Source organism: Pseudomonas sp. ML96, from assembly GCF_000761545.1.
GTDB lineage: Bacteria > Pseudomonadota > Gammaproteobacteria > Pseudomonadales > Pseudomonadaceae > Aquipseudomonas.
In genome coordinates, this window is record NZ_JPMY01000013.1 from 1 (window position 1) to 108,424 (window position 108,424).

Consider the following 108,424-nt stretch of genomic DNA (forward strand, 5'->3'; position numbering starts at 1 on the left):
GGCCCCGCTGCAGGCCCGCGCCGCCGCGGCCGAGAGCAAGCGCCCGGCCGGCGCCAGCGCGCCCGCCGAGAGCCTGCCGCTGGAACAGCTGCAGGACGCCCTCGGCGCGCTGCCCGAGATCGACCTGGCCAAGGTCGAGGCGATCAAGCAGGCCCTGCAGCGCGGCGAGATCAGCCTCGATGCCGGCGTGCTGTCGCGCAGCATGCTGGCCTATCACAACGGCAACGACGCGTGAACGAAAAGCGCGAGCAGCTGCTGACCCTGGCCGAGCGCGACATCCTCCAGGACTGCGCCGACTACCTCGGCCTGCGCGGCCTGATGCAGGAGCTCTACGGTCACCTGATGACGCGCGACTGCGTGCACATCGACCTGATCAATCACCAGATCGATGATCTGGTCGAGGCCGTGCGCCAGCGTGCCGAGCGCCGTGCCAAGACCCTGCAGGCGTTCCGCCTGGAGGCCGATGCCGAAGGCATGCAGTGCCTGCTCGACAGCTACCCACCGGCGCGCCGCGGCCACCTGCAGCAGTCCTGGCAGCAACTCGGCCAGCTGGTCGGCCAGTGCCAGCGCCTCAACGAGCGCAACGGCCAGCTGCTGGCCATGCACAACGACATCCTCTCCCAGCTGCTCGCCGGCGAATCCGAAGCCGGTCTGTACGGCCGTCTCGGCTACTGATCCCCCGCGTTTCTCCCCTCTCTTTTGCCATTGCCTCCTGCCGTCCGGCGGGAGGTCTGCGCGCTTAATGAATCCTGCTTTTCGGTCGCCTTTTCAGAGGGTGGCTACGTCTTGCGGAAAAACCGGAAGAAGGCCTTCCCCTGTCTCGTCAGGGCGCGTCGTGCGGAAGTTTTTCTTCACCATGATTTATAGATAAATCGATATAAATCAATGACTTGAGTCGTTGGCATCGATATTGCTCAACAGTCCCTAAAGGGGTACCGACCATGGCAACCATAGATTCCGATTACATCCAGCAGATGGCCTCCCAACTGGCCAACTACGAGGTCCAGGCGGCGCTGACCAAGAACCAGCGCACCAAGACCAACTACCAGACTTCGCTGGACGCCGTGACCAAGCTGGACTCGGCACTGAAGAGCTTCCGCACCTCGCTCAAGTCACTGAGCGGAGTGGGCAGCAGCATGCTGGTCAACAGCGCCACCTTCGGCCAGCAGGGCTACGCCACTGCATCGGTCGGCAGCAGCGCGCAGCCGGGCAACTACCAGTTCTTCGTCAAGCAGCTGGCCAGCTCCCATCAGCTGGCCCTGGAAGGCCTGACCGCCGCGGACGTACCCACCAGCGGCAGCTTCACCATAGGCCAGGGCAGCGACAGCTTCAGCATCGACCTGGCCGGCGTGGACAAGGACGGCGACGGCAGCAACTCGCTGGAAGAGCTGGCCGCGGCGATCAATGGCGCTGCCGACAACAGTGGCGTGAAGGCCTCGCTGGTGCGCAGCAACGGCCAGGTATCGCTGGTGCTGAGCGCCGAGGAGAGCGGGGCGGACAACGCCATCAGTCTGTCCACCAGCGCCGGCGGCACCTTCGCTACCTCGGTCGGCTCCGCCCGCGAGCTGAGCAAGGCGCAGGACGCCATCGTCTACCTCGGCGGCGAGGGCGGCATGGAGCTGAGCAACTCCAGCAACACCTTTACCGACATGATCGACGGCGTCAGCCTGACCTTCAGCAAGGTGCACGCCAGTGGCGAGGCGCCGCTGAGCCTGACCATCGGCCAGGATCCGTCCGCCACCAAGACCCAGGTGCAGAAGTTCGTCGACGCTTTCAACGGCCTGATGAGCACCTTCGACAGCCTCACCGCCAGCGGCAGCGAAACTGCCAGCCGCGGCCCGCTGGCCGGCGACGCCAGCATCCGTTCGATCGAGAACATGCTCAACCAGGCAGTGCGCAGCCAGTTCGGCGGCAAGAGCCTGATCGAGTTCGGCATCGCCGCGGACCGCAACGGCAAGCTGAGCATCGACACCGCACGCCTGGAGAAGGCGGTGGCCGCCGATCCGGAAGGCTTCGAGAAGCTGTTCGGCGACAAGAACGCCCTGCTCGACAGCATCGACAAGAACCTCAACGTCTACGTCACCGCCGCCGGCGGGGTCATGGCCAGCCGCAAGGAAAGCCTCAACCTCAGCCTCAAGCGCAACAGCGAGCAGCTCGACCTCATCGAGAAGCAGTACGACACCTACTACAACCGCTACCTCAAGCAGTACACCAGCATGGCCCAGATCATGGCCTCCATGGAGCAGACCGCGGGACTCTTCGCATGACCTATCACCTGAACGAGACCTACGACAGCTACCGCTCGGTGGACCTGGAGGCGCGCGCTGCCGCCGCCTCGCCCTACGAGCTGGTGCTGATGCTGTTCGACGGCCTGCTCGACGAACTGGCCCGCGCGCGCGGCCACATCGAGGGCAAGCGCTACCAGCAGAAGGGCCAGTCCCTGGAGAAGTGCCTGAACATCCTCAACGGCCTCAACAGCGCCCTCGACTACGAGGGCGGTGGCGAGGTGGTGCAGGGCCTGGCGCGCCTCTACGACTACTGCATCTACCGCCTCTCCGAGGTCAGCGTGAGCCTGTCGCTGGAAGGCCTGGACGAGGTGGTCAACCTGCTCGGCGTGCTGCGCGAGGGCTGGGACGGTGTCAGTGCCGCGCGTCGCTGAGGATTGCCGCGTCCTGCTGGAGCTCTACGCCGAGCTCGAGCGGGTACTGCGCGAGGACGACTGGATGGCCCTGGCCGGTGTCGACAAGGCCATCCGCGAACAGCTGCTGGTGCTGGCGCGCCAGCCCGGGCTGAGCGAGGAGGCGGGCAAGGCCCGGCAACGCTTGAAACGGCTGCACGAAGAGGCCTACCAGGCCTGTGCCGCCGAGTGTGAACGGCTGCGCCGCGTGCTGCTCAGCCACCTGGAATATGCCGAGGGGCGTACCGCCTACCGGCAAGTCAGCGGGAGTTGATTGTGCTGCAACTGATGACTGCGCCCACCCAGCAGGGACAGGCGAACAGCGAAGGCGTGCTGCCGGCCGCCGGCCAGGCGGGCGCCGACGCGCTGGGCTTCGCCCTGCTCGGCGATGCCCTGGCCGCCCAGCCGGAAGTGGCCGAGGAGCTGCCCGTCGAGCCGCTGCCGCAAGCCTCTGTCGAGGAGCCCGTGGTGCAGCCGGACAGCGAGCCGGCGCAGAGCGCCGAGCAGTGGCTGCTCAGCGTGCTGGGCCAGCGCCAGGTCAAGGTGCAGGCCCGCGAGGGCGAGCAGGAGGCAGCGACCGATGAGCCTGTCGATGGCCCCGTGCTGACCCTGTCGCCCGAGCTGCTGGTGCGTCTGCCACAGCCGCGTGCGGAAGAACTTGCGCCGCTCGCCGAGGCACCGCGCGCTGCCGTGCAGATGCTGCATCAGGCGCCTCGTGGCGAGGCCATGGGCGCGCTGCTGGCAGGGATCGGCCAGGCCGGCGAGGCGATGTCTGCCACGACTTCCACTACCGGCGAGACGCTGGCCGCGGTCGATGGCGCGGCGCCGGCGAGCCTGGCAGACAACGAATTGCTGCGTGGTCTGGGCAACAACACCCAGGCGCAGGTGCAGACCGACGCCACGCCGAGCCTGGAGCGCCAGCTCAAGCTGCAGGCGCCGGAGGCCAAGTGGGGCGAGCAGATGCTCGGCGCGCTGCGCGACAGTGTCGAGCTGCAACTGCAGCAGAAGGTGCAGAGCGCCACCATCCGCCTCGACCCGCCGGAGCTGGGTAGCCTGGAGATTCTCCTCAGCCACGATTCGGGCCGCCTCAACGTGCAGATCTCCGCTGCCCAGGGCGACGTCGCGCGCCTGCTGCAGCAGACCAGCGATCGCCTGCGCCAGGAACTGGTCGGGCAGAACTTCCTGCAGGTCAACGTGCAGGTCGGCAGCGACGCGCAGTCCGGCCAGCAGGGCCAGCAGCACAGCCGCTGGCGCCAGGCGCAGGACGAGCAACCGGTGGCCCAGGCCTTGCGCCTGGAGCCTGGCCAGAACGACGCCCGCCAAGGCGCGGGCGACGACGTATTGATCACCGTGTAGGGCCCGGCCCCGCACTCGCCGGCCCAGGGTGGCCGGCTCCCGAACACCACAGGAACTTCAGTCTTATGCCAACGTCGCGGATCCTTCTGATCGTCATCCTCCTCAGCTCGCTGATCAGCCTGGGCGGGGTAGGCGCCAATTACTTCCTGATGCGCTCGCTGCTGCAGGACAGCGCCCTGGCCGGTGGCCAGGCGCAGTTCGTCGAAGAAGCTCAGGCCGAGGAAGAGGAACCGGGCGAGTACCTGTTCTTCCCGGTGCAGAAGATCATCCTCAGCCTGCGTGGCGAGGATCAGGAACACTACTTCGTCCTCGACCTGGTGCTGCAGGCACCGCTAGACAGCGACAAGAAGAAGCTCGAGCAGGCCGACCCGATGGTGCGCAGCTCGGCGGTGGCGCACCTGTCGACCATGAAGTTCGCCGACCTGCGCGGCATGGCCATCACCGACCTGCAGCAGAGCCTGGAGAAGGCGCTGCTCGCCGACTTCGCCGCGCGCAAGGTGGTGGCGCCGTTCCAGCACGTGCTGGTCAGCAAGCTGGTTGTGCAGTAAGCCGCCATGCACGCGCTCGATCACGCATACGCCGCGCAAGCCCAGGCGCCGCTGACGCCTGCGGCGGAGCAGCGCTGGGTGCGCCAGTACCTGCCGCTGGTGCGCCGCATCGTCAGCCAGCTGGCGCTGCAGACCAGCCAGGCGCTGGATCGCGAGGACATGGAGCAGATCGGCCTGCTCGGCCTGCTCGAGTGCCTGCGCCGCTATGGCGAGCCCGACGAGCAGTTCGGCCGCTTCGCCGCCCTGCGTATCCGGGGTGCGATTCTCGACGAGCTGCGCCGCCAGGACTGGCGCCCGCGCCAGCTGCGCCAGCAGGTGCACAAGGTGCGCGATGCCATCCGTGCGCTGACCCGACGCCTGGGCCGCGCGCCGCAGGAAGACGAGGTACTGGCCGCCACCGGCATCTCTCGCGAGGACTATCAGGAGTTCCAGCGCGCCGACTATGCGGAAGCGGTGGAGAGCCTCGACGAGCTGCTGCAGAACGGCCACGAACATTTCCCCGAGGGCGGCGATTCGCTGGAAGAACGCCTGCTCAAGGAACGCCTGCTGGAGCAGGCGCTGAGCCGCCTCGACGAGCGCGAGCGGCTGATCCTCACCCTGTATTACCAGCACGAGCTGAGCCTCAAGGAAATCGCCCTGGTGCTCGATCTGACCGACGCCCGGGTGTGCCAGCTGAGCAAGCAGGCGATCGCCAAGGCCTGCCGTTTTCTAACCGATCCAACCTAGTGACAGAACCATGCAGAAACTACTCGGAGCTTTCATCATCATCGGCTGCGTGCTGGGCGGTTACGTCATGGCGCACGGTCAGCTGGCCACACTCTGGCAGCCTGCGGAGATCATCATCATCCTGGGTGCCGGCCTGGGTAGCCTGGTCGTCGGCAACCCCAAGGAAGTCCTGCACGAGATGCTGGTGCAGCTCAAGGCGGTGTTCGTCTACAAGCGTCGTGGCGAGGAGTTCCAGCGCCAGTTGCTGATGCTGCTCTACGAGCTGCTGGAGATGGTCGATGCCGGTGGCCTCAAGGTGCTCGACGAGCACATCGAGGAGCCGGAGCAGAGCGAGCTGTTCAGCAAGTACCCGCTGATCCTGGCCGAAGACAACCTGATGTTCTTCATCGCCGACAACTTCCGCCTGATGGCCATGGGCAAGATCAGCGCCCATGAGCTGGAAGGTTTCCTCGAGCAGGAGCTGGAGGCGATGGAGCACAGCCTGATGCAGCCGTCGCGCTCGCTGCACAAGATCGGCGAGTCGATGCCTGGCTTCGGCATCCTCGCGGCGATCATGGGTATCGTCATCACCATGGGCAACATCGGCGGCTCGGTGGCCGAGATCGGCTCGCACGTGGCGGCGGCCCTGGTCGGTACCTTCTTCGGCATCTTCATGTGCTACTGCATGATGGAGCCGCTATCCAACGCCATGGCCCAGCGCATCAAGACCGAGATGTCGGCGCTGGAGTGCGTGCGTACCACCCTGGTCGCCCACGTTGCCGGCAAGCCCACGCTGCTGGCGGTGGACGCCGGGCGCAAGCTGATCGAGCAGGACGTCAAGCCGACCTTCAAGCGCCTCGAGACCTGGGTGACCGAGTATGAGGAAGCGCGGGACGCACTGGCATGAGAGGCAACAGGAAGGGCGCCGAGCATGAGGTGATCATCAAACGGCGCGGGCGCAAGAATCACCATGAGGAGCACGGCGGCGCCTGGAAGGTGGCGTTCGCCGACTTCACCATGGCGATGATGGCGCTGTTCATGGTGCTGTGGGTGATCCAGCCGCAGATGAAGATGGAGAACCCGTCCTACGGCGACGAGCAGAGCAACCCGCTGCTCGACGGTGGTGCCGGCGTGTTCGACAGCGCCAACACCCGGCCCATCGAGTTCGAGGGCAGCCACACGCGCAAGGACTTCGATACCCAGAAGGACGCCACCCAGACCGCGCTGCTGGGCAAGCCGCAGCAGAGTGATGCGGCCGCCGCGCCGGCCGAGACTGGCCAGCCCAGCGCTGCGCGGCGCTACAACAGCAGCGAGGATCTCAAGGAGCTGGCTGCGCTGGTGCGCGAAGTCTCCGGGCAGGTCGACGCACTGGCCAACATCGAGGTCGAGGTGGTGCCGCAGGGCCTGCGCATCCTGATCAAGGACGACCAGCAGCGCTTCATGTTCGCCCGTGGCAGCGCCAAACTCGACCCGCACTTCCACAAGCTGCTCGGCGCGCTGTCCGGGGTTCTGGCCAAGGTCGACAACAAGCTGATCATCAGTGGTCACACCGATGCCGTGCCCTATCGCGGCAGCGCCGGCTACAACAACTGGAACCTCTCCGGCGACCGCGCCCTGCGCGCGCGCAACGTGCTGGTGAAAACCGGCCTGCCGCCGCTGCACGTGTTGCAGGTGGCGGCCCAGGCCGACGTCATGCCGCTACGCCCGGAGGACCCGGAGAACGGCGCCAACCGGCGCATCGAGCTGCTGCTGCTGACCAGCCGTGCCGAGACGCTGTACCGCGACCTGTTCGGCGAGGGCTATGCCGCCCAGGTGCACTACTCGCAGCAGGGCGCGCGCTTCGTCGAGGGGCAGCAGAAGGCCGCAGCGGACGGCGAGGCGGAGAAGGGCAAGCTGTGACTCAGAGACCGTCGCTGCGGCAGTACAGCTGACGGGTTTCCACGGCGATCAGGCAGGGGCCGGCTGGGCGCAGGTTGATGACCGAGTCGGCCTCGGTGCTGTACAGCAGGTTGAACAGCACGTGGTTGTCCAGCCGCGAGGCCTGGCTCAGCTCGGCCACCTCGCCCTTGTCCACGCGCAAACGCAAGTTGCCGGCGAAGGCCGACTCGATCTCGCCCGAGGTCTTGAGAATGGTGTCGCCCTGGCGGGTCATGGCGTAGAAACGCCCATCCTTGATCAGCATGCTGTGGCTGACCGGCAGCACCTGCCCATCCTTTTGCACCACGCTGCCGGCGGATTCGTAGCGGCCGTTGAACTCGCTGCTCGACTGGAAGTGGTACCAGGCCAGCGCGAGGCACAGCAGCAGGCCCAGGAGCAGGGCGCCGCCGAGCAGCAGCCAACGACACAGATAACGCGGAATCATTGCAGGCAGCCTCGCAGCAGCTGGTCGCCGACCTGGGTCAGCTGCGTTTCGTCGATCACCAGCCAGCTGTTGCTGCCGTTAGCGCGGGTGCAGAGCATTTCGTAGAGGTCGGCGGTCTTGGCGAAGCGTACCTTGGCCGGCTTCTCGGCCAGCTCCGCCAGGCGTGTGCTGAAGGCGGAAGTCTCTTCCAGCAGCTCGGCCAGGCCTTCGGCGCTGGGGCTGGAATAGGTGAAGTGCAGCTTGCCCAACTGATGTTCCTGGCGCGCCACCGGAGTCTGGAACAGCGCGTAGTGGATGCTCGACAGCACCAGCGCGCCGAGGCAGAGCAGGGTGCCGATGCACAGCACTACGCCATACAGGCGGCGCTGCGCCGAGGTCAGCGGCGGGCGCGGTGGCAGCTCCTTGCTCTCGCTGGTCGTGGCGACTTCGGCCTCGGCTTGCGGCGCGGCATTCAGGCACTTGGGATTGAACATGTAGCCGCGGCGCGGCAGGGTCTGGATGATCTCGCGGCGTTTTTCGTCGCCGAGCAACTGACGCAGGGTGTAGACCTGCTGGTTGAGGCTGCCCTGGCCGACCACTCGATCGCTCCAGGCATAGGCGAGCAGTTCCTCGCGCGGCACCACTTCCCCCGGGAAACGCAGCAGCCGCTCCAGCAGGCGGCTACCGGAAAAGCCCAGGTCGACCTTCTCCTCATGACCGTTGCGGTGCAGTACCAGCTGGTAGTGCGCCGGGTGGAAATGCGCGTGACAGTCCGCCCAGCCGGTGCGGATCACCAGCGTGGGAGCGCCCTCGGGCGGGTTCGATGACTGTGGTGCGGGGCTGGTCGTCATGATGTCGAAGTCGGTTTTCTAACCTTGCGTAGTAAGGAAGATACAAAAGGGCGACATTTTGACGTCATGATTTTGTTGTCACAAGTCCTGTTTCTGAACTGTGCCTATGGACGGTCTCGGCGATTAGTCGTATTGCGGCGCCGCCAGCGTCCAGCTAGCTAGAAACTAGCGGAAAAACAAACGCCCCGCACGAGGCGGGGCGCTGTATTACGCGGTATGCGCTGCGGGGGATTAGCCCAGCAGGGACATGACCATGCCTGGCATCTGGCCGGCTTGCTTGAGCATGGAGATGCCGGACTGCAGCAGCATGCTGTTCTTGGTCATGTTGGCGCTTTCCTGAGCGAAGTCGGCATCCATGATGCGACCTTTGGCCATGTCGGTGTTGTCCTTCATGTTGCTCAGGTTGTTGGCGGTGTGGTTCAGGCGGTTGATGGTGGCGCCGAACTGGGAGCGCAGGGTGCCTACGGCGTCCAGAGCGGTCTTGACCAGGTCGATGGTGGCGTTGGCCGCACCGGTGATTTCGGTGCCGGCGGTGGCAGCGCTACCAGCGGTGTAGACGGTGGACATGCCGTCCAGGGCGTCGGTCAGGGTCTGGATGGCGTCGGTACCGGCAGCGGTCAGGTCCAGGGTCATGGTTTCGGCGGAAGTGGAGCCGATCTGGAAGTCGACGGCGGCGGCGAATTTGCCAGCGCTGTTGTCCTTGCTGAACAGGGCTTCACCGGCGTAGCTGGTGTTGTCCATGATGTTGGCCAGCTCTTCGCCCAGCTGGTCGTACTCGGACTGCAGGGAGTCCAGGTCGTCGGCGCTGTTGGTGCCGTTGGCGCCCTGGGTGGCCAGGTCTTTCATGCGCTGCAGGATGTCGGTCATTTCGCTGAAGGCGCCTTCGGCGGTCTGCAGCAGGGACACGGAATCGTTGGTGTTGCGGATGGCTACGGCCATGCCACGGGACTGAGCGTTCAGGCGGGTGGCGATCTGCAGGCCGGCGGCGTCGTCGGCGGCGCTGTTGACGCGGAAGCCGGTGCCCAGGCGCTGCTGGTTGGTGCTCAGGGAGCTGTTGGTCTTGGTCAGGTTGGTTTGGGTGACCAGCGAGGAGTAGTTGGTGTGGATCGACAGAGCCATGATGGAAATCCTTCGTGCAAGTGGGCTTGTGTGAAGCTGGCTTTGATCGCCTGCTGAAGGGGTAAGGCGACAGGCCCGTCGAAGGCATTAAACGGATTTCGAAAATAATTGGCGCCATGCTTCCGGCGCTCTCTTGCGGCCGCGCTGCGCCGGGCTTCAGCGCAGGATGCTGCTGACTACGCCGCTCTCCAGCACCTGGGCATCGATGACCTTTTCGCTGGACAGATTGCGCACGCGGATCACCTCGCCCTGCTTGCCATCGGCCAGGGCCTCGCCATTGGCGCTGGCCTGAATGCCGTCCTGGCTGGCGACTATCTTCACCTTGTCGCCACGGCGTACCAGCAGCGCCGCATCCAGCAAACTGGGGTTGAGCAGCTGGCCGGCGCGAATGCGCCGTTTGGCGCTTTGTCCGGCGACCTGCTCGATATTTAGAAAGAAACCACGCCGCGCCTTGCTCAGGTCGGTGCGCTGCAGGCGCAGGTCATCCGCGCTGATGGTGCGATCACGCTCCAGCACGCGCACGGCGGTAACCATCGGCAGATAGACCTGGGCCTGGCTGAGCAGGGTGGCCTGCCAGCCGGCCTCGGCGCAGCGCAGCTGGAAGCGCTGGCGCTGCAGTGGGTCGGGATCACCGGCCAGGCGTTCCACGCTCGGCGCCGTGGGGCAGGGCGCCGCTGGTGCGTTGCCGAGCAGCTGGTGCTGCAGCTGGTAGTCCATGCCCTGCCAGCCTTGCTGCTGCGCATGGCTTTGCAGCAACTCGCGCATCGGTGCGGCGACGGCATCTTCCAGCTGTTGCTGCGCGGTCTCGGCGGCCTGCGCCGAGAGCATCGCGCTGCTGAGCAGCAAGGCGGAAACAACGCTTCCCCTTGCTCGCCGGCTGATGCGCAAAAGCGAAATGAGATTTCCCGTACGGCTTTTCTTTTCTTCTATTTTCTTCATTTAAATCAATATCTTACGAATAAATAAAAGGCCGGCACGGTTTGTGCTCAATGACCCGCAAGCGAATTTTGGTCGAGAGGTAAGCGGGCATGAGTATAAGGGTTGAGGAGGCGCTGGGCGTGCACACGCGAGCGCTGGAGTTGCGCATGCAGCGCAGCGAGATTCTCGCCGCCAACCTGGCCAACGAGGACACGCCGGGCTTCCAGGCGCGCGACATCGATTTCGCCGCCGAGATGCGTCGGCTCGAACATGCGCCGGCCGATCAGGTGCGTGCTGCGCTGGACGACGGCCAGCTGAAGTTCCGCGTGCCGCACCAGCCCTCGCAGGACGGCAACAGCGTCGAGGCGGGTGTCGAGCAGACCGAATTCTCGCGCAACTCCATGGACTTCCAGACCAGCCTGACTTTCCTCGGCATGAAGTTCCGTGGCCTCCGACAAGCCATCGAAGGACGCTGATCGCCATGGCATTCGATTCCATCTATCGCATCGCCGGTTCGGCGATGAACGCGCAGACCGTGCGCCTCAACACCGTGGCCAGCAACCTGGCCAACGCCGACTCCGCCGCAGCCAGTGCCGAGGATGTGTACAAGGCGCGCAAGCCGCTGTTCGCCGCGGTGTACGGCAATGACGAGCTGACCCGCGACGTCGGCATGGGCGGCGCCCATGTGCAGGTGCTCGACGTGGTCACCTCCGGGCGTGATCCGCAGCGCCGCTATGAGCCGGGCAACCCGCTGGCCGACCGCGACGGCTACGTGTTCTACCCGGACGTCAACGAGATCGAGGAAATGACCGACATGATGTCGGCCACCCGCAGCTTCGAGACCAACGTCGAAGTGCTCAATCGCATCAAGAGCATGCAGCAGGGCCTGCTCAAACTGGGAGAGTCCTGATGGCTACCGTCAACGCCACCAGCCAGAGCGGCACCAGCTACAGCACCGATGACAGCATCAAGCAGGCAGTCAACCTGAGCGAGGCGACGCAGCTGGAGAACAGCTTCATCAGCCTGATGGTCGCGCAGATCCAGTACCAGGACCCGACCAACCCGGTGGACAGCACCGAGTTCCTCAACCAGTTCTCCGCCATGAGCCAGGTCAAGAGCATGGAGAACATGGCCAGCTTGGCGCAGAACAACCTGATCCTCACCGACAACCTGCAGACCCTCACCGCCGCCGGCCTGGTCGGCCAGCAGGTGAAGGTGGCGGTGGATAGCCTGGAGTTGGGCGGCGAAGTGATCGAAGGCCAGCTCAACATGGCGCACGCCTCGGGCACCACCACCCTGGTGCTGACCGACGCCAGCGGGCGCAAGACCAAGATCCAGCTCGGCCCGCAGGAGCCGGGCCTGGCCGATTTCCGCATCGACCCGCAGGCCCTGGGTCTGGCGCCGGGCAGCTACGGCGTGGCGGTCGAGACCGACAGCGGCGAGTCGCCCAAAGTGGAGATCAGCGGCCTGGTCAACAACGTGCGGGTCAGCGCCGACGGTCCGGTGCTGGAAGTGCAGGGCGCCGGTTCGGTGCCGTTCTACAACATCGTCGAATTCGGCCAGCCCGCTTCCATCGCGGCGCTGTGATTGCACCTTTGCGAATCCAAGAGGTTTAACACATGAGCTTCAATATCGCCCTGACCGGCCTCAACGCGGTCAACGAGCAGCTGGACACCATCAGCCACAACATCGCCAACGTCGGCACCACCGGCTTCAAGTCGTCGCGCACCGAGTTCGGCAGCGTTTACGCCGACAGCCAGGCCATGGGCGTGGAAGTGATCGGCACCACCCAGAGCATCAGCCAGGGCGGTTCGCTGGTCAGCACCGGGCGCGGCCTGGACCTGGCCATCTCCGGCGGCGGTTTCTTCGTCACCAAGGGCACTAACGGCGACATCAGCTACACCCGCGCCGGTGTGTTCGGCACCGACAACGCCAACTTCATCACCAACAACCTCGGGCAGAAGGTCCAGGGCTACCCGGTAGATGCCAACGGCAACCTGCTGGTCGGCGCCATCGGCGACCTGCAGCTGCAGAGCGCCAACCTGCCGGCCAAGGCCAGCGACACTCTGGCCTTCGTCGCCAACCTGGATGCCAACGAGACGGTGCCGACCGTGGCGCCGTTCGACCCGGCCAACGCCGACACCTTCAACTCCACCTACACCACCAAGGTCTACGACTCGCTGGGCAAGGAACACACCCTGACCCAGTACTTCGTCAAGACCGGCGCCAACACCTGGAACGCCCACTACTACGCCGATGGCGCCGCCGTCGGCGGCCCGCAGGCGCTGACCTTCACCACCGCCGGCACCCTGGCCACGCCGGTGGGCACGGTCAACGTCGGCTTCGCCGCGCCGGGTGCCGATCCGGTCGCCATCGCCGTCGACTACAGCGGCTCCAGCCAGTACGGCTCGGACTTCGTGGTCACCACCAACCGCGCCTCCGGCTACGCCGCCGGCGAGCAGACCGGCATCGCCGTGGAGAAGGACGGCCGCGTCTACGCCAACTACAGCAACGGCCAGCGCATGCTGCAGGGCCAGGTGGTACTAGCCACCTTCGCCAATCCCAACGGCCTGAACAACGAGAGCGGCACCGCGTGGAGCGAGACCGCCGAATCCGGCCAGCCGCTGCTCGGCATTCCCGGTGTCGGCCAGCTCGGCGTGCTCGCCGCCGGCGCCCTGGAAAGCTCCAACGTCGACCTGACCCAGCAGTTGGTCGGCCTGATGGAAGGCCAGCGCAACTACCAGGCCAACACCAAGGTGCTGTCCACCGACAAGGAACTCACCCAAGTGCTGTTCGGCGCGATCTGAGGCTGACCCATGGACCGTTTGGGATACACGGCGATGACCGCCGCCAGCCGCACCATGCTCTCGCTGCAGGTGCGCGCCAACAACCTGGCCAACGTCAACACCCCGGGCTTCCGCGCCGACATGGAGCGCGCCCGTGCGGTGGATGTCGAGGGCTATGGCTACGACAGCCGGCACATGGCGGTGGTGGAGAACAACGGCGTCAACCTGAGCTCCGGCAGCCTGATGGCCACCGGCCGAGACCTCGACTTCGCGGTGCGCGGCCCCGGCCTGATCGCCGTGCAGGACGCTAACGGCGAGGCCTACACGCGCCAGGGCAACATGCTGATCGATGCCAATGGCCAGCTCAGCATCAACGGCCGCGCCGTGCTCGGCGAGGGCGGCCCGATCGTGCTGCCGGAATACGACAGCCTGACCATCGGCAACGACGGCACCGTGTCCATCGTGCCGCGCGGTGATTTCGTCACCGCCGAGGTAGACCGCATCCGTCTGGTCGATGCCCCGGCCGAGGCGCTGATGAAGAACGCCGCCGGCCTGCTGGTACGCAAGGACGGCCAGCCGGCCGAGCAGCTGGAGAACGTCAACCTGGCCAGCGGCCACCTGGAGGCCAGCAACGTCTCGGCCATCGATCAGCTGACCGCGACCATGAGCCTGAATCGTCTGTTCGAGACCCAGGTGAAGATGATGAAGGCCGCCGAGGATCTGTCCGAGGCCGGCAACCGCATGATTCGCGGTTAAGGAGAGAGTTATGAGTTCCGCACTGTGGGTCAGCAAGACCGGCCTGGCCGCCCAGGACACCGCCCTGTCGGCGGTGGCCAACAACCTGGCCAACGTCAACACCACCGGCTTCAAGAGCGACCGCGTCGCCTTCGAGGACCTGTTCTACTCCATCGAACTGCAGCCAGGTGCGCAGGCCGATGAGGTCAACACCGTGCCCTCGGGCATCCAGCTCGGCAGCGGCGTGCGCGTCGCCGGCACGCAGAAGGTGTTCACCGAAGGCAGCATGCAGACCACCGGCCAGCCGATGGACCTGGCGATCATCGGCCGCGGCTTCCTCCAGGTCGAGGCGCCCAACGGCGACATCTACTACACCGAGAACGGCCAGCTGCAGCTCAACGCCGAGGGCATGGTGGTCAACTCCCAGGGCCTGCCGCTGACTCCGGCCATCGAAGTACCGGTCGGCAGCAGCAGCTTCACCGTGGGCAGCGACGGTATCGTCACCGCCATCCTGCCGGGCGACACCACGCCCAGCGAGCTGGGCCAGATCACCCTGGTCAACTTCACCAACCCGGCCGGCCTCGAGGCCCTGGGTGGCAACCTCTATCGCGAGACCGTGGCCAGCGGCGAGCCGGTGGAAGGCGTGCCGGGCGAGGAAGGCCTGGGCACCCTCAAGCAGGGCGTGCTGGAAGGCTCCAACGTGCAGGTGGTCGAGGCCATGGTCAACATGATCGCCATCCAGCGCGCCTACGAGGCCAACGCCAAGGTGCTGGACGCTGCGTCCGGCATGCAGCAGTTCCTCAACCAGACCGTGTGATCGCCATGAAACGCCTGTCGATCCTCCGCACCCTGGCCCTGCCTTCCGTTCTGGCTCTGCTGGGTGGCTGCGCCAGCTTCAACGAGATGCTGCCGGACGAGGACTCCACCGCCTACCAGCCGCCGGAGCTGGACTACAGCCTGCCGCCGACCACCGGCGGCGGCCTGTACCGCACCGGCTACGGTTCGCTGACCCAGGACCAGCGCGCCCTGCGTATCGGCGACATCCTCACCGTGGTGCTGGAGGAACAGACCCAGTCGAGCAAGAGCGCCGGTACCAGCTTCGGCAAGAGCGGCAGCATCTCGGTGCCGATGCCGACCATCCTCAACAAGGACTACGACCAGCTGACCACCTCGGCCGAGGCCGAGCGCGACTTCGACGGTTCGGCCGAGAGCTCGCAGCAGAACTCGCTGCGCGGCTCCATCGCCGTCACCGTGCACCGCGTGCTGCCCAACGGCACCCTCGTGGTCAAGGGCGAGAAGGCGCTGCGCCTGAACCAGGGCGAGGAATTCATCCGCCTCACCGGCCTGGTGCGGGTCGACGACATCAACCGTTTCAACCAGATCTCCTCGCAGAACGTGGCCAACGCGCGCATCTCCTACGCCGGCCGCGGCGTGCTCAACGACAGCAACTCGGCCGGCTGGCTGACGCGCTTCTTCACCAGCCCCATTTTCCCGCTCTGAGGCGACGCCGTTCATGCGCCCGATCTACTTCTTCCTGTCCTCGCTGCTGCTGTGCTGGCCGCTGGCGGCGCGCGCCGTGCCGCTGCTCGACCTGGCCGATGTCGAGGGTATCCGTGGCAACCAGCTGATCGGCTACGGCCTGGTGATCGGCCTGGACGGCACCGGTGACAAGAACCAGGTGAAGTTCACCAGCCAGTCGGTGGCCAACATGATCAAGCAGTTCGGCGTGAACCTGCCGCCGAACGTCGATCCCAAGCTGAAGAACGTCGCCGCGGTGATGGTCACCGCCGAGGTGCCGCCGTCCTACAGTCCGGGGCAGACGGTGGACGTCACCATCGCCTCGCTGGGCGACGCCAAGAGCCTGCGCGGCGGCCAGCTGCTGATGACCCCGCTGCGCGGCGTCGATGGCGAGACCTACGCCCTGGCCCAGGGCGCCCTGGTGGTCGGCGGCCTCAATGCCAGCGGGCAGAGCGGCTCCAGCGTGGCGATCAACAGTGCCAACGGCGGGCGCATCCCCAACGGCGGCACCATCGAACGGATGATTCCCAGCGACTTCGCCACCCGCCCGGACATCATGCTCAACCTGCGCCAGCCCAGCTTCCAGACCGCGACCAAGGTGGTCACCGCGCTGGAGCGGGTGTTCGGCCCCGGCACCGCCCAGGCACTCGACGGCACCAAGATCAGCGTGCGCGCGCCGCAGTCGCCGAGCCAGCGCACCAGCTTCATGGCCCTGCTGGAAACGGTCGAGGTGCAGGAAGGCCGCGAGCGGCCCAAGGTGGTGTTCAACAGCCGCACCGGCACCGTGGTGGTGGGGCAGGGCGTGCGGGTGAAAGCCGCCGCCGTGGCCCACGGCACCCTTACCGTGACCATCAGCGAGAACCCCCAGGTCAGCCAGCCCAATGCCTTCTCCCAGGGCCAGACCGCGGTGACCCCGCAATCCGACGTGGAGGTGAGCCAGGACCGCAACGCCATGTTCAAGTGGCCGGAAGGCGCCAGCCTGGAGAGCATCATCAACACGGTGAACAGCCTGGGCGCCACGCCTGACGACGTGATGAGCATCCTGCAGTCGCTGGAGCAGGCCGGCGCGCTGAACGCAGAACTGATAGTGATCTGACGCATGAGCATCGTTTCCCTGCCGACCACCCTGAACACCCTGCGCCGCACCGCCGGCAGCGACCCGCGAGGGCAGCTGGAGGTTGCCTCCGAGCAGTTCGAGGCGCTGTTCCTGCAACAGATCCTCAAGCAGATGCGCAAGGCCGGCGACGTGCTGTCCGCCGGCAACCCGATGCGCAACCGCGAGCTGGATACCATGCGCGACTTCTATGACGAGGTGCTGGCCGAGACTTTGGCGGAGAAGAAGCAGACCGGCATCGCCGACCTGCTGGTACGCCAGCTATCCGGCGGCACGCCGAGCGCCGAGCAACTGGCCGCCGCCGAGCAGAGCGCGCGTGGCGCCGAACTGCAGCGCAGCTCGATCGCCAGCGTCAACGTCACCCCGTTGGCCGGTGTCTGGCGGCGCGGCGTGGAGGCTGCCGAGCATGTCTGGCAGCGCGGCACCGATGTCTTCTCGGCGCTGGTCGACAGCGTGATCAAGCACGAGTCGGCCGGCAACGTCGCCGCTGTGTCGCCCAAGGGCGCGCGCGGCCTGATGCAGCTGATGCCGGACACCGCGCGGGAGATGGCAGCCAAGCTCGGCCTGGACTTCGACGAGCAGCGCCTGACCGCCGACGGCGAATACAACAAGCGCCTGGGTATCGCCTACCTGGACGAGATGATGCAGCGCTACGACGGCCACCAGGCCCTGGCGCTGGCTGCCTACAACGCCGGCCCCGGCAAGGTCGACGAGTGGCTGCAGAGCCTCGGCGATCCGCGCACCGGGCAGATCGGCGCCGAGGCCTGGGTACAGCGCATTCCCTACGAGGAAACCCGCAACTACACGCGCAACATCCTCCACGACCTGCGCCGCAACCAGGCCAGCGTCGAGCCGGCGCGCGAGCTGCCGCGTGGCGAGCTGGAGCGCGCCCTGCAGCGCAACGAGCAGCTGCGTAGCGGCGAATTGCTGAGCCAGGTCGAGGACCTGCGTCCGACGCTGCACGACGAATTTAATGAAGCGACCGATTCCGTCGCCTATCAGCAGAAGAACTCCCCTGATCCGCAGGCGGGCCTGCACCAGTCGCTGTCCGCGGCCTTTGCCCAGCCCATCCGGATCGAGCCGAAAGGAAGAATTTCGTGAGCATCCTCAGCCAGATCGGCTACAGCGGCGTACGCGCCTCCCAGGTGGCGATGAACACCACCGGGCAGAACATCGCCAACGTCAACACGCCGGGCTTCAGCCGTCTGAATACCCAGATGAGCTCGCTGTCCGGGCGTGACCGCCTGAATGCCGGTGGCGGCGTCGAGGTCACCAGCATTCGCCGCCTGGCCGACGACTTCCAGAACCAGCAGCTGTGGCGTGCCAGCACCGAGCAGTACTACTTCGAGGGCGCGCAGCAGTACCTCGGCGCCCTGGAGAAGCTGATGAGCGGCGACGGCGCCAGCATCAGCGTGGGCCTGGACAACTTCTTCGCCGCGCTCAGCGCCGCCAGCTCGACGCCGGAATCCCTGGCCATGCGCCAGCAGATCATCAGCGAGTCGAAGAACCTGGCGCAGCGCTTCAACAGCCTCAACGGCAATATCGGCGCCCAGCTCGCCGCGCTCAAGGAACAGCGCGTGGCGATGAGCGACGAGATCAACGGCCTCAACGCCAATATCGCCGAGCTCAACCGGCAGATCACCGAGACCCAGGCGGTCGGCGGCGACACCTCGGCCCTGCGCGACCATCGCGACAGCCTGGTCGGCCAGCTCAGCAAGTTCGCCAAGATCCGCACCCACGAAGTGCCGGACGGCTCGCTCACCGTGTCCCTGGCCAACGGCCAGCCGCTGGTGGCTGGCAACTCTGCCGGCACCCTGCAGGTCAGCCAGTTGCCGACCGGCGAGCAGCAGATCGCCCTGACCTTTGCAGGCACCAGCTTCCCGTTGCAGCAGGACGGCATCGGCGGCTCGCTCGGCGCGCTGTACGACAGCGAATACGACAACCTGCGGCCGATGCAGGACGCCCTGCACGACATGGCCGAGCAGCTGGCCGACATGGTCAACACCACCCTGGGCGGCGGCTTCGACCTGGCCGGCAACCCGGGCCAGGACCTGTTCGTCTACAACCCGGCCAGCACCAGCGCTATGTTGCAGGTTGCTGATCTCAGCGCCGAGGAGTTGGCCCTGTCGTCGGCTTCCGGCGAGGTGGGCAACAACCAGGTGCTGCTGCAGCTGCTCGACCTGAAGAGCCAGACCATCACTCTCAACGGCAGCTCGGTGACTCTCAACGACGCCTACGCCGGGCTGATCGGGCAGATCGCCAGCGACAGCCGGCAGAACCAGGCCGACCTCAAGTCGGCCACCGTGGTGACCCAGCAGGCCCAGGCCCAGCGCGACGGCGTCAGCGCGGTGAATCTGGACGAGGAGGCGGTCAACCTGATGACCTATCAGCAGGCCTACCAGGCCAACATGAAGGTCATCAGCACCGCCAAGGAAGTCTTCGACGCCGTACTGGCGGCCTTCTGACGGGAGTCGAAACCATGCGTATCACCAACGCCCAGATCACCGCGATGATGCACAGCTCGATGAACGCCAACTCGGCCGAGCTGGGCAAGCTGATGCAACAGATGTCCAGCGGCCAGCGCATCCTGCAGCCGTCCGACGACCCCATCGCCAGCGTGCGCATGCTGCGTATTCAGCGCGAAGAGGCGAGCCTCACCCAGTTCCGCAGCAACATCACCATGGTCTCCGGCAACCTGTCGACCCAGGAGACCAACCTCTCGTCCATGTCCGACCTCAGCCTCAACGTACGCGACCTGCTGCTGTGGGCGGCCAACACCGGCGCCAACGCCGGCGAGGACGTGGCGGCCATGGCCGGCGAGCTGGCCAGCCTGGAGCAGACCCTGGTCAGCTACGTGAACGTGCGCGACGAGGAGGGCCGCTACCTGTTCGCCGGCACCCTCAGCGACCGCCCGGCGGTGGTGTTCGATGCCGCCACCCAGACCTACGTGGCCAACGGCAACGACAAGCACCGCCAGGCGGCGGTAGCCAACGGCGTGCTGGTCGACGAGAACACCACGGCGCTGGAAATCTTCGGCCCGGGCATGGACCTGCTCAACCAGCTGCACGCCACCGTCGCCGTGCTACAGGACCCGGCGCTGGACATCACCGATCCGGCGGTGGCCCAGCAGATCCGCGACACCATCGACCAGCTCGACCTGACCCACGGCCAGATGCTCGGCGCCATCACCGAGCTGGGCGGCCGGCAGAACACCCTGACCCTGCTCAACGGCAGCAACGAGGAGGTGTCGCTGGTCAACCAGAAGCTCGACGGCGAGCTGTCGCAGCTCGACTACGCCGGCGCCAGCATCGACCTGAACAACTACCAGCTGGCGCTGCAGGCGTCGCAGAAGACCTACCTGAAGATTAATCAGTTGTCCCTGTTCCAGCTGTTGTAAGGCACGGAGAGCGCCGATGAAGGTCGACAAGCAGCTGCCCGTACTCACGGGCATCGACACCCAGGGCCAGCGCCCGAGCGTGCTGCGCGAGAGCGCACCGGCCAAGACCCGCCGCAGCGAGCCGCGGCAGGCCGAGCAGGCGCAGCCCGAGCGCAACCAGGGTAAGGGCGCCAGCTTCAACCTGCAGCTCAACCAACAGCTGTCGTCGATGCAGTCGGCCGAGAGTTATCTCGACCAGCTGGCCAGCCGCCTGCGCCAGCTCAAGCTCAACCTCAGCCGCGAGCTGAGCGGCAGCCAGGCGAGTGACCGCGAGGGCCTCAAGCAGGCCATGCGCGAGGTCGAACAGCTGCTCGACGAACGCAGCCAGCGCTCCGCCGGCACCCTCGACGCCAACCTGCGCCTGCGTCTCACCGAGCCGGTGCGCAGCCGCTTCAGCATCCAGGGCCTGGAGTCCATCGAGCAGCTGCAGCAGGCCGGCAAGGAGACCCTACTGTTCGGCGCCGGACGCCAGCTGGCTGAGCCGCTGGCGGTGGTGCTGGACGAGGGCATGAGTACCGAACAGCTGCTGCGCCGCTTCAATGCCGGCCTCGGCCAGGCCGGCATTCGTGCCGAGCTGGAGCAGGGCGGCGCGCTGAAGTTTTCCGCCCGCGAGAGCGACTGGCAGGAGCTGCGTGGCCAGCTCACCGTGCAGGGCGAGGGCAAACTGGCGGCCAAGGTGCAGAGCCGGGTACAGACCCAGGAAGAGGAGCTGATCAGCTTCCCGCCGGAAGTCAGCGCCGACAGCTACCGCGAGCTGCGCCGGGTGCTCGACAGCGTGGTGTCGGCGCTCGACCGCGTCGGCGCGATCCGCGACCAGATCAGCCATCGTCAGCAGGAGATCCGCGAGTTTCTCGCCCGCCAGGCCGAGCTGGACGAGAGCCAGTGGGCGCGTGACTACGCCGGCCAGGTGTTCAACCTGATGCAGCGCAGCCCGTCGAGCTACGCGGCGGTGACCCAGACCGTGGTGGCCCAGGCCAACATCAGCCGCTTCTCGGTGGTCAGTCTGCTGTCCTGACGGTCTCGCGGGTGGCCAGCCAGCACAGCAGCGAGCCGCCGATGACCATCGCCACGCCCTGCCAGAACGAGGCGCCCAGCGGCGTGGCCAGCCAGACCATGGCGAACAGCGCCGAGAGCACCGGGGTGAAGTAGGAGGCGGTGGCCATCAGGGTCAGGTTGCCGCGCAGGATGCCCAGGTTCCACAGCGCATAGCCGCCCGCCATGGCCGCCGCCGCGGCGAGTAGCTCCAGGCTGGCCGGCAGGGTGAACACCAGCGGCTGCTGCTCGCCCGACAGATACTTCAGCCACAGCGTGGCCGCCACCAGGATGAAGAACAGCACCACGCCGTTGCGGCCCTCGGCATAGCGCTTGGTCACGTTGCAATACAGCCCCCAGAGCACCGCGCCGGTGAACGCCAGGCCGTAGGCGAGCGGGTTACTGGCGGCGTTGGCCAGGGTCTGCTGCAGGGACACCGGCTGATCGCCGCTGGCCACCCAGACGATACCGAGCAGCGCCAGGGCGATGCCCGGCACTATCGGCCAGCGTGCGCGCTGGCCGTTCATGACGATGGCCAGAAGAATGGTGAAGCACGGCCACAGGTAGTTGATCACGCTGATCTCGATGGCCTGGGCGCGGTTGTCGGCAAAGCCCAGCGACAGTGACAGGCACCACTCGTAGGTGACGAACAGCAGGCTGCCGAACACCAGATAGATGGGTGGCAGACCACGCAGGCGCGGGCGTCCGAGCAGCGGCACGAGCAGCAGGGCACCGACCGTGTAGATCAACGCCGCACCGCCGATGACGCCGAACTGCTCGCTGACCCCACGGATCAGCCCGACGATGGTGCTCCACAGGAGGATGGCGGCGAAGCCGCAGAGGGTCGCCGCGTTGCGACCGAGGGATGAGGACATGCTGACTCCGGAACTGCAGGCGAGGGCTGCTTGCCCTCGGCACGCGAGTCTAGTGCCCGACGGCGTCAGTTCAAAGGCGCCGGTTCGGCTCCTTTAGTCTTAGGTGGCGATTGCCGAGGACCCTACCGCCGCTCTGCGAATCGGATATCTACTACAGCGCTCTCGGAAAACCCTCGCATACCGCCAGAACCGCGCTGCGGAGACTGCCAGCAACGAAACTTGCTGGAGTCGCCGTGATGAAACAGCCGCTACGCGTTACTTCTCCGTCGTTGAGCAATCTTCGGCGCAATCGCCTGGCCCAGGCCATCAGCCTGATCCTTGCCGGTATTTTCGGTTTGCAGATAATCGAGGCAGAAGCCGAGGATGCGGTGATCTCCGCCGGCCCGGCCGAACTCAACCAGCCGTCCCAGGCCAGCCTCGAAATCGAGCTCCAACCTTCTTATCTGGACATCGCCATGCAGGCGGTGCGCTCGGCGCCCATGGTCTTCGGGGCGCCTGCTCCTATCACCGTCAGCACTAATGCTGGTGTGGGCATCAGTGGTGCAGGTACTCACGACGAGGCAACGGTCAATCTCGCCGCCGCCACCAGCACCGGCGTGAAAGCCGATGGCGGCGTCATCGAGTTCAATCAGGGCGAGGTAAAAAGCGGCGCCATCAGTGCGGCGACCGCCAAAGGCCAGACCGGTTTGAGCGCCACTAACGGCGGGGAAATTCGCGGTGCTGGCATTACCGTCGACATGAGCCCGAAAACCGCCGCCAGCGTGGCGGTAAATGCCACCGATATGACCGGTGCGCTGGCCACACAGGGTGGCATCCTCACCCTGGAAGACACGGCGATTCTGATGGGCGGCGGCGTCAGCGGCTTGAACAATCGGGGCCTGGTCAGCATCGGCGGTATTGTCGATTTCAGCGGCGGTGCGATCAGCACCTTGTCCAAAGGCTCGGTAGCCGTGCAGGCCATGGACGGTGGCCAGATCGTGCTGCGCAATGGCACCACGGTGACCACCACCGGCAATAGCGGCACGACCCAGGCCAGTCACGGTCTGCTGGCGCAGAACGGTGGGCAGATCGTCGCCGATGGCATTCAGGTGACCACTAGCGGTTCGGCCGCCAGCGCGGCACGGGCCGATGGCGGCAGCATGCAACTGAGTAACAGCACACTGAGTGTCAACGGTTCCGCTACCAGTACCACGACCACGGCGGTGATACACGCCCAGAATGGCGGTCAGGTCAGCGGTAGCGGCCTGACCCTCAACAGTGCTGGCAACTATGTCGGTGGCGTTCGCGCCGAAGGGGCGGGCAGCCAGGTGAGCCTGGAGAACAGCTCGGTGCAGGTCGATGGTGCCGGTGTTGTCGGTAATCCATCCGCCGCCGCACGAGCCATGGCCGGTGCCAGCGTGGTGCTCAAACAGAGTGATCTGCTGGCCAAGGGTACCTATGGCCATGGTGTCTCGGTGGAGGGCGCCGGCTCCACGGCGCTGATTAGCCATTCCAACGTGACCACCCAGGGCGCCCGTTCCACCGGGCTGAACATTACCGCCGGCGGTGCTGCCGATATGCGTAACAGCTCGGTGCGGGTCGAAGGCAATGTCGGCCCGGCCGGCCCTGGCGTGCTGGTGGAAAACGCCGGATCGACCCTGAGCATGAGTGACAGCGATATCACCACCACACAGAAATCCAGCTATGGCGTGCGTGCTCTGGACAGCGCGGTGGTGGACATTCGCGGCGGCAAGGTAGACACCGCAGGCGACTATTCCGCCGGTATCAGTGCCGCGCAATCCAGCGTTACCGCCACCGACGTCACCGTGCACACCAGTGGCAATGAGAACGCCATGGGCGTGGTGGCCGACCTGGGCGCCACCGTCACCCTCAACGGCGGTTCGGTGACCACCACCGGCAATGGCTCGCCGATTGCCTCCAATCTCACCTATGCCCATGGCCTGGTGTCGCGCAACGCCGGCGCGCTGCTGGTGGCCAACGGCACCAGCGTGCACACCACTGGCAGCCAGTCCTACGGGGCGGCGGTGGACGATGGCGGCAGCATGATCCTCAACAACCTCGCGGTAAAAACCGAAGGCGCCACCTCTCGTGGCCTGTATGCCGGCATTGGCGCGGCCAAGCCCGGTGCGGTCAGCCTGGTCGGCAACAACATCAGCGTGGAAACCCTGGGCAGCAACGCCGCCGGTGCTTTTGTCAGCCGCAAGTTCAAGGATGAAAGCGCCGAGCTGACCCTCAACAACAGCAGCGTGGTGACCCATGGCGCGCTGTCCTACGCGTTGCAGGCCGAGTCCGGTGCCACCCTCAACGCCAACCACAGCGTGGTCAGCAGCGATGGCAGCGGCGCCCATGGTGCGCTCGCCAACAGCCAGGGCACGCAGATGAACCTCGACCAGGTAGCGATCAGTGCCAGCGGCGATAGCGCCCACGGCGCCCTGGTGAAAAACGGCGCACAACTCGATGGTAGCCACGTGCAACTGAGCGCTAGCGGTGCCCAGTCTGCGGCGTTGGCCACTCAGGCCGAAGTGGGCAGCGAAAACCGCGTGCATATCGATCAGGGTGTACTCAACAACCACAGCGGCGCCACAGTCGATGTCAGCGGCGCCGCGAGCATTGCCCTGGACCATGTGGTGGCCGGCGGCAGTGGCCAGTGGCTGAATGTCGACCGCTCCGTCACGGCCGACGGGCTCGCCAACCTCGAGCTGAAGTCCTCGCTGGTCAGCGGCTCGGCCAAAACCGCCAGCGGCAGCACCGCCAACCTGAGCATGCGCGACACCAGCCTTTGGCAACTGACCGGCGATTCCAACCTCAGCAGCCTGCGCAACGATGCCAGCCTGATCGACTTCAGCGCGCCATTGGGCGGTGCCTTCAAGCGCCTGACCGTGAATGACTATCACGGCGCCAACGGCACCATCGCCCTCAACACACACCTATATGACGATGCGTCGCCCTCGGACCGTGTGGTGATCGATGGTGGCAAGGCTACTGGCAGCAGCAACCTGGCGATTCGCAACGCCGGCGGCGCCGGTGCCCTGACCACCGGCAACGGCATCATGGTGGTCGACGCGGTCAATGGTGGTGGTACCGAGCAGGGGGCTTTCCGCCTGCTTAACCAGGTGAAAGCCGGACCCTACGAGTACCTGCTGTATCGCGGTAGCCGCGACGACAGCAATGCCGATGCCTGGTATCTGCGTTCGACCATCGAACCTGATGACCCAGGATGGCCTGAGAAAGAAAAGCCCAACTATCGCGTAGAGACCTCGCTCTACAGTGCCGTACCGGAGATGGCCCTGCGCTACAGCCATGCTCTGCTGGACACCCTGCACGAACGGGTTGGCGAGGAGCGTCGCCTGTCCACTGACCCTTTGCCGACCGAGGAGGTGGATGAATATGGTCCGTCGCTGGGCTGGGGGCGGGTGATCTACCAGGTCGGCGAGGCAGGCGGGCGCGACGAGGGTGCTGCCAGTTTCGATTACGACGTCAACGCCTTCCAGGTCGGCCTCGATCTGTATCGCAACGAGGATGTTGATGGCAGCCTGGATATCGCCGGCCTGTCTTTCGCTTCCGGAAAAATGTACGGCAGCGTCGAGCATGGCGACGGCCGTGATGCCGGCCATGATCGTCTGCGCGCCCACAGCCTGGGTGGCTACTGGACCCACTTCGGCCCCGAGGGTTGGTACGTCGACGGCGTGTTGCAGTTCAGTACCTTCGATATCGAGTCCGACTCGGCCGATGACCAGCACCTGGAGACCGATGGCAGGGGCATCAGTGCATCGCTGGAAGCGGGCTACCCCTTCGAGGTGGATGACGATCTGTTCGTCGAGCCCCAGGCGCAGGTAATAGTCAGCCGCATCGAGCTGGACGATAGCCATGACGGTGCTGCCGGCGTGCGCTTCGAGGACGTCGACTCGCTGGCCGCCAGGCTGGGCCTGCGCATCGCCCAGGACTGGTTCGACGAGGATGACGACGGGGAAATCCGGCGCACCACGGCCTGGATTCGCCCAAGTATCTGGCACGAGTTCAAGGGGCAGCCGCAGACCGAGTTCTCCTCGGCCTCCGGGTACGTGCCTTTCACCTCCGACATGAGTGGCACGACTGGGGAAATCAATCTGGGCATCGATCACCAGGTCGATGACAACACCACCTTCACCTTTTCCGCCGGCTATCAGAAAGGCTTCGACGATGACAGCAGCGGCTACGAAGGCATCATCGGGGTCAAGGTCGATTTCTGAGCGAGAGCAGGAGCCGGCACCGCCGGCTTCTAGGGAGGAGCCAGCATGAACAGCTACACCAAGCGTGTGATCGAACACTGCACCAATGCGCTCAATTATGGTGGTGCCAGCCTGGTGCAGATCATCGGCAAGCTAGGCGAGGTCGGTATCGAATCCTGCCATGTCGATTACCGGATTCCGGCGCTGATCTTCTATGCGCCCAGTGGCGCTTCATACAGCCTGCCGTTGTCGACGCCCGAAGAGCCCATCGCCACAGGCTTCGACTGCCCGGCATTGCAGAACGCGCTGGATGCGGCCAACAGTGGTGATCTGGGCTTTGCCGAGTTTAAGCGCTGCACCCTGGAGGCCGGTTGCATCGGCTTCTTCATCTGGCTGGATGGTTGGCACGCCACCTTCCTTGGTCGCCATGGCGAGATTCACGATGCGCCGCTCGCCGGTGGCGGCCAAGTGCTGCCTGGTCACTAGCTGGTTGCGCTACTCGAAGGCTGAGCCTGGGCACTGGTCAGCAGCAGGGTGATGCTGACCCGGGTGCCGAGGCCGGCCGAGCTGTGCAGTTCGATGCGGCCATTCATCTGCTCCACCAGGCGTTTGCACAGGGCCAGCCCGAGGCCGCTGCCGCCGCGTAGCAGTTGGGGGGGAGCGAGGGAGGCGGCGAAAGGCTCGAACAGCTCCTGTCGATCTGCGCCGGTGATACCTGCTCCCTGGTCTTCCACTTCCAGAACGACCTCTACCTGTCCCTTTCCGCGTCCCTCAGCCTTGAGTCGTAACACTATCTCGCCCCGCTCGCCGAATTTCAGGGCATTGTCCAGCAGATGCCCCAGCAACTGATGCAGGCAACGAGCATCGGCCCAGACCCACGGATGACGTGCCTGGCGCGTGTCCAGGCGGAGTTGCAGGCCGGCGCCCTCGACTCGCTTGCGGTAGCTGCTCTCCAGGGCGGAGACCAGCTTGTGCAGGTCTAGTGGCTTCGGCTGCATGAGGTGGCGACCGGCTTCCAGCTGGTTGAGCTGCTGCAGTTCGTTGACCATGGCCAGCACCTGCCGCGCCGTGGCCTGCGCGACGTGCAACGGCTCCTGGGCGCTGTGGATGCTTTCGGCTCGTAGCGCCAGTTCCAGCATGTTCACCAGATTCTGCAACGGCCCGCCCAGTTCGTTGCCGATGGCGCTGAGAAAACCGCTCTTGGCGCGGCAGGACGCTTCTGAGCGTTCGACAGCATTGCGCAGATCGAACAGGGCTGCGTCACGGTCGGTGAGTTCGACGCTGCTGCAGATCATGCCGAGTACCTGGTTGTTGGCATCACGGTAGGGGTGTGCCCAGTAACGGAAGGTGCGTGGCTCGCCATGCAGCTTGATGACCACATCGCGGCTCCAGGATTCTCCGGCAGCCAGGATTTCCAGCAGACGGTCATGTACCAGCCTGGCGTTTTCCTCGGCGAATTCGTCGGTCTCGTAGATGCGCTTGCCTCGAATATCCTCCAGGCGCACACGGTGTTGCTGCAGATGGTGGCGATTGCAGGTGATCAGGCGCCCCTCGGTATCGCGGACCACCGCGGTGTAGGGCAGGGTGTCGAGCACTCGGTGCAGCAGCTCCAGTTCCTGTCGCTGCTCGTCGTTCAACGGCGGGGTTTGTTCCTGCTCCTGCGCGTCGGTGAGCAGTCCCTGGCGGCGGGCGATATCGATCAGCTCCAGCAGCGATCCCGCCTGCAACTTCTGCTTGAGGCGAATCTTGTAGGTGCTGACCGTCTTGTCGCTCAGCGCCAGCTGCTCGCCGATGGCGATATTGCTCAGGCCTTTGGCCAGCAACTGCAGAACGCTCTGCTCGCGGGCCGACAACTGTTTTAGGCCCTCACCAGGGTGAACGCTGCCGAGGGCATGACTGGGAAAGTGGCTGTGACCATGGAGCACGGCGTGCACCGCCTGCTTCAGTTCACCGAGATCGTCATGCTTGCTGACGAAACCGGCGGCGCCGGCCTCCAGGCAACGAATGGCGAAGTACTCCGAGTCCTGGCCGGTCAGCACCAGTACCTGCGGTGCCGTGGATTGGCTGGCGAGGCGCTGGATCACCTCCAGGCCGCCCAGGCGCGGGATGGCCAGATCCAGGATCATCAGCTCGGCCTTTTGCTGTCGGGCCAATTGCAGGGCCTCCAGGCCGTTGCCTGCCTCACCCAGGACCTGGTGACCCTCGGCCTCCATCAACAGGCGCAGGGCGTGGCGCGCTACCGGTTGCTCGTCGACGATCAGGATTCCGCTCATTCCTTGCTCCTCCTGGAAACTGCCGTAAGCCTAGAGGGTCCTGCCATACCTATGGGGGTTGGCGCGGACGAGTGGTCACGGCTAATCGCGCTCGGCGAGAATGCGCTGTGTTCCTTCTGCTGTGAGTCCGCCATGTCTCCCATCATCGTCGAAGCCCTGCGCGAGTCCCGTCATCTGCTGGTATTTACCGGCGCCGGGGTGTCTGCCGAGAGCGGCATCCCGACCTTTCGCGATGCCCTGACCGGTCTGTGGGCGCGTTTCGATGCGGCGCGCCTGGCCACGCCGGAGGCGTTCGCGGCCGACCCCGAGCTGGTCTGGGGCTGGTACGAGTGGCGGCGCCAGCGGGTACTGCGCGCCGCGCCCAATCCGGCGCACCGGGCCATCGCCGAGTTGGCCGGGCGGGTGCCACGCCTGACCTTGGTGACGCAGAACGTCGACGACCTGCACGAGCGAGCCGGCAGCGCCGCGGTGATTCACCTGCATGGCAGCCTGCATACGCCGCGTTGCTTCGTTTGCGCGGCGCCCTATGCCGGGCTGGGCAGCGAACTGGACGAGCCGGAAGAGGGCCGGCGCCTGGCGCCGCCGCGTTGCGAGCATTGTGCCGGGGCGGTGCGCCCCGGCGTGGTGTGGTTCGGCGAGTCGCTGCCACAGGCGGCCCTGCAGCAGGCCTTCGAGGCTGCCGCGCAGTGCGACCTGCTGCTCTCCATCGGCACTTCCGGGCAGGTCTACCCGGCCGCGCAGGTGCCGCAGATTGCTGTGCAGGCCGGCGCTACTGTCGTGCACATCAACCCGCAGTCGCAGTCCTGCAGCGGCGCTCGCGAGTATGCGCTGCAGGGCGCGGCCGGCGTGCTGCTGCCGCAGTTGCTGGCAGCGGCCTTCGCCTGACTCAGGCCTCGCTGCGCAAGGGCTTGGCCGGATAGCTGGCCAGGACGATGGAGGTGGTGACCGGGCCGAAGGCGGCCAGGTGGTCGATGATTGCCTCCAGGCGCTCCATCTGCGCCACCACCACGCGCACCACGAAGCAGTCTTCGCCGGTCACGCGCATGGCCTCGATCACTTCCGGCAGCTCGTCGAAGGCCTGCAGGCAGGCGGCGATCTGCGCGTGGCTGGTGCGCAGGCGGATCAGCGCGCGGATGTTGCGCCCGAGCAGGCGTGCGTTGACCCGCGCCGAGTAGCCCTCGATCACTCCCTGTTCCTCCAGGCGGCGGATACGCGTGGTGACCGCCGGTTGCGACAGGCCGATGCGCTTGCCCAGCTCGGTGTTGCTGATGCGCGCCTCCTCCTGCAGGGTTTCGAGGATGCGCCAGTCGAGACGGTCCAACTCTGGTGGCTTTTGATTCATTTGCAGGGTGGCCAAATTTACTGGGATTGAACGGCAATCTATCAGGATTTCATCGGTTTCAGCCTGGGGGCTTGCTGGGCCATGGCTTAGCCTGTGTCTTCCATTTCTTCGCAGAGGTGCAGCCATGCAGCGTCCCGTCCTGATCGTTCCCGGCATCGGCAATTCCGGCCCGCAACACTGGCAGAGCCTGTGGCAACAGGCCGAGCCTGGCTGGCGGCGGTTGCGGGTGGCGGACTGGGAACAGGTGCAGGCTGGCGATTGGCTGGCGGCGCTGGAGCGCGAGGTCGCCGAACTGGGCGCGGGTGTGGTGCTGGTGGCGCATAGCCTGGGTTGCCTGGCAGTGGCGCAGTGGGCGGCGCGGTCGGAGCTGGCCGTGGGCATCGCCGGCGCGTTGCTGGTGGCACCGCCCGATCCGCAGGGGGCGGCCTTTCCCGCGCAGCAGGCGCAGGGTTTCCTGCCGGCACGCGCGTCCTTGCCATTTCCGGCGTTGGTGCTGGCCAGCAGCGACGACCCCTATGCCTCAATAGAAAAGGCCCGCGACATGGCGCGGGCCTGGGCTGCCGAGCTGTTGGAACTCGGCCCGCTTGGACACCTGAATGCCGCCAGCGGTCTGGGCGAGTGGCCGCAGGGCAGGGCCCTGCTCAGCCGTTTCGGCGCCTGATCAGGTCTCGATCATGTCCTTCTGCTTTTCGGCTTCCTGCTGCGGCTGCTCTTGCTCGGACTTCGGCTGCGCCTGGTCCAGCCATTCGCGGGTGCCTTCCTGGGCCTGGTCGACCTTGTCGTTGAGCTGCTCGACCTGTTCATCGAGGCCCTTGAGGGTTTCGCCCAGGCTCTCTTTCACCTGATCGACGGCGGCCTGCTCGACCTTTTCGGCGAAGTTGGAGGCGGCCTGTTCGGCACTGTCACAGCCGGCCAGGGCGAGCAGGCCGAGGCCCAGCAACAACGGTTGATAGCGGTTCATGTACGGGCCTCCGATCAGGATTCGAGTTTGTGGGCGGGTTGATTACGGGTCTTGTACAGCGACAGCAGCACGCCACCGGCCAGCAGGCCCACTGTCACGCTGAGCGAGATCACCGCCGGCACCTTGCCGATGATGCCGTGCAGGAAGATCTTGCCGCCGATGAACACCAGCACCAGAGCCAGGGCGTACTTCAGGTAGGCGAAGCGATGGATCATCGCGGCCAGGGCGAAGTACAGGGCGCGCAGGCCGAGGATGGCGAAGATGTTCGAGGTGTAGACGATGAACGGGTCCTGGGTGATGGCGAAGATCGCCGGCACGCTGTCCACGGCGAACACCAGGTCAGCCAGCTCGATCAGGATCAGGGCCAGGAACAGCGGGGTGATCCACAGCTTGAGCTTGCCGCTGGCGTCTTCCTGACGGACGAAGAATTTCTGCTCATGCAGGCGGTCGGTCACCGGCAGGTGGTTGCGCAGCCAGTTGACGAAGCGGTTGTTGGCCAGGTCCGGCTCGTCGTCGACCTTGGAGAACAGCATCTTCACGCCGGTCAGCAGCAGGAAGGCGCCGAACACGTAGAGGATCCAGTCGAACTCGCTGATCAGCGCAGCGCCCAGGCCGATCATGATGGCGCGCAGCACGATCACGCCCATGATTCCCCAGAACAGCACTTTGTGCTGGTACTGACGCGGGATGGCCAGGAAGCTGAAGATCAGCGCCATGACGAACACGTTGTCCATCGACAGCGACTTCTCGATGAGGAAGCCGGTCAGGTAGTCCATGCTGGCGTCACCGCCTTTCTGGAAGAACACCCAGACGGCGAACAGCAGGCCCATGGAGATGTAGCCGGCCGACAGCAGCAGGCTCTCCTTGACGCCGATTTCGCGGTTGTCGCGGTGCAGGATGCCGAGGTCGAAGGCCAGCAGAGCGGCTACCAGGGCGAAGAAGGTCAGCCACAGCCAGGTGGCGGTGCCGAGCAGGTCGGCGAAGAGGAACGAATCTAGGGCAGTCATGAGCCCCTCCTTTCAGTCGTAGTTGTACCAACTATGACTCCGACATGGCGGCTGCAAACCGTCAGAGGGGCCCGGCGTCACGGCGCGCAGGATAAGGATTTTCCGGGCCGCCTCAAGCTCGGGGTTTTTGCAAAGTGTGTATCGCCCGTTTCAGACCGGCCGGTGCAGGCTGCGCTCGACCTGCCACCAGCTCGGCAACAGCTGCCTTACCTCGCTGCGGGTGAAACGGTCGTCCAGCAGATAGACCACGCCGCTGTCCTCGGTAGTACGAATCACCCGACCGGCGGCCTGCACCACTTTCTGCAGGCCGGGGTAGAGGTAAGCGTAGTCGTAGCCGTTGCCGAACATCTGTTGCATGCGCGCCTTCACCTCCTCGTTGACCGGGTTGACCTGCGGCAGGCCAAGGGTGGCGATAAAGGCGCCGATCAGGCGCTTGCCGGGCAGGTCGATACCCTCGCCGAAGGCGCCGCCGAGCACGGCGAAGCCGACGCCCTGGGAGTGCTCGGAAAAGCGTTCGAGAAAGGCCTGGCGCTCAGCCTCGTTCATGCTGCGCGACTGCGCCCATACCGGGATGTCTGGATGCGCGCTGCGGAAGTTGTCCAGGGCCTGTTCCAGGTAGGCGTAGCTGCTGAAGAAGGCCAGGTAGTTGCCCGGCTGCTCGCGGAACTGCCGGGCCAGCAGGCCGGTGATGGGCGCCAGGCTGGCCTCACGGTGCTGGTAGCGGGTCGACAGGTTGGCCAGCGCCTGGACCCTGAGCTGCTCGGCGCTGAACGGCGACTGTACTTCCAGCCACTGCCAGTCGCGCGGCAGGCCGAGCAGGTCGGCGTGGTAATGGCCGGGGCTGAGGGTGGCGGAGAACAGCGTGGCGCTGTGGGCGTTGGCGAAGCGCTCGGCGAGGAAGCGCGCCGGCACGATGTTACGCAGACACAGGGTCGACAGGCTGCGGCTGTCGTGGCGGCTGATGTCGAACAGCGAGTGCGGGCCGAAGGCCTCGGCCAGGCGGCAGAACAGCATGGCGTCGAGGTAGAAGCGCAGCAGCGCGGCCTGGTTGCCTTCCGGCTGGTCGGTGAGGTGGTCGGTGATGGCGCTCACCGCCTTCTGCAGGGCGACGATGAACAGCTCGGAGATGACCGGGTAGATCTGGTATGGCACTTCCTGGTCGCGGTGCAGCTGGTTCCAGTGCCGGCCGACGCGCTCCAGTACGCCCTTGAGGCCGGCCGGGGCGAGCTTGCGCATGGCGTTGAACTCGGCCTGGTCCAGTTCGGCGCTGTACATGCCGCGGGCGCGCTCGATCAGGTTGTGCGCCTCGTCCACCAGCAGGGTGACCTTCCAGCCGTTGAGCACGGTCAGGCCGTGGAGCAGGGCGGTCATGTCGAAGTAGTAGTTGTAGTCACCGACCACCACGTCGCTCCAGCGGCACAGCTCCTGGGACAGGTAGTAGGGGCAGATCTGGTGGGCCAGAGCGATCTCGCGCACGGACTCCTGATTCAGCCAGCGGCGCTCAAGGGCGGCGGCGCGGGCGGCCGGCAGGCGGTCGTAGAAGCCCCTGGCCAGCGGGCAGGATTCGCCGTGGCAGGCCTTGTCCGGGTGCTCGCAGGCCTTGTCACGGGCCACGTGCTCCAGCACCCGCAGTGGCATGTCGTGTTCCTGCGCACGCAGGCTGGCCAGGGCGTCCAGCGCCAGGCGCCGGCCCGGGGTCTTGGCGGTGAGGAAGAACAGCCGGTCCAGATCCTGACCGGGAAAGGCCTTAAGCTGCGGGAACAAGGTGGCCAGGGTCTTGCCGATACCGGTGGTGGCCTGGGCCAGCAGGAAGTCGCCGTCACGGGCGGCGCGGTACACGGATTCGGCGAGTTGGCGCTGGCCACGGCGGAAGTCCGGGTAGGGGAACTGCAGGCGCTCCAGGCTATGGTCGCGAGCAACCCGATGTGCGGTCTCCTGCTCGGCGAAGGCGACGAAGCGCGCGCACTGCAGCTCGAAGAAGGTTCTCAGTTCGACAGCGTCGAAGTGCTCGCGAAACACCGTTTCCTTCTGCGTGAGTACGTTGAAGTACACCACCGCCAGGTCGATATGCGGCAGTTCCAGCGCGTTGCACAGCAGCCAGCCATAGACCTTGACCTGGGCCCAGTGCAGCACGCGGTGGTTGTCCGGGATGCGCGCCACGTCGCCACGGTGAGTCTTGATCTCTTCCAGCAGGTTCTGTTGCGGGTCGTAGCCATCGGCGCGGCCGCTGACTTGCAGGCCCGGATACGCGCCGGCCAGCGGCAGCTCTGCGATGTAGCCAGCACCACGGCGGCCAACCACGGTGCTATGCCCGGCCATGCCCTCGGCGGCGGTGGGCGCGGGGGTGAAGCGCAGGTCGAGGTCGCCCTGCTTGGCAGTGAACTCGCACAGCGCCCGCACCGCCACGGCGTAGCTCATGCCTGGCTCCAGCGCACGTAGCACACGTCCACCGGCATGCCGTGCTCGGCACAGAAGGCCAGCCAGCACTTCTGGTTATCCTGCAGGCGGTCGCCGGGGCCCTTCACCTCGATCATCCGGTAGCGCTGCTCGGCCGGCCAGAATTGGATCAGGTCCGGCATGCCGGCGCGGTTGGCGCGGATATCGCCGAGCAGGCGCTCGAACCAGGCGCGCAGGTGCGCCGGCGGCAGGCAGTGCAGGGCGGTTTCCAGCAGTTCGGGCGTCAGCACCGCCCAGTGCACGAAGGGCGAGACGATGCCGTATTTGGCGGCGTAGGTGGCGCGGATCGCCTCGGCGTGGCTGCCGTCCTCCAGGCGCGCCAGGCAGCGCTCGAACAGCGCAGCGCGGCGGCTGCGGAAGTCGCTGTCATGCAGATCCACCGGCCCGGCGTGGAAGGGATGGAAGAAGGCGCCGGGCAGCGGGGCGAAGATCGCCTCCCAGCAGAGCAGGCCGAACAGGCCGCAGACCAGGGTGTTCTCCACATAGAAGGCCGGCGCCTGCTCTGTGTGCAGATACTCCTGCACCGCCCATTCCACGCTGAGTTCCAGCGGTTGTGGCAGTTCCAGCTCTATGAGTCCGGCCTCGGCCGGTGGTTGGCGTGGCTGCTTCGGCAAGCCGAGCTGGCGTTGCAGGCGCGGTAGGGCGCGTTCCAGGGCCTGGGCCTCGGCGTCGTTGCGTGGGGCGAGCAAAGCGGCGGTCGCCAGATTGTGGGCCTGCTGCCATTCGCCGAGTTTCTCCAGCACACGGACCTGGCGCTGGCGGGCCTCGGCATACGTGCTGCTGGCATATAGCACGGCGGCTTCGACCAGCTCGTCTTCACGCTCCAGTTGCTGGCCGAGGTGGAACAGCAGCTTGGCGTGGCGGCGAATCAGGTGTGGGTTATCGCTGGCGAAGTCGCCCAGCTCGGTCCGCACTTCGGCAATTGGCAGGCCGGCCTCGAATAGCTCGCGGCAGCGCTGCAGGTGCAGGTAATGGTCGATATCCAGGCGGCTACGAAAGCCGCGCGAATCGGCGCCGATGGCCACGCTCTCGTAGCGATAGACGCCCAGTTCGGCGAGCACGAACTCGGACCAGTCCTGTGCCAGGTTGCCGAAGAACAACAGGCGCAGACGGTCGCACAGGGGGCCGATGGTCAGGCTGAACAGGTGGTCCAGCTGCGGACACCACTGCATGAATGCCTGCGGTTCTGGGTAGGACGGCAGCAGAGCCTGCAGTTGCTCATCCTTCTTTAGCGCTTGCAGCGGCGCCAGCTCGGCGAAGTGCGCGAGCAATTCGTCCTTGCGCAGCAGGGCGAAGAGTTCGGCCAGCTGCAGTGCAGCATCGTTGATCAGCCAACCCCGCGTCAGCAGCGGAGTGGCGGCGGCGGCGATATCGCCGATCTCGGCATAAGCCAGCTTGCTCGCGCGAAAGTGTGGGCCCTTGCGCATGATCAGACGCACCAGCAACGCCTGAGACGGTTGCGGCAGCGCCGCGAACTGCTGCAGGAAGGCCTGCTCCTCGGCATCCAGCAGGTCGCCATAGCGCTCGCCAATCCACACCAGCGCGGTGTTGAAGTTGTCGAGGTAGTAGAGGGGCGAGTCGAGCGAGGCGAGCATGGCAAATAACTGGCTTTATATACAGTTATGGTGCGTGAGATACGCCAGCAGGGCAACCCCGCGCCGACCGCCTGCATGGCCGGCTGGCTCCTCGCCTGAACCGCAGCCTGCCGTGGCGACTCAAAAGCTGTACGCAGGCGTCTGGCCCGCGCAGTTCGCAGGAGGTCACCATGGCTCAATGGACGATCAGCTACAGCAAGGACAACAACACCTGCACCCTGGAGATGCAGGCCCAGCACAAGCCCGAGATGGAGGAGGCGGTGCGCTTCGTCCTCGACTGGGCCGGCGCAAACCTGGAGGAGGGTGAGTACGGTGATGGCCAGGACAAACGCAGCAGCGAACCGGCAGTGCTGTTGCTACGCCACTACGGCATCACCATCACGGGAATTTCGGAGTCCTGAAGGCGGACATGAAACAGCCCCGGACAGTGATTGCCGGGGCTGGTGAGACGCTCCGCCGATCAGGCCGCAGCAGAGTTGCCGATCAGCATGCCGTGTTGAACACGGAAGAGATGGCCTTGGATTCGGAGGGTGAAAGGGCTGCGATTGACTATCTGTGCTCCATCCCGAAGCAGGGTTTCGACATGCGCACGCAAAGCTAGGTATTTCCGTTGTTCCTTCATCGGAAAGCTCCTGGTTGAGTTCGCCAGAGGCTACCAGAGCTTGTGACCAAGTCGACATTCCTGATGCCGGAAAAGCGTGATGCGATTCGCATTTTGTAGTGGCTATTTGATACTTACCGTTGTCTCGCCCCCTGAAAACGACAAAGCCCCGCGAGGTGCGAGGCTTTGGAGAAAGTGGAGCGGGTGATGGGAATCGAACCCACGTCATGGGCTTGGGAATCTTCATTGCGTGAAATATCAGGGTATCGCGTGCAGTGTCGCATGGGTGCTAGAGTCCACGTCCTGTATGGGCTGGATGCTTCCGGCTCCGTCTCATTCTGTCTCGACTGAAATCGTGTTAGTTCGGGACAACTGTCACTGGATACTGTCACTGGATGCTCACCGAAAAGCAAATCAGGAGTTTGAAGGCCGAGGGTAAGGACTACGTGATGTCCGATGGCCGCGGTGCCCGGGGTGAGGGCGTGCTCATTCTCAAGGTACGCGGCAATGGGACGAAGGAGTTCTACTACCAATGGCACGTTGCTGGGAAGAAGAAGCAGCGCAAGCTCGGAACCTGGCCAGGGCTCGGCCTGGCGGATGCTCGCTCTAAGTGTAAGGAGTCCTCACCAACGGCCGAGGCGGATGGCACTCTGCAGCAGTTGGTGAATTCCTATGTGGGCAAGTTGAAGGCAGAAGAGGCTGCGACTGCCGATCGGGTGGAGTGGGCGCTGGCCAAGTACGTAACTACGCCTTTCCCTCATCTTGCACGCAAGCAGGCTGCCCTGGTTGAGCCAGGTGATGTTCGTGATGTGCTGGCCAAAATGGTCGGCGATGGCCTGACAACAATGTGCAATCGCGTGCGCTCGATGCTGCACGCTGCCTTCCAGCATGGGCTGAATCAGGAGTTCAACCCGCGTAGCTTTGGCGGTGCCTCCGTGCGTTTCGGGCTGAGGTTCAATCCGGTTTCTAGCGTGCCTGTGCAGGAGGATTGGGAGCGAGCTGGGCAGCGGGTGCTTTCCCAGGATGAGCTCGCCACTCTGTGGAATCTTCTGCCCGAACAGCTCAGCTTGATTACGGCCGAGCTGCTGAAGTTCCTGATCTCTTCAGGCGGTCAACGGCCCGAGCAGGTAGTGGCATCCCCGCGTGAGATGTACCTGAAAGATCACTATGTCATCCGCAGTCGGAAAGGGGTTGAAGGTGAGCGGGAGATGCACGTTGTTCCTTACAACGCTCTAAGTAAGGCGTGCCTCGAGCGAGCAGCGGCTATATCGGAGAAGGGCAGCTACCCCTTTGTTGGGCGATACGAAACGAGCTCGATCAACGTGCAGTCATTGTCGCGGGCCGTGACCAAGCTGTATGGGCGTCACAAGGATAAGTTCAACGGCCCTTTCACCCTTCGAGACATTCGCAGGTCGTGCAAGACCTTGATGGGTGTGGCCGGCTTGAGCAAGGAGTTGCGAGATAGGATCCAGGGCCACGCATTCAACGACGTGTCGTCGAAACACTATGACCGCTATGACTACCTGAAAGAGAAGCGGGAAGGGCTCAGGTTGTGGTCTACCTGGTTGTTGAAGGTAGCCAAAGTGAAACCCTGAAGGCGGCTAGGCCGCCTCGTGTTGTGACCACCCGGCAGGGTCATTCAGCCAGGTGTTGATCTCAGACGCGCGCCAACCCACACGCCCTGGCGAAAGGCGAACCTGCCGCGGGAAGCGGCCGGCCTTGATCTCGCGCCACAAGGTGGCGTGGGACAGAGTCGTCACCTCCAGCACCTGTTCCTCACGCAGGTAGCGCTCCAACTGCACTGTCATGCTGCCTCCGAAGTCGGCCAGGCGCCGACTGCGTCATAGATCAGTGCTGCCTGGGCTTCGTCCAGGGTCACGTCGTTGGGTATGGCGATCCAGCCGGAGCTGACTACGTGCTGCTTGTTGCAGCCGGCGAGGTGATCGCGGTAACAGGTCTCGATGACGTCGGTCAGTTGGGCTGCGAGGTAGACCCCCTGCGGGGCCGCCTCGACGCTCTTAATGTAGCGCTTGCCGAACTGGTCGATGCGCAGGGCGCTGATGTAGATGCACCAGTGGTGGGCGAAGTCGCACACGGCGTCGACCATGGGGCGTGACTTGATCAGCCTGCCGGTTTTCCAGTTCACCAGGTGCTGGCCGCCGGCCGGATCGATGTTGATCACGGCAGCGTGGTTGGTGCGAACCAGGGCCCGGCAGCTGCGCTCAAGGCGTGCGCGCATGTTATGAGGCTTGCGGGTGCTCATACGACACCGCCGTGGACGAGCGAAGCGGATGTGGGCAGTCTTCTCCTATGCATTTGTATAAGGAATTTTAAGTGAGCAAGCGTCAGTTGATCCCCCGCTACTTGGGGCTTTTTACGGTGTGGTGGGTATGGGTCATGGTGATGGTCATCCCATCGCTTTGGCTGTTGATCGGTGTGTTTGTGCACTTTGGCGTGCTCAATGGCGACAGTCCTGGCTGGGTGCAGGCGGTCGGATCTATTGCAGCCGTTTTTGCGGCAGTGTTGATTGCCAACAAGCAAGATGAACAGCAAGCCCAGGAACGGAAAAGTAAAGACCGGGTTGTATCTAACCTGGTGGTTGGCGTGGCGACGCGAGCAGCTGCTGTGAGCTCCTTGCTTTTTCAAAGCTTCAACCAGCTCCAGCAGCAGATAGATGAAACAAGCGAGGAAATCCTTACGACTGTTGAGTCGCAGGTCCTTGCACTGCGAGGTATCAACCCAGTCGACCTTCCTCGCCCTGAAATGGTCGAGCCATTCCTGAGAATCAGAGCAGCAATGGAACAGAGCTATGTCATGGCGGGATTGATGGCAAAGGGGCGAGATGGCTATGTGGACCGCCTTCGGTGTGCGACGGTATTCGCGCACAATTCGCAAGCTGTTCACGCAGCTGCGCTTGAGTTGCAGCGTGTTGCTTTGAAGTAGCAGAGAAATCCCTAAACCAAGCTGCGCAGAGTGTGTCGGGGTGAGGATGCTTGAACAGCTCATGCTGCTTCCTCCCCATGCAGCTGAGTGATCAAGTTGGCGCGTACCAGGGCCGCGGCCACTGGGGGGCATACGCTGTTACCGCACATGCGTACCTGGCTGGACTTGGATAACTTCGGGTTAGTTAGGGTCCGGTCGTGGATGTAGTCGGTAGGGAAGCCTTGTGCGGCGTAGAGCTCGTGCGGCTCCAGCATGCGCATGCCGATGTCCACAATCTGGTAGGGCTCACCCTTGACCATGACCAGCCCCAAGCGGTGCTTGGTGGTGATGGTGTGCAGGGGTTCGTCCACCGGCTGGCCTACGGCCGTCTCGTAGTACTTCAGCAGGAAGGCGCGAACCTCGCCGAAGTGGCCGCCTGTGGTGAGGGTGTGCATCGGCTCGAGCAGATCCTGGCCGTCGCAATTGTTGCGCAGCTTGAGCAGGTGGCTGGTTACCAGGTGATGATGGTCCTGCGTGGTCAGGGTGCTGATCGGCTTCTCAAGCGGCCATCCTGGCGACTCGTTCCCGCCGTAGTGCTTGGCGAGGAAGGCTGCCACTACGCCGATTGGGGCCGCGCCGCCCGGGCGCTTGATGAAGCTGTTGGCTGTAACGGTGGGTAGAGGCTGTTCTACCGAAGATCCGTGATCGTTGGTGCGGAACTTGGTGATCACCGGCGCGATAAGGGCCTGCTGCGATCCTTCCGCTGTCACAGTCCAGAACGGTTGCTCGACGCTTAGGACTCGTGGTTGCTGGCCTGGGCGTTCACCGTTGCGGGTGTTGGCGATGAAGGGTGCTAGCTGCGGTACAACCAGCGCGGCGTCCGCCTTGGCGGTGATGGTGGCCATTGGTTCCTCTGTGCTGCGCGGCCGGCTCTGCCCAGCCCGGCCGCCAACGCCGACTATGAATGGCTGGTCAGCGCTGATGACGTAGCGCTGAATTCCTCGGGCGATGCGGCGCAGGGTGGCGTCGGCCAGCGGGCGCTTGCGGGTGAAGATCGAAGGGCACGGCAGTGACCAGTCAATAATGTCCGCAGTCAGGTGCTGGGGCTTGGCTTGCTTGGCCTTCACCTCGGGGCTGTTGGCCGCCAGGTGGGTCGGTTCTGGCCAGACGATTGGCAGGCCGTCGCAGCGGGCAATGAGGAACAGTCGCTTGCGGATGGTGGCGGCGCCGTACTGGTTGGCACGCAGCTCGCGCCACTCCACCTGGTAGCCATGGCGACGCAGGGCGTTGACGAAGCTCTTGAAGGTGCGGCCTTTGTTCTTTGGGCAAGGGCGGCCATCAGCCAGCGGCCCCCAGGTGACGAACTCTTCGACGTTCTCCAGCATGATCACACGCGGGCGCACCGTGGCGGCGTAGCGGATGGCAACCCAGGCCAGGCCGCGAATCTCCTTCTTCACCGGCTTGCCGCCCTTGGCTTTGCTGAAGTGCTTGCAGTCCGGGCTGAACCAGGCGAGATCAACGGGGCGTCCTTGGGTGATCTCGCGCGGGTCTACCTCCCACACGCTCTCGCAGTAGTGCTTGGTGTGCGGGTGGTTGATCTCGTGCATGGCGATGGCTTCGGGGTCGTGGTTGATAGCGATATCAACCGGGCGGCCCAGCGCCATTTCGATGCCGGTGGAAGCGCCGCCGCCGCCGGCGAAGTTGTCGATCACCAGCCCGCCGAAGTTGAAGCTGGGTTGGGGGTGGATACGGAAGAGGTTGTTCATGCCGCACCCCCGTGGACGAGCGAAGCGGCAAGAGGCAATCTGGTAGGAATGTAATGCGAGGGAGTACGGTGATGATTCCGAAGGAATGGCGCGAATATACGATCGAGGTGCGGCCGCTGTTGATCTTGGCATGGATAGCCGTATCTCCGTTGGCTGTGCTCGCACTTATCTGGCTGCTTCGTATAGACGTGGCTTGGGCGAAATTGGATTGGCCGGCGTGGGTGCAGGCGGTAGGTTCTGTTGCTGCGATTATGGCGGCCGTTTGGATATCCAATCAGCAGCAGATGCAAGCATCTGTCGAACGTCAGCGTTTGAGCTATCGATACCTCTTCAGGGCATACCACGCTGGAGATGATGCTGTTGCCTGCCTTGTTCATGTGCTGAAGGGCATCAAAGAGGGGGACGTCCTTCCGAGCAGTCTTCAGTACTACATTCATAGCCTTGAAGACGTTGATAGAAACCTTGCTGATTTCAGCTTCAAGGAGATGGTTGACTACGACTTTGCTTCCGGCTTTATGCTCGTTCGGCGCCACGTTGGTATGGCTAAGTCTCGAATCGAGCATTGCCTTGATAAGCCCAGTGAAGTTGCCAGCTACATGAATGTGGACAAGGCGCTTGAAAGCATCAGTCCTCTGTCGGATCACCTCAAAGAACTGTTTGAAGCCCATTCCCAGCGAGTGGGGCCTAGGGTCTATAAGGATCAGCACTTGTAGATTGCTCATGCGATCGCCCTCCGTCGGTGAGTTGTGGTGAGCAGATCTAGCAATCGTCGGTGGTAGTTGATCGCCGCGGCGCTTGGTTCCCAAGGGTCGATTTGGTCAGCGTGAGCCTGGATGCCGTCCAGGCAGGGCCAGGGTTCAGGGTGCTCGGGCATCAGGTCGCGTTTCTCGGTTGCCAATGCCACCAAGTCGGCGTGCTTCACGCAATCCGGCAGGTGTGGGTCGAGGTCGAAGCGGAAGCAGATGGCGATCCAGACGCGGCGCTCTACGGCGTCATACAGCGACTCCAGGCTCTGCGCCTCGTAGAACTCGCGCATGCCCTGCTTGAGCGGGCGCACCAGGTCGCCCACGTAGGCCTCGGTGGCGTCGTGAAGTAGGGCGGCCAGTTGGTGCTCGGCCGGCACCAGGTTCGAAACCAGGCAGCAGTGCTGGGCAACGCTGTAGAAGCGGTTGGTGTGCCCGTTGAAGCGGCACTGCATGCTCAGGCTGTGGGCGATATCGGCGGGGTCCACCATGTCGGGCGTGGGGGCGGCCAAGTCGAACTTGCGGCCGCTGCGAGTGAGTATCCAGCTCATGCAGACGCCCTCACTTGTTCGACCGGGGCGAGCAGGGTGGCGTTAGGGGCGTCCAGGCTTTGCAATGCCTTGAGCGCCGCGAGCAGCTGCTTGGCCTCGTGGCGGGCGTCGTGCAGGGCGTGGTGGCGGATGCCTTCGAACTCGATCTTCTTGGCGCTCGGGAAGATGGCCAGCATGGTGCGCAGGTCGCGATCGTTCCAGAAGTCCCACGGGGTGCCGCGTCCGCCGGCGCGGTAGGCGTTGGTCAGGATGACGTTATCGAAGCTGCTGCCGTTGCCCCAGAGCAGGCGCTGCGAGCGGTTTGCGCACATCGACTCCATGAAGGCGTCCAGCATGTCGACTGCATCGCCAAGGTGTTTGCGCGGGAGGGTGCCGTCGACTTCCGCACGTGCTTCTGCGCTCTGCTCGGCCCACCAGGCTGCGGTTGCCTCGTCGCGGCGGGCGTCTGGGTGCGGCGTTGTCCGAATGTAGATCTCGTGCATGAGAACTGGGCTGTCGGCGTTCTGCGGGATGTGCAGGTACACCACGCCGATTGAGGTGATGGCGGCATCTGGCGCGGTGGACTCGGTCTCTAGATCAACCACGAAGTGGTGGCCGTGGATGAGCCAGTCGCCGGCCACGCGCGGCAGCAGCGGCAGGGAGAATGCTGGGGATTCTGCAATCAGTGCCGGCGCTTGAAGCAGCTCACCTGCGCGTTCTGCCAGCTTCTCGATGTGGGAAGCGGAGGTCGCGGCGAAGCGAGCCTGATCGACGAGTTTCAGGTTCTTGTAGGTCTGCGCTGCCAGGGTTAGTTGCTTGGCGCCCACACGCAGAGAGTGCACATCCACCTCGGTCAGTGGGCGGCCGGTGCGGGCGAAGATGGCAATGCGCCGATCCGCATCGAGGGTGACCGCTTCGAGCTGGTGGTTGTGCTCTGCGCGGTTGATGGCTAGCTGGTTCTGCAGGCGCAGCACTTCAGCGGCATGGAACTCGGCGAGGTCGGCGTTGCTGCGTTCGGCGTCGCCATGGCCCTGGTCATAGCCGGTGGCCAGGGCCTTTTCGGCAGAGCGGTAAGCGAAGGTGGCCAGGCCGATGAGGGCCAGTACCAGGAAGGCGCAGATCAGGGCGTAGATGGTGGTGGTTTGCATGTGCTGTGTCCTCGTAGAGCCCGCCGCCGGATGTAGCTGTGAGAGTCGTGCGGCGGGGTGTTGCCGGGTGAGAGTCCGGTGAAGCGCCCCGGCGGGGCGCTTCTGCATGAGTGAGGTGAGTCGGTTCCGTTACATGGCTGCCATTCCTCCGTGTGGTGTGTGCGTCCGGGCTGCTACGCGGCGGTCTTTGCCCGGCTGTCGAGATAGGTGGCGAGGTCTTCGAGGCGCACCCGCATCGGCGCGGCGCGGGAGTCATGCGCGCGGAAGGTGGGCAGCTGGACCCGGCCGTTGTTGATGAGCGCCCGCAGGCTCTTGTCCGTCTTGAGGTGGGAGAAGTAGGCCGTCCGCACTTCGGTCAGGCTCAGGCTGGTGGCCTTGTGCTTGGCGAGCAGCATTGCGTAGGTGTTGCTCACGCCGCCGCCTCCCCGCGCCCCGCTGGAAGCCGGAGCCGCACAAGCTCGACGAGACTGTCGACAGTCTTGCCAATGCCATGGGCAGCGATGTTCCCGGCCTCGTCGGTGACCACGGCGCCGAAGGGGCGCACGGGGTCCGTGGTGAGCGTGACGAAGGGCAGCCAGCCAGCTGGGGTGACTGCGCCCAGCGCGGTGTACAGCGCGCCCAGCTGCACGGCCAGGGCCGGGATGGTCTCCAGCCGCGTGATGCATTCCTCCGCTGCGGCACGCACGGTGGCGGCCGGCACGGCGGTGGGGTTGTTGAAGTGCATGTCGGTCAGCTTCAGCACGCCGATGGCGTCGATGATGGGGTTGCTCTTCATGCGGCGGTGTCCTTCTGCGGTACTTCCGTGATCTCGATGCCCATCTGCTTTGCCAGCCAATCCATGCCCTGCGCGGTGACCTTCAGCACGGCGTAGTGCTTGCGGAAGCCCAGCTGCTTGGGCTGGGTGGCGCGGGCGTCCATGTACAGGTTGCCGGCGCCGATGTGCTTGGCAGCGAGGGTGCCGTCCTTGTTTAGGTGGCCCTTCTCGCGCAGCCAGGCGCGCAGCGTGTTCTCGTTGAGGCCCAGCGCCTTGGCGGCTTCCTTCACGGTGCGGTTCATGGCGGCTGCCCTCAGGCTGCTTGGCGGCGCTGGCGGTGGAGCGCGCTGATGAAGCGGTCCAGCTCGTCGTACAGGTCGTTCAGCGTGCCGTCGTTGACCAGGGCGAAGTCGGAGGCGCAGCGACGCACACCGCTCTCGCTGGAGTGATGCGCTACCTCGTCGGCATCTGGCCTGGTGATGTGCAGGATCACGCCGCCCTTGCTACGCACCCACTCGGCCTCGTTGTCGAAGCGCACGTCGCGGATGACCACGCCTTTCATGGCCTGGTCATGCTCGGCGAGTAGCTGCAGGTTCAGCTCGGCCAGCAGCAGCCATAGCTGCGGGTGGACCTGGTTGCGGCCCCATTCGGTACCAAGCCGTTGCATCAGCTCGCGTGGTGACTTGCCCAGCCAGGGCAGGGGCTGCTCCTTCTCGGCGCCATCCAGCTGGGAGGCGGTGAGGTGGAACATGCTGGCCAGCGCTTGCTTGAGCGGGTCGGCAAAGGCGTAGCTGATGAGGGTGAGGTGGGCCGCCAGGTAGCGGGCGACGGTGTCCTTGCCCACGCGGGCGCGGCCGGCTAGGCCGATCAGGAGCTGGCTCATGCGGCCTCCTGCAGGTCGGTGGTGTCTGGCAGCAGGTAAGCATTCAAGGCGGCGCGCAGGAACTCCAACTGGCCCTGTGCTTGGGTCAGGGATGCGGCGAAGTCCTCGTCTGTGTCCAGCGCACAGCGATAGGGATTCCAGCGCACATAAGCGCTAGCTATCGCCACGGGAGTTGGAAGTTCTCGCCGCCAGATGCTGCCGTGCGGGTACACGCCAACATCGATGTCGTAGCAGTGGTTAGAGAGGCGGACGTGGATCTGATAGCGGTCTTCGGTTACCAGTCGCGCAGCAAGCTGCATGAGCTGGATCAGCAGCAGTTGGATGGCAGGGGTCATGCTGCGTCACCTCCGAACGGACCGGGGGTGACTTCATCAACGGCGAAGTAGCGGCGGTTATCGTTGCCGGCGGCGAGGTAGTCGGCTGAGCCGGTGATGAAGTGGAAGGTCGCCTCAGGCTTGTGAAGCTGAGCCTTGCCGCCCGTGATCACGACCAGTTGGCCGGTGGCCTGCTGGACGGCGCGGACAGCGTCAGGGCTGTGGGTGATGGCCGGGTGCAGAAGCACCGGGCAGCGTGCGTGCTGTGTCGTTTGCATGTCGCGTACTCCAAGGTGAGAGTGTGGGTACGCGATCAAAAATACGACTATGAATTCACATCAGTCAATACGTATATGAATTTTTATATGGATTTTCGTCTTCGATTCATCCATGAGCCGGTCACGACGCCACAAATCTCAGTACCTTCGGGTACCGTGATGATGCGGTTGGGAAAGTCCGGGTTCAGAGCCAGCAGGTAGGTGCCATCCTCGGTGATTTGAAGCCTTTTGAACGTTGCTTGCCCATCTGGGGTGCGCGCGACGATGTCGTCATCGTGGGTCGCATCGACTTTGGGCTCGACGAGGATAAGTTCTCCTGGTCGATAGTCAGGGAACATGCTGTTGCCACGCACCTCTAGGCAGAAAGCGCCGGTGCTATGGGGGAAGGGACAGTCCAGCCAGTCCTCGGCGTAGCCTGGTTCAAACAAGTCAATCGCCTCACTTAGGGCGCCTGCTTGCACCCAAGAAATCCGAGGTACACGCCCTTTAATGTCAGGGCCTGCAATTACGTTTTCGTCAAAATCAGCCTGCAGCTTTCCTGCAAGCAAAGCTGCGGCGTCCAGTCCCAGTGCACGGGCAAGCTTGTTCACGTTGTCGATGCGGGGATTGCTCGACTCGCCGCCGAGGATCCTGTGGGCAGTTGGTTGAGCTACGCCTGCTCGGCGTGCGAGCTCGGTTTCATTCAGGCCCAGTTCCTTGAGCTTTTCCGTGAGTAGACGGCCAATAAGCTGTCCAGAGATTGCCATTCGGCAGGGCTCCATATTCTTAAATGAATAATCCGGAAGTGTATTGCGTGGCTGAATACGGCTGGGTATGATCGTGTGAATTCATTTGTGAATTTTTCGGTGTTCGCGATGACCATTCAACAGATGCTCGAGGCCCTGCTGGGGGCTGGACTCAGCCAGCAAGAAATTGCCGTGTTGGCGGGTGTCAGCCAGCCAACAATCTGCCGGGCGCATCGTGGTGCCGACGTGCTCTACAAGAGCGGGAAGCAGATTGAACGGCTGTATCTGGATCGCTTCGGCGAGCTCGGGAAAGCAGCCGCCTAGAAGAATCATCCCTCCTGTACCTCGTACAGGAGGTTGGTTGCCGGCGCGGGACTCTCACATCCCGCGCCGGCGGGGTGCCGGGCAAGGACTCTCACCTCCTTGTTCCGGCTATGACGACACAGCACTGCATCGGTCATGGTCATAGAGTAGGGCGAGCCCTGCACTGTGGCTAGACCGTAAAGGAGCCATTTACGGTTATGAGCCGCATTGACCTACTGCCGGGCGCTGGCCCGGTCCTTCCCCTGCGTCAGGCGCTGTATCGCGCCGGGCGTGACTACAAGGGCGGTATCACCGGCCTTGCCCTCACCATGCAAGTCGACCCCGAGGCGCTGCAGAAGAAGCTCAAGTGGGACTTTGATGGCCGCTGGCTGTCGCCCGATGAGATGGAAGACGTGATCCGCGAGACTGCAGATCCGCGTGTTCTGACCGCGCTGACTCGGCCGGCTGGCGTTGTCTGGTACAAGCCAACTCCGGTGCCGGCCACCCGCGATGCCCTCAAGGCCGTGGGCGAGCTGCTGCGCAAGGAGGGCGAGTTCGTTGGCAGCCTGCACGACGGGGCCGCCGACAATGTGTGGCAGGCGCACGAGGTGGCTGCGCTCGAGCACCACGGCAATGAAGTGATCCGCGCGGTGCTCGGCATCATGGCCGGCGCCCGCGCTGCGATGGAGGCCCGCCAAGATGGATGAGGCCCACTTCGAAATGGCGCAACGCCTGCAGGAGGCGCAGCTCCAGAACGCACTCGACAGCCGCGTGCAGTACCAGGGCGAGAGCGCCGAGGACTGCGAGAGCTGCGGCATTGATATTCCCCAGGAACGCCGCTTGGCCGTGCCCGGCTGCCAGTGCTGTTTCGACTGCCAGACGTTGCGGGAGGGGCGGCGATGAGCGAGCACAACTGCAAGCAGGTAGCTGCCGTGAAAGTGGCCGTGCCGTTCGAGCCTACCGAGGCCCAGTGGGGTGGTTTGGCGCGCGACATCGTTTGGTGGATGCGTTCCTACCCGAGCAACAAGCACACCCCTGCCACGCTCGTTGAGCACCTCGGCAACCTGGGGCGCGAGATTCCGGCCTGGATGGGGAGCGAGGTCGAGCTGAAACGCCAAGACCACGTCATCAGCAAGGGAACCATCGCAGTGCTGATCTACAAGGCCATGCTCGCCGCTGGCCCTGATCCAGTGACGCCGGCAGAAGTGATAGAGGCCGTGGACTGGGTTGATGACTTCATCGCCCGTTGCAATGGCGATGATCGCGGGGCTTGTCAGTCGGTCAACGTGCTGCGGCAGGCGCTATCCGCCAGCCAGCCTGAGCCGGACCCTGTTGTCGCGGAACTGGTTGAGGCGCTGGGAAGCATGACCTGCGCATACCGGATGGCAATTCAGGCGGGGCATGCGCGAATCACGGCTCTCGGAGGTGAATGCGACAGCGTCGAGCAGATGCTCGCCGACTTCCCCGACTACACGAAAGCGGTCGAGCTGTACAAATCGAAGCGCTCCGAGCGTGCCACTGCCAACAAGCAGGGCGGGGGTGCGGCATGAGCATCGTCGAGATCCACGGCGGCGGTGATCGCCGCAGCATGATCAAGTGCTATGAGCGAAAGTCCAAGCACGACGCCATCCGCGAGCTGGTTGATCTGGTGCACTGCTGCTGGTCGCGCATCGATGTGCTGGAGGCCCAGGTGCCTGGCGCTGCCGACTTGGCGGACTGCACCGGGCGCAGCCCGAAGGATTACGCCATCGAGCATGCCGAATACATGGCCAAGTGCGTGGAGCGGCTGTCGGTATGCTTTGACGAGTACGGCATGGCCATCGCCACGGCTGAGCTGGGTGATGACAATGACGAGGGGCTGCAGGAGGCGGTCGACGAAACGCGCGGGTCGCTGCAGGAGGCCCTGGTCGATCTGCGGGGCTATGTCTACGAGTTCCGCAAGCGCAGCGCCCGTGCTGTAGCTGCCGCCCAGCAGGGCAAGGAGCAGGGGGCTGGTGAATGACCAAGCCAGCAGCTCCGAAGAACATGGCCGCCTGGGCGCGGCGTTACAGTGAGAAGCTCGGTTTGGCCCTGGTGTCTATCGACCCGGGCGAGAAGGCCCCCAAGGGCAACGGCTGGAATAAGCCGGGCGGGTACTTCACCGATGCTGCCGAGGCCGAGGCCTGGTGGACGAAACACCCGAAGCACAACATGGGCGTGGTGCTGGGCCCTAGCGGTGTGTGCTCGCTGGACGTTGACCATGTTGAGTACTGCCGCCAGGTGTTCAGCGACGTGCTGGGCATCGATCTGGACGCGCTGGCTGTTGCCTACCCGACCCTGGTGGGCAACCCGGCGCGCTTCCGCATTCTGTTCAAGATGCCGGAGGGCCTGGAGCTCAACCGCCACTCGCTGAGCTGGCCCAACCCGCTGGACCCGGACGGGGCCAAGCACAAGCTGGCCACCGCGGCGTTGAAGACGGCGCGGGAAACGGGGAACAAGGAGCAGATCGCCGCTATGCAGGCGCGGCAGAAGGAGTTCGCGCCGGTGACGGTGTTCGAGCTGCGTGCCGGTGCCGTGCAGGACGTGTTGCCGCCCTCGATCCACCCGGAAACTGGCGAGCCGTACTTCTGGCGCAACCCGCCGGCCGATGGCCTGCTGGAACTGCCCAGCGACCTGGTGAAGACCTGGCAGAACTGGGAGATCTTCAAGCGCACGGCGCTGGAGGCATGCACGTGGGCGCCGGCTGCGCCGAAGCTGCCGGCCAAGGTGAAGAAGGCTTCGCCGCCACGCAAGGAGGCCGGTGACCACCCTTCGGTGATCGACAGCTTCAACCGGGCCACGGATATCGAATCGCTGCTGCAGCGCCACGGCTACATCAAGCGTGGTCGCAAGTGGCTCGCGCCGCAGAGCTCCACCGGCCTGCCAGGTGTGATTGTGGTGGATGACCAGGGCGAGCTGCGCGTGTTCTCGCACCACGGCTCCGATCCGCTGGCCAACGGGCACATGAATGATGCCTTCGATGTGTTCTGCATCCTGGAGTGCAACGGCGACACCTCGGCGGCTATCAAGGCCGCTGCGCGCTCGCTGGGCATGGAGCACAAGCGCTCCGGCCCGAGGCCGCCAGAGCCGCCACCTGTGGGCGAACTTCCCCCGGCCCCAACGGACGAGACGGAGGCCGGTTGCGAGGCCGGCTCCTCCGATAACGGGGGGGGCGGGGGCGGGTTCAGCATCAAGGCCTTGCTACGGCGCTATGCGCTGATCGAAGGCACCACGCACGTGTGGGATATCGACTCGGCCAAGAAGATCAAGAAAACGGGCTTCGTCGCGCACATCGGCAAGGAGGCGTTCAAGGAGTGGGAAGCGGTCACTGACACCAAGCGCAAGAAGCGGGTGAGCGAAGAGTGGGTGCGCGACATTGAACGCGCCCAGGCGCTGGCCGGTAAGGCTGTAGGCGACTTCACCATGCCGATGCTGACGCGCTATGTGTACATCGACGGCACCAAGGATGTGTGGGACTACGCGAAGAAGCGGCGCATTGCCGAGGGTGCCGTGAAGATGGCGCTGGGTGATGCCTACAGCCTGTGGCTGAACAGCCCCGACAGGCGCGTGGTGGACATGAACCACATCGTGTTCGACCCGACGATGACCCATGACGCGGAGGTGTACATCAACACCTTCGAGGGACTGCCGTTGAAGCCGGTGGAGAATCTGGATGCATGCGAGAACCTGCGTTGGCTGATCGCCTTCCTGTGCAACCACGATGAGAAGGCGGCCGAGTGGCTGACGCGCTGGCTGGCGTACCCGCTGCAGCACACGGGCGCGAAGATGGACACGGCGGTGCTGATGCACTCGATCATCGAGGGCTCGGGCAAGAGCCTGTTGTTCTCGGTGGTGATGGGGCTGCTCTACGGGCAGTACTCGGCCACGGTGGGGCAGACGCAGCTGGAGGGGAACTTCAACGCCTGGCAGAGCGGGAAGCTGTGGGCGGTGTTCGAAGAGGTTGTGAGCCGCGACCAGCGCTACAACCAGGTGGGCAAGATCAAGCAGCTGATCACCGGGCAGACGGTGCGCATCGAGAGCAAGTTCGTGAACGGCTGGGAAGAGGCCAGCCACATGAATGCGGTGTTCCTGTCGAACGAGATCATGCCGTGGCCGATCAGCGACAGCGACCGGCGCTTCCTGGTGATGTGGCCGGAGGAAAAGCTGCCGCCTGATCGCCAGGCCAAGATCAAGCACGAGCTGGCACACGGCGGCGTCGAGGCGCTGTACAGCTGGCTGCTGGGTGTTGACCTGGGCGACTTCGACGAGCAGACGAAACCGCCGGCTACGCCTGCGCGGGAGCGCCTAGTGGCGTTGAGTAGGGCGAGCTGGCAGACCTTCCTGCATCTGTGGCAGGTGGGCGAGCTGGGCAAGGGTCTGTGGGGGGCGTGCCTGAGCACTGACCTGTACTCGCTGTTCCTCGAGTGGTGCCACCGGAACAAAGAGCACTCCATGAGCCAGACGAAGTTCTCGCTGTTCATCAGCACGGCGTATGGCATGGAGAAGACGAGGGCGATCCCCTGGACGGCGGGCCTGAATCGGCGCTTTGCGGTGTTCTTCTTCCCCTCGGGCGAGCGGGCCTTCCTGCCACCATCCGTAGGGCCGGCCGACCTGGGCAGGCACGTCGAGGAATGGCGCGAGCGCGCCAGGGTCAGCGGCTGGGCGGTGGACTCGTGGGACCACGTGAAGGTTGGTGCGGCATGAGTGCGCCCGGAGTTGTGTTGGGTGTGGTGCGGCGGTGTGGGGTGTTTTCGGGCAACCCAACACAGGCGCAAGCCTTGTGGTGCGTGGGGTCTGGCTGGCCGTGTTGGGTGTGTTGGGTTTACGCACACGCGCAGGCGTGCGCGCATTCATTTTCAACACCTCCAGCACCTGCAACCGGTGGCGGTTTGTTTCTCCATGCGAGGACTAAAACCCCCAACAAACCCAACACACCTAACACAGATGCTTTGAAAGCATTGGTTTTGCTGGGTTTGTTGTGTGTTGGGTTTGTGTTGGGTTGGGCCTTTTTGTGTGGGGTTGAGGTTTTGGCGGGGAGGATGGGGCATGAGTGAGGAAGTTGTGAGCGTTGCAAAAGGCGCAGAGGCGCAAGCCAGCCCGGCCCGGCCGGCTTGGGATGCGGAGGTGGAGGTGCTGCTCAAGCATTGGGGCGCGCAGGTGCAGCGAGCCGGCATGGGTGGTGGCTTGCCCAGCCCGCTGGGGTTGATGCAGGAGTACGGCGGTTATGCCCCGCGTGGGGGCGTCGCCGGGGCCAAGTTGCTGCTGGCCGGCGCCGGTATGGATTACGCGGCCGGCGAGGTTGAGGCTGCGCTGGCCGCTGTTGAGCGCTGGGAAGGTGGCGAGCTGTTGGTGCGCCTGGCGGGCTGCCGATATGCCGCGGCGCCTGCACTGAGCAAGGACGGCCAGATCCGCTACCTGGCATTGGCGGTAGGTGACGCGGGGCGGAAGGCGTACACCCGCCTGGTGCACAAGCTGCATGACCGAGTGCGCGTTGCACTGGAGTCGCGGCTGGTACGGCAGGATGAGTTGCTGAAGAAGTCGAAGCGGAGCGGGGATCGCATGCGCCTGCTGGCCACGCGGCGTGACCCTGAGTCGTGGGTGAAGGAGGCTGGAAAGCGTTTCCGAAATGACCGCTCGTCGGGCGACTCGGCGTCAGTCGGCGCCACAGCTCCCCACAGGGAATAACCGTTAAAGGGGGGTTATCGGTTTGTCCTTTCGTTGGTAGAAAGTCACCACGATTCGATAGGTACGCCTACCGAGCAACAGAGCGCACAGTGCTGTGCCGACAAGTCCCAGGCCACCCCGCCTGGGCACCTGCAAACCCCGCCCCGGCGGGGTTTTCTTTTTCCGGCCCGTGGCCGCAAGGGAGGTAGTGATGGGCGAGCCGGTTTCCACCAGTGCTGGAGCCATGGCCGTTGCAGGCGCTGCCGGCCTGGGCTTGGCGGGTTTCATTGCGGGCATCAACGGCGAGGCCCTGACCGGGGCGCTGCTGGGCGCGCTGATCTATTTCACCACCACCCGAGAGTTGGGCCTGGCCCTGCGGGTGTTGTTCTTCATGGTGTCGTTCGTGATGGGCTACCTGTTTGCCCCGGCCATCGTGGAGTTTGAGGTGTGGGGCATGCACCCCTTCGCCTATCCGGCTCCGGCTGGCTTCGCCGCCTCGCTGCTGGTGGTCACGATTTCCCTCGGACTGATCAAGAAATTTGGTGATCCGGCTGCGCTGGAGCGCCAAGGGGAGCGGTGATGCTGAGCTATGTCCTGACCCAGGCGGTGTTCTGGTTGTGTGTGGTGGTGTTCATTCGCCTGTTCACCTTCCAGCGCGGTGACGCCCGCTTCCGCCGTGGTATCTCGTGCCTGGCGGTGGCGGTGATGTTCAGTGCCGGGGTGACGATCATCCACATCCTGAAGGGCGACCTGGTGTTGCCCGAGGCAGCGTGGCCGTTGGTTGTGCTGCTGGCGGTGTTCGCCGTGTCCGTGTGGCGCACTGGCGGCAACCTGGCCGGCGTGCTGCGGCCTGAGTCGGTGACGTACACCGGCCCGGATCGCAGGCAGGCGCAGCAGCACATCCCATGAGAGGGACGATCAACGCGCTCAACCAAGAGGATGCAGTTGCAGAACTGCAGGCGCTGGGCAGCGACGTGGCCGGGGAAGTGCTGGCCGATGCGATGAACCACACGGGCAACCAGGCCCGGAAGCTGCTCAGGGCTGGCATGGATGAGTCCTTCGACCGGCCATCGTCTTGGGTGAAGAACTCGATCTACATGCAGAACGCCACCCCGGCTGAACCGGAAGTCGCGCTGTGGATCAAGGACGGCAAGCTGGGTGGGAAGGGGCGAGGCTTCGATGAGTGGTTCAACCCTCAAGTGGAGGGTGGCCAGCGCCTGAACAAGGGCTCGGAGAAGATGCTGCGCGAGATCGGTGTGCTGCCGGCTGGTCGGTTCATCGTGCCGGCCGCGGGCGCAAGGCTCGACGGCAATGGAGGTATCAGCCGTGGACACATGACGCAGATCCTCTCCGGTCTCAAGGCATTCGGGCGAGCTGGGTCGGATCACAACGCAACAGGCAGTCGGCGCTCAAGCCGCAAGGGCCATGCGGCTGCGTTCTTCGTGATGAAGCGCGGTGCCACGCCGATCGGTATCGCCGAGCGCCGCGGGCAACAGGTGCAGATGGTGTTGGCGTTCGTGCGTCAGCCGCAGTACCGCGAGCGCTTCCGCTTCTACGACATCGTTCGGCGAGTGGCCGAGGATGATGCGCTGATCGAAACCAACATCGACCTCGCGGTGGTCAAGGCGCTGAGCAAGCGGCGTGGGCGTCGGCGCTAGTGACGCCGGGCTGGCCGGGGGCCCCTGGGGAGTCGGGGGCGGCAAGGGTAATTCGAGCCCCGTTTTCGCACTAGTGGCTGGGCGTGGAAGTTAGTTAACAGGGGTTAATCGGGTTAACCCTCGTGGTTAATGGCGGTTAACAGGTATCCCCAATGACACTCATGTCGAAGGCTGAGTACGCGGACCACCGCGGCTGCTCTCGCCCTTACGTCTCCAAGCTGGTGGGGGAAGGCCGTCTGGTGCTGACCCCTGAGGGCAAGGTCGATGTTGAGGCAAGCGATGCGCTGCTTGCGGCCAGTGCTGACCCCAGCAAGGCCGGTGTCGTTGAGCGGCATCACCAAGACCGGGTCGACAAGGGTGTGTATGCCCACATCGACCCAGCGGCGCCGCCGAGCCAGCCGCTGGTACCAGCAGGCGCAGGTGTGGCCACCCCCGATTACCAGAAGGCCCGGGCGCGCCGAGAGCATGCCCTGGCACTGCTGGCAGAGGATGAGCACCGCAAGAGTCGCGGGGAGCTTGTCTCGCAAGCCCTGGTGGACGCGGCTGCATTCACCGCGGCTCGGACACTGCGTGATCTGCTGATGGGCATTCCACCGAAGATCGCAGGTGAGCTGGTCACCCTCACAGACCCGTGGGAAATCGAACGCCGGATTACTCAGGCGATTCGACGAGCCCTAGAGGATGCTGACCGCCAACTCCAAGCAGAGTATGGCGGCAAGGAGCAGAGCTGAACCATGGAACAACCGTATGCCGACGGTACCGCCGCGTACCTGGCGGCATACCGTAGAGGGCTGATGCCCGACCCAGAGCTGTGGATCGACGAGTGGGCGGACCAGTTCCAGATGATCCCGCCGGACACCGGCGCGGCTGAGCCTGGGAAGTACCACACCGACCGTACGCCATACGCCCGTGAGGTACAGCGTTGCCTGTCGCCGGTGTACCCCTCGAAGCGTGTGGTCACCATGATCGCGTCGCAGTTGATGAAGACTCAGGTCGCGCTCAACTGGATCGGCGGCTGTATCCACATGGCCCCGGCCAACATCCTCGTGCTGCTGCCGACGGAGAAGCTGAGCAAGCGCGTGTCGGGCCGGATCGACAAAACGATCAAGGCTGTACCCGTGCTCAGCAGCCGCGTGGCCAAGTCGAGGTCTCGCGATGCGCGCAACACGCTCGACACCAAGGAGTTCGAGGGCGGCGCCCTGTACTGCGCCACCGCAGCGTCATCGTCCAACCTGGCGGAGCTGTCGGCCCGCTATGTGTATGGCGACGAGATCGACCGCTGGGAGCTGGACGTCGACAACGATGGCGACCCGGTCAAGCAGGCTGAAGCGCGAGGCTCCACGTTCGGCCGGCGCGCGAAGTTCTACTACTCCAGCTCGCCGACGCTGAAAGGTGTTTCGCGCATCAGCGACCTGTTTGAGCAGGGGGATCAGCGCCACTTTTACGTGCCCTGCCCACACTGCGGTACCTACCAGGTGCTGGATTGGGAAGGGCTCAAGTACCTCGATGACTATCGCCAGGTGCTCTACCAGTGCTGCATGCCTGGGTGCGCGCTGATCGAGGAACACCACAAGTCCGCGATGCTTGAAGCTGGGGAGTGGCGAGCCCATGCAGTGGGCGACGGTGAGACCGTCAGCTTCACCCTCAGCGCCATGTACGCGCCGCCGGGCTGGCTCAGCTGGACGGACATGGCCAAGGAGTACGACGAAGCCAAGAAGCTGCAGGACAAGGGTGACCCTGGCTCCATGCAGGTGTTCTACAACACCCGCCTGGCCAAGGTCTGGGACAGCGCCGAGGAAATGACCAAGGCGGACGAACTCCGCCAGCGTGCCGAGGCAGAAGGGCACCGGCTCGGCCAAGTGCCTGCCGGAGCGCTGATCCTGACAGCCGCAGTCGATACCCAGCACAACCGCCTGGAGCTGTTGGTAATTGGGTGGGGCGAGGGCATGGAGCGGTGGACGGTGGACTTTCAGGTTATCCCTGGCGACCCTGCTGACCTGCGGACCTGGGCGCTGCTCGACGAAGCATTGAAGGCCCGGTACCGCCACGTGAGTGGTGTCGACCTTTCGATCTGTGCCACCTGTATCGACTCCGGTGGTCACCACACGGACGAGGTGTACCAGTTCACCCGCCTTCGGCGCTGGCGCAACGTGCTGGCCGTGAAGGGCTCAAGTAAGCGTGGCCGGCCGGTGTTGGCTCAGCGACCTTCAAAGGTCGACGTGACGTCGCGAGGCAACACAGAAAAGCAGGGTGCTGAGCTGTGGATGATCGGTACCGACACAGCCAAGGACTGGATTTACAACCGCTACCCGCTTGAGGAAGGGCCTGGTGCGCTGCATTTCTCTGCTGACCTGCCGGCCGAGTTCTTCGACCAGTGCGTAGCGGAGCGCAAGGTAGTCCGGTACGTGAAGGGATATCGGCGCGTCGAGTGGGTCAAGGCCAAGTCGGAGCGCAACGAGGCCCTCGACCTGATGGTTTACAACCTGGCCGCTGCCCAGTTCCTGGGGTTGCACAAGTATCACGAGCCGCAATGGAGTGCCCTGCGCGCGTCGGTGGGCCAGGGGAGTCTATTCGCCGAGCGCACACCACCAGCAGCAAGCGCCGCTGATGAGGACGAGCCGGTAGCGCCGGCACCCAGCAAGCAACGAACCGTCCAGCCCGCCGCGCCAGCGCCGGCCAAACCCGCCGGGCGGCGCACATCCCAGAGCGGCTACCTGAGCCGCCGCCGTTAGAGAGGTTCACATGGCAACTGCACAGCAGCGGCTGGACGAAGTCCGGGCGGCGATCAACGACATCCTCACGAAAGGCCAGAGCGTTCGCAAAGGTGACCGCCAGATTGACCGAGCTCAGCTGGCGAGCCTGCGCATGCTCGAGGAACAGTACGCGGCCGACGCCGCGCGTGAGTCGGCTGTAGGGCGCCGCCGGCAAGTGCGGCTGTACAGCAGCGGCAAGGGGGCACGATGACAAAGCGAATTCGCACGACCCCTCGGCGCATTCAGGCCAGCTACGAAGGCGCGGGCCAAGGTCGGCGTGCACAGGGCTGGGATGCCCCGGAGGCTGCGCTCAACGCGGTGTCGATTCCGGCGCTGCCGACGTTGCGCCGCCGCTCTCGTGCTGCTGTTCGGAATGACCCCTATGCCTACAGCGCGATTGACCGTCGCGTAAGCAGCCTGATCGGTACCGGGATCACGCCTCGGGCCAGTATCAAGGACAAGGCGATTCGGACAGCGCTTAACCAGCTTTGGGAGGACTGGACTCCGGAGTCTGACGCTGATGGGCTGACCGACTTCTATGGCCAGCAGGCAGTCATTGCCCGCATGGTCGAAGAGGATGGGGAGTGCTTCGTGCGGCTCCGCAAGCGCCGCAGTGAAGATGGTCTGGCAGTGCCTCTGCAACTGCAGATACTGCCGGCCGAGTTCGTGCCGCACGATCGTAACTTCACCACGCGCCGCGGCAACATCGTGCGAGCCGGTATTGAGTTCGGGCCCACGGGCCAGCGCGTTGCCTTCTGGATGTGGAAATCCAATCCCGGCGACTTCCGAGCTGCCGGCTCGACATACAACCAGCTGCACCGCATCCCAGCTGATCAGGTGCTGCACATCTTCGAGCCGCTCCAGGGTGGCCAGTTGCGCGGTATCCCCAGGCTGGCCCCGGTGCTGCTGCGTCTCAAGTCGCTGGACAGCTACGACGATGCGGTGCTGTTCCGGCAAGAGGTGAGCAACCTCTTCGCCGCGTTCATCACCAAGCCGCGCGGTGATGGCCCGCCAGTGCTCGACCCCCAGACAGGCCAGCCGCTGCAGGATGATCGGGACGGTATCCCGATGGTGGGCTTGGAGCCCGGCACTGTGCAGGAGTTGCTCGAGGGCGAGGACATTGAGTTCTCCGATCCGCCAGATGCCGGGAACACCTATGTCGAGTTCATGCGGCAGCAGCTGCAGGCAATCGCCGTAGGCGTCGGCCTGACCCGTGAGCTGTTGACCGGAGACATGGATGGCATCAGCGACCGGGTGCTGCGCGTGATGCTCAACGAGTTCCGGCGGCGCATCGAGCAACTGCAGTTCGCGGTCTATGTGCATCAGCTGTGTCGCCCCGTTCGGGCTGCATGGCTCGACGCGGCGTGGCTTTCCGGAGCCATCAGCCTGCCGAACTACGAGGAGCGTCGTCGCGAGTTCCTACGGACACGCTGGGTGCCCCAAGGCTGGGCCTACATGCACCCGGTGCAGGACGTGCAGAGCAAGTTGCTGGAGATTGCCGGCGGTTTGGCCAGCCGCAGCGAGCACACGCTGCGCCAGGGCTACGACGCCGAGCTGATCGACCAGGAAAACGCCGACGACAAAGCCCGGGAGAAAGAACTGGGGCTCAACTACACCACCGCAATAGCCGCCCCTACGGGCGGCAAAGAGGACGAACAATGACCAAGCAAACGCATTGGGCCTTGGCCCTGTCCATCGCCATGGCGATGCCTAGCTTCGCTTTCGCCGAACAGCCGCGCATCTTCAACAAGGCCGGCGGCGTTCCGGAGCTGCAGGCTGAGCACTGGTACAGCATCCGCGACCTGGGCGAGGGTGATGACAAGACCATCGAGGTCTACATCTACGGCGAGATCGGCTTCTGGGGGATTACCTCGGGAGACTTCATCCGCGACCTCACGGATAAGGACGACGGCGTGTCGACTGTCGTTGTCCACTTCGACACGATCGGCGGAGACCTCTTCGACGGTATTGCCATCCACAACACGTTGCGCGCCCTTGGCGAGCGTTGCATTGCCCGTATCGATGGTGCGTGCTTCAGCGCCGGCAGCGTGGCAGCTTGCGGCGCTCACCGTGTGGAAATGGCCGACAACGCGATGCTGATGATCCACAACCCGTGGACCTTCATCGCCGGCGACAGCGAAGAGCTGCGCAAGACCGCCGACATGATGGACAAGGCTGCCGAAGGTATCGTGGCCAGCTACCAGCATCGTGCTCTGAACGTCGACGACGCCGAGCTGCGGCGCATGATCAACGACACCACCTGGCTGACGGCCGGAGAGGCGCTGGCACATGGCTTCGTTGACGAGGTGCTTGGCGCCGGCCAGCCGCTGGCTAACAACGCAGCACTCGGCAAGATCCTCAACCGTTATCGCAACGTCCCGGAGGCTGCCCGCAAGCTGCTGGCCCAAGAAGACCCGCCGGCAGATCCACCGGAGCCGATCGCTCCGGAGCCCGAACCCGAACCGCATTCTCCTGCTGCTGCAGCCCTCGCGGCGCAGCTGACCGCCGATTGTGTTGCCGCCGGTTTGGCTGACTGTGCGCCGGCCCTGATCAAGGCAAGCGGGCTCAAGGACGAAGCCGCCGTTAAGGCGGAACTTGATCGTGCCAAGGGCATCCGCGCGGCTTGCCTGGTGGCAAAGAAGCCCGACCAGGTGAAAGACCTGGTCGGCGAAGGGCTCACGGTTGACCAGGCCCGCCTGAAGCTGTGGGACCAGCTTTCGACCGAAAGCGGCCAGGTCGAGTTGGACAACCGCCCCCCGGTGGATGACCAGCCGCAGAACACTCCACACCAACCCCCAGCGCCTAGCGCCGTGTACGCGAAGCGCCGTGACCAATCCTCGAAAGGAGGAAAGTAAGCATGCACATCAAGACCGAAGGCGTACATGCCGGTGAGTTTCTCCTGTCGGAGGCATCCGGTACCCGCAGCCGCGAGGAGGTGGTGATTGCCGCCGGCTCGGGCAAGCTCCAGGCCGGCACGCTGATCGCCCTGATCACCGCAGCCAATGCCCTGACCCCGGCCGCCGTGGCGGGCAACACCGGCAACGGCACCGTTGGCTCGGCCAGTGTTGCCAGCGGCGCTATCAGCGGCGTGTACAAGCTGAACATCACCGCGGCGGCTGCCAACGGCGGCAAGTTCGAAGTGCTCGACCCACTGGGCAGCGTGGTTGGCAAGGGCACCGTCGGCCAGGCGTTCAATGCAGGCGGCCTTACCTTCACCCTGGCAGACGGTTCCACGGACTTTGTCAAAGGTGACTCCTTCAACCTGACGGTGAAAGCCAACCTGGGTGAGTACACCGCCTATGACGACGACGGCACCGACGATGGCCGCCGCGCGGCCAGCGGCATCCTGTTCGCTGGTGTGGATGCCACGGTGAATGACGTACGCGCCGTGGGTGTGATGCGCGACTCCGAGGTCATCGAGCGCCTGCTGACTGGCCTTGATGCCAACGGCCGAGCCGACCTCAAGGCAGTCGGCATCATCATCCGCCCCTAATCCTTCCGACCATCGCCGCGGCTACGCGGTACCCCTTCCAGAAGCCCCGCTCTAGCGGGGCTTCGCATTTTCAGGAGAAGCATCCATGGCTGAGATCAGCATTTTCGAAGACGAGGCGTTCGGCGTTGCTGCACTCCTCACCGTCATCAACGAAGACCACGTCGTGCCCGGGCAGATTGCTGCCGCTAACCTGTTCGAAGAGCGTGGCGTGCCCAGCACTGTCATTCAGATCGAAAAGGACGGCACCACCCTGCAGCTGGTTAGCGCCAAGCCGCGTGGTGCGACTGGCCAGGCGGTGATCGCCGACAAGCGTCAGCTGATCCCCTTCAATGCTGTACACCTGCCGCAGGTCTTCCAGATCCTGGCGGACGAAATTCAGGGTATCCGCGCGGTAGGCAGCATGACCGAACTGCAGCAGGTGCAGGCGGTGGTGGCAGCGCGAATTGAAAAGGTGCGCCGCCAACTCGACCTCACGCATGAGTACCAGCGTATCGGTGCGCTGAAAGGCTTGATCATCGACGCCGACGGCGAAACGCCGTTGCTCGACATTTACCAGCGCTTTGGCCTGGAGCGTCCCGATCCCATTCCGATGGAACTGGACGAGGCTGACACCGATGTGAGCGTCAAGTGTGTCGAGGTTCTCGACCAGCAGGAAGATGCGCTCGGCAGTGTTACCAGCTCCGGCGCTCGTGCCTACTGCGGGCGTACCTTCTGGGCCGATCTGATCAAGCACAAGAATGTGCGCGAGACCTACCTGGCCAGCGAGGCGGCTGCTGCCCTGCGTGGCGATCGCCGCAAGGGCTTCGAGTACGGTGGTATCTATTGGGAGCGCTACCGTGGCAAGCACAGCGGCGTGCCATTCGTAGCTGATGACCGCGCCTACGTAGTGCCGGAGGGTGTGCCCGAGCTGTTCATCAGCGTATTTGCTCCGGCTGACTACATGGAAACGGTCAACACCGAGGGCCTGCCCTACTACTCCAAGCTTGAGCCAATGAAGTTCGGCAAGGGCGTGGAGGGCGAGGCTCAGTCCAACCCGCTGCACCTGTGCACCCGCCCGCTGTCGGTCATTGAGCTGGTCTCTGGCTCCGTTGTGGAGTAACCCAGTGACTGGCTTCGGCGAACTGGTCGACGATCTCGACGACCAGGTGATGGCGAGCCTCAGTGACGAACTGGCCGACTACCTCTCCCGCGAGGGGGAGGTGTTGGCGCTCAAGGTTCCAGTGATCGTCGAGCACGACGTGGCGCGGGAGGATCGCGGCGACGCGTTCACCCTGGTCCGCACTGTCTGCGTGCAAAAGCGTCTGCTTACCCCCTACGACCGCAAGGGCGCCTTCCGCATGGTGGATGGCGACTGGCAGATCGACGGCGTTCACTCCGACGACGGGTCGCTGATCACCTTCTACGTGGTGCCCTGACATGCCTGAAGACATTCAATCGCTGCTCATCGCTGAGGTGCTGGGCAAGCTGCGGGCTATCCCGGAGTTCGGGGAGTCGGTGGAGGAGGAGTTCATTCAGCGCGTGCTGGATGCTGATGACTCGACCCTTCCAGGTACCCAGATCGTAGTCCAGTCGGGTGACACCGAGGAACTGGACCGGGTGGGCCCAGGAGCGGTGAAGGAGCGGCTGACGCTTCACATCGCGTTGCTCACCACCGTTCGCGATTTCGGGCCGAAGCTGCGTGCTGGTCGGCTTGCTATCAAATGCGCCCTCGCCGGCACCCATGCCGGACTGTCGGTTAAGGGGTTGGTCGAAGCGAAGTTCGGCCCCGACGAACTGCGGCCCAGTCGCGATGGCCGCCGCTGGGCGATTCGGGTCATGCCGCTCCAGCTCACCTATAGCCAAAAACTCAAGTAACAGGAGGCCCCATGGCCAAGCTGAAAGTCTCTGCGCCCTTCAACTACCGCGAGGGCGCGCAAACCTTCCACTACCCGACCGGCGACTACGAAGTTACCGAGCGCTGCTCCGAGAAGACCGTCAGTGCGGCTGCCGCTGCTCATGCCGTGAAGATCAAGGTTGCAGTGCTGCCCGAGGAAAAGTCGCCCGCGAAGGCCCCGGCGAAACCGAACACTCCCGCTGAGTAAATCGCGCCACCTGGTGCGACCTGATCCTGATCCACTTCTTCTCCTCGAGGATTTCCACTATGTCTCAAATCGTTGACCGCTCCTTCATCGGTGAAGGGGTGATCTGGGGGCGTGCCTACCAGAGCCAGGATGCGCTGCTGCCGTTCGGCAACTGCGATTCTTTCAACCTCCGCTACGCGACTGATCGCAAGGCGCTGCCCAACTTCATGGGTGGCGGCGGTAATCGCAACGTGCGCGAGCGCGTGACCGACGTCACCTCCGGCATCGGCATGTACGACCTCACCAGCACTAACATCGCCCGCGTAACCCGCGCCACCATCAAAGATGTTGCCGCCGGCGCGGTGGCGAATGAGGTGATCGCCTGTGAGGGTATCGAAGGCGAGCTGATCCCCTTCAAGCACATCCCCGACCTGAGCGTCCCGCCGACGCTCAAGACCGCCGCCGACGTTGACCTGGTGGCCGGTACTGACTACATCCTGAGTCCGCATGGTGTGATCGTCACTTCGGGTACCTCAATCACATCCGCGGGCATCAAGGCCAGCTACACCCGCAAGGCAACCAGCGAGGTGCACATGCTGAACGGCTCCCAAGTGGAACTGGAGCTGTACATCGCTGGCCTGAACGACGCCCAGTCGGGCGAGCCGTTCAGCCTGAAGGTGAACCGAGCGAAGTTCGGCATGCTGCAGGAGTTCCCGGTGCTGGGCCAGGACTACGTCAAGCTGGATGGCCCCTGCGAGATCCTGGCCGACCCGACGGTGATTGCCACCGACCTGTCGAAGTTCTGCACGCTGACCCAGTTGAAGGCTGCGTAGACCTCTGCCAGGAAGGCCGGATGGTTTGTGGGCTGGCAATCTGATGTTAGATTGCTAGCCATTCAAAAGGAGGGAGCCTGATGCTTAACAAACAATGGTTGGTTGTGATCTCGGCGATTTTCATCGCTGCATGTGGCGAGCCAAAACTAGACGGTAGCAGCGAAGAGGCCTTCAAGGCATCTGTGGCCAAAGTCGCGGAATCTATGCCCGAAGAGAAGCGTGAGCATTTTCAAAGTGCTATCAAGGTCGTGGCTTTCTCGCATATCAACATGGCCGACATGCTTTCTGGTAAAGCCAACGCGGATTCCATAAAAACTGACATGTACGCATCGTTGAGTGGCAAGTCAGGGGATGAAGTGATTGCCCGTGCAAAGGTCATCATCGAAGAGCGTGCTGCGAAGGAAAAGGAGCAGGCGCTACAAGAGATTCAGGAACTGGTGAACAAGCAGGCGGCAGCGGATCTTGCGCGCGCAGAGCTGGCGAAGTTCTCCATTCAGCGCTCTCGCTTCATGCTGAGAGAACAAAAGTACATGACTCGTAAACAGCCAGTGATTGCTCTGTCGGTGAGCAATGGGACTGGTAAGGCAATTTCACGGGCTTATTTCAAAGGCACGATTGCCAGCCCAGGCCGATCAATTCCTTGGTTCTCTGATGTTTTCAATTACGAGATTCCTGGTGGACTTGAGCCTGGTGAATCCGCTGAGTGGATGCTAGAGCCCAACATGTTCAGCGATTGGGCAAAAGTAGATGCTCCTGCAGACGCGCTATTCACGGTTGAGGTCGTTCGCCTTGATGGTGCAGACAAAGCAGCTTTGTATGATGCAAGTGGCTTGTCAGAGCGCGAGGCTGAGCGACTCGGCAAGCTCAAGATGCAGTACCAGTGACAGAAATTAATTAAACAGAAACCCGCTTCGGCGGGTTTTTTAATGCCCGGAGAAAAGTAGATGGCTGGCATCAAGGATCGCCTGATTCAGTACATCCTGCGCGGCAAGGACGAACTCTCTCCGGAGGCGAAGAAGTCCGCCGCAGCGCTGGAGGCTGTGTCGGAAGAGGCAACGCGGCTCGGCCAGGCGCTTGACGAAGCCAAGGGTGCCCAGGGCCTCGGCAATGCACTTGAGCGTACTGCACGTGACGTGGCTCTTGCTCAGCGAAGCCTGAGCCAAGCTGAGCAGCAGGTCACCGATCTTCGCGAGGCGCTCAACAAGGAGCCCGAAGCTGCTGGCCTGCAGCAGTCCCTCAAGCAGGCAGAGAGGGAAGCAACCCGCGCTCGGCGCCAACTCAACGGCCTGGAGTCCGATCTTTCCGCCGCCGAGAAAGCTGCCAGGGCTGCTGGCATCGATACCCACAACCTGAGCGATGAGCAGCAGCGTCTCGCGACCCAGGTCGCCCACGCCGAGCAGGCTGTGGCTGATAACAACGTCCAGTTGAAGGAGGCCCAGCGGGCATACGCTGCGGCTTCACGCTCTGCCGCTGAGCACACGTCTCGAATCGACGCTGTGCGTGCAGGTATGTCAGGTGGCGCGCGCCAGGTGTTTGCCTTCGCTGCAGCTTTCGTTTCTCTGAATGCGGTCTTTGGCCTGGTGCAGCGCGGCCTCAACCTAGTCCGCGACGGCATCTACTCGATGCTGGAAACTGGCGACAAGTACGAGCTGCTGGGCAAGCGGATGTCGTCGCTGATGGGCGGCATTGCAGAGGGCGAGAAGGCCACTGCCTGGATTAAGCAGTTCGCCAAGGACACGCCGCTTGAGGTGACCGACGTCACCGACGCATTCGCTCTGCTCAAGTCCTACGGGCTCGACCCAATGGGCGGCAGCCTGCAGGCGATCGTCGACAAGAACGAGCAGCTCGGCGGCGGCATGGAGCGCTTGCAGGGCATCAGCTCCGCCCTCGGTCAGGCTTATGCCAAGCAGAAGCTTCAGACCGAGGAGATCCTGCAACTGGTCGAGCGCGGCGTGCCTGTCTGGACGTTGCTGGAGAAGGTTACAGGGAAGAACGCCGCGGCCCTGCAGGAGCTTGCCACCAAGGGGCGGCTCGGTCGGGACGTTATTGCGGCGCTCATTGAAGAAATGGGGCGCAGCGCCGAGGGCGCCGCCGCTGACAACATGAGCACGCTGACCGGGCTCGTCAGCAACCTGTCAGACGTCTGGTCCGACTTCCTCAACCGGATCGCCAAGAGCGGTGCGCTGAACTACGCCAAGGATCAGCTCAAGGGCATTGCAGACTACATCGATCAGATGGACAGGGATGGCCGGCTGGATAAGCTGGCAACGTCCCTGAGTAAAGCGTTTGAAAAGGGGATAGAGCGGGCCAAGGAGTTTGCGGGCGGTCTCGAAGATATCGACTTCGTAGAGCTGGCCACCCGTGCAGAGAACGCCGTCGACAAGATCGGCGCTGCAGTAGATAACACTGTCACCTCCGGGCGATACGTGGTCGCAACACTCACTACCGTCTGGAGTGGGTTTTCCGCTGTTGTAACCTCGACTGCGGCCACTTTGGTCAAGGCCGTACAGCTCACCGTTGGCTCGGTTGCTCTTGGTGCTGGGCAGATCGCCGGGTTCTTTGGCAATCAGGAAATGCAAAGTAAAGCCGAGGGGCTGTACAGCTACCTTGGTGAGTTGAGCACTGCCTACGTGGTGCAGGCCAAGGCTGACTTGGCCCAGATGGGGAGCACCTGGGACTTTCTCAACGAGAAGAACAAGCGGGGAACCAAGGAACAGGTAGATGCTGCTGCGCAGTCTGCTGCTGAGCGGTCGGCCTTGGATCAGGCGCTCACCGATCGGGAGGTCGAGAATCGGGCGCGTGCGAAGGCCGCGGCCCTTGATGCGGCTGTCTCAGGGCGGCAGGCAATCGAGGGGATTGCCCAGGCAATCCAACTGATCGACAGCGCGTCGACAGTGCAGCAGTTGGAGAGTCTGCGCGGCGCGCTGCTGGCCGCATTCAATGCGGGGCAGATCAGCCAAGAGGAGTACGCCCAGGCGACCACCCTGCTGAACGGGCGGCTCAAGGAGCTTGGTTCGGCCGCTGGTGGTGCTGCCGGCTTGGTCTCCGACCTGGAGGAAAAGCTGGGTGACTTGCAGTCGGTTCAGCAGGCTATCAGCAACGCCAAGACTGATGTCGACATCAACAACATCCGCGCCGCCCTGCGCAAGCTGTACAACGATGGCGAGATCAACGCCGCGCAGTACAACGAGGAGCTGAAGAAAACCAGCGACCAGCAGAAGGAGCTCAAGGGGGCGGTAGAGCAGGGCGCCAAGGCTCAGCGGGACAAGAATCAGGCTGATCAAGAAGCCATCGTCACCTCCGAGCAACTGCGGCGCGAGAGCGGCAAGCGCATGGAGGAGGAGCGCCGCGCCATCGGCGAGGCCATGGAGCAGCGCCGCAAAGGCAGCGAGGAGGCCAAACAGGACACCTCTTCGCTGGCCAGCTACGTGGACGGCGTAATGGCCAAGGCGCGTGCGCCCCTGGCTGAGCTGAGCGCGGCCGCCCTGGAAGTGTTCGACCGCTTGCGCGGGCTGAGCACCACCAAGGTCGCCATCGATACCAGCAGTCTGGAGCTGACGGCGGCTTCGCTGGAGCGGGTCAGTGATGAGTTGATGAACGTCCAGCAGGCTGCCTCTGGCCCCGGGCTTGGCGGTTTCAGTCGCTGGCAGCTCTCCACTCTGGCGCAGAGCCTGCGTCTGCAGGAGGCTACGCTGGGGCAGAAGCTGCAGCTGCAGAGCCTGATGCGTGGCTACGAGGACGGATCGATCAGCCTGGGCGACTTCGTGAAACGGGCAGAGCAGGCGCATGGAAGCATGGCACTGCTGGATGAGGCCGACCTGACCACGCTGGAGAGCGCGATTCAGGGAGCCAAAAGCCAGATGCAGCAGCTGGCCGACTCTACCCGTTCCACCCTGGACAGCCTGCAGGACGAGCTCGACGGCCTGGAGGGCCGTCAGGCTGACATCGAGAAACGCCGCTTCGACAGTCGGCGCCGGGAGCTGGAAGCGCAGCTTGCGGAGTCCACCGCATCCGGTGACAGCAATGCGATCGCCAACAGCCAACGGGCCTTGGCTCTGCTGCGGCAGGTGGAGTCAGCTACCGGGCAGCAGCGTCAGCGTGAGGAACAGCAGAAGCTGATCGACTCGCGGCAACAACCTGCTGACCAGGTGGCCTCAACTCCTACGCCGAGCAAGATTGTACGGCTGGAGTACGGCGGCGAGTCTGTCGACGTCGGCGTGAAAGATGAAGCGGACGAAACCAAGCTGATCGGCCTCCTCAAGGATGCCGCGCTAAGGAGCCTTTGATGTCCTACCCACTTACCCTGGATGCCGTCGACCTGGCGGCAGATCACGACCTTGGTGGGGAGCAGTTGCAATGGGTTGATGAGCATGAGTGGGACCCGGTGGAACAGAACCAGGACCGCTCGCTCACTGGCGCGCAGATCATTCAGGAGGGCGTCAAGCTGTACGGGCGCCCGATCACTCTGGCCAGCAATGACGGCGCCTGGTTCACCAAGGCGACCATCGAGGAGCTGCAGGCTTTGCGTGATCAACCGGGCATTGTGATGCTGTTGACCTTGCCGAGTGGTGAGCAACACCACGTCACTTGGAACCGTGTCGCGGGTGCGCCCGTAGAGGCGGTGCCGGTGTTCCGCTCGGTGGTCTACCAGGCTGACGATATTTTTACGGTCACTCTTCGCCTGATAACTGTCGACCCACTCACTCTGTGATACCTGCAATTTTCGTAGCTAACATCAGACAAGACATTTTCATCTTTCAGGTGGACTCGTCTATCAACGATTAGCTCAAGCGTTTTTGAGCCTCGTACATTGCTGTTCTTGCATTCAAAAAACTACTGAATGGAGAGGGTCTATGTACTCGAAATGGAATGTGCTTATTGCCGGTATGGTGCTCGTTACAGTGCCGAAATTTCTGCTGGCAGATGATTGTGATGTTGCGTTAAGTGAGAAATTGATGACGGTCGTGGAAAGTAGAAGTTCGGATGCTTCTGCTTCCGCTGCTCGGGCTTGGTTTTGTTCGATGAATTATTCGGAGTACAAGGAGAATTCTTCAACTGATGCTGGTGGTAGTTATGGGGCGTTTAGTGCTGACTATGGTAGTTCAGAGGGGAAATATAATCAGTGGAAATCTGAGAACTGCGGGGATAGCAGTTCTAGTGAGTCGCTAGATACTTTTAGATATCAGGCTCAGCGTTCTGTTGATCCTAAGTTGGTTGATGCGTGGAGAGATTGCAAGCTTGCGAGAAGTGGTCTTACATGTATCGCGACTCCAACATCTAATGGCAGATCCTTTAAGCTCATGTATTCTTGGAGGCCTACTGGGTCAAGTAGCGCGCACTATGTTGAGACATTTATTGATAATGGAGTGAAAGTTTCGACAGGTAATAACTACCTGAGAGAGCCAGGCGACAAGCTGCTTATGGGGCAGCATGAGGCGCTCATTCGAATTTCAGATACGGAAGAGACCGCCTCGGTAAGCATTGAAGCTGAATATGATGGCTCCTCACAGTCGTGCGTTGTAACTGTGTCTCCGCCACCACCACCCCAAGTGGAGAAAAAAGGATTGGCTGGGGTATGGTGTTATCCAGCTGGAACATATGGGGCGGTGAATGGACAGAACGTGTCTTTGTATGCGCGAAAATTTGTTAAAACAAGCGATGGATGGCGGCTGACTCGGGTAGATAGTGATCGCCGCGAGTACCCATACGCCACGCTTCAATCTGTTTCTGTTCAGCAGAATGGTGAGATATTTAAAACAGTTGAGAAGCTTAGGCCAGGAATGCAGGGATATGTACCTTATCATCCGCTGGTAATGCCGCTACCGGCTCCGCCGCAGGGGCAGGCTGGAATATCTCCAAATGATCTTAACTTCAGCGTGAAGATTAACTATCGTCTTGATGGTGAGGATACTCTCATCACAGAGCGCATAGTTTTGCGAGTAGATCCATGGGGCGAGAGAGATTATTCAACCATTCTCCCCCTACATACCTTCAGGAGATGTGACTGACGGAATTGTTTTGACTGGTCTACCTGACCTCTCATCTGACCAGGCCCGCCCCGTGCGGGCTTTTTTGTGCCCGGAGAAAACTGAATGTCCATCGCCAGCACCGATGTGAAGCTGCTCAAGTCTCAGCGTCTGACCGATGAAGCTGATGGTGGTGGCCGTGCCACTGCCAGCGCTGTGGTCGACGGCGAGGTCAACAACGTATTCCCCGACATCGAGCGCTTGGCCCGTACCACTGGCCGTCTCTGGCTGCGCAAGCTGTTCGCCGGGGTGATGACGCAGAACGCCGACGCCTACCTTGGCGCCCACGGCATCGTCACGCAGAAGCCGGCCGACCCACGCGTCAGCGTGCTGCTGTTCAACACCGGCAGCCAGACGGACGTGCGCTCCGACGCGCGCAACGCCATCGAGAGCTATGTGGCTGCGTCCACTGCCGCGCCGTTCGAGCTGATGGCCGACCAGCTAGCGGGCCAGCGCTCCATCACATGCGTGCAGCGTGAAGAGCAGCGCATCCCCGAAGTGGGTGAGGTGTACCAGCTGACCACTGCGGCCAGCTCGCAGTACGTGCGCCTGACGGATGTGGTGGCCACCCTGGAGGCGTTCACCTACGAGTATTCCGCAGGCAACTTCCAGAACTTCACCCGCCGCCGGCTGGAGCTGAAGATCAGCGCGCCGCTGCTGGTGGCGTTCCCTGGTGGCCAGGTCACCCCGGCCGGCACCACGGCGGCCAGCCTGAGCGGCCAGGCCAAGGCCCGCGTGCTCGCTACCCAGGTGGCAGACGCCGCCCGCTACTACGGAATCAGCCCGCTGGCCCAAGCCGTCAGCCAAGGTGCCCTGAGCCTGCGTGTGGAAAGCGTGTTCTCCCAGCTCGTGCCCAGCACCACCAAGGAAAGCGCGCTGGTCGACCTGCTGGCCGGCTATCAGCGTCAGCTGAACCTGCCTGCTGGTCCGGTGCGCTCGCTGAACCTGATCATTGCAGCCAGTGCCGTGGCGGGCGAGTCGCGCACCTTCCTGGGCACCGGCTGTGCGCCTGGCTCGCTGAGCATCACTGCCAACGGCGGCACCTTCGCGGATGACCGCAAGGGCGGCCTGCGCTTCGTCTCGGGTAGCAACTGGATCAGCTCGGGCCGGGTGGACTACCAGACCGGCGAGGTCACCCTGGTGCGTACCGGGACCAGCTTCGCCGGTAACGGCTCGGGCACCTATCAGCCGGGCGCGTCGGCGACAGGCGAGACCATCACCGGCGAAGTAGAAATCACCCTCGGCAACCGTGGCTACGTCTACACCCTGAACCTGGCCGAGGCCATCCCGCGCGCGGGCACGCTGTCGGTCAGCTTCATGGCGCTCGGTCGCTGGTACGAGCTGCGCGACTTCGGCGACGGCCAGCTGACGGGCGAGGGCGCCGGCACCGTCAACTTCGCCACCGGCTCGGTAGCGCTGACCCTCAACGCCCTGCCGGATGTGGGCGGGTCGCTGGTCTACAGCTACGTCAGCGCGGCCGACAACAGCGTCACCCAGCGCACCGGCAGCAGCGTCACGCCGGCCCTGGAGGTACGCCACACCCTGCCTCACCAGGGCGTGCTGCCGGGCTCGGTGGCCATCAGCTACGCCACCGGCTCCACGACCAAGAACCTGACCGACGATGGCTTCGGCAACCTGAGCGGCACTGGCGGCACCGGCACGGTGCTGTATGCCACTGGCGAGATTCTGATGGTGCTGGCCACCACGCCTTCGGCCGGGATCTCCTACAGCTACCAGGTGGGCAGCGTCACCAATTCGCCCATCACCACCGGCACCGATGGCAGCGGCAATGCCAGCTTCACCATCCCCGGCGCGCCGCTCAAGCCGGGCAGCGTGCGGGTGAACTGGATCACCACCCGCCGCCAGGCAGCGCCGGCCGTGAACTGGGAAGTGATCGGCAGCGGCGGCACCCTGCCGGTGTATGACTCCACGGTGGACGTGGAGAACGTCGTGGCCGACAACGGCAACGGCGGCTGGCGCGACGGCCGCGCGGGGAGCATCAACTACACCACGGGCGCTTGCACCCTGCAGCTGGCACGGCTGTACGACTACAAGGAGTACACCTACAGCAACATCAGCAAGCAGACCGTTTCCGGCAAGGTGACCGAGCCGGTGCTGGTGAACACCACCGTGCAGATCCGCGAGCAGTTCGGCGGCACCCTGGCGGTGATGGGGCAGGCGGCCGGTGTGCCGGCCACGCCGCAGACGGCCAGCCAGGCCGCCCCGGCTATCACCTTCAACCTGCTGTCCGGGGTGGGTGAGCCGATCCTGCCGGGCTCGCTGCTGTTCAGCTGGAACGGCTCGCTGTACTGCGACCGTTCGGGGATTCTCTACCGCGACATTGCCAGCAACACCAACGGCGGCACGGCAGTGGGCACGGTCAACTATGTGACCGGCACCGCGACCATCACCAGCTATCCAGGCAACGCCACGGGGCCTGTCACCGTGCTGGCGTGTCTGACGGCATCGGTGGGCTTCAGTGTGACGGGGGCGACCTTCCGCACGCCTGGCGCCCCGCTGCGGCCGGCAAGCACGCAGATCATTGCGGTGCGTGCCGACACGGGCGCGGTGGTCACCGCCAGCGCGAACCTGAATGGCGACATCGTGGGCGGGATCATCCACGGCTCGGTCGATACGTCGACCGGCATCGTGCGTCTGGCCTTCACCAGCAATCCGGCCGATACGACCGGGGCCAGTGATGTGCCGGTGATTCCGTTGCTGCTGCGCTACAACGCAGTGGTGCGCACCCAGCTCCCGCTCGATGCTGGCCTGCTGGGTCTCGACCCGGTGCGCCTGCCCAGCGATGGCCGGGTGCCGATCTACCGCGAAGGCTATGTGCTGGTGATTCACCACACCGCCGAGACGGTAGTGGCCTCACCGGTGGGCGGCGCCACCTTGCCGCTGGGGCGTCAGCAGCAGGCTGCAATCGAGGTGTTCGGCGCCAATGGCGCTGCGCTGCGTGCCGCGTCCTACAGCGTCGACCGCGAGGCCGGCGCGCTCACCTGGGCCAACCCTCTGGTGATGCAGGACGAGGAGGGCAACCCGATCAGTGCGCCCCTGGTGGTGCGCGACCGGGTGGAGCACATGACCCTTTGCACCGAAGTGCAGATCACCGGAGAGCTGGGCATCAGCTCGCCGCTGCCTTGGGATCTGCCGGCCGACGAGACCATGGTCTCCAGTGCCGTGACCTGGGGTGACCTGCAGTCGCGGATTCACACCTGGTTCACCCAGCAGACGTGGAGCCAAGGCGCGCCCAACTGGACGGACTCGCCAATCGGCAACACCACGACCGCGCAGTACAACAGCCTGAGCTACCCGCAGATCATCACCAACAAGGGCGCCATCGATGGCAAGTGGGCGCTGGTGTTCACCAGCTCCACGGCGTTCAACGTGGTGGAGGAAAAGCTGGGGGTGATCGCCGCCGGCAGCATTGCCAACGACTGCGCCCCGATCAACCCGCTGGTAGGCGAGCCCTATTTCACCATCCGCAAGGAAGGCTGGGGCTCGGGCTGGGCGGCCAGCAACGCGGTGCGCTTCAACACCGACTCGGCCCTTGGGCCGATGTGGGCGATTCGTACCGTGATCAGCGGCCAGGGCACGGTGAACGACGACGAGTTCCAACTGCAGATTCGAGGGGATGCTGACTGATGCCAACTGTCTACAGCCGGGAAGATTCTGGTGCGCCAGTGCTTTCCTACGTCTCCACGCAAGGCAGCATTGCGCAGTTCACTGCCGTGAAAACCATCCTCAAGGCGTGCTTGGTCAGCGGTTACTCGGGCAAGCCGGCGGCGGGGTGGTCTCTGGTCGCGGAGGGTGATCGCCATCTGGTGCTGCGCAACGGCACGCAGACTGGCTATGTGTGCCTCACCTGGACTGGCGGCAACTATCTCACCGTCTACCTCGCCGAGACCTTTACGGGTGTGGTCAGTGACGTGATCACCGGCGACGGCGTGAAGACCGGGGTGGCAGCCAACAACGCGACACAGCACCGGCTCTACATCGGTGTTGTGGCGTACAACACCAACTACTGCTCGTGGCTGGTACTGGCAGATGAGCGCACGTTCATCTTCCAGTCGGCGGGTGCGACGGGTGCGAATTGGGAATTTATCGCCACCGATGGGGGGGCGATGGCCCCCTTGTATGTCGGTGAAGACAGCACCGGGCGCTTTCTCGCCATAGGAGGCAGCAACACGACGCTTACCAGCCCCAACAATGACTTCAGCTATATCGGGCTGACTGCGCTGCGAGATCCGGTGACGGGGTTGTTGATTGGCACCGGCAGCATCACGCCTTCTACGCCTGGGCTTGGTCGCTCGGGGACTGCTACTGCCACCGTGACCGGGCCGGTTGTCCCGCTGATCGAGGCATCGCTTGCACCTGTGCGCTGGGGCACGTTTACGCAGCTTGCTGGGAAACTGCGGGGCGTTGCCTTGTGCCCGCAGCTTTCCGAGTACTACCCGTCACCGGCGGCGCGATGTCTCGGTTACAGCGGCCCACTGATCACCCGGAACGCGAACCAGCAATTGCCGATGGGGCCTGACCGTTACTACATGGGGCTGTCTTATCCGGGCAGCTGCCGGCACCTGCTGACCGACAAAGCGGAGTTCTGGTGATGGCGACGCCTGCGCGTGCTTATGAGGTGAATATGGGGGTGGTGCTGCCGCCCCGCATCACTCTGCAGTTCCGTGTTCTGCGCGACGGTGAGGCGAGTGCCGGAGTGAAGCGGCTGCGGGTGTACCGCGACTGGGGTTCGGTCGATCAGCTGATGATGGTGTTCGAGACGCGCGACGACGAGTTCACCAACACCTGGTCGCTCGACCTGGCCACGATCCTGGCGCAGCCGGAGTGGCTGGTGGCAGGGCAGGACAACGCCTTGCCGAGGCGCACGCGGGCGCTATACCTGGGCTTCACTGCCTCGGCGTTGCTGACCTACGACATCACCAGCGGCGACGGTGGTGCGGTCGGTGAGCCCGCTGAACTGGCCGCCCTGGTGCGGGTGGAGCGCGTACCCGTCGACCGCCAGGTCGTGGTGGTCGAGCGCCCGGCCGATGGTGAGTGGCGGATGGCAGGCTATGGCCCGACGCCAGGCGGTGCGGGCGAGTTGTCGGTGCGGGTGGTGGGCGGCGATGTGTTCGCCCTGAGCTTCGATGACTGGGGCGTGGAGTTCGTGGCCGGGCTGTCGGTCTCGGTCGGGCAGCGCATCCGCCCGACCGAGTACCAGGGCTGGCTGTACCAGGTGACCGAGGCCGGCGCACTTCCCCCGGCTGAGCCGGAGTGGTGGGCCGCCATCGGCGACAACGCATCGCGCCCGCTTGGCACGGCGCGAGCCATTGCCGTGCGCTACTTCCAACCCATTGCCCACGGGCCGCTACCTGTCGAGGTGATCTGATGCTGACTGTCGAAGTGCGCAGCCGCTGGGGGCGGGCCTCGTCCGCTGACCGGCGGCCTGCGGCTGTTGGATGGCAGGAGACGAGGGCGGCTGATGCGGGATCTGCGGCGTGCTGGCAGCAGGCTCGCCAGCTGGAGGTCGTCGACCAGGCGCTGCCTTGGGGTGGCGTGCCGGCAAGGGATAGCCAGGTGGCGGCCGGCTTCGGCATGGCTGACGATCTGAGCGCCTTGGCCGAGAGCATGCCTTGGGGGGCGGTGCCGGCGAGAGACCAGGCGCTGCGCTGCGTGTGGGACAAGTCGATTCAGCCTCGCGACCTGGTGCTGAGCCTGATCTACAACCCCAATCCCGCGCGCAAGGATGTGCAGGTGTCCTCCAGCTTCCGGCGCTCCAACGAGTTCGGGCCTCGGCATGACGCCGCCACCGCCCTGCAGGACAGCCTCTACATTCCGGGCACTGGCCCGCTGGTGTTCAACTTCGGCGGGCGGCCGTACTTCCCCAGCTCCTCGCCGCTGGTGTTCTTCGACTTCCGCTATGAGCCGGAGAAGCCAACCATCCAGCCCACGGATACCGGCAGCATCGGTGCCCGCTGGCAGGATGCTCGGCGGGTGAACCTCGGCATGCGTGTGCCGTGGGGCAAGGCGCGCATTCTCGACGGGCCGCTGACTGGCCTGCCCTATGTGGACTACCCCGGCCCGGTGAAGCCTCTCCCCGAGCCGCCGCCAGACCCTGCCATTCAGGACACCTACATGATTGCCAACATCGTCAACGTGGTGGTGCTGCCGTCGCGCACGCCCATCCAGGTGAAGAACATCCGGGTTGGGCTGGACAAGGACAGCTTCAGCTGGAAGTTCAACTGCGACATTTTCAGCCAGGCCGCCCTCGCCCTGGTGAAGCCGGGTGCCGGTGGCGCCAAGGTAATCGAGGTCAGCATCAACGGCTGGGTCTGGGCCATCCTGGTGGAGCGCTACACCCGCAACCGCAAGTTCGCCAGCGAGGTCTACAGCATCAGCGGCTCAAGCCGCACCCAGCTGCTGGCAGCGCCGTTCGCCCCGCTGCGCACTGGCCTGAACGGTGCTCAGATCACCGCCCGCCAGGCCGCCGAGGCCGAGCTGCAGGACACCGGCTTCACCCTGGTGTGGGACGCTGAGAGCGTGGGGCCGCCTGACTGGACATTCCCGGCGGGCGCCTTCAGCTACCAGAGCCAGACACCCATCCAGGTGATTGCCCGCATTGCCGAGACGGTGGGCGCCTTCGTGCGGCCGGCGCGGGACTCCGACACCCTGGAGGTGCGGCCGACTTACCAGGCTGCGCCGTGGGCCTGGGGCGACCCGGACGCCCCTATCGAGCGGGTGATTCCGCCCGCGATGATGACCGACCTCAACGGCGATTGGACGCCACAGCCGGCGTGGAATGCCTGTTACACCTCGGGCACCTCGCATGGCTGCTCGATGCTGGTCCGCCGTGCAGGGACTGCCGGCGACAACCCGGCGCCGGATGTGCACGATGATTGGCTGACCGGCGAGGAGGCCAACCAGCAACGCGGTATCCACGAGCTGAGCCAGGGCGGCGACATCGAGATAGTGGGCTTCACCCTGCCGCTGTTCCATACCACCGACGACAAGGGTGTGGGCCTGGTGTTGCCCGGCATGCTGTGCCGGGTGCCCGAGGAGTCTGGCCCGTGGGTGGGCCTGTGCCTCGGGGTGGATATCTCAGCCACCGGCACGGGCGCCTCGCGGGTCAACCAGCAACTGAAATTGGAGCGGCACCACTCATGGCCTCAGTGAACATCTGGAAGGAGTTCATCGGGCTGCTGCCCGGCGGTGTGCGGACGGTGGCGACGGTGAAGTCGATCAACACCACCGCTGGTATCAGTGAAGTGGAGCTGCGCACCGGCACCCGGGTGACCGTGCGCGGGGTCGACATTCCGGTGAACAGCAAGGCGTACATTGCGGACGGCGTGATCACTGGCCCGGCGCCGAGCCTGCCGCACTATGACGTGGATGTGTGATTGCGTGGCTGGGGGGCAGGAGGGCGGCTATGCTGGGTCTCGCCAATGACGGCCCTTTGCACAAGGAGTGCAGCGTGACCCTTCGCCTCAAGCAAGTCCTCCAGCTTCTCCCTATCTGCATCCTCAGCGCTGGCCTGGGTATGGCGACCATGTACCTGGCGATGAGTGATGCGGTCTCCGCGCCGCTGATCTATGCCGAGGGCTGTGCACCCAGCATCTGACGCATCAGTCTCCGTCGACCTCGGCGCGTATCCGGCCGGCAATTCGCTTCAACTCTGCATGCGCCTCGACCCGCTCTTCGGCAGTCAGCTCATGCTCGGCGAACGCCAAGCCTGCCGCCTCGGTATCTGCCAGGTGTTCGGCAGCGAATTGGCGTGCTACGCGCCGAGCCAGCGTTTGGCGTATCAGCTTGTTACCCATGACCACCTCAGACAATTGACGGCGGATTGAACCCCGCCTGCCACCTCAATTCAACCAGCCCGCCGCGCGCGGGCTTTTTTGTGCCTGGAGAAACGATGAGCAGAGAGCGAGACATTGATGTGCTAGCCCGCACGCTGTGGGGCGAGGCACGCGGCGAAGGTGTCGCCGGCATGATTGCTGTAGGCCACACCATCCGTAACCGGGTGGAGATGGACTTGGGCAATGACGGCAAGCCCGACTGGTGGGGCGAGGGATACGAGGGTGTCTGCCGCAGGCCCTGGCAGTTCAGTTGCTGGAATGCGAACGATCCGAACTCGGCCTACCTCCGTGGCGATAAGCAGATCCCGCCTGCTCAGTTCATGCAGGCCCGAGAGGCTGCCGTGGCCGTGATCGAAGGCAGCCGGCCCGACCCAACGGGTGGGGCAACCCATTACTACTCGACCAGCCTGGCCAAGGCGCCGGCCTGGACGGTGCGCGCCGCGCGCACCTGCAAGATCGGGCGGCACATCTTCTTCAAGGACGTGCCGTGATGGTGGCCTGGCTGAAGCTGGTCCCGGCGTGGGCGTGGCTGGCCATTGTCCTTGGACTGTGGACGGCGGTTGAGGAGCTGCGTCTGGCGAACCTCCGCAGTGACCTGGCGACTGAGCAGGCCGCACACAGCAGTTATCGCACCGACGTAGCCGAGCGTGACCGACGTGCTGCGCTGGCTGCCCTGGCAGAAACGAAGCGCCGCCAGGGGGCGGCCGAGGAGATAGAGAAAAATGCGCAAGAGAAACTGGCAGCGGACCAAGGCGATGCTGCTCGGGCTGGCGATGCTCTGCAGCGCCTGCAGCAACGGTACGCAGAGGCTGAACAGCGAGCCCGCCAGTGCGGCAATACCATCACTGACCAGCTCAGCGCGGCAGCAGAAGCCGGCGCCCGAATGCGTGCCGAGTTGCTCGGCCGGCTTGGAGCGGCTGCTGGACTCTATGCTGCCACCGCCGACGACAACCGAGTGAGAGGGCAGGCTTGCGAGGATTCCTACGAAAGCTTGACCCCTAACTAGCAGTCAGATGCCGAGTCGCTGATACGACATCCAGGCTGCAGTGCATACGACAAGCACACAAGCCGCTACGGCTAGTGGACGGCGCCACGATCTTCCGGCGATCAAGGACAGTACAGCCCAGACAAAGAGAATGAGGAGAACAGCGTAGTGCGTAGTCGTCATCGAATTTTCCAGTGAGTTTGAAAGGAGCTGCCGAGCCTGGTGAGCCAACACCAGGTTCGACAGCCGAGCCGCAGACCGTACCTGCAAGCCCAGCCAAGGCTCCCGCCTCGTGCACGAAGCGAGCGCGAGCCTAGCACTGTTCATTCATACAGTAAAAAGGTTTGCAAATGACCCAGCCTGTTATCCCCTGGATGGGCGGCAAGCGCCGCCTGGCCGATCGCCTTATCCCGCTGTTCCCGCCCCATGAGTGCTACGTCGAGGTGTTTGCCGGCGGCGCTGCGCTCTTCTTTCTCCGGCGGCAGCCGGCGCCCGTCGAGGTGTTGAACGACATCAACGGCGACCTGGTGTCGCTGTACCGGGTGATACAGAACCATGTCGAGGAGTTCGTTCGCCAGTTCAAGTGGGCGCTCTCCAGTCGGCAGCTCTTCGAGTGGCAGAAGATTACTCGGCCGGAGACGCTCACCGATATCCAGCGCGCCGCGCGATTCTTCTATCTCCAGCACCACGCCTTCGGAGGCAAGGTCTCGGGCCAGAACTTCGGTACCGCTACCACCGGGCCGGCGCCGAACATCATGCGCATCGAGGAGAACCTCTCCGCTGCATGGCAGCGCCTGGCCGGGGTGTATGTCGAGAACCTGCCTTGGCTGGAGTGCGCCGAGCGCTACGACCGCGCCCACACCTTCCATTACATGGACCCTCCGTACTGGCAGACCGAAGGGTATGGCGTCGATTTCCCCTACGACCAGTACCTAGCGATGGCCGACTTCATGCGCCGCTGTAAGGGGCGGGTGATGGTCAGCATCAACGATCACCCCGAGATTCGCGAGGCGTTCGCCGGCTTCCACATGGAGCGAATCGACATCCGCTACAGCAACACCAACCAGCGGCAAGGCACGGCCGAGCTGACTGGCGAGTTGGTGATCATGAACTGGACGCCGGCAGCGCTTGGTGGATTGTTTGATGGGCTGCAGGGTTAGCCAAAAAAAAGGCGCCAATAATTCGTTGTTAAAATGTTAACTGCGTAGCAAAATTCTGTTTTCATTGATGGGGATATGCGATGCGTGATGGTGCGGGAGTTATTGCTGTGGTTGTGGGGATTGCAGTCGCCTTGGCTGCACTCTGGGTATCGAAAAACACTGGCGCCGACTTCTTCGTCGCTCTTACCGCCTGTGGGCAATCAGCGGTGATCCTCGTAATTACCGGGGGTATCGCCTGGTACAACTCTTGGAAGCCATCCACCTACATTGCAGTTGCACTTGTCTTTGTATACCCCGCTTGGTGGCCTGTACTGGACAGCATCGCGAATAATACTTTCCAGTACGCGATTGCCTCGCCGTGGTGGGCTTCCACCTGGTTCAAGGTATTGTCTGAGCTCGCGCTTATCGGTGGTGCCCTGTACGTTATCTTCGGTCGCGATTACGGCTAACTGTCATTGCTGAAGGGCTGCGGCAGGATGAGCTGCGGCCCTTGGTTTTTGACGTTCCCCACGGCTTTGTCCACTTTGAACCACTCGAAGTCTGCAGCCGGTCTACCCTGGTGCAGCAGCATTTGTTCGGCACGCTGCAGGGTGGTGGCAGGGTCCAGCCATTCGCGGGCAAGCTCCGGGGATAGCACCACCGGCCGGCGATCGTGCACATCGACCATGCCGCCCTCGGCGTCGGCGGTGATGATCACGAAGCCGTCGCCCTCGCGTGGCTCGCTGCCATCTTCTGGGAACTGGCCAATCGCTGCGAAGAAGCACGGCGCCCCGTCACGCAGGCGGATGAAGAAGGGCTGCTTTCGCTTCGGGTCGGCTTCGTCCTTCACCCACTCATACCAGCCATCGGCTGCCACTAGGGCCCGGTGCGGCCAGATCTGTCGGAAGTATTTCCCTTCTGCCACCTTCTCCACGCGCGCATTGATTGGCGGCGGCATCTTCCCCTTGGCCCAGTGCGGCATCCATCCCCAGCGCACCGGCGCTGCAATTAGCCCGCCGGCAGTGCTATGCAGCAGCTGCACCTGGGTGCTCGGCGCCACGTTGTAGCGCTCCAGCGGGGTATCCTCCCAGCCGGCGATCACCTCTTCCTCGCTATCCAGCTCGTTCAGGTAGGCCGCCAGGCTCTGCCTTTGTACGAAGCGTCCACACATTCCCGCCTTCCTCCCGTCGCCTGTTCATCAGCATGGCATTGACGGCCATCGTCGCAAGCCAATACTGTTTAAATATACAGTAATCAGCAGGCATCCTACCGTGGACAGCGTTACCATCCTCGGCCCCGTCGCGGCATCGCCGACGAGCATTCCTTTCTTTCTCCCCACCGTACCGGCCGGATTCCCCAGCCCAGCCCAGGATCACCTTGAGCAGCGCGTTTCTCTGGATGAGCTGTTCGGCCTGCAGCGCCCCCAGATTTACCTGTGCCAGGTCGGCGGCCACAGCCTCAAGGGCTTAGGGATCCTCGACTCTGACTTGGTGCTGGTGGACAAGGCGCTGCCGGCGCGGCGCAACGATGTAGTCGTTGCATGCATCAACGGTGAGCAGCTGCTCAAGATCTACGATACCGACAAGCACCAGGTGGTGCTGCGCTCGGCCAACCCCGACTACCCGCCGCGCTATGTGATGGAGGCGGAAGAGCTCTACATCTGGGGGGTATATGTCGGGCTGGCTCGGGTCGGGCGGAACAGTGGTTGATCACGTCTTCGCGCTGATCGACTGCAACTCCTTCTACTGCAGCTGCGAGCGGGTGTTTCGGCCGGACCTCGTGCGCACGCCCATCGTGGTGCTGTCGAACAACGACGGCTGCGTGGTGAGTCGCACGGCCGAAGCCAAGGCGCTTGGCATCAAGATGGCTGAGCCGTGGCACAAGATCAGGAGGGGCTACCTGAAGGCGGGCGGCGTGGCATTCAGTTCGAACTACGCGCTGTACGGCGATATGAGCGAGCGGGTCATGACGATCATCGAGGGCCTGGTTCCGGCGCTGGAGGTGTACAGCATCGACGAGGCCTTCGCCGAGCTGACCGGTATCCAGGGCGACCTGGTGCCGCTCGGCCGAGAGATACGCGCCCAGGTGCTGGCCGGCACTGGCATTCCAACCGGCGTAGGTATTGGCACGAGCAAGACCCTGGCGAAGCTGGCCAACTACGCCGCGAAGCGCTGGCAGAAGCAGACTGGTGGTGTGGTTGACCTATGCGACCCTGAGCGCCGCGCCAAGCTGCTGCGCGCTGTGTCGGTCTCAGAGGTGTGGGGTGTGGGTGGGCGCCTGACCGAGCGGCTGGGCGAGATGAACATTCGCACCGCCTGGGACCTGGCAGCGGCGGACGCCTGGACCCTGCGCAAGAACTTCAGCGTGGTGCTGGAGAAGACGGCGCGAGAGCTGCGCGGCTTGTCGTGCCTGGAGCTGGATGGTGTGGCGCCGCCGAAGCAAGAGATCTGCTGCAGCCGGATGTTCGGTGAGCGACTGGAGGACTTGTCCCCGATCCGGGAGGCGGTGGCCACCTACGCCGCGAGGGCGTGCGAGAAGCTGCGCGCCCAGGGCTCGGTCTGCAAGCGGGTGCGGGTGGGTATCCGCACAGGCATGTTCAACCCCGACGAACCGAAGTTCGCCAAGGGGATGTTGGTCGAACTGCCTTACCCGACAGATGACACGCGTGTGGTAACCCATGCCGCCCTGGCGGCGCTCGAGCACGTTTACCGGGCTGGGTATTCGTTCGCCAAGGCTGAGGTGCTGCTGGTGGACTTATGTCAGCGAGGCGAGTTCACCGACGACCTGTTCGCGGCGACCCAGTCGGCCGCCTCCGAGAAGGTGATGGCCGTGTTGGACTCGGTCAATGCGAAGTGGGGCAGGGGAACACTACGGCCCGGAAGCGTACCGGTGGAGCCGGAGTGGAAGATGAAGCAGGAGATGCTGAGCCAGAGCTTTACGACGAGAGTCAATCAACTGTGGCGAGTTAGTGCTAAGTAGAGACTGCAATTATCGTGATGTACAGGTGAGCTGTTAACGTAGCTCTAGTATTTCCATTTGATCAATCACGGTTTGGGATAGGGGGTTAACAGCTTGAAACGTGGATGGGGTGCCCGTAAAAATACTTGTCGCAGCGACGGCTTCTTCGGGTTTGAATCGACGTGTTTTGCCAATGAACTTAAATTGATTTGTAAATTTATCAATGGATAGAGGGGGCTTTGTTCTGCTGATAAGTGTTAGCAGAATATTACGCTGCCAGTGCGCGTTATCTGGCGATATGGGCCACGAGAGTCTATCTATCAGAAATATGCCATAGCGCTCAAGTGTTTCGAGTACGAAAGTTGCACAAGTGAGACCTTGGCCTGCCCCTGTATTTAGGGCCTGCCCGGTGTTAGTGTCGAAATAAGGTGAGCTTTCGTAATGGATGCTATAGCCAAGTTTTCCCTGATTTTGAGATTGAATCATGTGCAGTAACGCAATGAACGCGGTTGCACTGAATTCGTCTAGGAATTGATAGTTTAGGTAGGCGTAGTCATTGGTTATTTCTGTGCGTCTGCAGATGTTGTCCCACGCTAGGTCAAAAAGCCACAGGGTATTATCTGGGTATTGGACCAAAAAACCAGCATGTCGTTGATCTTTGCTCCCAGTGACAGGGGAGCCAGCGATAACAACTGCTAGGCCAATTTCAGGTGGAACACCTAGTTTGATTGGCTGGAGATCGACTGTCATGCTTTCCTGCTAACGGATCAGTCCACTAAGTAGACGGTTGTAATCCTTTCCGTCATTTTTGAGTTTGCTAAGAACGTTGTCTCGCAATGTTGACCAAGCGGGGAGGTGTCTTCTCGCTTGGAAAGATGAGCGAAGCAAAGCAATCATTGACCACTCTGTCAGCTCGGAGACTTCGATCTCCAATAGGAGTCTGTTTATCTCATGATATTCGTGGTTTCTTTGCATCGACTCTATGAAGAAGACCGAGTAAAAGGATGCGATCTTTCCTTGTCGGCTCCTCTCCCAGTTGCAGATCAGTTGCTTTGCTTCTTGGACATCATCCGCTCTAAGCCCTCCGGAGCTCTGCCTGGCATAGTTCAAGCACGGGAACGATAGCTTAACCTCCCAATGGGTAGTGCTTGCGTCGTTAGCCATTGTGCTGGTGCTAGTGCTAGTGCGATGGCTCTCTACGCTGAGGGGTCTAGTTATTGCGGTACTAGTATTCTTCGATGATGTAAAAAAGCATTCACTGGTAGGTGATTCAGAAGTGTCGACATGATTGTTAAAAAAAAGAATATGCTCAGTTCGAGTACTGCTAATAGATGATGTACTGGATTTGGGCTTGTTTCTAATCATGGGAGCATGCCGACAGTAAAGATTTCTTCGCTTTGAGAAACCATTTCCCTGAGGACGTGGGGAATTAGTTTGGGGTCAATTGGAGTGGACCTCTCAGCTGCAGAGCTTAGGTCAAGCTCCATTCTTAAGAAGGTTAACTCTTTCGTTGTGGGCATCGGGGATGTGCCGAGGGTGAAAAATTGTGCTGCAGCACCAGCCAGTTTTCCAATTCGGTTAATGGTCAGCCCGGGGGAGGTCGTTGAGTCTCTTTGGTAGTTAATTTGTATTAAGAGATCGCTGGCTTTTTGCGGCTCTGGGAAGGAGCAGTTTATGTATTTCTGGAGTGCTGCATTAGCCTCTTGGATGTTCTCGGTTTTGAGCATGCCAGTGTGTCCGTATGCAGCTCGGATCCACGGTTGGCTAGTTGACTCAAGCCACTTTTCGATTTGAGGAATGAGAAAGTGAAGCGCCTCTTGGGTGCTTCCAAGCGAAGGAGGTTCAGAGCTGGCAATGGCGCGAGGATAAAGAACCCAGTCAACTCGGTTGAAAGTAATCTTCATCTCTAAGAAAAAATTGTCTAAGTGCGTGCCGGACTCAGAGTATTCGGCGGAGTTAGGCTTTTCGGAAATATTCTCCGGCGGTGTGCCTGTTGCTGTTTCCCACCATTTATTTCTTTGGGCATTCACGGGTTCGGATGCAAAGAAAGTTACACGAATAGCCTCAGTCTGCCACCCTGTTAGGCTGGGAAGAGCCATTGAACACTCCTTACAGATAAACGCTTTAACTATATTGAAATTCTTCAAAACACATTCGGTCGAGTAATTTCAATAAACATAAAAACAAAAAAACCCGCGGTTGCGGGGAAGGTTTCTCGTGCAGCTGTGCAGCCTCTAGAGGGTTGCCTGAGCACGAATCCCTGCGCCCGTCAAATGCCATGCTGGAGTTATAGCATAGCCATGAGGCACGCCTCCATATGCAGCTCGGTTTTTAGCTCTAACTGTGAATGCGGAACGAGTATGGCGTAAGCCATCACAAGAGGCCTGGTGGCGGAACTGTCGCCAAAACTGTCACTAAAAAATAAGGCCTATAGCAAAATTCGGCTACAGGCCTTGCAGTATGTGGAGCGGGTGATGGGAATCGAACCCACGTCATGGGCTTGGGAAGCCCAGGTAATGGCCATTATACGACACCCGCTCGGGCGGCTGACTTTGTACCAGAATCGCCCGTGCAGGTGAAGCCGAGTCGCTCAGACTGCCAGTGCGTGGCGCTCCTGTGGTGCTTCCTGCGAGCGCAGCTCGTGCGGCAGGAGGAAGGCCAGTAGCGCGTCGCGGGTCTGCATCCAGGCGGCCTTGTGTTCCATGTCAAGGAAGTGGCCGGCCTGGGCGATGGTGCGGAATTCGCAGTGGCGTACGTACTGCGTGAGCATGCGTGCATCGCTTGGCGTGGTGTATTCGTCCCACTCGCCGTTGACGAACAGCAGCGGGATCTCGATTTCACCGGCGAACCTGATGCAGGAGCGACCCTCCATCTTCAGCACGTTCTGCACGTGGAAGTTCATCTGCGCGTATTCGTAGTCTTCCAGGCTGGTGATGTGGCGATGGTTGTAGCGCTTGAACAGCGACGGCAGGTGCTTGCCGATGGTGGCGTTGAGCACTGCGCCGATGTTCTCGCGGTCGCAGGCGTCCATCACCTCCACGCCGCGGCTCAGGTAGCCGAGCATGGCCTGGTTGACGATGGGCGAGAAGGAGTTGATCACCGCCCGCTGGATGCGTGCCGGCTTGCGCGCCAGTGCCTGCAGGGTGGCGATGCCGCCCCAGGAGAACGACAGCACGATGTCGCAGGCGAAGTGCTCGACCAGCTCGAGCAGGATGTCGGCTTCTTCCTCGCGGGTGAGGAAGCGCTCGTGGCGGTTGTGTTTGCGCGACTGTCCGGCGTAGGGCAGGTCGAACAGCACCACGTTGAAATGCGGGTGGAGATAGCGAACCGTCTGCGCGAAGGATGCGGTGGTCGACAGCGAGCCGTTGACCAGGATGATGGTCTGCTCGGCGCTGTCGGCGCGGTAGAACTCCGTGTAAACCCGATGTTGCCCCTGGATATCCAGCACAGTGGTTTCTGCTTTCATGGTCATGCCCCTGACAGCGGTGTTGCGGACGCGCAGCGAGACGCCGAGGCTGCGCGAGCTTCAGGACAGGTAGGCATGGGCCTGGGAAAGGGGGCCTGGTCGGCTCGAATGGCTGGCCGATGATTGTTGTTGGAGGCGGGGCGCTTTTCGTCCGGGCATCGAGAACTCGATTGGCAGACCCGTTTGGTGTGGCGAAAGGCGTGTTAGATGTCTTTTGAGACTTGTCGGTCACTTATGGACCGTTAGTTGGGATTCAAGCAGCCTCGTGTTACCGATGCAAGTCATCGCGGTGAATTGCGCCTGCCGCTGGTCGGGCATCTTCAGACCAGTGCTATCTCGTCGTGACGCAGTGCACGGTACTGGCCGGGCGCCAGCGCCGGGTCCAGTTGCAATGGCCCCATGCGCTCGCGGTGCAGGCCGACGACCTTGTTCTGGAAGTGGCCGAACATGCGCTTGACCTGGTGGTAGCGGCCCTCGTGCAGGGTCAGCAGGGCGGTGTGCGAGTCGAGGATCTGCAGTTCGGCGGGCAGGGTGGTGAGGTTCTCGTAGGCGAAGTAGAGGCCCTGGGCGAACACCTCGGTGTATTCCTCGCTGATCGGCTGCTCGGTGCTGACCCGGTAGACCTTGCCCAGGCGGCTGCGTGGTTCGGTCAGGCGACGTGACCAGAGGCCGTCGTTGGTGATGATCAGCAGGCCGGTGGTGGTCAGGTCCAGGCGCCCGCCGATGTGCAGCTCGTGCTTGTCCGGCTCGTCGAGCAGGTCGAGCACGGTGCGGTGTTCGGGGTGTTCGGTGGCGCTGACCACGCCGGCCGGTTTATTGAGCATGAAATAGCGCGCTGGCTTGCCGGCCTGCAGCAGCTCGTCGTCCAGCTCAATGCGGCTGAACTCGCGCACTTCAAAGCGGCCGTCGCACACCGTTTCGCCATCCACCCGCAGTCGCCCGGCGGCCAGCAGCAGGCGGGCATCGGCGCGGCTGAAGCGCGGCAGGTTGCTGAGGAAGCGGTCGAGGCGCATCGCTATTCGGGCTTGGGCTCGCCCAGGGCCTTGGCGCAGTTGGGGCAGAGGCAGGTCTTGTCGCGCAGCTCGGCGGGCAGCTCTTCAAGCACCTTCGCTTCGATCGGCGTATGGAAGCACCAGCAGTCCTGCACCGCTTGTTCCTGGGTGGCCTGCGCGCAGCGATTGGGCTGGCCGCAGCGCGGGCAGCGCTCGACGTTCACTGTTGCAGGCCGCCGGTGTCTTCGCACACGCGGTTGCGGCCGGACTGCTTGGCGCGGTACAGCGCGCGGTCGGCGCGGGCGATCAGGCGCTCCAGGCTCTCCTCGCCCTGCAGCTCGGTGACGCCGATGCTGGTGGTGACCCGCAGGTTGACGCCGTTGAAGGGGAACAGCTCCTCCTCGGTCTGCTGGCGGATCTTCTCGGCCAGCAGGCGCGCGGTGGTGGTGCCGGTGTCCTTGAGCAGCAGGATGAACTCTTCGCCACCCCAGCGGCAGATGATGTCGGACTGGCGCAGGTTGCCCTGCAGCGAGCGGGCGAAACCGCGCAACACCTGGTCGCCGGCCAGGTGGCCGTGGTTGTCGTTGAGCAGCTTGAAGTGGTCCAGGTCGATCAGCAGCGCGCTCAGCGGGCTGCGTTCGCGCACGGCTTCGTGCAGAGCCTGGGTGGCGAGCAGGTCGAAACCGCGGCGGTTGGGCAGGCCGGTCAGTACATCGGTGGTGGCCAGGGCGGCGATGTGACGCTGGTAGCGGCGGGTGGCCAGGTAGACCAGGGCGACCACCAGGGCACTGATCAGGGCGCAGATCAGCAGGTTGAGGTACAGGCCCTGGCGAATGTCGGAGAGCGCGCCGTCCTCGGTCTTGTCGACGAACAGGTACCAGTCCAGTTCGGGGATGTAGCGCACGTTGAGGAAGTGGCCGTGGCCGCCTTCCGCATATTCGAAGCGCCCGCTATCGGGGCGCGGCAGCACCGCCAGCAGCGGTTGCAGGTCAGCCACCTCGCTGAGCAGCTGGCCGCGCTGGGCGCCCATGGGGCCGCCACTGGCGCTGGTCAGCACCAGCCGGCCGTTGCGGTCGGTGAAGTAGATGGTGCGGTCGTAGCGGCGCTGGTAGTCGTCGACCAGCTTGACCACCGCGTCCACGGTCAGGCCGACGCCGGCCACGCCGATGAACTGTTCCTGGTAGTCGAACACCTTGAAGTTGATGAAGAAGGTCAGCCGATCACTGTTGGCCATGTCCGGATCGACGCTGATCTCGTAGGGCTCGGCCATGTTGCGCACGCGGAAGTACCAGACGTCGCGCGGCTCGTCTTCCTTGACCCTCTTGAGGATGCCCTTGGCCTGGTAGTAGGTGCGGGTTTTCTCGGAGATGAAGAAGCTGGTGAAGGTGCCGTAGTGGTCCTGGATCTCGCGCAGGTAGCGGGTCATCGGCCCGGTGTCCTGCTCGCCATTCAGCGCCCAGTCGCGCAGGAAGGTGTCGCGCGACATCATCGAGGCGATCTGCGTGGGGCGGATCAGGTCCTTCTGGATTTCCGAGTAGATGTTGTCGGAGGTCAGCGGCAGCTCGGTGTTGACGATGTTGTCGCGGATGCTGTCGCGGGAGACGTAGTAGCTGACCAGGCTGGTGGCGAGAAAGCCGCCCAGCAGGAGGATGGTCAGGAGCAGCAGCAGGGAAATCTGGGCCTTGCGGGACGTGCTGAGCGGCATGGGACTGAGGCCTTTAGGACGTGGCGCAATGCTAGCGCGGTGCGCCGTGTTCGTCATCGCGATTAGGGTTTTTTATCGGCGATTCGTACGTCGCTGAGCCAGGGTTCCAGGCGCTGGCCGAAGCTGACTTCAGTGCTGAAGGGCTGGTTGGCGTTGCCGTAATACTCCGGCAGGTATTCGGCCAGCAGCTGGCGCCAGGCGTGAGGCACGTTGATGCTGGCGTTGCTGGGGGAAAACGAGCCGCTGAGCGTGGTGTCGGTGTCGTTGTAGCAGCGCCGCCAGACCCGCACGCTACCGCGCAGCAGCAGGTAGCGGCCGCGATCCGGGTAGCGCTGGCGCAGGCCGGCCGGGTCCAGGCCGACATCGGCGAGGAACAGGCGGCTCTCCTTGTCGCGTTCGTTGGCCAGGGCCTCGCGCGCGGCGTTCTCCTGCTGCTGCCGCTCCTTGTCGTTCGGCAGCTCCTGCAGTTTGGCGCTGGCCTTGTGCAGATGGCGCTCGGCCTGTTGTAGCGCTTGCTGATAGAGCGGGCCGTCCAGCTCGAGAATCGCCCAGGCCTGGCGGGTATCCTGGCGCGGTTCGGGGTCGCTGCTGGGCAAACCTACGGCCTGCAGCTGTGCTGGCGTCAGGCCGTATTCGCTGTGGCAGCGATCCTTGTCGGCCGGGTTGGTGCGCACGGGCATGCGCCAGTCCAGACGCAGGCTCAGGCCACTGTTCTCGCGGCGCGGGCCATCCCAGTCGCGATGCAGCTCTCTCTCGGACAACAGCAACCGGCTCTCCGGCTCGCCTTGGCGGTTGTACCAGACGCCGGCGAGGGCCACGGCGTTGCTCAGCAGGATCAGGCCGAGGCCGGTGAGCAGGCCGTGGAGGGGCTTGAGGGCGATCATGCGCGGTCACCTCCCTTGTGGCTGCGGCGCAGGCGACCGAGCACCAGCAGGGCGGGGATGGCGGTCAGGCTGAGGATCAGGAAGAACAGGTACTTGGGCAGCACGTCCCACCACCAGTCGACCATCTTGATGAACAGGAACAGCAGGAAGGACAGCTGGCCGATCAGGCTGACCTCGGGCCAGTCGCGGCGGATGCCGAGCCAGATGAACAGGGCCGATACGGCGAAGCCGAGCAACTGGTAACTCTTCTCGATACCGTCGTAGTCGAACGGCAGGTAGCTGCCGCGTCCCCAGTTGGCCAGGACCTGCATCGGCACCAGCAGGGCCAGCATGCCGACGATACGGTAGGTGGCGGCGAAGCCGCTGAAGCGTGCCTGGGACAGCAGCGCCGGCAGCACGAACACCAGCAGGCCGCCGGGCAGGAAGTGCTCCGGCCGTTCGGCGGCTTCCAGCCACAGCCAGCCGCACCATTCGCTGAGGCGTGTGCCGCTATAGGCCAGCAGGCAGATCAGGCCGGCGGCCAGCAGCAGGCGTGCATTGCAGGCGTAGGCCAGCAGCAGGGCGTAGGCGGCCCAGCAGAGCAGGGCGTTGTCCGAGGGCGTGATATTGAAGATCTGCCCGAGCATGTGGATGTTCAGGACGAAGCAGGCCAGGGCCAGCACGCCAGCTAGCTTGGCGAAGTAGCCGGAGGCGTCGCGTTGCTGCAGGGCGAAGGTCAGCAGCAGGCTGCCGAGCGAGAAGCCGATCAGGATGCCGACCTGCAGCGCTTCGCCGAACAAGCCCCAGAACTGGTAGAAGAAAAACAGCAGGCTGGCCGCCAGGGCCAGCGCGCCGAGCAACGAGACCACACGCATGCTCAGCGACAGGCGCTTGGTCTGTTGGTCGTGATCGATGTCGAAATGGCTGCGGTACTGCGCCAGCAACTGGTCGTGATGGGCGGCGATGCGCGCGAGCGGCTCTTCTTCCAGCGCCAGGGCATTCTCGCCACGCAGGCGCTGAGCCTCGCGGCGGAACGCCTGGATATCGTCGGCCCGTTGCTGGGCCTGGTCGCGGGTCAGCGGCATGGTTCTTCCCTGTGGATGCGCTGCCCGCGACTGTATCCCTTAAGCCTCTTCCAGCACCACTACCCGCTGGCCGGCACGCACCGGCGAGCCGGGTTGCACGCGCACCTCGCGCACCACGCCGTCGCGCGGCGCGGTGAGGGGGATTTCCATCTTCATTGACTCGAGGATCACCAGCACATCGCCGGCCTTCACCGAGTGGCCAGCCTCGACCTGCACCTGCCAGAGATTGCCGGCGATATGGCTGTCGATGCTGTGCTGGCCGGCGGCGAGCGGGGCGTCGTCGCCGAGGTCGGCGACCGCTTCCTCGCTTTCGAAATGGGCCTGGCCGGAGGCGATCCAGCGCTGGCGCTCGGCGTCGAAGGCGGCGCGTTGCTGGCTGCGGAAGGCGTCGATGCCTTCGGCTTCCTCAGTGAGGAAGTCCTGGTAGTCGGCCAGGGCCAGTTCGCTGTCTTCGATGCGCAGTTCATAGCGGCCGAGGGGGAAGTCGCGGCGGATCTGCAGCAGCTCCTCGGCGCCCACCGGGTAGAAGCGGATCTGGTCGAAGAAGCGCAGCAGCCAGGGCTTGCCGTGGAAGGCGGCGACTTCGCGGTAGCGGTTCCACATCTGCAGGGTGCGACCGACGAACTGGTAGCCGCCGGGGCCTTCCATGCCATACACGCACATGTAGGCGCCGCCGATGCCCACCGAGTTCTCCGCGGTCCAGGTGCGCGCCGGGTTGTACTTGGTGGTCACCAGGCGGTGGCGCGGGTCCAGCGGGGTGGCCACCGGCGCGCCGAGGTAGACGTCACCCAGGCCCATCACCAGGTAGCTGGCGTCGAACACGGTCTTGTAGACCTCGTCGAGGTTGGGCAGGTCGTTGATGCGGCGGATGAACTCCAGGTTACTCGGGCACCAGGGTGCGTCCTTGCGCACCGTGGTCATGTACTTGTCGATGGCCAGCTGGCAGGCCGGATCATCCCACGACAGCGGCAGATGCACGATGCGCGACGGTACCTTGAGGTCCTGGGCGTTACACACCGCGTCCCACTCGCCGATTACCACGGCCAGCAGGTTGGCCAGCGACAGGGTTTCCGGCTGGTAGTGCACCTGCAGCGAGCGGATGCCCGGGGTCAGGTCGATCACGCCATTGAGGTTTTTTGCCTCCAACGCCTGCATCAGTGCATGGCCGCGGAAGCGCAGCACCAAGTCCAGCTCGGCCTGGCCGATCTCCAGCAGCAGGTGGGTGTCGCCGGAGAGGCGGGCGACCAGGCGCTTGTCCTGGCTGCCGATATCGAGGATCACCGGCGGCTCCAGCGGGATCGGCTTCCAGTTCACTGCGACCGCTTCCAGCCCGGCCACTTCGGCCTTGCGTGCCTTGGCCAGCTGCCGGGCGGTGTCGATGTTGACCGGCACGAAGCGCAGCTTGTCGCCGGCCTTGAGCTGGCCGAGCTGCCACAGGTCGGCTTCGATGATGGTCACCGGGCAGACGAAGCCGCCCAGGCTCGGGCCGTCCGGGCCTAGGATTACCGGCATGTCGCCGGTGAAGTCCACCGCGCCGATGGCATACGGATTGTCGTGGATGTTCGACGGATGCAGGCCGGCTTCGCCGCCGCTGTCGCGCACCCACTCCGGTTTCGGGCCGATCAGGCGCACGCCGGTGCGGCTGGAGTTGAAGTGCACTTCCCAGTCGGTAGCGAGGAAGGTGTCGATATAGGCCGGGGTGAAGTATTCCGGCGCGCCGTGCGGGCCGTAGATCACGCGGATTTCGCGCACGGCGGGCAGGGCGGTGCACAGTGCGGCGGGCAATTGCGCGCCATTGTCCGCATCGCTCAATGCCGGGATATGCAGCACATCGCCGGCACGCAGGGCGCGGCCGCCGTGGCCGCCGAACTGGCCGAGGGTGAAGGTGCTTTTGCTGCCTAGGTACTCAGGTACCAGCAGGCCACCGCGAAGGGTCAGATAGGAGCGCGCGCCTGAACCGGCGATGGTGCCCAGGCTCAGGGTGCTGCCGGCCTTGATCAGCAGGGCGGTGTTCAGTGGTTGAGCCACGCCGTCCACGCTCAGCGGAATTTCCGCGCCGGTCACCGCGACTACGGCGTCGGTGTTGAAGCGCAGCAGCGGGCCGCTCATGGTGATTTCCAGGCCGGCGGCGCCTTCGGCGTTGCCCAGCAGGCGATTGCCCAGGCGCAAGGCGCGGTCGTCCATCGGACCCGACGGCGGCACGCCGACCGCCCAGTAGCCGAGGCGGCCGGGGAAGTCCTGCACGGTGGTCTGGGTGCCGGCGGACAGTACCTCGAAGGTATGTGCCTGGTAGGTCAGGCCTTCCAGGCAGCGAGTCCAGGGCGAGCCGCTGGCGAAGGGTGCGTCGACCAGGATCTGCCGCAGGTACTGGCTGTTGGTCTCCACGCCGTACAGCAGGGTATCGGCCAGCGCCTGGTTCAGCGCGGCGCTGGCTTCCTCGCGGGTCGGTTTCCAGGTGATTACCTTGGCGATCATCGGGTCGAAGTAGGGCGGAATCTCGCAGCCGGCTTCGACCCAGGTGTCGATGCGCAGGCTCTTGCCGTCGGCCACCGGGAATTGCACGGCAGTCAGCAGGCCGGGGCTCGGCTGGAAGTCGCGGCCCGGGTCTTCGGCGTACAGGCGTGCCTGGATGGCGTGGCCGCTGGGTTTCAGGTTTTTCGCCAACTCGCTGAGCGGTGCCAGGTCGCCGGCCGCCAACTCGATCATCCAGCGCACCAGGTCGACGCCCCACACCTGTTCGGTGACGCCGTGTTCGACCTGCAGACGGGTGTTCACCTCAAGGAAGTAGAAGCGCTCGGCTTCGCTGTCGTAGACGAATTCCACGGTGCCGGCGCTGCGGTAGCTGACTGCCTTGGCCAGTTTGATCGCCGCCGCGCACAGCTCATCCGCCATGCCGGCCGGCAGGTTGGGCGCCGGGGTTTCTTCCAGCACTTTCTGGTTACGCCGCTGCACCGAGCAGTCGCGCACGCCGAGGGCCAGCACTTCACCTTTTCCGTCGCCGAACACCTGCACTTCCAGGTGGCGAGCGCGCTGGATGTACTTCTCGATAAATACCCCGCTGTCGCTGAAGTTGTTTTGCCCCAGGCGCTTGACCGCCTCGAAGGCGTCACTCAGCTCCTCGGCACTGCGGCACACGCGCATGCCGATGCCGCCACCGCCGGCGGTGCTCTTCAGCATCACCGGGTAGCCGACCTGCTCACCAGCAACCAGCGCCGCGTCGAGGTTCTCCAGCAGCTCGGTGCCTTCTAGCATCGGCACGCCGTGCTCTTTCGCGAGTGCCCTGGCGGTGTGCTTCAGACCGAAGACGCGCAGCTGCTCCGGCGTCGGGCCGACAAAGGCGATGCCGGCGGCCTCGCAGGCTTCGGCGAAGGCGGCGTTCTCGGAGAGGAAGCCGTAGCCGGGGTGAATGGCTTTAGCGCCAGTCTGCTTGGCGACGGCAAGGATCTTGTCGACTACCAGGTAAGTACCGGCGGCCGGGCCTTCGCCGAGGCTGAAGGCCTCATCGGCCTGCTGGATATGCAGGCTGGCGGCGTCGGCCTCGGAGTACACGGCCACGCCTTTGACATCGAGCGCGCGCAGGGTGCGCAGGATGCGGCAGGCGATGGCGCCACGGTTGGCGATCAGGAGTTTGTCGAACATCTGCTTGCCCTCGAAAGGGTTGGCGGGCCGTCCCGCCGCTATTCGGTCTGCACCACGGTCGTCCGGGGTGGGAAATCGGTGTGGGTACCAGCGGGCTGGTGCCTAGGTTTTCTCGGTGGGCGTGGGCTTTTGTTCCAGGCATTGGCCCGAGCGACTCTGGCACAGCTGGTACAGCCACAGGCGCAGGCGAGCAGAGCCCCCAGCGCTCCGGACGGAGTCCGGAATAAACCGGTTCAGTCCCATACCAGCACCTCGGCGGGGGTCGGGTTCCAGCCGTTGCAGGGGTTGTTCAGCTGCGGGCAGTTGGAGATCAGCACGATCACGTCGGTCTCGGCGCGCAGCTCGACGTATTTGCCCGGCGCGGAGATGCCGTCCTCGAAGGTCAGGCCGCCTTCGGGCGTCACCGGCACGTTCATGAAGAAGTTGATGTTGGCGCCGATGTCGCGCTTCTCCAGGCGGCCGTCGTGCAGGGCGCCGCGCAGGAAGTTGTCGCGGCAGCTGTGCATGTAGCGCTTGTCCAGGGCGTAGCGCACGGTGTTGCTCTCCTGGGCGCAGGCGCCGCCGAGGGTGTCGTGGCGGCCGCAGGTGTCGGCGGTGATGGTCAGTAGCGGGTTGCCGAGGTTGGACCAGAGCACGGTGCCGGTGGTCAGGTACACGCGGTTCTGCTTGCGCAGGGTGCGCTGTGGGTCGTAGCGCTCGCGCGGGTTCTTCGCGCTGAAGAACAGGGTGTCGACGGCCTGGTTGCCCTCCAGATCGAGCAGGCGCAGGGTCTGCCCGGCCTTGACCTCGAACAGGTAGGGCTCGCCGGCCGGGATCACATGGCGGAAGGCGGCGGCTTCGGGATGCAGGGTGCTGGCGGTGAGACTCATGTGGGCAGCCCTCAGATGTACAGACGTTCGGTGTTGTGGAAGCCGCGGCCGTTCTCCGGGCGCGAAGTGCGGCAGAGCACGCTGATGCCGTCGCTCTCGACGCGGCTCCAGGCAAGCTGCACCGGCTTGGGCGCGTACTGCGGGTTGGGGTCCATCGGGTGCTGCAGGGCGGTGAGCACCACCAGGGTATCCATCGGTGCGTACAGCTCGATGTAGTCGCCGGCCTTGGAGTTGCCCGGTTGGAAGTGGAAGCAGCCGTCGCTATCGACCGTCACCTGGCTGAACAGGTTGAGGTTCATCAGCAGGTCCTGCAGGTTGAGGTTCCACTTGCCCATCTCCACCAGCAGGTTGTCCACGCCGTTGCGGAAGAAGCCGTTGCGCAGCTCCTGGTAGCGGCCCTGGCCATACTTCTCGGCGGTCTCAGTGGCGGACAGCACGCCGCCGAAGCTGTCGTGCCAGCCGCAGGTGTCGGCGGTGATGGCGGCCAGTACGCGGCCCATATCCGAGTACAGGCAGTGGCCGGCGGTGAGCTTGGCGGTGTGCTGGCACTTCAAGGTGTCCGGCAGGTTGAGGCGTTCGCTTTTTTCCTCGGCACTGAGCAGCAGCAGGCTGACGTTGGCGCCGCCTTCGAGGTCGGTGATGCGCAGCAGCTGGCCGCGCTTGAGGACGAAGGAGGTGTGGCCGCCGCCGGGGACGGTTTCCTCGTAGAGGGTGGGGCGCAGGGCGAGAGAGGCAGTCATGCTCAGGCTCCTTGGAGTTGTGGTTGCAGGCGCTCGGCCAGTTGGGCGGGCAGGGCCGCGCGGCGGTCGCTGTTGAGCGGAATGTCGTAGGTGATGCGGGCGCCGAAGGCGTTGGGGGCGTGCGGGTCGTGGCGCACCTTGTCGAACACCAGCAGGCGGGTGCCGAGGCTGAAGCCCTCGGTCAGGTCATGAGTGACCATGAATACGGTCAGCCCGGTCTCGCGCCACAGCTCCAGCAGCAGGGCGTGCATGTCCTTGCGGATGCCTGGGTCGAGTGCGCCGAAAGGCTCGTCGAGCAGCAGCACGCGCGGCTTGGTGATCAGCGCCTGGGCGATGGCCAGGCGCTGCTGCATGCCGCCGGACAGCGCGCTGGGGTACTTGTCCAGGGCATGGCCGAGGCCGACCTTGCGTAGCAGTTCGGCGGCGCGCTCGCGCGCCTCGCGCTTGGCATTGCCGAACAGGCGGCCGAGCAGCGGCGAACGCGGCAGTTCCAGGCCTATGGCGACGTTGTCCAGCACTGTCAGGTGTGGGAACACCGAATAGCGCTGGAACACCACGCCACGGCTGGCATCCGGTTCGCCGGGCAGCGGTTCGCCCTTGATGTGGATCTCGCCACGGCTCGGCCGCTCCTGACCCAGCAGCAGGCGCAGGAAGGTCGACTTGCCGCAGCCGGAGGCGCCGACCAAGGTGCAGAACTCGCCCTCACGGACGATCAGGTTGAGGCGCTCCAGCACCACCTGATCGCCGTACTCCTGCCAGACGTTATTGACCTGAATGAAGCTCATGCCTTGGCTCCTTCGTACCAGGGGAAGCAGAGGCGGGCGAGCTGGCGCAGGCCCAGGTCCATCAGCCAGGCGAGCAGGGTGATCCACACCACGTAGGGCAGGATCACGTCCATGGCCATGTAGCGGCGCACGAGGAAGATGCGGTAGCCGAGGCCGTCGGTACTGGCGATGGCCTCGGCGGCGATGAGGAACAGCCAGGCCGAACCGAGCACCAGGCGCAGGGCGATCAGCAGGCGCGGCAGCAGCTGCGGCAGCACCACGCGCAGGATCAGGGTCCAGGTATTGGCGCCGAGGGTCTGCGCCTTGATCAGCAGCTCGGCGGGGATTTCCCGGGCGCGCTGCTCCATGTCACGGGCGAGGATCGGGGTGATGCCGATGACGATCAGCATCACCTTGGACAGTTCTCCGAGCCCAAAGACGATAAACAGGATCGGCAGGATCGCCAGCGGCGGGATCATCGACAGCACGGTGAGCAGCGGCGACAACGGCGCACGCAGCAGCGGCAGCACACCGGCGGCGATGCCCAGGCACAGGCCGGCCAGGGCGGCGATGCCGATGCCCATGCCCAAACGTCCCAGGCTGGAAGCGGTGTCCTGCCAGAACAGATAACCGCCGCTGCGCTTGTCCTCGGTGAAGGCCAGGCGCTGCACCGCATCGACCATTTGCGCTGCGCCGGGCAGCAGCTTGTCGTTGGGGTTCTCCGTCAGGCGCGCCGCCGAACCGGTGAAGTAGGCGAACAGCAGCAGGGCGAAGGGCAGCAGGATCAGCAGCAGGCGGCCGCCGCGGTCCGGGTGTCGGTTGATCAGGCGCATGGCGCTCCCTCGGATGGAGTGGGGCGCCGGGCGCCCCGTCGGGCTGTCAGAGCTTGCCGTCGGCCGCCATCTGCATGTAGCTCGGGTCGAAGCGCAGCTTGACGTTGCCCTTGTCGCCGGTGACCACGTCCTTGGCGAAGGCCATGCCTACCGCGTCGGCGCTCTGCGCGCCCTCGCCGAGCAGGCCGTGGCTGAAGGAGAACTCGGCCACCTTGCTCATGGTTGCCGGCAGTTTCGGGCTGTTGGCGAAGGCCACGGCGTCCTTGGCCGAATAGAACATCTTGGTCGCGGCCAGCTGCGCCTCGTAGCCGGCCAGGTCGGTGCCGGAGGCCTTGGCCATGTGCTCGCGAGCGGCCTTGCCCTCGGCGGAGTCGGCGCCCATGGTGGCCATGATTTCGTACCAGGCGCCGGTCAGCGCCTTGCCCAGCGCGGGGTTGTCCTTCAGCGTCTCGCTGTTGACCACCATCAGGTCGATGATCTCGCCGGGAATCTGGCTGGAGTCGAACACCTTGGTCACCGCCGGTGTGGCTTCGATCTCGGCCAGCAGAGGGTTCCAGGTAGCCACTGCCTGCACGTCGTCGGTGGCGAAGGCGGCGACCATGTCGGCGTCGGAGGTGTTCACCACTTTCAGGTCTTTCTCGGCCAGGCCGGCGCGCTCCAGGCCACGGGCCAGCAGGTAGTGGGAGACGGAGAGTTCGACCAGATTTACGTCCATGCCTTTGAGGTCGCCGAGGGTCTTCTTCTCGCCCTTGATGACGATGCCGTCGTTACCGTTGGAGAAGTCGCCGATGACCAGCGCGGTGCTGTCCAGACCGCCGGCGGCGGGAATGGTCAGGGCGTCCATGTTGGTCATGGTGCAGCCGTCGAATTGGCCGGCGGTGTACTGGTTGATCGACTCGACGTAGTCGTTGAGCTGGGTGACCTTGATCTCGATGCCGTACTTCTTCGCCCACTTGTCGACGATGCCCTGAGTGGCGCCGTATTCCCACGGCATCCAGCCGGCATAGATGGTCCAGCAGACGTCGAATTGGTCTTTCTTCTCGGCATGGGCGGGGAAGGCGAGCGCGGCAGCGAGGCCGGCGGCGAACAGCGAGGAGAGCAGGGGCTTGCGCATGGGTGAACCTCCAGTTCTGGGAATACGGGCAGGAGCGGCGCGGCACTGGCCTGAACTATCAGGTGGCGCGTTCTCCCGGGCTTTTGTCCCGCCGTGTAACCCCGAACGAGGTCGCCAACTCTCGGACCAGTCACTTGCCTGTCTCTGTGGAGAGTGGCGAGCCGGAACCCTAGTCAGCCATTGCAAGTTGTAGTGCCGCGCCCCTTGCGGGGTGCTTCTGCATGTCTGGTTCTTAGCGAACATCGTGCCAGCTGCCGAAAGCCGCATGGCCACGGGGCGCGCCGGATTGCCTGTGGCGCTGCGCCCCGTTTTGTTGCGCGAATGTGGTGCGTGGTGTTCGTTGTTGGTGCTTGGAATCTGTTTTGAGTCTTTTTAGCTAGAGCCAGGTAAAGCGAAATTGGCTGAGGGCGCGGAGTTTACGAGGTGTAAATGAGCAGCCCGAAGCCAATTTCAACGCGGCATGGCCGCCGATCAAGAGATTCGAGACAGGTTCTACAGTTGGTTGTCGGCGGCCAGCTGCATGTAGGTCGGATTGAAGCGCAGCATGATCCGCGAGGAGTTACCCAGCACGTTGTTGTCGCCGAAGGTGATGCCCAGGTTCTGCAGGCCCTTGCCCTCGCCGAGCAACTGCTGGGCGTCGGCGAAGTCGGCCACGCGCTGCATCAGGGTCGGCATCTTGTCGCTGCGGGCGAAGGCCGCTGCCGAGCGCGGCGCGTAGAAGGAGCGGATGGTGCGGAGCTGCTCGTCGAAGTCTTCGGCGGTGGTGTCTGCAGCTGCGGCCATGCTGGCGCGTGCGGCCTGGCCGGCGGGAGTGGGCAGGCCCATCAGACGCATGCCCTCGAACCAGGCGCCAGTCAGCGCGCGGCCCAGCTCGGGATGTTGGCTCAGGGTCTGGCTGTTGATCACCAGCAGGTCGAGGATCTCGCCGGGGACGTGGTGCGAGCTGAACACCTGCACGCTGTCACCGTCCTGGCGCAGGTCGGAGAGGATCGGGTTCCAGGTCACTACCGCGTCGCCCTTGCCGCTGCGCCAGACCTGGGCCAGGTCCTTGTCCGAGACGTTCTCGATCTTTACATCGGAGGGCTTCAGGTGGGCCCACTCCAGGGCGCGGCTGAGCAGGTAGTGGGACACCGAGTTCTCCACCAGCAGGATGGTCTTGCCCTTGAGCTCCTTCAGGTCCTTGTTGCCACCACGGACCAGGATGCCGTCGGCACCGGCGGAGAAGTCACCGACGATCAGCGCGGTGGAGTCCACGCCACCAGCGGCGGGAATGGTCAGGGCGTCCATGTTGGTCATCGAGCAGGCGTCGTACTGGCCGGCGGTGTACTGCTCGATGGAGGCGACGTAGTCCGGCACCTGCTCGACCTGGATCTCGATGCCGTACTTCTTCGCCCATTTGTCGATGATACCTTCCTCGGCGATGTAGCCCCACAGCATCCAGCCGGCGTAGATCGACCAGCAGACCTTGAAGGGGCGCTGTTCGGCGCTGGCATGGGTCGGTTGCAGGAGCAGCAGGGTGACGAGCGAAGAGCACAGCAGGCGTTTGAGCATGACTACCTCGGAACAATGAACGGGAGACAGGACGGCGGTCGCCGTGCCGCGCGTTTCTCCCGGGCTTTTGTCCCGCCGTGTAACCCCTGTCGAGGTCGCCCACTCTCGGACCAGTCGCTCGTCGTGGTGGACGAGCCGGAACCCTAGTCGGCCATTGCGTTTGAATTTTCAGCGACCGACCCTTTGTCGGGGCGGCACATCCTGTGCGCCCAGCTCTTAGCGAATGGCGTGCCAGGGCGCTTAATCTGCACTTTTGTGTGACTCCGATCACGCCCTGGTGGGGCCGGAGGCCATGGTTAGCGCCATGCTGGTGCGTCGAAGGTTTTGCTTTGGTGCGTAATGCGCGGATACAACTTTCGAACGCAGGGGGCGCAGCACTTCGCCACAGGGGCGTGATCAAAGGTTGTGGGAGCAGTCCCGGGCGCCGGTATTCGCCGGCCCCACCCCAGCGGTCGAAGGAGGCCGCCATGTCCCGTCTAGCCCTTGTCCTTGCTGTGTTTGCCCTGAGCCTCGGTGGCTGTGCCGTGTACGGCGACGATTACCGTTACGACCGCCCCGGTTACAACGTGCGCTACTACGAAAGCTATTCATCCCCCCGCGTGTATTACTACGACGATGACCGCGGCTACCGCTGGCACCGTGACCGCTACCAGGACCGCCGCCATTCGCACTACGCGCCGGGCTATGACGGCCGCTACCAATGGCATGACAACAACCGCCACCGCTACGACGGTCGCCGCGACCATGATCGCGATCGTGATCGGGTGAAAGGCCGTGAGCAGCCACGTTATGGCTGGGACCAGCGCTATCGTGATAACGACCGACGCAGCCAGTCGTCTTGGCAGCATCAAGGAAGGCAACGTAATGACTATCGCTCGAACCAGCGTGGTCATGATCGCCAGCTGCAGCGTGACCAGCGTAGTGGCTCCACGCCGCGGCGCTTGGATAACTGAGATGCTGGCCTACTGCTAAATGTCCCCCAGAGCGCCTAGCAACAGGCGCTCTGTTTGCTCATGCCAGAGGCGCAAACGCGCCTCGTCGAGTTGCCCTAGGGTCGCGTAGCGGCGACCGCCCCAGACCATCAGGAATAGCGCTTCGACGCTCGCCGGCGAGGCCGGGTGGGGCAGGTCGTTGCAGGCGGCGAATACTTCCTGCCACTTGCCGAGCAATTCCTCGTAGGCGCGCTGGTGATGCCGCGGCTCGGCGATCTGCGCTTCCAGTTGGGCGACCTCGAAGGTGAATAGTTGGCTGATCGGCTCGGCCGGGCTGCAGCTCAGGCGTAGCAGCAGGCTGACGCGGCTGCGCCAGTCCAGTTGTGGCGCGATCACCTGTTCATCGATGCTGCGTAGCAACTGCTCGATGCTGTGGCGCACGTAGCCGGAGAGCAGCGCCTGCTTGCTGGGAAAGTATTCGTACAGGGTGCCCACGGCAAAACCCGACTCCAGCGCCACCGCGCGGGTGGTCACGGCCTCCCAGCCATCGCGCTGCCAAATCCGAACGAAGGCCTGGTAGATGGCCTCCACGGTGAACTGCGCGCGGGCCTGCTGCGGGCGCTTGAGTGGCTTGGTTCTGGGCTTTTGCCCTGGCGTAATGGTCGCTGCACGGTTTCCGAACCCCTTCCTGTCCATCGCCCTCTACCCTGTTGGCTCATCGTCAGTCGACTGCCAGAGGACCCGCAAATGACCCAACTCGTCAAGGCCACGCGTCTGTTCACCCGCAAGGGCGCGCTCGACCAGAGCCGTATCGACAGCTTCGACTTCGACCTGAGCGTAGCGCCCGGCGAGATCGTCCTCAGGCCCGACCATTTCGCCCTGACCACCAACAACATCACCTACGCGGCCTTCGGCGACTCGATGCGCTACTGGGACTTCTACCCGACCGGCGCGGCCGAGTGGGGACACATGCCGGTATGGGGCTTCGCCGATGTGGTGGCTTCGGCGGTCGAGGGCATCGAGGTCGGCGCGCGCTACTACGGCTACTACCCGATCGCCAGTTACACGCGGGTCAAGGCCGAGGCCTCGCCGCGCGGCTTCCGCGCGCTGGATGCACATCGCGCCGAATTGCCGACGCCCTACAACCAGTACGCCCTGTGCGCGGCCGATCCCTACTACAGCCCCGAGCACGAGGACCTGCAGGCGCTGCTCAAGCCGCTGTACCTGACCTCGGCGATGCTCGCCGACTTCCTGCTCGACAATGACTTCTTCGGCGCCCGGCGCCTGCTGTTCTCCAGCGCATCGAGCAAGACTGCCTACTGCACGCTGTTCTGCCTGGAGGAGTACGACATCGAGTGCATCGGCCTGACCTCGCGCGGCAACATTGTCTTCGTCGAGCAGCTCGGCTGCTATGACAGCGCGCTGGCTTACCAGGATCTGGAGTCGCTCGATGCCAGCGTGCCGACCGTCTATGTCGACTTCTCCAGCGACCTGGCCCTGCGCGACCGCGTGCATGCACACTTCGCCGACCAGCTGGCCTACAGCTGCGTGGCCGGTTCGGCGCAGAACATCGAGGAGGCCGAGTACAAGGCCGCCAGCGGGCCGGAGCCGAAGATGTTCTTTGCGCCGATCCAGATGCGCAAACGTAATGTCGACTGGGGTTCGGGCGGCGTCTCGCGCTATGTCGGCGAGGGCATGGTGAAGTTCTATCGGCGGGTCGAGGCCAGCGGCACGCAGCTGGTCGAGGTGGTACGCAGCGAGGGCTATGAGGCTGCAGCGGAGATCATCTCCGGCCTGGTGCATGGCCGCCTGCCGCCACAGCAGGGGCAGATCGTCCGCCTGCGTTGAGGCGCTTGGAGCGTGGCGGGTTGTCCGCCACGCTCCATTCTTCATTCGACGAACAGCTTCTGTACGGCGGAGAAGTCCAGCTTGCCGTCACCCTGCTTGAGCAGCATGCGGTAGATCTGCAGGGCCAATGCGCCCATCGGCGTACTGCTGCCGGTGGCCTGCGCGGCCTCCTGGGCCAGGCCGAGGTCTTTGGTCATCAGTTCGGCCATAAAGCCGCCGCTGTAGCCCTTGGACGCCGGCACGCTCTCCATCACCCCCGGCCAGGGGTTGTACTTCTCCAGGCTCCAGTTGCCGCCCGAACTTTGCCGCATGATCTCGGCCAGTACGGCCGGATCGAGACCGCTGGCCACGCCCAGAGCCATGGCCTCGGCGGTGCCGATCATGTGTACGGCGAGCAGCTGGTTGTTGCACACCTTGGCCACCTGGCCGGCACCGTCTGGGCCGGCGTGGAAGATGTTCTTGCCCATGGCGGCGAGAATCGGCCGGGCCTTTTCCAAATCATCTGCCTTACCGCCGACCATAAAGGTCAGGGTGCCGGCCGCAGCGCCAGCGGTACCACCGGAGACCGGCGCGTCGAGCAGGGCGATGCCCTTGGCTGTGGCAGCTGTGTGTACCTTGCGCGCTGCATCTGGGGCGATGGTCGAGCATTCCAGCACCAGGCTGCCGGGCGCGATCTGCTGCAGCAGGCCGCTGTCACCCAGGTACAGGCCTTCCACATGGCGGCTGGCCGGCAGCATGCTGACCACCACGGTCGCGCCCTTGACGGCCTCGGCGGCGCTGGCGGCGGTCTTGCCACCGTCCTCGGCGAAGGCGGCGAGGGCCTCGGCGACCAGGTCGAAAGCGGTCACGGCGAAACCGGCCTTGAGCAGGTTGCGGGCCATGGGCAGGCCCATGTGGCCGAGGCCGATAAAGGCGATCTGAGTCATTGTTGTTGTTCTCCTCAGGGTGATGGTTAGAGGTCCGCCAGCGGGTGGGCGCCTTCCCAGACCGGGGCGAAGTGCGCCTCGATCACCGCCGCTGGAATAGTCGCCGGATCGGGCCAGCGCCACTTCGGCGCCTGGTCCTTATCGATCAGGCGGGCGCGCACGCCCTCGGGGAATTCCGGGTGGCGGCAGCAGTTCAGGCTCATGGCGTATTCCATGCGGAACACCTCGGCCAGCGACTGGTGACGGGCGCGGCGGATCTGTTCCCAGACCAGGTGCGCGGTCAGCGGGCAGCCGGCGGCCAGGGTCTTGGCGGCGCGGGCCAGCGGCAGGTCGTCGTCGCCATGCAGAGCGGTGAGGGCGTGCCAGGCGGCGGGCAGGTCGGCCAGGTCGAGCAGGGCGTCGATGCGCTCGCGGCGCGGCAGCCACTGCGCCGGCGGCAGGTCTGGGCGGGCCTCGTGCTCCAGGGCGCGCAGCAGGCTGTTGAGCTGCTCCGGCGCCTGGTGTTGCCAGTTCATCTGCACCAGGCCCTCGATCAGCGTGTCCTGTTGGTCGTCACGCAGGAAGCGGTCGGCAAGGTCCAGGTCCAGGGCGTCGCGGGCGTTGATGCTGGCGGCGGTGAGGCCGAGGAACAGGCCGAGCTTGCCCGGCAGGCGGGCGAGGAACCAGCTGCCGCCGACATCCGGGTACAGGCCGATATTGATCTCCGGCATGCCCAGGCGGCTGCTCGGGGTGACGATGCGGATGGCTGCGCCCTGCATCAGGCCCATGCCGCCGCCCAGCACGTGGCCGTGGGCCCAGCACAGCAGCGGTTTCGGGTAGGTGTGGATGCGATGGTCGAGGCGGTATTCGTCGGCGAAGAAGCGGCGCGCCAGCGGCGGTACCTCGCCGGGATGTTCGCGGCACTGCTGTACCAGCTGCACCACATCGCCGCCGGCGCAGAAGGCCTTGGGCCCGTTGCCGCGCAGCAGCACGCAGGCGATGTGCTCGTCCTCGGCCCATTGCTTCAGCTTGGCATCCAGCGCCTCGATCATCGGCAGGGTCAGGGCGTTGAGGCTCTTCTCCGCGTCCAGGCTGGCGATGCCGATGCGGTAGCCGTGCAGGGCGGGGCGTTCTTCGAAATGCATGTTCATGGTGGAGGTCACTTGTTGCGCCACTGGGCGTCGCGTTTCTCGAGGAAGGCGTTGACGCCTTCGCGGGTGTCGTCGGCGTCGAACAGGTCGACGAAGCGCTCGCGCTCCTCGGAGAGCCAGCTGTTCGGGCCACGCTCGCGGGCGCCCTGGATCAGCGGCTTGATGGTGCGCACCGCCACCGGGCTCTGCCGCGCCACCTTGGCTGCCAGCAGCAGGGCAGTGCCACGGGCTTCGCCGCTGTCCACCACCTGCTCGATCAGGCCGATGCGCAGGGCGGTCTCGGCGTCGATGCGCTCGCCGCAGAGGATCATGCGCTTGGCCCAGCCTTCGCCGATCAGCCAGGGCAGGTTCTGCGTGCCGCCGGCGCAGGGCAGCAGGCCGACGGTGGCTTCCGGTAGGGCCATCTGCGCCTGGCGTTCGGCGATGCGGATGTCGCAGGCCAGGGCGCATTCCAGGCCGCCGCCCATGGCGTAGCCGTTGATCGCGGCGATGGATACGCCACGGAAGTCGCGCAGGGTCTCGAAGGCTTCGCCGAAGCGCCGCGCCATCTCGCGGGCGCGGGCCTTGTCGCCGTCGGCGAACAGGTTGAGGTCGGCGCCGGCGCTGAAGAACTTGCTGCCCTGGCCGGTTACCACCAGGGCGTAGACGTCGTCGTCGCGGTTGAGGTGCTCGACGATCTGCTTGAGGCCGATCAGCGAGTCGCGGTCCCAGGTGTTGGCCGGCGGGTGGTTGATGGTGATCAGCGCAGTGTGGCCGTGCTTCTCCACGGTGAGCTTGTGGGTCAGGTCGAAGACGCCGGGTTTGTAGGCTTCGATGGCAGTGGTCATGAATGATCCTCGTGGCTTACAGCAGGCGATCGAGCATGCCGCCCTGGTCCAGCAGGCGGCGGGCGACGATCACCCGCATGATCTCGTTGGTCCCTTCCAGTATCTGGTGTACGCGGCTGTCGCGCACCCAGCGCTCCAGCGGGTAGTCATTGAGGTAACCGTAGCCGCCGTGCAGCTGCAGGGCCTCGTTGCACACGGCGAAGCAGTGGTCGGTGGCGAAGCGCTTGGCCATGGCGCAATACAGGCTGGCCTCGCCATGGCGATTGTCCAGCTTGTGCGCGGCCAGGCGCACCATCTGCCTACTCGCCGTTAAATCGGTGAGCATATCGGCCAGCTTGAACTGCAGGGCCTGGAATTCGCTGAGCGGCTTGCCGAACTGCTTGCGCTCTTCGACATAGCGCAGCGATTGTTCCAGCGCTGCCTGGGCCGCGCCCAGCGAGCAGCTGGCGATGTTCAGGCGGCCGCCGTCCAGGCCCTTCATGGCATAGACGAAGCCCTGGCCTTCGGGGCCGATGCGGTTGCCGATGGGAATGCGCACACCCTCAAAGCTGATGGTGCGGGTCGGCTGCGCCTTCCAGCCCATCTTGTCCTCGTTGCGCCCGTACTTCACACCCTCGGCATTGGCCTGCACCAGGAAGCAGGAGATGCCCTTGGCGCCGTCCTCGCCGGTGCGTGCCATGACGATCAGCACATCGGTCGAGCCCGCGCCGGAGATAAAGCACTTGCTGCCGTCCAGCACGTACTCGTCGCCGTCACGGCGAGCACGGGTGCGCAGGTGGGCGGCGTCGGAGCCGGCGTCCGGTTCGGTCAGGCAGTAGGAAGCCAGCAGTTCACCCGTGGTCAGCCCGGCCAGCCAAGTGTCTTTCAGCGCCTGGTCGGCGAAGCTGGCGAGCATCCAGGTGGCCATATTGTGGATGGTCAGGTAAGCCGTGGTGGCCACGCAGCCGGCGGCGAGCTGTTCGAAGATCAGCGAGCTGGTCAGGCGCGACAGGCCGAGGCCGCCGTCTTCCTCGCCGATGTACAGGGCCAGGTAGCCCTGCTCGGCGGCGCGGCGGATTACTTCCACCGGGAAGTGATGCTCGCGGTCCCAGTCGGCGGCATGTGGCGCCAGTTCCCGCGCGGCGAAGGCGCGGGCGCTGTCGACCAGCAGGCGTTGTTCCTCGTTCAGCTCAAAGTCCATAGGCTCTCACTGCAGTGTCGTGGGCTGGCCGGCAGCGCGCCGTTCGGCCTGCCATTCGGCGAGGCTGGGGGCGGCCTGGTTGCCGTCCAGACGGTGGACGATCTCGAAGTAATCCTGATGACGCGGCGAGGCCATGACCTCGGCGCGGCTCTTCACCCGCACCGCGTACACCGTCTGCACGTTCTGGTGGTCGAAGCCGCGCCACTGCTGCGGGCCCTTGAGCAGGCTGTAGTCGTGGCCCTCCAGGGCGCCGATCAGCGCCTCGCTGTCCAGGCTGCGGGTGCGGCCGACGGCGTCCGCCCATTGCATGACGATGCTGTAGGCCGAGGCGGCGGCGCTGGAGGGGTAGACCTCGTAGCGTTCGCCGAAGTTGCGCACGAAAGCCTGGCCAGCCTGGCTGCCTTCCAGCTCGGGTACGCGCCAGGTCCAGGGTTCGGTGCCGAGTACGCCTTCCATCAGGCCGGGGCCGGCCTGCTCGACGATGCCCTGGGTCAGGTTGGGCGCGACGATCTGCACCTTGCGGGTCAGGCCGAGGTTCTCGGCCACGCGCATGGCGCGCACCAGGTCCTCGCCGAACAGCACCAGGACCAGCACCTCGGCGTCGCTCTGCGCGGCCTGGGTCAGGGCGTTCTGGTAGTCGGCCATGCGCGCGCCGGGGAAGGGCACCTTGAGGCCGGGGTTGCGCGCGCCGTCCTGGGTGCCGGTGGTCTCGCGCAGCGAGCTCTCGGTGGTGTTGCCCCAGGTGTAGTCGGCGGTGACGTAGAAGTAGCGCTTGTCCGGCAGGTTCTTGGCCAGGTACTGGCCGAGCACGCGGGCGCTCATCCAGGCGCTGTTGCACTCGCGGAACAGGTAGCGGTGGCCGTCCTTGCCGGTGGTGTCGTTGGAGTAGGTGAGGGTGCCGAAGTACAGCAGGCCATGTTCCCTGGCGCGCTTGCCGGCGGCGATGGCAGCCGCGCTGGAGGCGCCACCGAAGAGCATGGCGGCGCCTTCGCCAGCCAGCTTGTCGACGTTGCGCGCGGCCTTCTCCGGGCGCGAGGCGTCGTCCAGGCTGGACAGCCGCAGCGGGCGGCCGAGCACGCCGCCCTTGGCGTTCAGCTCGTCGATGGCCAGCAGGGCTCCGCGCATCTGTGCCAGTCCTTCTTCCTTGTAGCTGCCGGTGCGCGGGTAGCTGAGGCCGAGGGTAATCGGCTCGGCCGCCTGCGCGACGGCGGTGAGTCCGGCCCAGAGGGCCAGACAGGCAGTCAGTCGTTTCATCAATGGCTCCTTGTTCTTGTTGTGCCGGGGCCGACTGTGCAGCCCTGGCGAACGCGGAGGCATTGTCTTTTCGTCTTAGTCGTCGCTTATTGAGGTGAGTCAGGTCTCACTTCAGTTGAATGGTCATATTCGGTCCCGTCACCGGAGTGTCATCGAACCAGCGGCTGGTGACGGTCTTGGTCTCGGTATAGAAACGCACCGCCTGCTTGCCGTAGGCGTGCAGGTCGCCATAGAACGAGCCCTTCCAGCCGGTGAAGGAGAAGAACGGCAGCGGCACCGGGATCGGCACGTTGATGCCCACCTGGCCGACTTCCACCGCGTGCTGGTAGTGGCGCGCGGCGCCGCCTGAGCGGGTGAAGATCGAGGTGCCGTTGCCATAGGGGCTGGCGTTGACCAGCTCGATGGCCTGCTCCAGGGTGTCGACCTCCATGCACACCAGCAC

117 protein-coding genes, 1 tRNA gene and 2 riboswitches (1 of these 120 cut by a window edge) are annotated in these 108,424 nt (G+C 64.1%); of the genes, 69 read left to right on the forward strand and 49 right to left on the reverse strand.

The annotated features are described in order from the left end of the window. Positions 1-7 precede the first annotated feature (7 nt). From flgM to IP89_RS10725, 10 genes are all read left to right on the forward strand, one after another. Entirely contained in the window at positions 8-235 is a 228-nt protein-coding gene (gene flgM, locus IP89_RS10680; protein ID WP_052081046.1) for a flagellar biosynthesis anti-sigma factor FlgM, read from the forward strand. Beyond that, on the forward strand, positions 232-675 hold the full coding sequence (gene flgN / locus IP89_RS10685) for a flagellar protein FlgN (protein ID WP_043309495.1): 444 nt from the start codon (positions 232-234) through the stop codon (positions 673-675). Before flgM ends, flgN begins: the two co-directional genes overlap by 4 nt. A 266-nt stretch (positions 676-941) precedes the next feature. Beyond that, complete coding sequence (gene fliD / locus IP89_RS10690; protein ID WP_043309496.1) at positions 942-2,267, forward strand: flagellar filament capping protein FliD; 1,326 nt, start codon at positions 942-944, stop codon at positions 2,265-2,267. After that, positions 2,264-2,659: a flagellar export chaperone FliS gene (gene fliS, locus IP89_RS10695; RefSeq protein ID WP_043309497.1), complete on the forward strand. Its 396-nt coding sequence runs from the start codon at positions 2,264-2,266 to the stop codon at positions 2,657-2,659. Before fliD ends, fliS begins: the two co-directional genes overlap by 4 nt. Further along, complete coding sequence (locus tag IP89_RS10700; protein WP_043309498.1) at positions 2,643-2,951, forward strand: hypothetical protein; 309 nt, start codon at positions 2,643-2,645, stop codon at positions 2,949-2,951. The genes fliS and IP89_RS10700 overlap by 17 nt, the downstream gene beginning before the upstream one ends. A gap of 2 nt (positions 2,952-2,953) precedes the next feature. Further along, positions 2,954-4,033: a flagellar hook-length control protein FliK gene (locus IP89_RS10705; protein ID WP_043309499.1), complete on the forward strand. Its 1,080-nt coding sequence runs from the start codon at positions 2,954-2,956 to the stop codon at positions 4,031-4,033. Positions 4,034-4,098: 65 nt separating this feature from the next. Then, complete coding sequence (locus IP89_RS10710) at positions 4,099-4,581, forward strand: flagellar basal body-associated FliL family protein (protein ID WP_043309500.1); 483 nt, start codon at positions 4,099-4,101, stop codon at positions 4,579-4,581. A 6-nt stretch (positions 4,582-4,587) separates the two neighbouring features. Next, on the forward strand, positions 4,588-5,307 hold the full coding sequence (locus tag IP89_RS10715; protein WP_043309501.1) for a FliA/WhiG family RNA polymerase sigma factor: 720 nt from the start codon (positions 4,588-4,590) through the stop codon (positions 5,305-5,307). A 10-nt stretch (positions 5,308-5,317) separates the two neighbouring features. Then, on the forward strand, positions 5,318-6,193 hold the full coding sequence (gene motA, locus IP89_RS10720) for a flagellar motor stator protein MotA (protein WP_043309502.1): 876 nt from the start codon (positions 5,318-5,320) through the stop codon (positions 6,191-6,193). Continuing rightward, positions 6,190-7,185, forward strand: coding sequence for an OmpA family protein (locus IP89_RS10725; protein WP_043309503.1), 996 nt, complete (start codon positions 6,190-6,192; stop codon positions 7,183-7,185). The genes motA and IP89_RS10725 overlap by 4 nt, the downstream gene beginning before the upstream one ends. A gap of 1 nt (position 7,186) precedes the next feature. Here IP89_RS10725 and IP89_RS10730 read toward each other — a convergent pair whose 3' ends face one another. The 4 genes from IP89_RS10730 to flgA all read right to left on the reverse strand — a co-directional run bounded on the left by IP89_RS10730 (position 7,187) and on the right by flgA (position 10,443). Beyond that, on the reverse strand, positions 7,187-7,648 hold the full coding sequence (locus tag IP89_RS10730) for a hypothetical protein (protein ID WP_043309504.1): 462 nt from the start codon (positions 7,646-7,648) through the stop codon (positions 7,187-7,189). Beyond that, on the reverse strand, positions 7,645-8,478 hold the full coding sequence (locus IP89_RS10735; RefSeq protein WP_043309505.1) for a winged helix-turn-helix domain-containing protein: 834 nt from the start codon (positions 8,476-8,478) through the stop codon (positions 7,645-7,647). The genes IP89_RS10730 and IP89_RS10735 overlap by 4 nt, the downstream gene beginning before the upstream one ends. Positions 8,479-8,709: 231 nt before the next feature. Continuing rightward, positions 8,710-9,597, reverse strand: a complete 888-nt coding sequence (lafA, locus tag IP89_RS10740) for a lateral flagellin LafA (protein WP_043309506.1) — start codon at positions 9,595-9,597, stop codon at positions 8,710-8,712. Positions 9,598-9,753: 156 nt separating this feature from the next. Next, on the reverse strand, positions 9,754-10,443 hold the full coding sequence (gene flgA / locus IP89_RS10745) for a flagellar basal body P-ring formation chaperone FlgA (RefSeq protein ID WP_256203132.1): 690 nt from the start codon (positions 10,441-10,443) through the stop codon (positions 9,754-9,756). A gap of 182 nt (positions 10,444-10,625) precedes the next feature. Here flgA and flgB point away from each other — a divergent pair, with 182 nt between their 5' ends. Genes flgB through IP89_RS10805 form a run of 12 tightly spaced genes read left to right on the forward strand, consistent with a single transcriptional unit; the run spans position 10,626 to position 21,119 of the window. After that, complete coding sequence (flgB, locus tag IP89_RS10750) at positions 10,626-10,991, forward strand: flagellar basal body rod protein FlgB (protein ID WP_043309508.1); 366 nt, start codon at positions 10,626-10,628, stop codon at positions 10,989-10,991. Between the two features lie 5 nt (positions 10,992-10,996). After that, entirely contained in the window at positions 10,997-11,425 is a 429-nt protein-coding gene (gene flgC, locus IP89_RS10755; RefSeq protein ID WP_043309509.1) for a flagellar basal body rod protein FlgC, read from the forward strand. Then, positions 11,425-12,102 (forward strand): flagellar hook assembly protein FlgD, encoded by a 678-nt coding sequence (gene flgD / locus IP89_RS10760; protein WP_043309510.1) that lies wholly within the window; start codon positions 11,425-11,427, stop codon positions 12,100-12,102. Before flgC ends, flgD begins: the two co-directional genes overlap by 1 nt. A 32-nt stretch (positions 12,103-12,134) precedes the next feature. Further along, the gene (gene flgE, locus IP89_RS10765; protein ID WP_043309511.1) at positions 12,135-13,322 is read left to right on the forward strand and encodes a flagellar hook protein FlgE; all 1,188 of its coding nucleotides are present in this window, start codon (positions 12,135-12,137) and stop codon (positions 13,320-13,322) included. A 9-nt stretch (positions 13,323-13,331) separates the two neighbouring features. After that, positions 13,332-14,057, forward strand: coding sequence for a flagellar basal body rod protein FlgF (locus IP89_RS10770; RefSeq protein WP_043309512.1), 726 nt, complete (start codon positions 13,332-13,334; stop codon positions 14,055-14,057). A 10-nt stretch (positions 14,058-14,067) separates the two neighbouring features. Next, positions 14,068-14,853, forward strand: a complete 786-nt coding sequence (gene flgG, locus IP89_RS10775) for a flagellar basal-body rod protein FlgG (RefSeq protein WP_043309513.1) — start codon at positions 14,068-14,070, stop codon at positions 14,851-14,853. 5 nt (positions 14,854-14,858) lie between these two features. Then, entirely contained in the window at positions 14,859-15,536 is a 678-nt protein-coding gene (gene flgH / locus IP89_RS10780) for a flagellar basal body L-ring protein FlgH (protein WP_177326866.1), read from the forward strand. Between the two features lie 13 nt (positions 15,537-15,549). Next, a complete protein-coding gene (locus IP89_RS10785) occupies positions 15,550-16,650 on the forward strand; it encodes a flagellar basal body P-ring protein FlgI (RefSeq protein WP_043309514.1) in 1,101 nt (366 codons plus the stop codon). 3 nt (positions 16,651-16,653) lie between these two features. Next, entirely contained in the window at positions 16,654-17,769 is a 1,116-nt protein-coding gene (locus tag IP89_RS10790) for a lytic transglycosylase domain-containing protein (RefSeq protein ID WP_043309515.1), read from the forward strand. After that, positions 17,766-19,133, forward strand: a complete 1,368-nt coding sequence (gene flgK / locus IP89_RS10795) for a flagellar hook-associated protein FlgK (protein ID WP_043309516.1) — start codon at positions 17,766-17,768, stop codon at positions 19,131-19,133. The genes IP89_RS10790 and flgK overlap by 4 nt, the downstream gene beginning before the upstream one ends. A gap of 14 nt (positions 19,134-19,147) precedes the next feature. Continuing rightward, positions 19,148-20,065 (forward strand): flagellar hook-associated protein FlgL, encoded by a 918-nt coding sequence (gene flgL / locus IP89_RS10800; protein WP_043309517.1) that lies wholly within the window; start codon positions 19,148-19,150, stop codon positions 20,063-20,065. A gap of 16 nt (positions 20,066-20,081) precedes the next feature. Further along, the gene (locus IP89_RS10805) at positions 20,082-21,119 is read left to right on the forward strand and encodes a hypothetical protein (RefSeq protein ID WP_043309518.1); all 1,038 of its coding nucleotides are present in this window, start codon (positions 20,082-20,084) and stop codon (positions 21,117-21,119) included. On the opposite strand, the gene yddG is transcribed toward IP89_RS10805, so the two are convergent. Next, positions 21,103-22,011, reverse strand: a complete 909-nt coding sequence (yddG, locus tag IP89_RS10810; protein WP_043309519.1) for an aromatic amino acid DMT transporter YddG — start codon at positions 22,009-22,011, stop codon at positions 21,103-21,105. The two genes, IP89_RS10805 and yddG, sit on opposite strands and share 17 nt — an antisense overlap. Before the next feature lie 236 nt (positions 22,012-22,247). Here yddG and IP89_RS10815 point away from each other — a divergent pair, with 236 nt between their 5' ends. Further along, on the forward strand, positions 22,248-26,240 hold the full coding sequence (locus IP89_RS10815) for an autotransporter outer membrane beta-barrel domain-containing protein (protein ID WP_043309520.1): 3,993 nt from the start codon (positions 22,248-22,250) through the stop codon (positions 26,238-26,240). 45 nt (positions 26,241-26,285) lie between these two features. Next, positions 26,286-26,705, forward strand: coding sequence for a hypothetical protein (locus IP89_RS10820; protein ID WP_043309521.1), 420 nt, complete (start codon positions 26,286-26,288; stop codon positions 26,703-26,705). Here the strand turns inward: IP89_RS10820 and IP89_RS23005 are convergent. Continuing rightward, the gene (locus IP89_RS23005; protein WP_081963224.1) at positions 26,702-28,492 is read right to left on the reverse strand and encodes a response regulator; all 1,791 of its coding nucleotides are present in this window, start codon (positions 28,490-28,492) and stop codon (positions 26,702-26,704) included. The two genes, IP89_RS10820 and IP89_RS23005, sit on opposite strands and share 4 nt — an antisense overlap. Before the next feature lie 132 nt (positions 28,493-28,624). Here IP89_RS23005 and IP89_RS10830 point away from each other — a divergent pair, with 132 nt between their 5' ends. Continuing rightward, on the forward strand, positions 28,625-29,377 hold the full coding sequence (locus tag IP89_RS10830; RefSeq protein ID WP_043309522.1) for an NAD-dependent deacylase: 753 nt from the start codon (positions 28,625-28,627) through the stop codon (positions 29,375-29,377). A 1-nt stretch (position 29,378) separates the two neighbouring features. Here the strand turns inward: IP89_RS10830 and IP89_RS10835 are convergent, their stop codons facing one another. Further along, positions 29,379-29,813 carry an Lrp/AsnC family transcriptional regulator gene (locus IP89_RS10835; protein ID WP_256203133.1) on the reverse strand — a complete coding sequence of 145 codons (435 nt, stop codon included), beginning with the start codon at positions 29,811-29,813 and terminating at the stop codon, positions 29,379-29,381. A gap of 145 nt (positions 29,814-29,958) precedes the next feature. Here IP89_RS10835 and IP89_RS10840 point away from each other — a divergent pair, with 145 nt between their 5' ends. Further along, positions 29,959-30,495, forward strand: a complete 537-nt coding sequence (locus IP89_RS10840) for an alpha/beta hydrolase (RefSeq protein WP_043309523.1) — start codon at positions 29,959-29,961, stop codon at positions 30,493-30,495. Here the strand turns inward: IP89_RS10840 and IP89_RS10845 are convergent, their stop codons facing one another. From IP89_RS10845 to IP89_RS10860, 4 genes are all read right to left on the reverse strand, one after another. Beyond that, the gene (locus IP89_RS10845) at positions 30,496-30,795 is read right to left on the reverse strand and encodes a hypothetical protein (protein ID WP_043309524.1); all 300 of its coding nucleotides are present in this window, start codon (positions 30,793-30,795) and stop codon (positions 30,496-30,498) included. A 14-nt stretch (positions 30,796-30,809) separates the two neighbouring features. Continuing rightward, positions 30,810-31,802 (reverse strand): TerC family protein, encoded by a 993-nt coding sequence (locus IP89_RS10850; protein ID WP_043309525.1) that lies wholly within the window; start codon positions 31,800-31,802, stop codon positions 30,810-30,812. A gap of 150 nt (positions 31,803-31,952) precedes the next feature. Then, positions 31,953-34,220, reverse strand: a complete 2,268-nt coding sequence (locus IP89_RS10855; protein WP_043309526.1) for an ATP-dependent DNA helicase — start codon at positions 34,218-34,220, stop codon at positions 31,953-31,955. Next, on the reverse strand, positions 34,217-35,854 hold the full coding sequence (locus tag IP89_RS10860) for a VRR-NUC domain-containing protein (protein WP_043309527.1): 1,638 nt from the start codon (positions 35,852-35,854) through the stop codon (positions 34,217-34,219). Before IP89_RS10860 ends, IP89_RS10855 begins: the two co-directional genes overlap by 4 nt. Before the next feature lie 170 nt (positions 35,855-36,024). On the opposite strand from IP89_RS10860, the gene IP89_RS10865 reads away from it, so the two are divergent. Continuing rightward, entirely contained in the window at positions 36,025-36,255 is a 231-nt protein-coding gene (locus IP89_RS10865; protein ID WP_043309528.1) for a hypothetical protein, read from the forward strand. A 59-nt stretch (positions 36,256-36,314) separates the two neighbouring features. Here the strand turns inward: IP89_RS10865 and IP89_RS23530 are convergent, their stop codons facing one another. Further along, a complete protein-coding gene (locus tag IP89_RS23530; RefSeq protein ID WP_177326867.1) occupies positions 36,315-36,476 on the reverse strand; it encodes a hypothetical protein in 162 nt (53 codons plus the stop codon). A 374-nt stretch (positions 36,477-36,850) separates the two neighbouring features. Here IP89_RS23530 and IP89_RS10875 point away from each other — a divergent pair, with 374 nt between their 5' ends. Further along, on the forward strand, positions 36,851-38,050 hold the full coding sequence (locus IP89_RS10875; protein WP_043309530.1) for an integrase family protein: 1,200 nt from the start codon (positions 36,851-36,853) through the stop codon (positions 38,048-38,050). Positions 38,051-38,056: 6 nt separating this feature from the next. On the opposite strand, the gene IP89_RS10880 is transcribed toward IP89_RS10875, so the two are convergent. Both IP89_RS10880 and IP89_RS10885 read right to left on the reverse strand, forming a co-directional pair. Continuing rightward, on the reverse strand, positions 38,057-38,263 hold the full coding sequence (locus IP89_RS10880; RefSeq protein WP_043309531.1) for an AlpA family transcriptional regulator: 207 nt from the start codon (positions 38,261-38,263) through the stop codon (positions 38,057-38,059). Continuing rightward, complete coding sequence (locus tag IP89_RS10885; protein WP_043309532.1) at positions 38,260-38,718, reverse strand: hypothetical protein; 459 nt, start codon at positions 38,716-38,718, stop codon at positions 38,260-38,262. Before IP89_RS10885 ends, IP89_RS10880 begins: the two co-directional genes overlap by 4 nt. 71 nt (positions 38,719-38,789) lie before the next feature. On the opposite strand from IP89_RS10885, the gene IP89_RS10890 reads away from it, so the two are divergent. After that, positions 38,790-39,398, forward strand: coding sequence for a hypothetical protein (locus IP89_RS10890; RefSeq protein WP_043309533.1), 609 nt, complete (start codon positions 38,790-38,792; stop codon positions 39,396-39,398). Between the two features lie 59 nt (positions 39,399-39,457). Here IP89_RS10890 and IP89_RS10895 read toward each other — a convergent pair whose 3' ends face one another. Then, positions 39,458-41,143, reverse strand: coding sequence for a DNA cytosine methyltransferase (locus tag IP89_RS10895; protein ID WP_043309534.1), 1,686 nt, complete (start codon positions 41,141-41,143; stop codon positions 39,458-39,460). 71 nt (positions 41,144-41,214) lie between these two features. On the opposite strand from IP89_RS10895, the gene IP89_RS10900 reads away from it, so the two are divergent. Beyond that, positions 41,215-41,856, forward strand: a complete 642-nt coding sequence (locus IP89_RS10900; protein ID WP_043309535.1) for a hypothetical protein — start codon at positions 41,215-41,217, stop codon at positions 41,854-41,856. A gap of 5 nt (positions 41,857-41,861) precedes the next feature. Here IP89_RS10900 and IP89_RS10905 read toward each other — a convergent pair whose 3' ends face one another. The 9 genes from IP89_RS10905 to IP89_RS10945 all read right to left on the reverse strand — a co-directional run bounded on the left by IP89_RS10905 (position 41,862) and on the right by IP89_RS10945 (position 46,539). Then, positions 41,862-42,437: a phosphohydrolase gene (locus tag IP89_RS10905; RefSeq protein ID WP_043309536.1), complete on the reverse strand. Its 576-nt coding sequence runs from the start codon at positions 42,435-42,437 to the stop codon at positions 41,862-41,864. Beyond that, positions 42,434-43,564, reverse strand: coding sequence for a 3'-5' exonuclease (locus IP89_RS22765; protein WP_052081036.1), 1,131 nt, complete (start codon positions 43,562-43,564; stop codon positions 42,434-42,436). Before IP89_RS22765 ends, IP89_RS10905 begins: the two co-directional genes overlap by 4 nt. Positions 43,565-43,737: 173 nt before the next feature. Continuing rightward, complete coding sequence (locus tag IP89_RS10915; protein ID WP_256203134.1) at positions 43,738-43,977, reverse strand: pyocin activator PrtN family protein; 240 nt, start codon at positions 43,975-43,977, stop codon at positions 43,738-43,740. Continuing rightward, positions 43,974-44,339, reverse strand: coding sequence for a hypothetical protein (locus IP89_RS10920; RefSeq protein WP_043309537.1), 366 nt, complete (start codon positions 44,337-44,339; stop codon positions 43,974-43,976). Before IP89_RS10920 ends, IP89_RS10915 begins: the two co-directional genes overlap by 4 nt. Beyond that, complete coding sequence (locus IP89_RS10925) at positions 44,336-44,620, reverse strand: phage antirepressor KilAC domain-containing protein (protein ID WP_043309538.1); 285 nt, start codon at positions 44,618-44,620, stop codon at positions 44,336-44,338. The genes IP89_RS10920 and IP89_RS10925 overlap by 4 nt, the downstream gene beginning before the upstream one ends. An 11-nt stretch (positions 44,621-44,631) precedes the next feature. Next, entirely contained in the window at positions 44,632-45,201 is a 570-nt protein-coding gene (locus IP89_RS10930) for a deoxynucleotide monophosphate kinase (RefSeq protein WP_043309539.1), read from the reverse strand. After that, on the reverse strand, positions 45,198-45,536 hold the full coding sequence (locus IP89_RS10935) for a hypothetical protein (protein ID WP_043309540.1): 339 nt from the start codon (positions 45,534-45,536) through the stop codon (positions 45,198-45,200). The genes IP89_RS10930 and IP89_RS10935 overlap by 4 nt, the downstream gene beginning before the upstream one ends. Next, complete coding sequence (locus IP89_RS10940; RefSeq protein ID WP_043309541.1) at positions 45,533-45,793, reverse strand: hypothetical protein; 261 nt, start codon at positions 45,791-45,793, stop codon at positions 45,533-45,535. Before IP89_RS10940 ends, IP89_RS10935 begins: the two co-directional genes overlap by 4 nt. An 83-nt stretch (positions 45,794-45,876) precedes the next feature. Further along, positions 45,877-46,539, reverse strand: a complete 663-nt coding sequence (locus IP89_RS10945; protein ID WP_052081037.1) for a LexA family transcriptional regulator — start codon at positions 46,537-46,539, stop codon at positions 45,877-45,879. Positions 46,540-46,647: 108 nt separating this feature from the next. On the opposite strand from IP89_RS10945, the gene IP89_RS10950 reads away from it, so the two are divergent. From IP89_RS10950 to IP89_RS11095, 31 genes are all read left to right on the forward strand, one after another. Further along, complete coding sequence (locus tag IP89_RS10950; RefSeq protein ID WP_043309626.1) at positions 46,648-46,842, forward strand: hypothetical protein; 195 nt, start codon at positions 46,648-46,650, stop codon at positions 46,840-46,842. A gap of 197 nt (positions 46,843-47,039) precedes the next feature. Next, positions 47,040-47,528 (forward strand): phage regulatory CII family protein, encoded by a 489-nt coding sequence (locus tag IP89_RS10955; protein WP_043309542.1) that lies wholly within the window; start codon positions 47,040-47,042, stop codon positions 47,526-47,528. After that, positions 47,521-47,724 (forward strand): TraR/DksA C4-type zinc finger protein, encoded by a 204-nt coding sequence (locus IP89_RS10960; protein WP_043309543.1) that lies wholly within the window; start codon positions 47,521-47,523, stop codon positions 47,722-47,724. The genes IP89_RS10955 and IP89_RS10960 overlap by 8 nt, the downstream gene beginning before the upstream one ends. Continuing rightward, a complete protein-coding gene (locus IP89_RS10965) occupies positions 47,721-48,371 on the forward strand; it encodes a hypothetical protein (protein WP_043309544.1) in 651 nt (216 codons plus the stop codon). The genes IP89_RS10960 and IP89_RS10965 overlap by 4 nt, the downstream gene beginning before the upstream one ends. Further along, on the forward strand, positions 48,368-48,823 hold the full coding sequence (locus IP89_RS10970) for a hypothetical protein (RefSeq protein WP_043309545.1): 456 nt from the start codon (positions 48,368-48,370) through the stop codon (positions 48,821-48,823). The genes IP89_RS10965 and IP89_RS10970 overlap by 4 nt, the downstream gene beginning before the upstream one ends. Then, entirely contained in the window at positions 48,820-51,543 is a 2,724-nt protein-coding gene (locus IP89_RS10975; protein WP_043309546.1) for a bifunctional DNA primase/polymerase, read from the forward strand. The genes IP89_RS10970 and IP89_RS10975 overlap by 4 nt, the downstream gene beginning before the upstream one ends. A gap of 342 nt (positions 51,544-51,885) precedes the next feature. Beyond that, positions 51,886-52,524, forward strand: coding sequence for a hypothetical protein (locus tag IP89_RS22770; protein ID WP_052081038.1), 639 nt, complete (start codon positions 51,886-51,888; stop codon positions 52,522-52,524). A gap of 190 nt (positions 52,525-52,714) precedes the next feature. Next, entirely contained in the window at positions 52,715-53,083 is a 369-nt protein-coding gene (locus IP89_RS10985; RefSeq protein WP_043309547.1) for a putative holin, read from the forward strand. Next, positions 53,083-53,412, forward strand: a complete 330-nt coding sequence (locus IP89_RS10990; protein WP_043309548.1) for a phage holin family protein — start codon at positions 53,083-53,085, stop codon at positions 53,410-53,412. Before IP89_RS10985 ends, IP89_RS10990 begins: the two co-directional genes overlap by 1 nt. Then, positions 53,409-54,161 carry a hypothetical protein gene (locus tag IP89_RS10995; protein ID WP_043309549.1) on the forward strand — a complete coding sequence of 251 codons (753 nt, stop codon included), beginning with the start codon at positions 53,409-53,411 and terminating at the stop codon, positions 54,159-54,161. The genes IP89_RS10990 and IP89_RS10995 overlap by 4 nt, the downstream gene beginning before the upstream one ends. Before the next feature lie 152 nt (positions 54,162-54,313). Continuing rightward, entirely contained in the window at positions 54,314-54,892 is a 579-nt protein-coding gene (locus tag IP89_RS11000; protein ID WP_043309550.1) for a hypothetical protein, read from the forward strand. Positions 54,893-54,895: 3 nt separating this feature from the next. Further along, the gene (locus tag IP89_RS11005) at positions 54,896-56,893 is read left to right on the forward strand and encodes a phage terminase large subunit family protein (protein WP_043309551.1); all 1,998 of its coding nucleotides are present in this window, start codon (positions 54,896-54,898) and stop codon (positions 56,891-56,893) included. 10 nt (positions 56,894-56,903) lie between these two features. Further along, positions 56,904-57,125, forward strand: coding sequence for a hypothetical protein (locus IP89_RS11010; RefSeq protein ID WP_043309552.1), 222 nt, complete (start codon positions 56,904-56,906; stop codon positions 57,123-57,125). Next, positions 57,122-58,576: a phage portal protein gene (locus IP89_RS11015; protein ID WP_043309553.1), complete on the forward strand. Its 1,455-nt coding sequence runs from the start codon at positions 57,122-57,124 to the stop codon at positions 58,574-58,576. The genes IP89_RS11010 and IP89_RS11015 overlap by 4 nt, the downstream gene beginning before the upstream one ends. Beyond that, positions 58,573-59,769, forward strand: coding sequence for a head maturation protease, ClpP-related (locus tag IP89_RS11020; RefSeq protein ID WP_043309554.1), 1,197 nt, complete (start codon positions 58,573-58,575; stop codon positions 59,767-59,769). Before IP89_RS11015 ends, IP89_RS11020 begins: the two co-directional genes overlap by 4 nt. A gap of 2 nt (positions 59,770-59,771) precedes the next feature. After that, positions 59,772-60,407 carry a head decoration protein gene (locus IP89_RS11025; protein ID WP_043309555.1) on the forward strand — a complete coding sequence of 212 codons (636 nt, stop codon included), beginning with the start codon at positions 59,772-59,774 and terminating at the stop codon, positions 60,405-60,407. Between the two features lie 85 nt (positions 60,408-60,492). Beyond that, a complete protein-coding gene (locus IP89_RS11030; RefSeq protein ID WP_043309556.1) occupies positions 60,493-61,506 on the forward strand; it encodes a major capsid protein in 1,014 nt (337 codons plus the stop codon). After that, complete coding sequence (locus IP89_RS11035; protein ID WP_156115029.1) at positions 61,475-61,822, forward strand: hypothetical protein; 348 nt, start codon at positions 61,475-61,477, stop codon at positions 61,820-61,822. The genes IP89_RS11030 and IP89_RS11035 overlap by 32 nt, the downstream gene beginning before the upstream one ends. Before the next feature lies 1 nt (position 61,823). Then, positions 61,824-62,261 carry a hypothetical protein gene (locus IP89_RS11040; RefSeq protein WP_043309558.1) on the forward strand — a complete coding sequence of 146 codons (438 nt, stop codon included), beginning with the start codon at positions 61,824-61,826 and terminating at the stop codon, positions 62,259-62,261. Positions 62,262-62,272: 11 nt separating this feature from the next. Then, positions 62,273-62,488: a hypothetical protein gene (locus tag IP89_RS11045; protein ID WP_043309559.1), complete on the forward strand. Its 216-nt coding sequence runs from the start codon at positions 62,273-62,275 to the stop codon at positions 62,486-62,488. A gap of 59 nt (positions 62,489-62,547) precedes the next feature. Continuing rightward, positions 62,548-63,300 (forward strand): hypothetical protein, encoded by a 753-nt coding sequence (locus IP89_RS11050; RefSeq protein ID WP_043309560.1) that lies wholly within the window; start codon positions 62,548-62,550, stop codon positions 63,298-63,300. An 80-nt stretch (positions 63,301-63,380) separates the two neighbouring features. Next, the gene (locus tag IP89_RS11055; protein ID WP_043309561.1) at positions 63,381-64,184 is read left to right on the forward strand and encodes a DUF6694 family lipoprotein; all 804 of its coding nucleotides are present in this window, start codon (positions 63,381-63,383) and stop codon (positions 64,182-64,184) included. Positions 64,185-64,244: 60 nt separating this feature from the next. Beyond that, positions 64,245-67,586: a tape measure protein gene (locus IP89_RS11060; protein ID WP_043309562.1), complete on the forward strand. Its 3,342-nt coding sequence runs from the start codon at positions 64,245-64,247 to the stop codon at positions 67,584-67,586. Then, positions 67,586-68,011: a hypothetical protein gene (locus IP89_RS11065; protein WP_043309563.1), complete on the forward strand. Its 426-nt coding sequence runs from the start codon at positions 67,586-67,588 to the stop codon at positions 68,009-68,011. Before IP89_RS11060 ends, IP89_RS11065 begins: the two co-directional genes overlap by 1 nt. A gap of 142 nt (positions 68,012-68,153) precedes the next feature. Next, entirely contained in the window at positions 68,154-69,308 is a 1,155-nt protein-coding gene (locus IP89_RS23340; RefSeq protein WP_156115030.1) for a hypothetical protein, read from the forward strand. 84 nt (positions 69,309-69,392) lie between these two features. Beyond that, positions 69,393-72,974 (forward strand): hypothetical protein, encoded by a 3,582-nt coding sequence (locus tag IP89_RS11070; RefSeq protein WP_043309564.1) that lies wholly within the window; start codon positions 69,393-69,395, stop codon positions 72,972-72,974. Continuing rightward, a complete protein-coding gene (locus IP89_RS11075) occupies positions 72,974-73,939 on the forward strand; it encodes a hypothetical protein (protein ID WP_043309565.1) in 966 nt (321 codons plus the stop codon). The genes IP89_RS11070 and IP89_RS11075 overlap by 1 nt, the downstream gene beginning before the upstream one ends. After that, complete coding sequence (locus tag IP89_RS11080) at positions 73,939-74,715, forward strand: hypothetical protein (RefSeq protein WP_156115031.1); 777 nt, start codon at positions 73,939-73,941, stop codon at positions 74,713-74,715. Before IP89_RS11075 ends, IP89_RS11080 begins: the two co-directional genes overlap by 1 nt. 206 nt (positions 74,716-74,921) lie before the next feature. Further along, positions 74,922-76,499, forward strand: a complete 1,578-nt coding sequence (locus IP89_RS11085) for a hypothetical protein (RefSeq protein ID WP_256203135.1) — start codon at positions 74,922-74,924, stop codon at positions 76,497-76,499. Beyond that, positions 76,487-76,723, forward strand: a complete 237-nt coding sequence (locus IP89_RS11090) for a hypothetical protein (protein ID WP_043309567.1) — start codon at positions 76,487-76,489, stop codon at positions 76,721-76,723. The genes IP89_RS11085 and IP89_RS11090 overlap by 13 nt, the downstream gene beginning before the upstream one ends. A 74-nt stretch (positions 76,724-76,797) precedes the next feature. Continuing rightward, positions 76,798-76,944, forward strand: coding sequence for a hypothetical protein (locus IP89_RS11095; protein WP_156115032.1), 147 nt, complete (start codon positions 76,798-76,800; stop codon positions 76,942-76,944). Positions 76,945-76,948: 4 nt separating this feature from the next. Here IP89_RS11095 and IP89_RS11100 read toward each other — a convergent pair whose 3' ends face one another. Continuing rightward, complete coding sequence (locus tag IP89_RS11100; RefSeq protein WP_043309569.1) at positions 76,949-77,143, reverse strand: hypothetical protein; 195 nt, start codon at positions 77,141-77,143, stop codon at positions 76,949-76,951. A gap of 95 nt (positions 77,144-77,238) precedes the next feature. Here IP89_RS11100 and IP89_RS11105 point away from each other — a divergent pair, with 95 nt between their 5' ends. From IP89_RS11105 to IP89_RS11120, 4 genes are all read left to right on the forward strand, one after another. Next, the gene (locus IP89_RS11105; protein WP_043309570.1) at positions 77,239-77,673 is read left to right on the forward strand and encodes a cell wall hydrolase; all 435 of its coding nucleotides are present in this window, start codon (positions 77,239-77,241) and stop codon (positions 77,671-77,673) included. Continuing rightward, positions 77,673-78,188 carry a DUF2514 family protein gene (locus IP89_RS22775; RefSeq protein WP_052081040.1) on the forward strand — a complete coding sequence of 172 codons (516 nt, stop codon included), beginning with the start codon at positions 77,673-77,675 and terminating at the stop codon, positions 78,186-78,188. The genes IP89_RS11105 and IP89_RS22775 overlap by 1 nt, the downstream gene beginning before the upstream one ends. Positions 78,189-78,517: 329 nt before the next feature. Then, positions 78,518-79,327 carry a DNA adenine methylase gene (locus IP89_RS11115; protein WP_043309571.1) on the forward strand — a complete coding sequence of 270 codons (810 nt, stop codon included), beginning with the start codon at positions 78,518-78,520 and terminating at the stop codon, positions 79,325-79,327. Positions 79,328-79,407: 80 nt separating this feature from the next. Further along, positions 79,408-79,776, forward strand: coding sequence for a hypothetical protein (locus IP89_RS11120; RefSeq protein ID WP_156115033.1), 369 nt, complete (start codon positions 79,408-79,410; stop codon positions 79,774-79,776). Here the strand turns inward: IP89_RS11120 and IP89_RS11125 are convergent. Continuing rightward, a complete protein-coding gene (locus tag IP89_RS11125) occupies positions 79,773-80,477 on the reverse strand; it encodes an SOS response-associated peptidase (protein ID WP_043309573.1) in 705 nt (234 codons plus the stop codon). The two genes, IP89_RS11120 and IP89_RS11125, sit on opposite strands and share 4 nt — an antisense overlap. Positions 80,478-80,577: 100 nt before the next feature. Between IP89_RS11125 and IP89_RS11130 the strand changes: the two genes are divergently transcribed. After that, positions 80,578-81,015 (forward strand): LexA family transcriptional regulator, encoded by a 438-nt coding sequence (locus tag IP89_RS11130; RefSeq protein ID WP_043309574.1) that lies wholly within the window; start codon positions 80,578-80,580, stop codon positions 81,013-81,015. Beyond that, a complete protein-coding gene (umuC, locus tag IP89_RS11135; RefSeq protein ID WP_052081041.1) occupies positions 80,978-82,285 on the forward strand; it encodes a translesion error-prone DNA polymerase V subunit UmuC in 1,308 nt (435 codons plus the stop codon). The genes IP89_RS11130 and umuC overlap by 38 nt, the downstream gene beginning before the upstream one ends. Positions 82,286-82,318: 33 nt before the next feature. Here umuC and IP89_RS23345 read toward each other — a convergent pair whose 3' ends face one another. The 16 genes from IP89_RS23345 to IP89_RS11205 form a co-directional block, all read right to left on the reverse strand. After that, positions 82,319-83,014, reverse strand: coding sequence for a hypothetical protein (locus IP89_RS23345; RefSeq protein ID WP_156115034.1), 696 nt, complete (start codon positions 83,012-83,014; stop codon positions 82,319-82,321). Between the two features lie 611 nt (positions 83,015-83,625). Further along, the gene (locus IP89_RS23350; RefSeq protein ID WP_156115035.1) at positions 83,626-84,363 is read right to left on the reverse strand and encodes a hypothetical protein; all 738 of its coding nucleotides are present in this window, start codon (positions 84,361-84,363) and stop codon (positions 83,626-83,628) included. Between the two features lie 364 nt (positions 84,364-84,727). Next, positions 84,728-84,802 (reverse strand) — tRNA-Gly (locus IP89_RS11140). A 52-nt stretch (positions 84,803-84,854) separates the two neighbouring features. Continuing rightward, positions 84,855-85,730: an alpha/beta fold hydrolase gene (locus tag IP89_RS11145; RefSeq protein WP_043309631.1), complete on the reverse strand. Its 876-nt coding sequence runs from the start codon at positions 85,728-85,730 to the stop codon at positions 84,855-84,857. 320 nt (positions 85,731-86,050) lie between these two features. Next, a complete protein-coding gene (locus IP89_RS11150) occupies positions 86,051-86,743 on the reverse strand; it encodes a pseudouridine synthase (RefSeq protein WP_043309575.1) in 693 nt (230 codons plus the stop codon). A 2-nt stretch (positions 86,744-86,745) separates the two neighbouring features. Beyond that, positions 86,746-86,946 (reverse strand): cysteine-rich CWC family protein, encoded by a 201-nt coding sequence (locus IP89_RS11155; RefSeq protein WP_043309576.1) that lies wholly within the window; start codon positions 86,944-86,946, stop codon positions 86,746-86,748. Continuing rightward, the gene (locus IP89_RS11160) at positions 86,943-88,427 is read right to left on the reverse strand and encodes a sensor domain-containing diguanylate cyclase (RefSeq protein WP_043309577.1); all 1,485 of its coding nucleotides are present in this window, start codon (positions 88,425-88,427) and stop codon (positions 86,943-86,945) included. Before IP89_RS11160 ends, IP89_RS11155 begins: the two co-directional genes overlap by 4 nt. A gap of 62 nt (positions 88,428-88,489) precedes the next feature. Next, positions 88,490-89,311, reverse strand: coding sequence for a DUF4824 family protein (locus IP89_RS11165; protein ID WP_043309578.1), 822 nt, complete (start codon positions 89,309-89,311; stop codon positions 88,490-88,492). Beyond that, positions 89,308-90,375: a DUF2157 domain-containing protein gene (locus tag IP89_RS11170; RefSeq protein WP_043309579.1), complete on the reverse strand. Its 1,068-nt coding sequence runs from the start codon at positions 90,373-90,375 to the stop codon at positions 89,308-89,310. The genes IP89_RS11165 and IP89_RS11170 overlap by 4 nt, the downstream gene beginning before the upstream one ends. Positions 90,376-90,414: 39 nt before the next feature. Next, positions 90,415-94,014: an urea carboxylase gene (uca, locus tag IP89_RS11175; protein WP_043309580.1), complete on the reverse strand. Its 3,600-nt coding sequence runs from the start codon at positions 94,012-94,014 to the stop codon at positions 90,415-90,417. Positions 94,015-94,247: 233 nt separating this feature from the next. After that, positions 94,248-94,883 carry an urea amidolyase associated protein UAAP2 gene (locus tag IP89_RS11180; RefSeq protein WP_043309581.1) on the reverse strand — a complete coding sequence of 212 codons (636 nt, stop codon included), beginning with the start codon at positions 94,881-94,883 and terminating at the stop codon, positions 94,248-94,250. Between the two features lie 11 nt (positions 94,884-94,894). After that, positions 94,895-95,623, reverse strand: a complete 729-nt coding sequence (locus IP89_RS11185; protein ID WP_043309582.1) for an urea amidolyase associated protein UAAP1 — start codon at positions 95,621-95,623, stop codon at positions 94,895-94,897. Positions 95,624-95,625: 2 nt separating this feature from the next. Next, the gene (locus tag IP89_RS11190) at positions 95,626-96,408 is read right to left on the reverse strand and encodes an ABC transporter ATP-binding protein (RefSeq protein WP_043309583.1); all 783 of its coding nucleotides are present in this window, start codon (positions 96,406-96,408) and stop codon (positions 95,626-95,628) included. After that, the gene (locus tag IP89_RS11195; protein ID WP_043309584.1) at positions 96,405-97,220 is read right to left on the reverse strand and encodes an ABC transporter permease; all 816 of its coding nucleotides are present in this window, start codon (positions 97,218-97,220) and stop codon (positions 96,405-96,407) included. The genes IP89_RS11190 and IP89_RS11195 overlap by 4 nt, the downstream gene beginning before the upstream one ends. 46 nt (positions 97,221-97,266) lie before the next feature. Further along, positions 97,267-98,334, reverse strand: coding sequence for a putative urea ABC transporter substrate-binding protein (locus IP89_RS11200; protein ID WP_043309585.1), 1,068 nt, complete (start codon positions 98,332-98,334; stop codon positions 97,267-97,269). A gap of 70 nt (positions 98,335-98,404) precedes the next feature. Next, positions 98,405-98,518: riboswitch (guanidine-I (ykkC/yxkD leader) on the reverse strand. Positions 98,519-98,826: 308 nt separating this feature from the next. After that, positions 98,827-99,885: a putative urea ABC transporter substrate-binding protein gene (locus tag IP89_RS11205; protein ID WP_043309586.1), complete on the reverse strand. Its 1,059-nt coding sequence runs from the start codon at positions 99,883-99,885 to the stop codon at positions 98,827-98,829. 54 nt (positions 99,886-99,939) lie between these two features. Beyond that, positions 99,940-100,043: riboswitch (guanidine-I (ykkC/yxkD leader) on the reverse strand. Between the two features lie 309 nt (positions 100,044-100,352). Between IP89_RS11205 and IP89_RS22780 the strand changes: the two genes are divergently transcribed. Further along, the gene (locus IP89_RS22780) at positions 100,353-100,838 is read left to right on the forward strand and encodes a hypothetical protein (RefSeq protein ID WP_156115036.1); all 486 of its coding nucleotides are present in this window, start codon (positions 100,353-100,355) and stop codon (positions 100,836-100,838) included. A gap of 15 nt (positions 100,839-100,853) precedes the next feature. Here IP89_RS22780 and IP89_RS11215 read toward each other — a convergent pair whose 3' ends face one another. Next, positions 100,854-101,408 carry a TetR/AcrR family transcriptional regulator gene (locus IP89_RS11215; protein WP_256203136.1) on the reverse strand — a complete coding sequence of 185 codons (555 nt, stop codon included), beginning with the start codon at positions 101,406-101,408 and terminating at the stop codon, positions 100,854-100,856. A 156-nt stretch (positions 101,409-101,564) separates the two neighbouring features. Between IP89_RS11215 and IP89_RS11220 the strand changes: the two genes are divergently transcribed. Next, on the forward strand, positions 101,565-102,665 hold the full coding sequence (locus IP89_RS11220; protein WP_043309587.1) for a DUF2855 family protein: 1,101 nt from the start codon (positions 101,565-101,567) through the stop codon (positions 102,663-102,665). Positions 102,666-102,706: 41 nt separating this feature from the next. Here the strand turns inward: IP89_RS11220 and mmsB are convergent, their stop codons facing one another. The 6 genes from mmsB to IP89_RS11250 all read right to left on the reverse strand — a co-directional run. Next, positions 102,707-103,591 (reverse strand): 3-hydroxyisobutyrate dehydrogenase, encoded by an 885-nt coding sequence (gene mmsB, locus IP89_RS11225; RefSeq protein ID WP_043309588.1) that lies wholly within the window; start codon positions 103,589-103,591, stop codon positions 102,707-102,709. A 26-nt stretch (positions 103,592-103,617) separates the two neighbouring features. Beyond that, positions 103,618-104,721, reverse strand: coding sequence for an enoyl-CoA hydratase/isomerase family protein (locus tag IP89_RS11230; protein ID WP_043309634.1), 1,104 nt, complete (start codon positions 104,719-104,721; stop codon positions 103,618-103,620). 8 nt (positions 104,722-104,729) lie between these two features. Next, positions 104,730-105,548, reverse strand: coding sequence for an enoyl-CoA hydratase (locus IP89_RS11235; protein ID WP_043309589.1), 819 nt, complete (start codon positions 105,546-105,548; stop codon positions 104,730-104,732). A gap of 16 nt (positions 105,549-105,564) precedes the next feature. Then, entirely contained in the window at positions 105,565-106,728 is a 1,164-nt protein-coding gene (locus tag IP89_RS11240; protein WP_043309590.1) for an isobutyryl-CoA dehydrogenase, read from the reverse strand. Positions 106,729-106,734: 6 nt separating this feature from the next. Continuing rightward, entirely contained in the window at positions 106,735-107,982 is a 1,248-nt protein-coding gene (locus tag IP89_RS11245) for an ABC transporter substrate-binding protein (protein WP_043309591.1), read from the reverse strand. A gap of 106 nt (positions 107,983-108,088) precedes the next feature. Then, a protein-coding gene (locus tag IP89_RS11250) for a CoA-acylating methylmalonate-semialdehyde dehydrogenase (protein ID WP_043309592.1) crosses the window boundary here: on the reverse strand, positions 108,089-108,424 show its 3' end. It continues 1,158 nt past the right edge of the window; 336 of the gene's 1,494 nt are visible here — the last part of the coding sequence; its start codon lies off the right edge, out of view; its stop codon occupies positions 108,089-108,091.

Excerpts from the sequence above, each read along its gene's own strand:
- fliD (WP_043309496.1), top strand. The coding sequence starts at position 942 with ATGGCAACCATAGATTCCGATTACATCCAGCAGATGGCCTCCCAACTG.
- fliS (WP_043309497.1), top strand. The coding sequence starts at position 2,264 with ATGACCTATCACCTGAACGAGACCTACGACAGCTACCGCTCGGTGGAC.
- IP89_RS10710 (WP_043309500.1), top strand. The coding sequence starts at position 4,099 with ATGCCAACGTCGCGGATCCTTCTGATCGTCATCCTCCTCAGCTCGCTG.
- IP89_RS10715 (WP_043309501.1), top strand. The coding sequence starts at position 4,588 with ATGCACGCGCTCGATCACGCATACGCCGCGCAAGCCCAGGCGCCGCTG.
- motA (WP_043309502.1), top strand. The coding sequence starts at position 5,318 with ATGCAGAAACTACTCGGAGCTTTCATCATCATCGGCTGCGTGCTGGGC.
- IP89_RS10725 (WP_043309503.1), top strand. The coding sequence starts at position 6,190 with ATGAGAGGCAACAGGAAGGGCGCCGAGCATGAGGTGATCATCAAACGG.
- IP89_RS10730 (WP_043309504.1), bottom strand. The coding sequence starts at position 7,648 with ATGATTCCGCGTTATCTGTGTCGTTGGCTGCTGCTCGGCGGCGCCCTG.
- IP89_RS10735 (WP_043309505.1), bottom strand. The coding sequence starts at position 8,478 with ATGACGACCAGCCCCGCACCACAGTCATCGAACCCGCCCGAGGGCGCT.
- lafA (WP_043309506.1), bottom strand. The coding sequence starts at position 9,597 with ATGGCTCTGTCGATCCACACCAACTACTCCTCGCTGGTCACCCAAACC.
- flgB (WP_043309508.1), top strand. The coding sequence starts at position 10,626 with ATGAGTATAAGGGTTGAGGAGGCGCTGGGCGTGCACACGCGAGCGCTG.
- flgC (WP_043309509.1), top strand. The coding sequence starts at position 10,997 with ATGGCATTCGATTCCATCTATCGCATCGCCGGTTCGGCGATGAACGCG.
- flgD (WP_043309510.1), top strand. The coding sequence starts at position 11,425 with ATGGCTACCGTCAACGCCACCAGCCAGAGCGGCACCAGCTACAGCACC.
- flgE (WP_043309511.1), top strand. The coding sequence starts at position 12,135 with ATGAGCTTCAATATCGCCCTGACCGGCCTCAACGCGGTCAACGAGCAG.
- IP89_RS10770 (WP_043309512.1), top strand. The coding sequence starts at position 13,332 with ATGGACCGTTTGGGATACACGGCGATGACCGCCGCCAGCCGCACCATG.
- flgG (WP_043309513.1), top strand. The coding sequence starts at position 14,068 with ATGAGTTCCGCACTGTGGGTCAGCAAGACCGGCCTGGCCGCCCAGGAC.
- flgH (WP_177326866.1), top strand. The coding sequence starts at position 14,859 with ATGAAACGCCTGTCGATCCTCCGCACCCTGGCCCTGCCTTCCGTTCTG.
- IP89_RS10785 (WP_043309514.1), top strand. The coding sequence starts at position 15,550 with ATGCGCCCGATCTACTTCTTCCTGTCCTCGCTGCTGCTGTGCTGGCCG.
- IP89_RS10790 (WP_043309515.1), top strand. The coding sequence starts at position 16,654 with ATGAGCATCGTTTCCCTGCCGACCACCCTGAACACCCTGCGCCGCACC.
- flgL (WP_043309517.1), top strand. The coding sequence starts at position 19,148 with ATGCGTATCACCAACGCCCAGATCACCGCGATGATGCACAGCTCGATG.
- IP89_RS10805 (WP_043309518.1), top strand. The coding sequence starts at position 20,082 with ATGAAGGTCGACAAGCAGCTGCCCGTACTCACGGGCATCGACACCCAG.
- yddG (WP_043309519.1), bottom strand. The coding sequence starts at position 22,011 with ATGTCCTCATCCCTCGGTCGCAACGCGGCGACCCTCTGCGGCTTCGCC.
- IP89_RS10815 (WP_043309520.1), top strand. The coding sequence starts at position 22,248 with ATGAAACAGCCGCTACGCGTTACTTCTCCGTCGTTGAGCAATCTTCGG.
- IP89_RS10820 (WP_043309521.1), top strand. The coding sequence starts at position 26,286 with ATGAACAGCTACACCAAGCGTGTGATCGAACACTGCACCAATGCGCTC.
- IP89_RS23005 (WP_081963224.1), bottom strand. The coding sequence starts at position 28,492 with ATGAGCGGAATCCTGATCGTCGACGAGCAACCGGTAGCGCGCCACGCC.
- IP89_RS10830 (WP_043309522.1), top strand. The coding sequence starts at position 28,625 with ATGTCTCCCATCATCGTCGAAGCCCTGCGCGAGTCCCGTCATCTGCTG.
- IP89_RS10840 (WP_043309523.1), top strand. The coding sequence starts at position 29,959 with ATGCAGCGTCCCGTCCTGATCGTTCCCGGCATCGGCAATTCCGGCCCG.
- IP89_RS10845 (WP_043309524.1), bottom strand. The coding sequence starts at position 30,795 with ATGAACCGCTATCAACCGTTGTTGCTGGGCCTCGGCCTGCTCGCCCTG.
- IP89_RS10850 (WP_043309525.1), bottom strand. The coding sequence starts at position 31,802 with ATGACTGCCCTAGATTCGTTCCTCTTCGCCGACCTGCTCGGCACCGCC.
- IP89_RS10855 (WP_043309526.1), bottom strand. The coding sequence starts at position 34,220 with ATGAGCTACGCCGTGGCGGTGCGGGCGCTGTGCGAGTTCACTGCCAAG.
- IP89_RS10860 (WP_043309527.1), bottom strand. The coding sequence starts at position 35,854 with ATGCTCGCCTCGCTCGACTCGCCCCTCTACTACCTCGACAACTTCAAC.
- IP89_RS10865 (WP_043309528.1), top strand. The coding sequence starts at position 36,025 with ATGGCTCAATGGACGATCAGCTACAGCAAGGACAACAACACCTGCACC.
- IP89_RS23530 (WP_177326867.1), bottom strand. The coding sequence starts at position 36,476 with ATGAAGGAACAACGGAAATACCTAGCTTTGCGTGCGCATGTCGAAACC.
- IP89_RS10875 (WP_043309530.1), top strand. The coding sequence starts at position 36,851 with ATGCTCACCGAAAAGCAAATCAGGAGTTTGAAGGCCGAGGGTAAGGAC.
- IP89_RS10880 (WP_043309531.1), bottom strand. The coding sequence starts at position 38,263 with ATGACAGTGCAGTTGGAGCGCTACCTGCGTGAGGAACAGGTGCTGGAG.
- IP89_RS10885 (WP_043309532.1), bottom strand. The coding sequence starts at position 38,718 with ATGAGCACCCGCAAGCCTCATAACATGCGCGCACGCCTTGAGCGCAGC.
- IP89_RS10895 (WP_043309534.1), bottom strand. The coding sequence starts at position 41,143 with ATGAACAACCTCTTCCGTATCCACCCCCAACCCAGCTTCAACTTCGGC.
- IP89_RS10900 (WP_043309535.1), top strand. The coding sequence starts at position 41,215 with ATGATTCCGAAGGAATGGCGCGAATATACGATCGAGGTGCGGCCGCTG.
- IP89_RS10905 (WP_043309536.1), bottom strand. The coding sequence starts at position 42,437 with ATGAGCTGGATACTCACTCGCAGCGGCCGCAAGTTCGACTTGGCCGCC.
- IP89_RS22765 (WP_052081036.1), bottom strand. The coding sequence starts at position 43,564 with ATGCAAACCACCACCATCTACGCCCTGATCTGCGCCTTCCTGGTACTG.
- IP89_RS10920 (WP_043309537.1), bottom strand. The coding sequence starts at position 44,339 with ATGAAGAGCAACCCCATCATCGACGCCATCGGCGTGCTGAAGCTGACC.
- IP89_RS10925 (WP_043309538.1), bottom strand. The coding sequence starts at position 44,620 with ATGAACCGCACCGTGAAGGAAGCCGCCAAGGCGCTGGGCCTCAACGAG.
- IP89_RS10930 (WP_043309539.1), bottom strand. The coding sequence starts at position 45,201 with ATGAGCCAGCTCCTGATCGGCCTAGCCGGCCGCGCCCGCGTGGGCAAG.
- IP89_RS10935 (WP_043309540.1), bottom strand. The coding sequence starts at position 45,536 with ATGACCCCTGCCATCCAACTGCTGCTGATCCAGCTCATGCAGCTTGCT.
- IP89_RS10940 (WP_043309541.1), bottom strand. The coding sequence starts at position 45,793 with ATGCAAACGACACAGCACGCACGCTGCCCGGTGCTTCTGCACCCGGCC.
- IP89_RS10945 (WP_052081037.1), bottom strand. The coding sequence starts at position 46,539 with ATGGCAATCTCTGGACAGCTTATTGGCCGTCTACTCACGGAAAAGCTC.
- IP89_RS10950 (WP_043309626.1), top strand. The coding sequence starts at position 46,648 with ATGACCATTCAACAGATGCTCGAGGCCCTGCTGGGGGCTGGACTCAGC.
- IP89_RS10955 (WP_043309542.1), top strand. The coding sequence starts at position 47,040 with ATGAGCCGCATTGACCTACTGCCGGGCGCTGGCCCGGTCCTTCCCCTG.
- IP89_RS10960 (WP_043309543.1), top strand. The coding sequence starts at position 47,521 with ATGGATGAGGCCCACTTCGAAATGGCGCAACGCCTGCAGGAGGCGCAG.
- IP89_RS10965 (WP_043309544.1), top strand. The coding sequence starts at position 47,721 with ATGAGCGAGCACAACTGCAAGCAGGTAGCTGCCGTGAAAGTGGCCGTG.
- IP89_RS10970 (WP_043309545.1), top strand. The coding sequence starts at position 48,368 with ATGAGCATCGTCGAGATCCACGGCGGCGGTGATCGCCGCAGCATGATC.
- IP89_RS10975 (WP_043309546.1), top strand. The coding sequence starts at position 48,820 with ATGACCAAGCCAGCAGCTCCGAAGAACATGGCCGCCTGGGCGCGGCGT.
- IP89_RS22770 (WP_052081038.1), top strand. The coding sequence starts at position 51,886 with ATGAGTGAGGAAGTTGTGAGCGTTGCAAAAGGCGCAGAGGCGCAAGCC.
- IP89_RS10985 (WP_043309547.1), top strand. The coding sequence starts at position 52,715 with ATGGGCGAGCCGGTTTCCACCAGTGCTGGAGCCATGGCCGTTGCAGGC.
- IP89_RS10990 (WP_043309548.1), top strand. The coding sequence starts at position 53,083 with ATGCTGAGCTATGTCCTGACCCAGGCGGTGTTCTGGTTGTGTGTGGTG.
- IP89_RS10995 (WP_043309549.1), top strand. The coding sequence starts at position 53,409 with ATGAGAGGGACGATCAACGCGCTCAACCAAGAGGATGCAGTTGCAGAA.
- IP89_RS11000 (WP_043309550.1), top strand. The coding sequence starts at position 54,314 with ATGACACTCATGTCGAAGGCTGAGTACGCGGACCACCGCGGCTGCTCT.
- IP89_RS11005 (WP_043309551.1), top strand. The coding sequence starts at position 54,896 with ATGGAACAACCGTATGCCGACGGTACCGCCGCGTACCTGGCGGCATAC.
- IP89_RS11010 (WP_043309552.1), top strand. The coding sequence starts at position 56,904 with ATGGCAACTGCACAGCAGCGGCTGGACGAAGTCCGGGCGGCGATCAAC.
- IP89_RS11015 (WP_043309553.1), top strand. The coding sequence starts at position 57,122 with ATGACAAAGCGAATTCGCACGACCCCTCGGCGCATTCAGGCCAGCTAC.
- IP89_RS11020 (WP_043309554.1), top strand. The coding sequence starts at position 58,573 with ATGACCAAGCAAACGCATTGGGCCTTGGCCCTGTCCATCGCCATGGCG.
- IP89_RS11025 (WP_043309555.1), top strand. The coding sequence starts at position 59,772 with ATGCACATCAAGACCGAAGGCGTACATGCCGGTGAGTTTCTCCTGTCG.
- IP89_RS11030 (WP_043309556.1), top strand. The coding sequence starts at position 60,493 with ATGGCTGAGATCAGCATTTTCGAAGACGAGGCGTTCGGCGTTGCTGCA.
- IP89_RS11040 (WP_043309558.1), top strand. The coding sequence starts at position 61,824 with ATGCCTGAAGACATTCAATCGCTGCTCATCGCTGAGGTGCTGGGCAAG.
- IP89_RS11045 (WP_043309559.1), top strand. The coding sequence starts at position 62,273 with ATGGCCAAGCTGAAAGTCTCTGCGCCCTTCAACTACCGCGAGGGCGCG.
- IP89_RS11050 (WP_043309560.1), top strand. The coding sequence starts at position 62,548 with ATGTCTCAAATCGTTGACCGCTCCTTCATCGGTGAAGGGGTGATCTGG.
- IP89_RS11055 (WP_043309561.1), top strand. The coding sequence starts at position 63,381 with ATGCTTAACAAACAATGGTTGGTTGTGATCTCGGCGATTTTCATCGCT.
- IP89_RS11060 (WP_043309562.1), top strand. The coding sequence starts at position 64,245 with ATGGCTGGCATCAAGGATCGCCTGATTCAGTACATCCTGCGCGGCAAG.
- IP89_RS11065 (WP_043309563.1), top strand. The coding sequence starts at position 67,586 with ATGTCCTACCCACTTACCCTGGATGCCGTCGACCTGGCGGCAGATCAC.
- IP89_RS23340 (WP_156115030.1), top strand. The coding sequence starts at position 68,154 with ATGTACTCGAAATGGAATGTGCTTATTGCCGGTATGGTGCTCGTTACA.
- IP89_RS11070 (WP_043309564.1), top strand. The coding sequence starts at position 69,393 with ATGTCCATCGCCAGCACCGATGTGAAGCTGCTCAAGTCTCAGCGTCTG.
- IP89_RS11075 (WP_043309565.1), top strand. The coding sequence starts at position 72,974 with ATGCCAACTGTCTACAGCCGGGAAGATTCTGGTGCGCCAGTGCTTTCC.
- IP89_RS11080 (WP_156115031.1), top strand. The coding sequence starts at position 73,939 with ATGGCGACGCCTGCGCGTGCTTATGAGGTGAATATGGGGGTGGTGCTG.
- IP89_RS11085 (WP_256203135.1), top strand. The coding sequence starts at position 74,922 with ATGGCTGACGATCTGAGCGCCTTGGCCGAGAGCATGCCTTGGGGGGCG.
- IP89_RS11090 (WP_043309567.1), top strand. The coding sequence starts at position 76,487 with ATGGCCTCAGTGAACATCTGGAAGGAGTTCATCGGGCTGCTGCCCGGC.
- IP89_RS11100 (WP_043309569.1), bottom strand. The coding sequence starts at position 77,143 with ATGGGTAACAAGCTGATACGCCAAACGCTGGCTCGGCGCGTAGCACGC.
- IP89_RS11105 (WP_043309570.1), top strand. The coding sequence starts at position 77,239 with ATGAGCAGAGAGCGAGACATTGATGTGCTAGCCCGCACGCTGTGGGGC.
- IP89_RS22775 (WP_052081040.1), top strand. The coding sequence starts at position 77,673 with ATGGTGGCCTGGCTGAAGCTGGTCCCGGCGTGGGCGTGGCTGGCCATT.
- IP89_RS11115 (WP_043309571.1), top strand. The coding sequence starts at position 78,518 with ATGACCCAGCCTGTTATCCCCTGGATGGGCGGCAAGCGCCGCCTGGCC.
- IP89_RS11120 (WP_156115033.1), top strand. The coding sequence starts at position 79,408 with ATGCGTGATGGTGCGGGAGTTATTGCTGTGGTTGTGGGGATTGCAGTC.
- IP89_RS11125 (WP_043309573.1), bottom strand. The coding sequence starts at position 80,477 with ATGTGTGGACGCTTCGTACAAAGGCAGAGCCTGGCGGCCTACCTGAAC.
- umuC (WP_052081041.1), top strand. The coding sequence starts at position 80,978 with ATGTCGGGCTGGCTCGGGTCGGGCGGAACAGTGGTTGATCACGTCTTC.
- IP89_RS23345 (WP_156115034.1), bottom strand. The coding sequence starts at position 83,014 with ATGACAGTCGATCTCCAGCCAATCAAACTAGGTGTTCCACCTGAAATT.
- IP89_RS23350 (WP_156115035.1), bottom strand. The coding sequence starts at position 84,363 with ATGGCTCTTCCCAGCCTAACAGGGTGGCAGACTGAGGCTATTCGTGTA.
- IP89_RS11145 (WP_043309631.1), bottom strand. The coding sequence starts at position 85,730 with ATGAAAGCAGAAACCACTGTGCTGGATATCCAGGGGCAACATCGGGTT.
- IP89_RS11150 (WP_043309575.1), bottom strand. The coding sequence starts at position 86,743 with ATGCGCCTCGACCGCTTCCTCAGCAACCTGCCGCGCTTCAGCCGCGCC.
- IP89_RS11160 (WP_043309577.1), bottom strand. The coding sequence starts at position 88,427 with ATGCCGCTCAGCACGTCCCGCAAGGCCCAGATTTCCCTGCTGCTGCTC.
- IP89_RS11165 (WP_043309578.1), bottom strand. The coding sequence starts at position 89,311 with ATGATCGCCCTCAAGCCCCTCCACGGCCTGCTCACCGGCCTCGGCCTG.
- IP89_RS11170 (WP_043309579.1), bottom strand. The coding sequence starts at position 90,375 with ATGCCGCTGACCCGCGACCAGGCCCAGCAACGGGCCGACGATATCCAG.
- uca (WP_043309580.1), bottom strand. The coding sequence starts at position 94,014 with ATGTTCGACAAACTCCTGATCGCCAACCGTGGCGCCATCGCCTGCCGC.
- IP89_RS11180 (WP_043309581.1), bottom strand. The coding sequence starts at position 94,883 with ATGAGTCTCACCGCCAGCACCCTGCATCCCGAAGCCGCCGCCTTCCGC.
- IP89_RS11185 (WP_043309582.1), bottom strand. The coding sequence starts at position 95,623 with ATGACTGCCTCTCTCGCCCTGCGCCCCACCCTCTACGAGGAAACCGTC.
- IP89_RS11190 (WP_043309583.1), bottom strand. The coding sequence starts at position 96,408 with ATGAGCTTCATTCAGGTCAATAACGTCTGGCAGGAGTACGGCGATCAG.
- IP89_RS11195 (WP_043309584.1), bottom strand. The coding sequence starts at position 97,220 with ATGCGCCTGATCAACCGACACCCGGACCGCGGCGGCCGCCTGCTGCTG.
- IP89_RS11200 (WP_043309585.1), bottom strand. The coding sequence starts at position 98,334 with ATGCGCAAGCCCCTGCTCTCCTCGCTGTTCGCCGCCGGCCTCGCTGCC.
- IP89_RS11205 (WP_043309586.1), bottom strand. The coding sequence starts at position 99,885 with ATGCTCAAACGCCTGCTGTGCTCTTCGCTCGTCACCCTGCTGCTCCTG.
- IP89_RS22780 (WP_156115036.1), top strand. The coding sequence starts at position 100,353 with ATGTCCCGTCTAGCCCTTGTCCTTGCTGTGTTTGCCCTGAGCCTCGGT.
- IP89_RS11220 (WP_043309587.1), top strand. The coding sequence starts at position 101,565 with ATGACCCAACTCGTCAAGGCCACGCGTCTGTTCACCCGCAAGGGCGCG.
- mmsB (WP_043309588.1), bottom strand. The coding sequence starts at position 103,591 with ATGACTCAGATCGCCTTTATCGGCCTCGGCCACATGGGCCTGCCCATG.
- IP89_RS11230 (WP_043309634.1), bottom strand. The coding sequence starts at position 104,721 with ATGAACATGCATTTCGAAGAACGCCCCGCCCTGCACGGCTACCGCATC.
- IP89_RS11235 (WP_043309589.1), bottom strand. The coding sequence starts at position 105,548 with ATGACCACTGCCATCGAAGCCTACAAACCCGGCGTCTTCGACCTGACC.
- IP89_RS11240 (WP_043309590.1), bottom strand. The coding sequence starts at position 106,728 with ATGGACTTTGAGCTGAACGAGGAACAACGCCTGCTGGTCGACAGCGCC.
- IP89_RS11245 (WP_043309591.1), bottom strand. The coding sequence starts at position 107,982 with ATGAAACGACTGACTGCCTGTCTGGCCCTCTGGGCCGGACTCACCGCC.